General features: G+C 36.7%; 137 protein-coding genes and 3 pseudogenes (1 of these 140 only partly in view). 44 read left to right on the forward strand and 96 right to left on the reverse strand.

From position 1 onward, the window contains the following. Both ES765_RS04745 and ES765_RS04750 read left to right on the forward strand, forming a co-directional pair. On the forward strand, positions 1-142 hold the 3' end of the coding sequence (locus ES765_RS04745) for a hypothetical protein (RefSeq protein WP_138111615.1). Its footprint begins 1,403 nt before the window's first position; 142 of the gene's 1,545 nt are visible here — the last part of the coding sequence; the start codon falls outside the window, past its left edge; it ends in the stop codon at positions 140-142. 14 nt (positions 143-156) lie between these two features. Continuing rightward, entirely contained in the window at positions 157-1,038 is an 882-nt protein-coding gene (locus ES765_RS04750) for a DMT family transporter (RefSeq protein ID WP_249356239.1), read from the forward strand. Here ES765_RS04750 and ES765_RS04755 read toward each other — a convergent pair. The 5 genes from ES765_RS04755 to ES765_RS04775 all read right to left on the reverse strand — a co-directional run bounded on the left by ES765_RS04755 (position 1,028) and on the right by ES765_RS04775 (position 5,296). Beyond that, entirely contained in the window at positions 1,028-1,558 is a 531-nt protein-coding gene (locus ES765_RS04755; RefSeq protein WP_138111617.1) for a DUF4252 domain-containing protein, read from the reverse strand. The genes ES765_RS04750 and ES765_RS04755 overlap by 11 nt on opposite strands. A 36-nt stretch (positions 1,559-1,594) precedes the next feature. Next, complete coding sequence (locus ES765_RS04760; protein WP_138111619.1) at positions 1,595-2,293, reverse strand: RluA family pseudouridine synthase; 699 nt, start codon at positions 2,291-2,293, stop codon at positions 1,595-1,597. Between the two features lie 39 nt (positions 2,294-2,332). Further along, positions 2,333-2,695 (reverse strand): four helix bundle protein, encoded by a 363-nt coding sequence (locus tag ES765_RS04765; protein WP_138111621.1) that lies wholly within the window; start codon positions 2,693-2,695, stop codon positions 2,333-2,335. Between the two features lie 150 nt (positions 2,696-2,845). Then, positions 2,846-3,664: a 3-methyl-2-oxobutanoate hydroxymethyltransferase gene (gene panB / locus ES765_RS04770; protein ID WP_138111623.1), complete on the reverse strand. Its 819-nt coding sequence runs from the start codon at positions 3,662-3,664 to the stop codon at positions 2,846-2,848. Positions 3,665-4,228: 564 nt separating this feature from the next. Further along, positions 4,229-5,296 (reverse strand): ThuA domain-containing protein, encoded by a 1,068-nt coding sequence (locus tag ES765_RS04775; RefSeq protein WP_171017227.1) that lies wholly within the window; start codon positions 5,294-5,296, stop codon positions 4,229-4,231. Positions 5,297-5,472: 176 nt separating this feature from the next. Here ES765_RS04775 and ES765_RS04780 point away from each other — a divergent pair, with 176 nt between their 5' ends. Continuing rightward, entirely contained in the window at positions 5,473-6,003 is a 531-nt protein-coding gene (locus tag ES765_RS04780) for a hypothetical protein (protein WP_138111625.1), read from the forward strand. A 129-nt stretch (positions 6,004-6,132) separates the two neighbouring features. Here ES765_RS04780 and ES765_RS04785 read toward each other — a convergent pair whose 3' ends face one another. Both ES765_RS04785 and ES765_RS04790 read right to left on the reverse strand, forming a co-directional pair. Further along, the gene (locus tag ES765_RS04785; protein ID WP_138111627.1) at positions 6,133-6,627 is read right to left on the reverse strand and encodes a MepB family protein; all 495 of its coding nucleotides are present in this window, start codon (positions 6,625-6,627) and stop codon (positions 6,133-6,135) included. 104 nt (positions 6,628-6,731) lie between these two features. Next, positions 6,732-7,532, reverse strand: a pseudogene (locus ES765_RS04790) (AMP-binding protein). A gap of 1,655 nt (positions 7,533-9,187) precedes the next feature. Here ES765_RS04790 and ES765_RS04795 point away from each other — a divergent pair. Further along, positions 9,188-10,099: an NAD(P)-dependent oxidoreductase gene (locus ES765_RS04795; RefSeq protein ID WP_138111629.1), complete on the forward strand. Its 912-nt coding sequence runs from the start codon at positions 9,188-9,190 to the stop codon at positions 10,097-10,099. Here ES765_RS04795 and ES765_RS04800 read toward each other — a convergent pair. The 7 genes from ES765_RS04800 to ES765_RS04830 all read right to left on the reverse strand — a co-directional run bounded on the left by ES765_RS04800 (position 10,086) and on the right by ES765_RS04830 (position 15,662). Further along, positions 10,086-10,886, reverse strand: a complete 801-nt coding sequence (locus ES765_RS04800) for an aspartate dehydrogenase domain-containing protein (protein ID WP_138111631.1) — start codon at positions 10,884-10,886, stop codon at positions 10,086-10,088. The genes ES765_RS04795 and ES765_RS04800 overlap by 14 nt on opposite strands. Positions 10,887-11,462: 576 nt before the next feature. Continuing rightward, on the reverse strand, positions 11,463-11,933 hold the full coding sequence (locus ES765_RS04805; RefSeq protein WP_138111632.1) for an OsmC family protein: 471 nt from the start codon (positions 11,931-11,933) through the stop codon (positions 11,463-11,465). A 207-nt stretch (positions 11,934-12,140) separates the two neighbouring features. Continuing rightward, entirely contained in the window at positions 12,141-13,301 is a 1,161-nt protein-coding gene (locus ES765_RS04810; protein ID WP_138111635.1) for a DUF3095 family protein, read from the reverse strand. Positions 13,302-13,704: 403 nt separating this feature from the next. Beyond that, positions 13,705-14,316 carry a MarR family winged helix-turn-helix transcriptional regulator gene (locus ES765_RS04815; protein WP_138111638.1) on the reverse strand — a complete coding sequence of 204 codons (612 nt, stop codon included), beginning with the start codon at positions 14,314-14,316 and terminating at the stop codon, positions 13,705-13,707. A gap of 53 nt (positions 14,317-14,369) precedes the next feature. After that, positions 14,370-14,633, reverse strand: coding sequence for a DUF2024 family protein (locus tag ES765_RS04820; RefSeq protein ID WP_138111641.1), 264 nt, complete (start codon positions 14,631-14,633; stop codon positions 14,370-14,372). A gap of 4 nt (positions 14,634-14,637) precedes the next feature. Further along, positions 14,638-15,360: a hypothetical protein gene (locus ES765_RS04825; protein WP_138111644.1), complete on the reverse strand. Its 723-nt coding sequence runs from the start codon at positions 15,358-15,360 to the stop codon at positions 14,638-14,640. Between the two features lie 68 nt (positions 15,361-15,428). Beyond that, positions 15,429-15,662, reverse strand: coding sequence for a thioredoxin family protein (locus ES765_RS04830; protein ID WP_138111649.1), 234 nt, complete (start codon positions 15,660-15,662; stop codon positions 15,429-15,431). 455 nt (positions 15,663-16,117) lie between these two features. On the opposite strand from ES765_RS04830, the gene ES765_RS04840 reads away from it, so the two are divergent. Further along, positions 16,118-17,173, forward strand: a complete 1,056-nt coding sequence (locus ES765_RS04840; protein WP_138111651.1) for an IS110 family transposase — start codon at positions 16,118-16,120, stop codon at positions 17,171-17,173. A gap of 307 nt (positions 17,174-17,480) precedes the next feature. On the opposite strand, the gene ES765_RS21655 is transcribed toward ES765_RS04840, so the two are convergent. The 30 genes and pseudogenes from ES765_RS21655 to ES765_RS04980 all read right to left on the reverse strand — a co-directional run bounded on the left by ES765_RS21655 (position 17,481) and on the right by ES765_RS04980 (position 39,847). Further along, positions 17,481-17,642, reverse strand: coding sequence for a hypothetical protein (locus ES765_RS21655; protein WP_171017228.1), 162 nt, complete (start codon positions 17,640-17,642; stop codon positions 17,481-17,483). A 363-nt stretch (positions 17,643-18,005) separates the two neighbouring features. Next, positions 18,006-18,623, reverse strand: a complete 618-nt coding sequence (locus ES765_RS04845; protein WP_138111653.1) for a hypothetical protein — start codon at positions 18,621-18,623, stop codon at positions 18,006-18,008. A gap of 149 nt (positions 18,624-18,772) precedes the next feature. After that, a complete protein-coding gene (locus tag ES765_RS04850) occupies positions 18,773-19,237 on the reverse strand; it encodes a hypothetical protein (protein WP_138111656.1) in 465 nt (154 codons plus the stop codon). A 461-nt stretch (positions 19,238-19,698) separates the two neighbouring features. Then, a complete protein-coding gene (locus tag ES765_RS04855) occupies positions 19,699-20,424 on the reverse strand; it encodes a TIGR03915 family putative DNA repair protein (protein WP_138111660.1) in 726 nt (241 codons plus the stop codon). Between the two features lie 214 nt (positions 20,425-20,638). After that, positions 20,639-21,859: pseudogene (locus ES765_RS04860) on the reverse strand (putative DNA modification/repair radical SAM protein); the annotation flags it as partial. A gap of 104 nt (positions 21,860-21,963) precedes the next feature. After that, positions 21,964-22,824: a phage baseplate protein gene (locus ES765_RS04865; RefSeq protein ID WP_138111661.1), complete on the reverse strand. Its 861-nt coding sequence runs from the start codon at positions 22,822-22,824 to the stop codon at positions 21,964-21,966. After that, positions 22,817-23,314: a hypothetical protein gene (locus ES765_RS04870; RefSeq protein ID WP_138111663.1), complete on the reverse strand. Its 498-nt coding sequence runs from the start codon at positions 23,312-23,314 to the stop codon at positions 22,817-22,819. Before ES765_RS04870 ends, ES765_RS04865 begins: the two co-directional genes overlap by 8 nt. Beyond that, entirely contained in the window at positions 23,314-24,180 is an 867-nt protein-coding gene (locus ES765_RS04875; protein ID WP_138111665.1) for a hypothetical protein, read from the reverse strand. Before ES765_RS04875 ends, ES765_RS04870 begins: the two co-directional genes overlap by 1 nt. 1 nt (position 24,181) lies before the next feature. Beyond that, a complete protein-coding gene (locus tag ES765_RS21660) occupies positions 24,182-24,355 on the reverse strand; it encodes a hypothetical protein (RefSeq protein ID WP_171017229.1) in 174 nt (57 codons plus the stop codon). Further along, positions 24,352-24,624, reverse strand: coding sequence for a hypothetical protein (locus ES765_RS04880; RefSeq protein ID WP_138111669.1), 273 nt, complete (start codon positions 24,622-24,624; stop codon positions 24,352-24,354). The genes ES765_RS21660 and ES765_RS04880 overlap by 4 nt, the downstream gene beginning before the upstream one ends. 87 nt (positions 24,625-24,711) lie before the next feature. After that, entirely contained in the window at positions 24,712-26,247 is a 1,536-nt protein-coding gene (locus ES765_RS04885) for a hypothetical protein (RefSeq protein ID WP_138111672.1), read from the reverse strand. A gap of 3 nt (positions 26,248-26,250) precedes the next feature. Continuing rightward, positions 26,251-27,012 (reverse strand): LamG domain-containing protein, encoded by a 762-nt coding sequence (locus tag ES765_RS04890; RefSeq protein ID WP_138111674.1) that lies wholly within the window; start codon positions 27,010-27,012, stop codon positions 26,251-26,253. Then, positions 27,002-28,378, reverse strand: coding sequence for a hypothetical protein (locus ES765_RS04895; RefSeq protein ID WP_138111675.1), 1,377 nt, complete (start codon positions 28,376-28,378; stop codon positions 27,002-27,004). Before ES765_RS04895 ends, ES765_RS04890 begins: the two co-directional genes overlap by 11 nt. Beyond that, entirely contained in the window at positions 28,375-28,671 is a 297-nt protein-coding gene (locus ES765_RS04900; protein ID WP_138111678.1) for a hypothetical protein, read from the reverse strand. Before ES765_RS04900 ends, ES765_RS04895 begins: the two co-directional genes overlap by 4 nt. Further along, positions 28,668-29,333, reverse strand: a complete 666-nt coding sequence (locus ES765_RS04905) for a hypothetical protein (protein ID WP_138111681.1) — start codon at positions 29,331-29,333, stop codon at positions 28,668-28,670. Before ES765_RS04905 ends, ES765_RS04900 begins: the two co-directional genes overlap by 4 nt. Positions 29,334-29,346: 13 nt before the next feature. After that, positions 29,347-29,634, reverse strand: coding sequence for a LysM domain-containing protein (locus tag ES765_RS04910; protein WP_138111684.1), 288 nt, complete (start codon positions 29,632-29,634; stop codon positions 29,347-29,349). Then, entirely contained in the window at positions 29,627-29,905 is a 279-nt protein-coding gene (locus ES765_RS04915) for a hypothetical protein (RefSeq protein ID WP_138111690.1), read from the reverse strand. The genes ES765_RS04910 and ES765_RS04915 overlap by 8 nt, the downstream gene beginning before the upstream one ends. 2 nt (positions 29,906-29,907) lie before the next feature. Further along, the gene (locus ES765_RS04920) at positions 29,908-30,123 is read right to left on the reverse strand and encodes a hypothetical protein (RefSeq protein ID WP_138111692.1); all 216 of its coding nucleotides are present in this window, start codon (positions 30,121-30,123) and stop codon (positions 29,908-29,910) included. A gap of 3 nt (positions 30,124-30,126) precedes the next feature. Further along, entirely contained in the window at positions 30,127-30,600 is a 474-nt protein-coding gene (locus ES765_RS04925; protein ID WP_138111693.1) for a hypothetical protein, read from the reverse strand. Then, positions 30,597-31,565 carry a hypothetical protein gene (locus ES765_RS04930; RefSeq protein ID WP_138111694.1) on the reverse strand — a complete coding sequence of 323 codons (969 nt, stop codon included), beginning with the start codon at positions 31,563-31,565 and terminating at the stop codon, positions 30,597-30,599. The genes ES765_RS04925 and ES765_RS04930 overlap by 4 nt, the downstream gene beginning before the upstream one ends. Then, a complete protein-coding gene (locus tag ES765_RS04935; RefSeq protein ID WP_138111695.1) occupies positions 31,562-32,194 on the reverse strand; it encodes a DUF6046 domain-containing protein in 633 nt (210 codons plus the stop codon). The genes ES765_RS04930 and ES765_RS04935 overlap by 4 nt, the downstream gene beginning before the upstream one ends. Continuing rightward, a complete protein-coding gene (locus ES765_RS04940) occupies positions 32,194-34,188 on the reverse strand; it encodes a phage tail tape measure protein (RefSeq protein WP_138111696.1) in 1,995 nt (664 codons plus the stop codon). Before ES765_RS04940 ends, ES765_RS04935 begins: the two co-directional genes overlap by 1 nt. Before the next feature lie 224 nt (positions 34,189-34,412). After that, entirely contained in the window at positions 34,413-34,760 is a 348-nt protein-coding gene (locus tag ES765_RS04945; protein ID WP_138111698.1) for a hypothetical protein, read from the reverse strand. A 36-nt stretch (positions 34,761-34,796) separates the two neighbouring features. Continuing rightward, the gene (locus ES765_RS04950) at positions 34,797-35,219 is read right to left on the reverse strand and encodes a hypothetical protein (protein WP_138111700.1); all 423 of its coding nucleotides are present in this window, start codon (positions 35,217-35,219) and stop codon (positions 34,797-34,799) included. A 4-nt stretch (positions 35,220-35,223) separates the two neighbouring features. Next, positions 35,224-36,441, reverse strand: coding sequence for a DUF2586 family protein (locus ES765_RS04955; RefSeq protein ID WP_138111702.1), 1,218 nt, complete (start codon positions 36,439-36,441; stop codon positions 35,224-35,226). A 27-nt stretch (positions 36,442-36,468) separates the two neighbouring features. Next, positions 36,469-36,837 carry a hypothetical protein gene (locus ES765_RS04960; protein ID WP_138111704.1) on the reverse strand — a complete coding sequence of 123 codons (369 nt, stop codon included), beginning with the start codon at positions 36,835-36,837 and terminating at the stop codon, positions 36,469-36,471. 5 nt (positions 36,838-36,842) lie between these two features. Next, complete coding sequence (locus ES765_RS04965; RefSeq protein WP_138111706.1) at positions 36,843-37,181, reverse strand: hypothetical protein; 339 nt, start codon at positions 37,179-37,181, stop codon at positions 36,843-36,845. Between the two features lie 11 nt (positions 37,182-37,192). Continuing rightward, positions 37,193-37,549: a M15 family metallopeptidase gene (locus ES765_RS04970; protein ID WP_138111709.1), complete on the reverse strand. Its 357-nt coding sequence runs from the start codon at positions 37,547-37,549 to the stop codon at positions 37,193-37,195. A 72-nt stretch (positions 37,550-37,621) separates the two neighbouring features. Further along, the gene (locus tag ES765_RS04975) at positions 37,622-38,599 is read right to left on the reverse strand and encodes a hypothetical protein (RefSeq protein ID WP_138111712.1); all 978 of its coding nucleotides are present in this window, start codon (positions 38,597-38,599) and stop codon (positions 37,622-37,624) included. Positions 38,600-38,704: 105 nt separating this feature from the next. Further along, the gene (locus tag ES765_RS04980; RefSeq protein ID WP_171017230.1) at positions 38,705-39,847 is read right to left on the reverse strand and encodes an ATP-dependent Clp protease proteolytic subunit; all 1,143 of its coding nucleotides are present in this window, start codon (positions 39,845-39,847) and stop codon (positions 38,705-38,707) included. 192 nt (positions 39,848-40,039) lie between these two features. Here ES765_RS04980 and ES765_RS04985 point away from each other — a divergent pair, with 192 nt between their 5' ends. From ES765_RS04985 to ES765_RS05020, 8 genes are read left to right on the forward strand one after another with little or no spacing between them, the layout of a single operon-like run. Then, positions 40,040-40,534, forward strand: a complete 495-nt coding sequence (locus tag ES765_RS04985) for a terminase gpP N-terminus-related DNA-binding protein (protein ID WP_138111716.1) — start codon at positions 40,040-40,042, stop codon at positions 40,532-40,534. Between the two features lie 3 nt (positions 40,535-40,537). After that, a complete protein-coding gene (locus ES765_RS04990; RefSeq protein WP_138111719.1) occupies positions 40,538-40,816 on the forward strand; it encodes a hypothetical protein in 279 nt (92 codons plus the stop codon). Beyond that, positions 40,813-42,330 carry a hypothetical protein gene (locus ES765_RS04995; RefSeq protein WP_138111722.1) on the forward strand — a complete coding sequence of 506 codons (1,518 nt, stop codon included), beginning with the start codon at positions 40,813-40,815 and terminating at the stop codon, positions 42,328-42,330. The genes ES765_RS04990 and ES765_RS04995 overlap by 4 nt, the downstream gene beginning before the upstream one ends. Beyond that, a complete protein-coding gene (locus tag ES765_RS05000) occupies positions 42,330-42,761 on the forward strand; it encodes a DUF1320 family protein (RefSeq protein ID WP_138111725.1) in 432 nt (143 codons plus the stop codon). Before ES765_RS04995 ends, ES765_RS05000 begins: the two co-directional genes overlap by 1 nt. Before the next feature lie 16 nt (positions 42,762-42,777). Then, positions 42,778-44,079, forward strand: coding sequence for a DUF935 family protein (locus ES765_RS05005; protein WP_138111727.1), 1,302 nt, complete (start codon positions 42,778-42,780; stop codon positions 44,077-44,079). Between the two features lie 8 nt (positions 44,080-44,087). Next, positions 44,088-44,891 carry a phage minor head protein gene (locus ES765_RS05010; protein WP_138111731.1) on the forward strand — a complete coding sequence of 268 codons (804 nt, stop codon included), beginning with the start codon at positions 44,088-44,090 and terminating at the stop codon, positions 44,889-44,891. Then, positions 44,875-45,393 carry a phage virion morphogenesis protein gene (locus ES765_RS05015; protein WP_171017231.1) on the forward strand — a complete coding sequence of 173 codons (519 nt, stop codon included), beginning with the start codon at positions 44,875-44,877 and terminating at the stop codon, positions 45,391-45,393. Before ES765_RS05010 ends, ES765_RS05015 begins: the two co-directional genes overlap by 17 nt. A gap of 18 nt (positions 45,394-45,411) precedes the next feature. Then, the gene (locus tag ES765_RS05020; protein WP_138111737.1) at positions 45,412-45,960 is read left to right on the forward strand and encodes a hypothetical protein; all 549 of its coding nucleotides are present in this window, start codon (positions 45,412-45,414) and stop codon (positions 45,958-45,960) included. Between the two features lie 49 nt (positions 45,961-46,009). Here the strand turns inward: ES765_RS05020 and ES765_RS05025 are convergent, their stop codons facing one another. The 26 genes from ES765_RS05025 to ES765_RS05120 form a co-directional block, all read right to left on the reverse strand. Further along, a complete protein-coding gene (locus tag ES765_RS05025; protein ID WP_138111740.1) occupies positions 46,010-46,201 on the reverse strand; it encodes a hypothetical protein in 192 nt (63 codons plus the stop codon). Beyond that, the gene (locus tag ES765_RS22035; RefSeq protein WP_212744212.1) at positions 46,198-46,713 is read right to left on the reverse strand and encodes a hypothetical protein; all 516 of its coding nucleotides are present in this window, start codon (positions 46,711-46,713) and stop codon (positions 46,198-46,200) included. The genes ES765_RS05025 and ES765_RS22035 overlap by 4 nt, the downstream gene beginning before the upstream one ends. A 314-nt stretch (positions 46,714-47,027) precedes the next feature. Then, complete coding sequence (locus ES765_RS05035) at positions 47,028-47,306, reverse strand: hypothetical protein (protein ID WP_138111743.1); 279 nt, start codon at positions 47,304-47,306, stop codon at positions 47,028-47,030. A 44-nt stretch (positions 47,307-47,350) separates the two neighbouring features. Then, the gene (locus ES765_RS22555; RefSeq protein WP_262710658.1) at positions 47,351-47,482 is read right to left on the reverse strand and encodes a hypothetical protein; all 132 of its coding nucleotides are present in this window, start codon (positions 47,480-47,482) and stop codon (positions 47,351-47,353) included. 266 nt (positions 47,483-47,748) lie between these two features. Then, positions 47,749-47,994: a hypothetical protein gene (locus tag ES765_RS05040; protein WP_138111746.1), complete on the reverse strand. Its 246-nt coding sequence runs from the start codon at positions 47,992-47,994 to the stop codon at positions 47,749-47,751. 279 nt (positions 47,995-48,273) lie between these two features. Further along, complete coding sequence (gene dcm / locus ES765_RS05045; protein ID WP_138111749.1) at positions 48,274-49,614, reverse strand: DNA (cytosine-5-)-methyltransferase; 1,341 nt, start codon at positions 49,612-49,614, stop codon at positions 48,274-48,276. 2 nt (positions 49,615-49,616) lie between these two features. Further along, positions 49,617-49,808 carry a hypothetical protein gene (locus ES765_RS05050; protein ID WP_138111752.1) on the reverse strand — a complete coding sequence of 64 codons (192 nt, stop codon included), beginning with the start codon at positions 49,806-49,808 and terminating at the stop codon, positions 49,617-49,619. Between the two features lie 49 nt (positions 49,809-49,857). Continuing rightward, positions 49,858-50,091: a hypothetical protein gene (locus tag ES765_RS05055; protein ID WP_138111755.1), complete on the reverse strand. Its 234-nt coding sequence runs from the start codon at positions 50,089-50,091 to the stop codon at positions 49,858-49,860. A gap of 51 nt (positions 50,092-50,142) precedes the next feature. After that, complete coding sequence (locus ES765_RS05060; protein WP_138111758.1) at positions 50,143-50,610, reverse strand: hypothetical protein; 468 nt, start codon at positions 50,608-50,610, stop codon at positions 50,143-50,145. Continuing rightward, the gene (locus ES765_RS05065; RefSeq protein WP_138111760.1) at positions 50,610-50,927 is read right to left on the reverse strand and encodes a hypothetical protein; all 318 of its coding nucleotides are present in this window, start codon (positions 50,925-50,927) and stop codon (positions 50,610-50,612) included. Before ES765_RS05065 ends, ES765_RS05060 begins: the two co-directional genes overlap by 1 nt. Beyond that, on the reverse strand, positions 50,900-51,196 hold the full coding sequence (locus ES765_RS05070) for a hypothetical protein (protein ID WP_138111764.1): 297 nt from the start codon (positions 51,194-51,196) through the stop codon (positions 50,900-50,902). The genes ES765_RS05065 and ES765_RS05070 overlap by 28 nt, the downstream gene beginning before the upstream one ends. 171 nt (positions 51,197-51,367) lie before the next feature. Beyond that, entirely contained in the window at positions 51,368-51,796 is a 429-nt protein-coding gene (locus tag ES765_RS05075; protein WP_138111766.1) for a hypothetical protein, read from the reverse strand. After that, complete coding sequence (locus ES765_RS21665; RefSeq protein ID WP_171017232.1) at positions 51,783-51,947, reverse strand: hypothetical protein; 165 nt, start codon at positions 51,945-51,947, stop codon at positions 51,783-51,785. The genes ES765_RS05075 and ES765_RS21665 overlap by 14 nt, the downstream gene beginning before the upstream one ends. 4 nt (positions 51,948-51,951) lie before the next feature. Further along, a complete protein-coding gene (locus tag ES765_RS21670; protein WP_171017233.1) occupies positions 51,952-52,125 on the reverse strand; it encodes a hypothetical protein in 174 nt (57 codons plus the stop codon). Further along, positions 52,125-52,337, reverse strand: coding sequence for a hypothetical protein (locus ES765_RS05080; RefSeq protein WP_138111769.1), 213 nt, complete (start codon positions 52,335-52,337; stop codon positions 52,125-52,127). The genes ES765_RS21670 and ES765_RS05080 overlap by 1 nt, the downstream gene beginning before the upstream one ends. A gap of 7 nt (positions 52,338-52,344) precedes the next feature. Continuing rightward, entirely contained in the window at positions 52,345-52,488 is a 144-nt protein-coding gene (locus ES765_RS21675; RefSeq protein ID WP_171017234.1) for a hypothetical protein, read from the reverse strand. 6 nt (positions 52,489-52,494) lie between these two features. Next, complete coding sequence (locus tag ES765_RS21680) at positions 52,495-52,656, reverse strand: hypothetical protein (protein ID WP_171017235.1); 162 nt, start codon at positions 52,654-52,656, stop codon at positions 52,495-52,497. Further along, positions 52,649-52,813, reverse strand: coding sequence for a hypothetical protein (locus tag ES765_RS21685; RefSeq protein WP_171017236.1), 165 nt, complete (start codon positions 52,811-52,813; stop codon positions 52,649-52,651). Before ES765_RS21685 ends, ES765_RS21680 begins: the two co-directional genes overlap by 8 nt. Position 52,814: 1 nt before the next feature. Continuing rightward, a complete protein-coding gene (locus ES765_RS05085) occupies positions 52,815-53,477 on the reverse strand; it encodes a DUF3164 family protein (protein WP_138111772.1) in 663 nt (220 codons plus the stop codon). Positions 53,478-53,495: 18 nt separating this feature from the next. Further along, complete coding sequence (locus tag ES765_RS05090) at positions 53,496-53,738, reverse strand: hypothetical protein (protein ID WP_171017237.1); 243 nt, start codon at positions 53,736-53,738, stop codon at positions 53,496-53,498. Continuing rightward, complete coding sequence (locus ES765_RS05095) at positions 53,725-54,123, reverse strand: hypothetical protein (protein WP_138111779.1); 399 nt, start codon at positions 54,121-54,123, stop codon at positions 53,725-53,727. Before ES765_RS05095 ends, ES765_RS05090 begins: the two co-directional genes overlap by 14 nt. After that, on the reverse strand, positions 54,113-54,475 hold the full coding sequence (locus ES765_RS05100) for a hypothetical protein (RefSeq protein ID WP_138111782.1): 363 nt from the start codon (positions 54,473-54,475) through the stop codon (positions 54,113-54,115). The genes ES765_RS05095 and ES765_RS05100 overlap by 11 nt, the downstream gene beginning before the upstream one ends. A gap of 15 nt (positions 54,476-54,490) precedes the next feature. Further along, complete coding sequence (locus ES765_RS05105) at positions 54,491-55,129, reverse strand: hypothetical protein (protein ID WP_138111785.1); 639 nt, start codon at positions 55,127-55,129, stop codon at positions 54,491-54,493. A gap of 15 nt (positions 55,130-55,144) precedes the next feature. After that, a complete protein-coding gene (locus tag ES765_RS05110; RefSeq protein WP_138111788.1) occupies positions 55,145-56,062 on the reverse strand; it encodes an AAA family ATPase in 918 nt (305 codons plus the stop codon). 15 nt (positions 56,063-56,077) lie between these two features. Then, complete coding sequence (locus tag ES765_RS05115) at positions 56,078-58,051, reverse strand: hypothetical protein (RefSeq protein ID WP_138111791.1); 1,974 nt, start codon at positions 58,049-58,051, stop codon at positions 56,078-56,080. 1 nt (position 58,052) lies between these two features. Beyond that, complete coding sequence (locus ES765_RS05120) at positions 58,053-58,250, reverse strand: hypothetical protein (protein WP_138111794.1); 198 nt, start codon at positions 58,248-58,250, stop codon at positions 58,053-58,055. A gap of 83 nt (positions 58,251-58,333) precedes the next feature. Here ES765_RS05120 and ES765_RS05125 point away from each other — a divergent pair, with 83 nt between their 5' ends. Beyond that, a complete protein-coding gene (locus ES765_RS05125; protein WP_138111797.1) occupies positions 58,334-58,795 on the forward strand; it encodes a hypothetical protein in 462 nt (153 codons plus the stop codon). A gap of 7 nt (positions 58,796-58,802) precedes the next feature. Here ES765_RS05125 and ES765_RS21690 read toward each other — a convergent pair whose 3' ends face one another. Continuing rightward, the gene (locus ES765_RS21690; RefSeq protein ID WP_171017238.1) at positions 58,803-58,946 is read right to left on the reverse strand and encodes a hypothetical protein; all 144 of its coding nucleotides are present in this window, start codon (positions 58,944-58,946) and stop codon (positions 58,803-58,805) included. An 877-nt stretch (positions 58,947-59,823) separates the two neighbouring features. Between ES765_RS21690 and ES765_RS05130 the strand changes: the two genes are divergently transcribed. Next, the gene (locus ES765_RS05130) at positions 59,824-60,591 is read left to right on the forward strand and encodes an XRE family transcriptional regulator (protein ID WP_138111800.1); all 768 of its coding nucleotides are present in this window, start codon (positions 59,824-59,826) and stop codon (positions 60,589-60,591) included. A 4-nt stretch (positions 60,592-60,595) separates the two neighbouring features. Here the strand turns inward: ES765_RS05130 and ES765_RS05135 are convergent, their stop codons facing one another. After that, the gene (locus ES765_RS05135; protein ID WP_138111803.1) at positions 60,596-61,027 is read right to left on the reverse strand and encodes a GNAT family N-acetyltransferase; all 432 of its coding nucleotides are present in this window, start codon (positions 61,025-61,027) and stop codon (positions 60,596-60,598) included. A gap of 110 nt (positions 61,028-61,137) precedes the next feature. Here ES765_RS05135 and ES765_RS05140 point away from each other — a divergent pair, with 110 nt between their 5' ends. After that, positions 61,138-62,208 (forward strand): transporter substrate-binding domain-containing protein, encoded by a 1,071-nt coding sequence (locus ES765_RS05140; RefSeq protein WP_171017239.1) that lies wholly within the window; start codon positions 61,138-61,140, stop codon positions 62,206-62,208. On the opposite strand, the gene ES765_RS05145 is transcribed toward ES765_RS05140, so the two are convergent. The 4 genes from ES765_RS05145 to ES765_RS05160 all read right to left on the reverse strand — a co-directional run bounded on the left by ES765_RS05145 (position 62,205) and on the right by ES765_RS05160 (position 66,229). Next, positions 62,205-62,801 carry a hypothetical protein gene (locus ES765_RS05145; RefSeq protein WP_138111809.1) on the reverse strand — a complete coding sequence of 199 codons (597 nt, stop codon included), beginning with the start codon at positions 62,799-62,801 and terminating at the stop codon, positions 62,205-62,207. The two genes, ES765_RS05140 and ES765_RS05145, sit on opposite strands and share 4 nt — an antisense overlap. 297 nt (positions 62,802-63,098) lie before the next feature. After that, positions 63,099-63,803: a hypothetical protein gene (locus tag ES765_RS05150; protein ID WP_138111812.1), complete on the reverse strand. Its 705-nt coding sequence runs from the start codon at positions 63,801-63,803 to the stop codon at positions 63,099-63,101. 74 nt (positions 63,804-63,877) lie between these two features. Further along, a complete protein-coding gene (gene ggt, locus ES765_RS05155) occupies positions 63,878-65,569 on the reverse strand; it encodes a gamma-glutamyltransferase (protein ID WP_138111815.1) in 1,692 nt (563 codons plus the stop codon). A gap of 63 nt (positions 65,570-65,632) precedes the next feature. Beyond that, positions 65,633-66,229, reverse strand: a complete 597-nt coding sequence (locus ES765_RS05160; protein ID WP_138111818.1) for an ACP phosphodiesterase — start codon at positions 66,227-66,229, stop codon at positions 65,633-65,635. Between the two features lie 93 nt (positions 66,230-66,322). Between ES765_RS05160 and glmM the strand changes: the two genes are divergently transcribed. Then, positions 66,323-67,711, forward strand: a complete 1,389-nt coding sequence (gene glmM / locus ES765_RS05165; RefSeq protein WP_138111822.1) for a phosphoglucosamine mutase — start codon at positions 66,323-66,325, stop codon at positions 67,709-67,711. A 294-nt stretch (positions 67,712-68,005) separates the two neighbouring features. Next, complete coding sequence (locus tag ES765_RS05170) at positions 68,006-68,278, forward strand: endonuclease/exonuclease/phosphatase family protein (RefSeq protein ID WP_138111825.1); 273 nt, start codon at positions 68,006-68,008, stop codon at positions 68,276-68,278. Between the two features lie 224 nt (positions 68,279-68,502). On the opposite strand, the gene ES765_RS05175 is transcribed toward ES765_RS05170, so the two are convergent. Beyond that, positions 68,503-69,522, reverse strand: coding sequence for a sterol desaturase family protein (locus ES765_RS05175; RefSeq protein WP_138111828.1), 1,020 nt, complete (start codon positions 69,520-69,522; stop codon positions 68,503-68,505). Positions 69,523-69,617: 95 nt separating this feature from the next. Beyond that, the gene (locus tag ES765_RS05180) at positions 69,618-70,511 is read right to left on the reverse strand and encodes a lysophospholipid acyltransferase family protein (protein WP_138111831.1); all 894 of its coding nucleotides are present in this window, start codon (positions 70,509-70,511) and stop codon (positions 69,618-69,620) included. Between the two features lie 54 nt (positions 70,512-70,565). Here ES765_RS05180 and ES765_RS05185 point away from each other — a divergent pair, with 54 nt between their 5' ends. Both ES765_RS05185 and ES765_RS05190 read left to right on the forward strand, forming a co-directional pair. Further along, positions 70,566-71,216, forward strand: coding sequence for a rhomboid family intramembrane serine protease (locus ES765_RS05185; RefSeq protein WP_138111834.1), 651 nt, complete (start codon positions 70,566-70,568; stop codon positions 71,214-71,216). 131 nt (positions 71,217-71,347) lie between these two features. Then, positions 71,348-73,009 carry a PQQ-like beta-propeller repeat protein gene (locus ES765_RS05190; RefSeq protein WP_249356241.1) on the forward strand — a complete coding sequence of 554 codons (1,662 nt, stop codon included), beginning with the start codon at positions 71,348-71,350 and terminating at the stop codon, positions 73,007-73,009. A 73-nt stretch (positions 73,010-73,082) separates the two neighbouring features. Here the strand turns inward: ES765_RS05190 and ES765_RS05195 are convergent, their stop codons facing one another. Both ES765_RS05195 and ES765_RS05200 read right to left on the reverse strand, forming a co-directional pair. Continuing rightward, positions 73,083-74,201: a TlpA disulfide reductase family protein gene (locus ES765_RS05195; RefSeq protein WP_138111837.1), complete on the reverse strand. Its 1,119-nt coding sequence runs from the start codon at positions 74,199-74,201 to the stop codon at positions 73,083-73,085. Between the two features lie 104 nt (positions 74,202-74,305). Beyond that, positions 74,306-74,800, reverse strand: a complete 495-nt coding sequence (locus ES765_RS05200) for a hypothetical protein (protein WP_138111840.1) — start codon at positions 74,798-74,800, stop codon at positions 74,306-74,308. Positions 74,801-74,890: 90 nt separating this feature from the next. Between ES765_RS05200 and ES765_RS05205 the strand changes: the two genes are divergently transcribed. The 3 genes from ES765_RS05205 to ES765_RS05215 all read left to right on the forward strand — a co-directional run bounded on the left by ES765_RS05205 (position 74,891) and on the right by ES765_RS05215 (position 80,688). Then, positions 74,891-77,809: an FAD-binding and (Fe-S)-binding domain-containing protein gene (locus tag ES765_RS05205; RefSeq protein ID WP_138111843.1), complete on the forward strand. Its 2,919-nt coding sequence runs from the start codon at positions 74,891-74,893 to the stop codon at positions 77,807-77,809. Between the two features lie 445 nt (positions 77,810-78,254). Then, on the forward strand, positions 78,255-79,319 hold the full coding sequence (gene aroC / locus ES765_RS05210; protein ID WP_138111846.1) for a chorismate synthase: 1,065 nt from the start codon (positions 78,255-78,257) through the stop codon (positions 79,317-79,319). 61 nt (positions 79,320-79,380) lie between these two features. Further along, positions 79,381-80,688 (forward strand): dicarboxylate/amino acid:cation symporter, encoded by a 1,308-nt coding sequence (locus tag ES765_RS05215; RefSeq protein WP_138111849.1) that lies wholly within the window; start codon positions 79,381-79,383, stop codon positions 80,686-80,688. Between the two features lie 85 nt (positions 80,689-80,773). Here the strand turns inward: ES765_RS05215 and ES765_RS22845 are convergent, their stop codons facing one another. The 7 genes and pseudogenes from ES765_RS22845 to ES765_RS05250 form a co-directional block, all read right to left on the reverse strand. Continuing rightward, positions 80,774-80,860 carry a hypothetical protein gene (locus ES765_RS22845; RefSeq protein WP_138112015.1) on the reverse strand — a complete coding sequence of 29 codons (87 nt, stop codon included), beginning with the start codon at positions 80,858-80,860 and terminating at the stop codon, positions 80,774-80,776. Further along, positions 80,851-81,093 carry a hypothetical protein gene (locus tag ES765_RS05225; RefSeq protein ID WP_138111851.1) on the reverse strand — a complete coding sequence of 81 codons (243 nt, stop codon included), beginning with the start codon at positions 81,091-81,093 and terminating at the stop codon, positions 80,851-80,853. The genes ES765_RS22845 and ES765_RS05225 overlap by 10 nt, the downstream gene beginning before the upstream one ends. 211 nt (positions 81,094-81,304) lie before the next feature. Then, positions 81,305-81,484, reverse strand: a pseudogene (locus ES765_RS22850) (DUF1206 domain-containing protein); the annotation flags it as partial. Positions 81,485-81,783: 299 nt separating this feature from the next. Continuing rightward, positions 81,784-82,293 (reverse strand): DUF748 domain-containing protein, encoded by a 510-nt coding sequence (locus ES765_RS05235; RefSeq protein ID WP_171017240.1) that lies wholly within the window; start codon positions 82,291-82,293, stop codon positions 81,784-81,786. Between the two features lie 65 nt (positions 82,294-82,358). Next, positions 82,359-82,646, reverse strand: a complete 288-nt coding sequence (locus ES765_RS05240; protein ID WP_138111857.1) for a hypothetical protein — start codon at positions 82,644-82,646, stop codon at positions 82,359-82,361. Between the two features lie 138 nt (positions 82,647-82,784). Continuing rightward, positions 82,785-83,189 carry a thiol-disulfide oxidoreductase DCC family protein gene (locus ES765_RS05245; protein ID WP_138111860.1) on the reverse strand — a complete coding sequence of 135 codons (405 nt, stop codon included), beginning with the start codon at positions 83,187-83,189 and terminating at the stop codon, positions 82,785-82,787. A gap of 169 nt (positions 83,190-83,358) precedes the next feature. Next, positions 83,359-85,530 (reverse strand): endonuclease MutS2, encoded by a 2,172-nt coding sequence (locus tag ES765_RS05250; protein WP_138111863.1) that lies wholly within the window; start codon positions 85,528-85,530, stop codon positions 83,359-83,361. 206 nt (positions 85,531-85,736) lie between these two features. Between ES765_RS05250 and ES765_RS05255 the strand changes: the two genes are divergently transcribed. Then, complete coding sequence (locus ES765_RS05255; RefSeq protein WP_138111866.1) at positions 85,737-86,402, forward strand: uracil-DNA glycosylase; 666 nt, start codon at positions 85,737-85,739, stop codon at positions 86,400-86,402. A gap of 83 nt (positions 86,403-86,485) precedes the next feature. Beyond that, entirely contained in the window at positions 86,486-86,914 is a 429-nt protein-coding gene (locus tag ES765_RS05260; RefSeq protein ID WP_138111869.1) for a response regulator, read from the forward strand. A 1-nt stretch (position 86,915) separates the two neighbouring features. Here ES765_RS05260 and ES765_RS05265 read toward each other — a convergent pair whose 3' ends face one another. The 6 genes from ES765_RS05265 to ES765_RS05290 all read right to left on the reverse strand — a co-directional run bounded on the left by ES765_RS05265 (position 86,916) and on the right by ES765_RS05290 (position 93,039). Beyond that, on the reverse strand, positions 86,916-87,761 hold the full coding sequence (locus tag ES765_RS05265) for a substrate-binding domain-containing protein (protein WP_138111872.1): 846 nt from the start codon (positions 87,759-87,761) through the stop codon (positions 86,916-86,918). Beyond that, positions 87,748-89,790, reverse strand: coding sequence for a polyphosphate kinase 1 (gene ppk1, locus ES765_RS05270; RefSeq protein ID WP_138111875.1), 2,043 nt, complete (start codon positions 89,788-89,790; stop codon positions 87,748-87,750). Before ppk1 ends, ES765_RS05265 begins: the two co-directional genes overlap by 14 nt. A gap of 42 nt (positions 89,791-89,832) precedes the next feature. Continuing rightward, on the reverse strand, positions 89,833-90,711 hold the full coding sequence (locus ES765_RS05275) for a nucleoside phosphorylase (protein WP_138111878.1): 879 nt from the start codon (positions 90,709-90,711) through the stop codon (positions 89,833-89,835). A 1-nt stretch (position 90,712) separates the two neighbouring features. Then, positions 90,713-91,645 (reverse strand): DUF1835 domain-containing protein, encoded by a 933-nt coding sequence (locus tag ES765_RS05280; protein WP_138111881.1) that lies wholly within the window; start codon positions 91,643-91,645, stop codon positions 90,713-90,715. Between the two features lie 109 nt (positions 91,646-91,754). Continuing rightward, positions 91,755-92,084, reverse strand: a complete 330-nt coding sequence (locus tag ES765_RS05285; protein WP_138111884.1) for a translation initiation factor — start codon at positions 92,082-92,084, stop codon at positions 91,755-91,757. 4 nt (positions 92,085-92,088) lie between these two features. Continuing rightward, positions 92,089-93,039 (reverse strand): isopenicillin N synthase family dioxygenase, encoded by a 951-nt coding sequence (locus ES765_RS05290; RefSeq protein WP_138111887.1) that lies wholly within the window; start codon positions 93,037-93,039, stop codon positions 92,089-92,091. Positions 93,040-93,160: 121 nt separating this feature from the next. Between ES765_RS05290 and ES765_RS05295 the strand changes: the two genes are divergently transcribed. The 10 genes from ES765_RS05295 (at position 93,161) to ES765_RS05340 (ending at position 102,313) form a co-directional block, all read left to right on the forward strand. Next, positions 93,161-95,137: a thiamine pyrophosphate-dependent enzyme gene (locus ES765_RS05295; protein WP_138112021.1), complete on the forward strand. Its 1,977-nt coding sequence runs from the start codon at positions 93,161-93,163 to the stop codon at positions 95,135-95,137. Between the two features lie 150 nt (positions 95,138-95,287). After that, positions 95,288-95,767: a lipocalin family protein gene (locus ES765_RS05300; RefSeq protein ID WP_138111890.1), complete on the forward strand. Its 480-nt coding sequence runs from the start codon at positions 95,288-95,290 to the stop codon at positions 95,765-95,767. A 38-nt stretch (positions 95,768-95,805) separates the two neighbouring features. Then, positions 95,806-96,489 carry an OmpA family protein gene (locus ES765_RS05305; RefSeq protein ID WP_410504359.1) on the forward strand — a complete coding sequence of 228 codons (684 nt, stop codon included), beginning with the start codon at positions 95,806-95,808 and terminating at the stop codon, positions 96,487-96,489. Between the two features lie 83 nt (positions 96,490-96,572). Then, positions 96,573-97,694, forward strand: coding sequence for an NAD(P)/FAD-dependent oxidoreductase (locus ES765_RS05310; RefSeq protein ID WP_138111896.1), 1,122 nt, complete (start codon positions 96,573-96,575; stop codon positions 97,692-97,694). Further along, the gene (locus tag ES765_RS05315; protein WP_249356242.1) at positions 97,694-98,401 is read left to right on the forward strand and encodes a methyltransferase domain-containing protein; all 708 of its coding nucleotides are present in this window, start codon (positions 97,694-97,696) and stop codon (positions 98,399-98,401) included. Before ES765_RS05310 ends, ES765_RS05315 begins: the two co-directional genes overlap by 1 nt. A 23-nt stretch (positions 98,402-98,424) precedes the next feature. Further along, entirely contained in the window at positions 98,425-99,480 is a 1,056-nt protein-coding gene (locus ES765_RS05320; RefSeq protein WP_138111902.1) for a type III polyketide synthase, read from the forward strand. A 30-nt stretch (positions 99,481-99,510) separates the two neighbouring features. Further along, positions 99,511-100,287, forward strand: a complete 777-nt coding sequence (locus ES765_RS05325) for an SDR family oxidoreductase (RefSeq protein WP_138111905.1) — start codon at positions 99,511-99,513, stop codon at positions 100,285-100,287. 11 nt (positions 100,288-100,298) lie between these two features. After that, positions 100,299-100,751, forward strand: coding sequence for a 3-hydroxyacyl-ACP dehydratase FabZ family protein (locus ES765_RS05330; protein ID WP_138111908.1), 453 nt, complete (start codon positions 100,299-100,301; stop codon positions 100,749-100,751). After that, complete coding sequence (locus ES765_RS05335; protein WP_138111911.1) at positions 100,744-102,018, forward strand: beta-ketoacyl-[acyl-carrier-protein] synthase family protein; 1,275 nt, start codon at positions 100,744-100,746, stop codon at positions 102,016-102,018. Before ES765_RS05330 ends, ES765_RS05335 begins: the two co-directional genes overlap by 8 nt. A gap of 40 nt (positions 102,019-102,058) precedes the next feature. Further along, positions 102,059-102,313, forward strand: a complete 255-nt coding sequence (locus ES765_RS05340) for an acyl carrier protein (RefSeq protein WP_138111913.1) — start codon at positions 102,059-102,061, stop codon at positions 102,311-102,313. Between the two features lie 80 nt (positions 102,314-102,393). Here the strand turns inward: ES765_RS05340 and ES765_RS05345 are convergent, their stop codons facing one another. After that, the gene (locus ES765_RS05345; protein WP_138111917.1) at positions 102,394-103,344 is read right to left on the reverse strand and encodes a TerC family protein; all 951 of its coding nucleotides are present in this window, start codon (positions 103,342-103,344) and stop codon (positions 102,394-102,396) included. A gap of 952 nt (positions 103,345-104,296) precedes the next feature. On the opposite strand from ES765_RS05345, the gene ES765_RS05350 reads away from it, so the two are divergent. Continuing rightward, positions 104,297-104,599, forward strand: coding sequence for a hypothetical protein (locus ES765_RS05350; RefSeq protein WP_138111920.1), 303 nt, complete (start codon positions 104,297-104,299; stop codon positions 104,597-104,599). A gap of 9 nt (positions 104,600-104,608) precedes the next feature. Here ES765_RS05350 and hpf read toward each other — a convergent pair whose 3' ends face one another. Continuing rightward, complete coding sequence (hpf, locus tag ES765_RS05355; protein WP_138111923.1) at positions 104,609-104,911, reverse strand: ribosome hibernation-promoting factor, HPF/YfiA family; 303 nt, start codon at positions 104,909-104,911, stop codon at positions 104,609-104,611. Positions 104,912-105,143: 232 nt separating this feature from the next. Here hpf and ES765_RS05360 point away from each other — a divergent pair, with 232 nt between their 5' ends. Together ES765_RS05360 and ES765_RS05365 are read left to right on the forward strand one after the other, a co-directional pair. Further along, positions 105,144-105,458, forward strand: a complete 315-nt coding sequence (locus ES765_RS05360) for a hypothetical protein (protein ID WP_138111926.1) — start codon at positions 105,144-105,146, stop codon at positions 105,456-105,458. Positions 105,459-105,932: 474 nt separating this feature from the next. Next, positions 105,933-106,484: a DUF4251 domain-containing protein gene (locus ES765_RS05365; RefSeq protein ID WP_138111928.1), complete on the forward strand. Its 552-nt coding sequence runs from the start codon at positions 105,933-105,935 to the stop codon at positions 106,482-106,484. A 33-nt stretch (positions 106,485-106,517) separates the two neighbouring features. Here ES765_RS05365 and ES765_RS05370 read toward each other — a convergent pair whose 3' ends face one another. Continuing rightward, positions 106,518-108,029, reverse strand: coding sequence for a TolB family protein (locus tag ES765_RS05370; protein ID WP_138111931.1), 1,512 nt, complete (start codon positions 108,027-108,029; stop codon positions 106,518-106,520). A 274-nt stretch (positions 108,030-108,303) separates the two neighbouring features. Here ES765_RS05370 and ES765_RS05375 point away from each other — a divergent pair, with 274 nt between their 5' ends. From ES765_RS05375 to ES765_RS05400, 6 genes are all read left to right on the forward strand, one after another. After that, positions 108,304-108,732, forward strand: coding sequence for a peptidylprolyl isomerase (locus ES765_RS05375; RefSeq protein ID WP_138111934.1), 429 nt, complete (start codon positions 108,304-108,306; stop codon positions 108,730-108,732). 229 nt (positions 108,733-108,961) lie between these two features. Continuing rightward, on the forward strand, positions 108,962-109,858 hold the full coding sequence (locus tag ES765_RS05380) for a DUF1080 domain-containing protein (protein ID WP_138111937.1): 897 nt from the start codon (positions 108,962-108,964) through the stop codon (positions 109,856-109,858). Between the two features lie 17 nt (positions 109,859-109,875). Beyond that, a complete protein-coding gene (locus ES765_RS05385) occupies positions 109,876-110,385 on the forward strand; it encodes a TlpA family protein disulfide reductase (RefSeq protein ID WP_138111940.1) in 510 nt (169 codons plus the stop codon). Then, entirely contained in the window at positions 110,385-111,623 is a 1,239-nt protein-coding gene (locus ES765_RS05390; RefSeq protein ID WP_138111943.1) for a hypothetical protein, read from the forward strand. The genes ES765_RS05385 and ES765_RS05390 overlap by 1 nt, the downstream gene beginning before the upstream one ends. Before the next feature lie 110 nt (positions 111,624-111,733). Beyond that, complete coding sequence (locus ES765_RS05395; RefSeq protein ID WP_138111947.1) at positions 111,734-112,210, forward strand: nucleoside deaminase; 477 nt, start codon at positions 111,734-111,736, stop codon at positions 112,208-112,210. Positions 112,211-112,314: 104 nt separating this feature from the next. Then, the gene (locus ES765_RS05400) at positions 112,315-112,509 is read left to right on the forward strand and encodes a cold-shock protein (RefSeq protein ID WP_138111951.1); all 195 of its coding nucleotides are present in this window, start codon (positions 112,315-112,317) and stop codon (positions 112,507-112,509) included. Positions 112,510-113,135 lie beyond the last annotated feature (626 nt).

Below are 113,135 nucleotides of genomic sequence, written 5' to 3' on the forward strand. Positions count from 1 at the left end.
CGAACTTAAGAAATACGAGGACCATCCCTACGAGAAAAGGGCATTCTTATATCTAGATATCCTTTCTTGGTTAGAGAGCCATTTACAGAATAAGCCTGTTTCTCAGATTATGAGGGAGAAAGCAATGGCGCATATTCGCTAGGGATAGTTTTCAATATGAATAAATTACATATTCAGCATTTATTAGAAATCAATTTGGCCATGTTTTTCATTGCCACATCGGGTGCTTTGGGTAGGTATGTACAATTACCGGTTACGGTAACGATTGGTACTAGGGCAATTTTGGCCTTTTTCGTGTTAGTTTTATTTTGTTGGTGGAAGAATATCTCATTTACACCTAAACGAAAAGATGTATCAGTAATCGTATTGAGCGGACTCTTAATGTGTGTTCATTGGGTAGCCTATTTCTATGCATTAAAGCTTTCTAGTGTAGCTATAGGTATGTTGTCGTTGTTTACGTATCCCGTAATTACAGCTTTTTTAGAACCAATCATGTTGGGTACAAAATTTCAGCGTATTCATTTGCTATTGGCTTCTTTAGTACTTGCCGGTATGTATTTTTTGAGTCCGAATTTAGACTTGGAAAATTCACATACAATTGCAATTGCATTCGGACTTCTTTCTGCGTTAGCCTATGCGATTAGAAATATTTTACTAAAACAAAAGGTTTCCAGTTACAATGGTTCTATGCTCATGGTATATCAAACAGGAATAGTCGGTCTTCTACTTTTTCCATTCCTTTTCATCACTTCATTTGATTTGATAGTAGGTCAATGGCAGGCATTGGTGGCATTGGCAGTTTTAACAACCGCCATTGGTCACACCTTGTTTTTAATGACGTTTAAGCATTTTAATATAACTACGGTAAGCATACTCAGTAGTATTCAACCTGTCTATGGTATATTAATTGGAGCTTTTTTTCTTTCGGAAATACCAAAAGGAACGACCATCTTTGGCGGTATTCTCATTTTAAGTTCGGTAGTAATAGAAAGTATTCGAGCTAAAGGGATGAGCGATACTCCTAATGTTATTCGGTAGCTTTTACGCCTAGAGAATTAGTACCAAATTGGTTGATTATATTTTCCCCGAATTTAGTAAACTGTTCATTTTTGACCATTTCACGAACTTTTACAGGATCAAAATCACCTTTGAAATATAAAAAAGAGCCTGACTGACTATTGTTATTGTAGATTAGAATTTCTTTGACTGAATTTCTTTTTTCACGAATAGAAACAACATTTCGTCTTAAATTATCATTTTTTCTAAATACCTCGATGAATGAATTACCAGTTATTCTGTTCATTTGTGAATTAAGAAATTGTGATCTGCTGGGTGTATTGCTTGGAAATTGCATATACCGTAAATCTTTGGTGTTGCCGACTAAGGCTTTCATTTCTGGAGAAATCTCACTCACCATGGCCAACATGAACTGCGGTACCCGTATTGCCGTTACTTGATTGTCATTTTTATGGGTGTTATAAAATGTGTCCATAGAATTATAACCACTGCACGCAAAAAGTATTAGCAATAGGCTTAGAACAACAAGTTTTCTGATCATGGTATATGGGCTTTAAGGTATATAAAAATAGTAAATTTAAACACATGCATTCCAAATAGAATCGTTGGGTACTGGAGCAACTATTTCTAAAACATCTTTTTTGACCGGGTGTGTGAGCCTAAGTTTACGTGCATGCAAGTGTATACTGCCATCATCATTACTTCTATTGAAACCATACTTTAAATCACCCTTAATAGGAGAGCCAATTGCAGTAAGTTGTGATCTTATCTGATGATGCCTACCTGTCTCCAAATCTATTTCCAACAAGTGGTAATTATCTAGACTTTTTATTAATCGATAACTTAAAACAGCCTTCTTGCTATCGTCTACTTCTTTGATATGGGCGTATGATTTATTTTGTTTGGTATTTCTTTTTAACCAGTGCACTAACTTTTTTTCAGGGTCACTTGGTCTATTTTTTACAATCGCCCAATAGGTTTTCTTTGCATTTTTCTCCGCAAACATTTTATTAAGTCTTGGTAAAGCCTTGGAGGTCTTTGCAAAAACTACGATACCAGAAGTAGGTCGGTCTAAACGATGAACAACACCTAAATACACATTTCCTGGTTTGTTATATTTCTTCTTTAAAAAAGCCTTGACGGTTTCGCTTAGGGGCTTATCACCGGTTTTATCTCCTTGTACTATATCTCCAGGCCGTTTATTGATGACAATCAAATGATTATCCTCAAATAATACTTGCAGATTTTCGACGGTAGAATGTTGTTTTTTTGACAATTAAAGAGATTTATATAGATTTTCGGACTTTTAGAAAGTTTAGCTAGCTACTTTTAGAGTGGATCTAAATTTTGATGTCATTTTTAAAATTGAATTTAATTTTTCCAAAGTTGTTTCTAAGCCTATTGAAGTCATGAAATTTAAATCATTTGCTATCAGTAATTGAGTTTCAATTTCATACATCGAACCAATTGTAATTTCTAAAAATCTACTAAAATCCTTATTCGATTTTCGAGAAGAGCCTTCAGCTATATTTGATGGGATAGAAACGGAGGCTCTTCTAAGTTGGTTCGTAATTCCAAATTTTTCATTTTTTGGAAATTTATAGGCTAATAAATATATATCAGCACAAAAAGTTCTGCTTAATTTCCAAACATCCAATTCTTTAAATCTATGAGACACAATAGTTTATTTTAAGCTATATTATCCAACAGTCCAACAGTCCAACAGTCCAACAGTCCAACAGTCCAACAGTCCAACAGTCCAACAGTCCAACAGTCCAACAGTCCAACAGTCCAACAGTCCAATAAATCCATCAAACATCTTGATTAACTAGTACTGCTCATCATCATTAGGGAAATCCATACGCTTTACATCACCAACATAATTAGAAATGGCTTTTCCCATTTCTTCATATAGGTTCATGTACCTACGTAAAAAACGAGGGTGGAATTCATGTGTCATTCCTAACAAATCATGAACCACCAATACTTGCCCATCAGCATATTTTCCGCCACCAATACCAATGGTAGGGATGGTTAAGCTTTCAGAAACCATTTTAGTTAATTTTGCCGGTATTTTTTCCAATACTATTCCAAAACAACCTAGTTTTTCTAATAGTTTTGCATCTTCCATTAGTTGCTCTGCCTCTTCCTCTTCTTTTGCACGTACGGTATAGGTACCGAATTTATAAATGGATTGCGGTGTCAAACCTAAATGACCCATAACAGGTATGCCGGCTGCCAATATGCGTTTTACAGATTCTTTTATTTCTGCTCCACCTTCTAATTTAACAGCGTGGGCGCCGCTTTCCTTCATGATACGGATTGCAGAACGTAATGCTTCTTTAGGATCACTTTGATAGCTACCAAAAGGTAAATCAACAACAACTAAAGCTCTTTCTACAGCTCTAATAACAGAAGATGCGTGGTAAATCATTTGATCTAATGTAATTGGTAATGTGGTCTCATGACCTGCCATTACATTACTAGCAGAATCACCTACTAAAATAACATCGACTTTTGCGGCATCAACTATTTTGGCCATCGAATAATCATACGAAGTAAGCATTGAGATTTTCTCTCCATTCTTCTTCATTTCCACTAATGATTTTACCGTAACCCTTTTATATTCTTTTTTTGCTGTGGACATAGTTTCTTTTTGGTTTAACCGCCATAAAAGTAAGGAGTTTTAATGACAATCTAGCTGAAACGCCAAGAACGCTTTTGCTCAGGAAATCAATATAATACTATTTTTAGTTTCAATTAAAAAACTGCAGCTATGAAACAAATTGGTTATTTTCTACTCGTCTTACTTATGTGCTTATAACTGCTCAAAATACTTGATAAACAAGGGTTATAAAAGCAATTATTTATTTTTAGATGCTTTTCATACACAAAATTCGATAGCAATAAAAATTTCAGAATCTTCCAATAAGGTATTACAGATTATAGGTTCAGATACAGCTGTGAAAATTATTTTATGAACTAATAAATGTGATGATTTAATACACTCAGCTAGCAGTATACCTGATTTCATTAATTTTCAAGAATGTTTGATGGACTATAGTATTCAAGTGAATGGTGCTATGGAAAATGCTTGGTTTGGCTCAATCATAAACTCCACCATTGCGGTATCATATATTTTCAATTAATAAAGGAAATTAAAATTAGTTATCTGATATAGACCCGTATAGAAACGGGTTGGCACCCTTCATTAATAGGCACTTCTAATACTATTTAATAAATTATTCCAACTTTTAGATTTTGTTGCATTCTCAGTTGGAAAATCTGCGGGTATTTCTTGCGTAACAGAACCTGTTGCGGCCCATTCTGCGCCACGCTGTAAGGTGGTTATAAACCCGATACATTCCATCGAATAATCAAAATGGCCAAGTGTTGAATGAAAAACCCTTCCTTTACCATAGTTGATAGCCATAAGTTGAGCAACATTTTGTCCGAGGCCTTTTACAGAAGAATCCCAAGGTGGCGCATTCTTCTCAACATCTGCAAACGCAGTTGCAAGAATAGTAACGTTTTCAAATGGTCCCCGCATGCGTTCATAAAGCTCATCTTGTGTATGCAACCATTTTTGAGGAAGACCTTTCATGATAGGGTGTTCTGGTGCTCTTGTTGTTAATTGAAATTGATATTCAGGCCCGTGAGAACCGCAAGCACCTTCACTTGCGTCTTTTACTAATTCGCCTGCATCGTTATAGTAAACATAAGGTCCAGTTTTTTCATCACGACCGCCCCAAGCACCTAGACCTATCATTTTATTGAATTCATCCCATTCTCCCCAAGCATTATTCGCTGCATGAATCACTACGAATCCACCACCATTATTCATGTAGTTTTCAAATGCTTCTCTAGTTTTCTCTGGCCATAGAGGAGATTCTGCTCCTAAATTTGAAATAATCACATCATATTTAGTAAAGTCAAAGGAAAAATCTGATGTTTTTATAGGGCTATCCGATATCTTATATTCTTTATCTTTTAGAGGGTACTTCTCAATAAACATTTTATAAGCTTCAGGCCTTGTTTGGTTATATTTAATACCCAACCAGACCGAATCCATTCGTTCTACGTCAACAGTGAAAAGGTCGGTTTGTTCCAAATAGTCCTTCATCATCATGCTGGTCTTTGGCCATATATAGTGATTGTTTTGACCATCAATAATTAATGCTTTTAGTTTAGCTGATGGTTGTTCGACCACTTCCCTTTTTCTCTCTCCGCAAGATATTAGTAGCAAAGAAAATAATGTTAATGCCATTACGTTTTTCATGATTCTGGTATTTATGGTTCTAGCTAAGAATTAATTCCTGACTTTAAATGTACATGAACTAACCAAGATGACAAAAAAATGAACAGAGGATAAATTAGGTATAAATAATACCGAAATTTTGTCGATGTTTGAAACGGAATTAAATTTTGTATTCCAACGAACTAAAAATAAATACAATGAAGATATTGGGAATTGGATCTAGAATTTTACATTCAGAATATGGAAAGGGAGTGGTTACTAATGTTTCTTCAAAGCAATATTGGGTAACTTTTATGGAAAGTGGATTGAAGATTATTAATATGGATGCTGAATTCGAGGTGATTGAAGCAGTTGATGGTGAGGTAGATACTGTTAGTTATTTTGATGTAGAGAGTTCATTGGTGGCAATTCTTCAAAAATGGAGTGATGTTTCTCAACGTGTTGCTATTGCCGATAAATGTAAAGGTGGAAACCTTATTTTGGAATCAGGCGAAGCTGGTTTGAGTAATAAAGAAATTCCTATTGATACATTTTTTCATAAGATTGTAATGGTGCGCGACCGTATTCGGGTCATGGAGCAAAAAATTAATGCTAGTAAAAATTTAGATGATCAAGAAAAGATAGATTTACAGCAATATATAACACGCATTTATGGTAGTTTGACTACGTTTAATGTGTTGTTTAAAAATAAAAGTGACTATTTTATAGGCGATAAGGGAGAGAAATAGGTTTTTTCTGCCAATACAGGGATATGAGTGTAATGGCAAGTTCTTTACTAAAATCAATAATAATTAATATAACCATTTAATGGTTGTATTAATTATTTGTAACATGTGAATTTTTTAATTACTCCACGGTTAATTATCCTTATGCAACTCCAATACCTTATTTAAGTTTGTTGAATCATTAATTTCATAAAAAAAGACTAAATGCCATTTTTGAGTTCGCTTCGCTTGTTTATTAGTTATAATATCCCAACTAGGGTATACTCTAAATGCCCTTTTTCCTTCTTTATGTTCTGTAGAGATTATTCTTTTAGTAATCAGTATTGATTTTGGAAAAACAAACTGTCCTAGCGCATTTTTAGTTCTCACATTTACGACGTAAAAGTCAATAGGGTCGGTTTCATTAAAAGGCTCAATAGGTCCGTTTTTATAACGTTTCCAGAAGGTTACGAACTGTCCTGTTTTCTTTGGTGTTATTTTAGCATTTCTACTTCGTATATAATGGCCGTTCAATACAAATTTACAGGCATCATACGCTGTGCTTTCCTGTTCAGTTTTGAAATCAGATATTTCAAGAGCACAGTTGTTGTATATTTTATTTTTAATTTGATGTAGAGTAGTATCCATTTAAATTATGCTGCGCAATTTGTTTTGATATACAGTTTTATCAGTAGTACATACAATCTTCTGAAGGGTATTATACTTAATTTTTGAGCTATCTTTTCTATAATTCATAGGATTTTTTCGAGTGCTAGTTTTTCTTTTAGTGGATTGTTCTTCATTTCATGATAAACGCCTAACCAAATGGTAGGCACACCATTTGCCTTCGTTACCTTTTCTTCTTTTAAAATGTTAATAATAGCTTTTGGCTGCAAGTTAGAGGAGGGGAGTACCATATTGGATCCGGACAAGAGACATACATATGGAAACCCCCAAGGCATGACATGAAATTGGGGTACAATCAATAAAATGGTATCGGTATTACTGAAATCCCCAGCATTTGGAGAAATAAGCGTTGACGCATGCATATATGTTGACCTATGGGAATATAAGACTCCCTTTGGCAGGCCTTTTGTTCCGCTTGTATAACACATTCCGCTAGCATCATTTTCATTTATAGTGGGCCATTCAAAATCTTCATAATGCAACGTATTGGGAAAGGTAGTTTTAAAGTCTTTGGAAGCATTTATGAGTATGTAACATTTAACAGTTTCGAGCTGATTTGCAATTTTTTCTAAAATAGGAACCAACGTAGCGTCAACGAAAATGACTTTATCTTTAGAATTATTGATGATAAACTCTATTTGTTGGCTCGACAGTCTTATATTGATGGTATGTCAAATTGCACCAATACCTGCTATACCGAAGTATAATTCTACATGGGGCCCATGATTCCAAGCAAAAGTGCCAACCATGTCACCTTTTGTGATTCCTAATTTTTGAGTTAATGCATTGTCTAACTTTTTACAGCGTTTGTACATATCGCCAAAACTATACTCATGTTGCGATCCGTCTGGTAAATGGTTGATTATCTACTTATGATTATAGATACAATTTCCGTACTCAAGAATAGTGTTTGTTGTAAGCGGATAATCCATTATTAAGCCTTCCATACCTATTAAGTTTAGATGATTATATGCGATATTTTCTATAGAGCGTAGTGTATTTAATCAGTTTAATCCTCCGCCTTGGGTAACTCGAAATTATTTATAAAATTCATAGCTCGTGAGTTTACCTCGAAGTTTTTGATTTTACGGGGCATTTAATGGCACGAAGACTAAGCTTACTATTAAATGAATATTTATGGTTTGCTTGTGAAACTTAACACCTGCCCACCAACTGGTGGTAAAAATATACTACATTTTAATTTAGTAGAAAGTATACTTCTTAACCTGTTTTGTATTTTAAAATAGTTATAAAAAAATATCAATTCGAATGCATTATTCTTCAACTTTTTTCATTGAAAATTTGATGTACTTCGATAATAATCGATAGACCTTTTGACAACTGTTCAGGGTCTAAAGCGCTTCATGATACCTGCTTATCCGACAACTATTCTTTATTCATATTTTCCAGTCTAGTTCCTTGTTCATGGTGTTGTCCTATTCTACAATATCCTTTTTTAAGTAAAAGGACTCCTGGTTGCCCTTGAGAATCGTAATCTTTCTAACCACTTATTCTACCAACCATTTTGTTTTTTTAGAGTTGTTGTTGCAGCTCCAAATCTTCTTATTTAGTTGGCTTTTCTTGTTTCATAGATAGCTGGTGTTGGATAAGGTTAGTTGCGGATTTCAAAGCACTCAACTTTCGATTTATCACTTGGCTTTGTGAAAACTAAACCGTTGAGTTTAAAAAAAGGAAGTAGAATAGCGCTATGTTTGGGGAATTGTTTTGTAGTTCCAACAAAAGTCTAACATCAATCGTAAAGATGCTTAAAAGTTATAACCACATGTGAGATATTTTAGCGGCATTATAAAGTAAAGAACAAGCTTTAATGTGGGAATTTTGTAATCACCTTTAGTAAGCTTGGCGTTAAGAACACGAATTCAAAATATGCACGTAATTAAGGATTGGAAAAGGAATATGCTGTTATACACAAGATTTAGCAATTGTCAATATTTTGATTGAGATACTCTAACTGCTTTTAGCTGGGCAGTCTATTTTCTCGATTACTTCTCCATGATTTTGGTTACCATGGTATTTGATAATTATATTTATTCTATTTTCAGCATTTTTATAACAATTACTTTTCTTAAACAACAGTATGCGCTAAGCACACATACCATTTTGCTCATTTTTAATCTAAATAGAGCAAAATTGCAAATAGGTATGGTTATCTATGTATTCAATTTGGTAATTGTTGTTGAAAAAGTATTATTTGTGATGAATCATTTTTAACGTGTAACAAGTTAAACGCTGTTTGGAAATATCTATGAAAGTATGTGAGATGGTATTAAAACACGAATGTAAACTTCACCTTATTTCTCATTTCATTCTAAGAGATTCTTCCATCCAAAGAGTTGCTACCACTCTTTGAATTCATAACTTTAAAGATTAAAATATTTTTGAGAGTTAATAAACACTTTTAATAGAGCACGTTACGGAATCTTTAGTTAAACATGACTTTGCGGTTTTAACAATAACTAAATGTTAATTTGAGTAAAATAGAACTTTTTAAAATATATCTATGTTTAAGAAACTAGTTGGAATAGAGCCATTGGAATTAATCTCTTCGGCTAATAAAAAGTTGGAATCTTTTACGGAAACACTCATCTTGCATCAGGATCAACCCTCTGGTGTAGCAGAAATTGTGAAACGTATTGGCGATGCAGATGGCGTGTTATTAAGTCATCGAAGTAGTTTGGGACGTGAAGTTTTAGAACAGTGCCCAACTATAAAATATATAGGTATGTGCTGCTCACTATACGCACCAGAAAGTGCTAACGTAGATATTCTTTATGCCAATTCTAAAGGTATTACCGTAAAAGGCGTGCGCGATTATGGTGATGAAGGCGTTGTAGAATATGTAATAAGCGAGTTGGTACGTTGCTTACATGGTATAGGTAAAAGGTCTGACGGCACTCCTAGACAATCTTGGAGTGGTATTCCTCGTGAAATAACAGGACTTAAGGCAGGTATTGTAGGTCTTGGGAAGTCTGGTGGTATGGTGGCCGATGCACTACGTTTTTTTGGAGCGGAAATAAGCTATTTTGCACGTAGTGAAAAAGAAGATGCTAAAGCAAAAGGGTATCGCTTTTTACCCCTAAAGCAATTACTTTCGGAAAACGAGGTAGTAATTACCTGTTTAAATAAAAATACTGTGCTTTTACACGATGCTGAATTTAAACACCTGGGCAATCGAAAAATTTTATTCAATACAGGGTTATCTCCATCTTGGGATACCGAACCTTTTGAAAAATGGCTTAATGGCGATAATGTCTTGTATTGCGATACACTTGGAGCTTTGGGTGATGAACGATTTTTAAAAAATCCCAATGTTACTTGTCTGCAAGTTTCTACAGGTAGAACTCAGCAAGCTTTCAGGCGTTTAAGTGAAAAAGTATTAGCAAATTTAACCGCTTACACTAAAATGCTATAGGCGAAACAATATTTCGCATTGTATTTACGACGCTCCAACCTGCAATTTGTGCAGTTTTACTATAGACATCAATAACCGCATGAATTTGCTCACTTTTTATTTCTATACGGTGATCATCTCCCACAAAACCAGGTATTGAGTTCATGGAAACCTGTAAGTTTTCAGGACCTACGGAAGCCAATGCAGCAGCAACTGCCACATTTACACGTGTTGGAAAAAGCGCAATGGCTTCCTTAGCGTTCCCTTGAAAGACTTCCCGTTTTTCGGTTTGTAGACTGTCATCGTAGACTTCTGTATTTTTTAAAGAATTTGGTCCTTTTTTAGTTGTAAACAAAACCTTACTATCTTCCATTAAAGATGTAGTTCGCAATACATCTAAACCGCCAATAGCACCTGATGCTATATGTACACGTGTATTATTTTCCAAAGCAGTTTGTTTAACAGTTTCATAAAAATCGGCATCAGCAAGTGCGCCAATTGATAAAGTTATGATGGAAGCCCCATTTTTTAAAACAGGTAAAGCCAATTCCCTAAAAGCCGTTGGAGAAGCAGTTTCTACAATATAATCTGGCTTTAGCAGGAGCAACTCCGCTATACTATGACAAGGTTTACAAGAATAATTTACTTTTGAGGTATTAATCCTATTCGCAATTTCTTTAGCACTTTCAAATGTTCTTGAATAACTACCAATTAATTTATAGTTAGGTAATAAATCTTTTAATAAGGCCTCTACAACAATATGGGCCAATTTTCCGCAGCCTGCAATGGCAAATGTATGTGTTCTCATACAAGCAAACATAGGATATTTTTTGTGATTTTCGATTTTGTATTAGCTTACATTTTTACTACATCTTGGCACTAAAGTGAACTATTGGAACTGTTAATACGTCTGCCATACTAATGCAGTATTTAAAGTTTTGATAACTCTGTTTTTTTAATCAATACATCTTCTTCAGTTTAATTGGACTACTGTACTAATACGGTCTCTTAGTAAGAATAGATAGGTGTTTATCTATGGGGATTATCCGTAAGAAATTCAGATATTGCAAAAATATACCGATTGGAAATTCATTTTTTAAAATTCATCAAAGATTTGTGCTAAAGTGTTCTTACTTGAATTGAGAGTCTTAAACGTATCGGCCGAAAGATTGCTATCTCCCATATTGTACTCACCGAGGGATTCGATAAGTTTTGAAGTTCTTCCACTATCAAAAATTAAATGTTTTAATATTAAGAATCAACATTGTTCTTGAAACTTACGCCTGTATAACTTCAGATGTAAAAAGATACTATATTTAATTTAGCAGAAAGTAAACTATTTAACCTGTTAGACAGGTAAGTATAATCCTTTTGCAAATCGAATTTACTCTGAGGTAGTATCAGGATTATGTTCGATTTTAAAGTTGCAAGAATTAGCAATAAAGCACATGTTGTTGGCTTCTTCGTGTAACTCGTTAGCTTTTGCAATCATACTAATATCCGTGATTTTTATTTTAGGGTTTAAGGTGACCTGCGTAAACCTCCCACTTCCGTTATCAGTTTCTTCCATAATTCCTGTGGCAGTGTCTATATAATCAGTCACTATAATTTTATGTACAGAACATAAATGTAAATACCAGAGCATGTGGCAAGAAGATATAGAAGATAGAAAAAGGTCTTCAGGATTATATCTCGTTTTATCTCCTAAAAAGTTAGGGTCTGATGAACCATGTATAGCGTCATATTTTCCGTTCGCAATAATCTTATGATTTCTGTTGTATGACTTGTAATCACGAGTTCCATTACCCTCGTTCCCTGTCCATTCAACGTTGATTTTGTACGTATGATTTTTCATTACTAATTTTTATGTAAAATTTAGATTGTAGATGCTGATTGGTGGATTCAATATTCATTTTATTCGTTATAAAAATAACGTTCTACGAACTAATTATGTTCGATTGAAGTCAATTTTAAAACCAAGAACTATTAAAAAATTATTAACTAAAATCCCTTAGTTACTTTTAATTCAATACGAACAAGCTAGGTAAGTCAATCTTTGAGATCACCTTAATGTGCTCAATTTTAATTTAAACATTTTAGCAGCTGAAGTATATCCACCTTCGGTGCCGTCTACAAAGTGCGCATGTTTTGTTTTTCTATCTAAGACGTAACATGACATTACAGAAGCATGTGTTACATGAATACCATAGATAATTTTTTTATCTTTTTCTAGTTGATTGAGATATGCTATAAAAAGGTCTATGTTATGTTGCTCTGCAGTGAAAATAGTATTTATCATTCCATCAAGCATAAACGTGTGTGATAGTTGACCAATTTGCTTTAAATAGTGTTTGCCATTACGAGATAGTTTTAAATAGAATTTTCCAATAAGTGTTGTAATCCAATTTTTTAATAAGTAAAACAAATTTTTATTGGCATGACTAATTCTCATTTCTTCCCATATTTTTGATAGACTGAAATTTAAATTTAGTTTGTTTGGTTTTATGGGCTGCCTGCTTTCGAATGTACCAAACATAGCATCCATTTTGGTTAGAATAGCTCTGTAAACAGCTCTTTGGTTGATTTCATTTGTAGCATTCAACAATAAACAAATCACTTTCTTTTCGGTCTGTGCAGGGTTAATTTGTTTCCACCTACATTGCATCCCTTCTAAATTTAACAACCCTTCTTTAAAACTAGCAACGTTGTTTTCTACAAACGTATTTTTAATGATTTCTTCAGCTTGTTTTAAACCATTGCCTAATACAATCGGAATCGTTAATTGTTCTGTAAGTTGATGTTTACTAATCTTTAAACTAGATTGTTGACTGGTCAAATCACGAACAGAAATATGACCAACTCTAAGGGTTAAATTAATATTTCTTTTAATATGAAGGCTGTAATTTTCTAAGACCACTATAATTTTATTTAAAAGGTGGGTTGGTAGAATGAACGTAGCACCATCCCCACCAAAAAAATACGGTATTTCAATATTTTGTTTTTCTCTTCTAATGGTGTTCAATACAGAGATTATTGCACCTGTAGCTGTTAAGTTTACCTGATGGTGTTTGCCTTCATCAACAGCCTGAGTCGAATTTAGAATATCTACCACCACCACATGCCAAGTGTTTGGAACGTCAGAAAAACTAGATTTGTTAGCCAATGCATCTACAAGCGTTTTACTTGAACTTTTTAATTTGGTATAGTATTTTATATCCTCCATTGGAATAGATATTGGTTATTAGTTGCAAATGCGATTTTACTATGTTCGCCAACGATTTGGCTCGTATGGTAAATACTTTAAAAATCGATTATACATCTTAGGTCGGTTTTGAGAAAATATCAAGTTTTGCAATGACTTCACGTTGTAAAATTACAATGTACATTAATAATCCGATGGTAAACAAATATGAATTGAATGGATTAAGGACTTTAGTGCCTATACCCGTTTTCTTTTCGGCTATAAATGAAATTTTGATTATCAGTGGTATGTTTTGGCTTATCTGAATTACAACGAATTAAAGTAGAGACAAAAAACTCAAAGAATCAAATAAAAGAATCTTTGAGCTTAGAATTAAAGTGCTTCCGATTTCGGGAAGAATCTATTTTTTCAAATTTGGTATTTGTTAACTTACAGGTTTTTCTTCAAATTCCGGACAATCCAATCTAATCTCTTGTTTCAATAATTCCTTTTGAAGTAAATTACAATAATCGACTTCTTTGTTTTTTTGATAAAATTTACATCCGTAGCACGTTCTTTGAACACTTAAAACTCCGTTGCGATTTAATTTGTAAATCAGTTGACTTAAAGTTCCGAATAAGCTCTCTAACTCAGGTTGAGAAAAGCTATCAACTTGTTTTTTTAATGGACTTGAGAAATCATAGATTTGAGAAATCAAATCATTTCCTAAATCAGATAATGAAATAGCATAACTGCGACTGTCAGATGATGAAACATCTTTTATAATCAGTTCTTTCTTGTCTAAAATTTTAATAGCATCACTAACAGTTGGTTTAGTAACGTTAAATTCTTTTGCAAGATGGCTAACGTTACACAAGTTTGGTTTATGGAAAGCTATGAAAATTAGAATCTGAATTTGAATCGGACTTAAACCGACTAGTTTAGTTTTATCCCATAGCAAAATTTTAAATACCTCTGAAACTCGTTCCAATCCTGCAACGATTTTGCTTGAGATATCTTTTTCTTGCTGTGCTGGGTTAAATGTACTTTCTTTCATAAAAAAGCCTGCCGAAATTTGTTCGACAGGCAAAGTTAGTAATCCTAATTAAATTAAGTGCAATTTTCCATTTCTAGAATATAATAACCGTTTTTTTCAATTGATAAAATCATTTCATCAGTTGCTTGCTCAAAGTGGCACAGACGACATTTATTAGAAGACAACTGCTGTGTTAGAAAAGTTTTCTTTTTTAGATAATTCGTACCAAAATTAAAAATGGTTTGTTCATCTGTTATAGTACTAAGCACTAAAATATCAAAATGCATAATGGTACCATCTTCTCTTTCTACATACGTATCCCAAACTGCTATTTTCATTTGTTTAGTTTTTTACTTTATACGGTAAAGATAAATCTCCACTTGCCACACTAAAAACTTCATAAACGCCAAGCATAGGCAAATCATCGATGCTGGTATTCACTTTCATTAAGGCAGTTACTCCATCATAACTAAAGTCAGTTTTATTATTCATACGATAATCAGGAACGATAACTTTTATACTCTTGTTTTTAGCGGTAACAGGATATCCTGGAGAATCCATATACATTGGCATACCTGGGTTTGTTGGTGGTAAAACAACTGTTTCATCTGCTTTCTTAAATTGTTTAACTGAAAGGCCACCTGCAACTCTTTTGTCTTCATGAAGAATTACCCAATGTGGATGCCAAATAATGCCATCATTATTGAATATTTGGTCATTATTCTCGTCCCAAAGAGGAGTATCATCAAAATCGGGATGAGATGTTAAAGCAAGTGCTACAAGACCATCTATTTGATTAAAACCTACATCTGTTGGTTTTAAACTAGTTGGGAATATATATCCTAAAACTGAGGCACCATCGAGTTGACCAATCATTGTAGGTGTAGTTTTTCCCGCTGTACCATCGACACTTATTTCCCAGATCGTAACTCCCAAATTCGCTTCGTGAGTTACACTAACGTTATTAATTTTGAAGTCGTCATTTTTGTATTCGCCTTCTTGCGCACAAGACGTAGAAGTGTATAAAAGTATTGTTGCCGAAAATATTACTAGTATTGATTTCATTGAGTGTTATTTTATGAAGTTAGGATTCCTTTGTGTAAATTAGGAATCCTAACTATGTAGTTTAAAAATTATCCTTTTACATCTGCCATTGAAGCGCCGAAATTGATATGTAGTGTATTACCATTTGGTGTAACTAGTGCTGGCACAGATTTTACTCCAGCTTTTTCCGCCTCAGAAATTCTAGAACGGTTTTCGCCAATGTTGACAACTTCAACATTATCTGCGCCGACTAAATTAACAATATCGTGTTCTGCACTTACACAAACTGGACATCCTGCGTGATAGAAAATTGATTTACTCATTTTTAATGTTTTATATAGTGTTGCATTATTGCAAAACAAATATAGTAAGGAATCCTAATTAAATAAAATTTATTTATGATTTTATGGAAATTTTATATTGCGTTCCAGGTTAAAAGTAGGTTTTGCCCTAGAATAAAGGGTTAGTTTATGTATAGGAATAGGAGAGGTTCCACAAAGCTTATTGACTACTATTGATAGCAATATCGAACAAGTTGTTCAAACAAAGTTTTGCTATCGCTAAATCCGGCAGGCTATATGATGAGACTTACGTTTCTGTATTGCAAGCAGGGTAGTTGAAAATCATCAATATAAAAGCTCAAAAGGATCATTAAAGTGAATCTGTAAGCCTAAAACCCTAGTGTCTTGAATTAATGAAGAAAAGAGCTGTTTTCAACTCAGCATCTATGTAAAAGCTGCCTGTCCAGTATCTTTAATGTACTCTAAAACAATAAGATATGGAAACACAACAAATCACTACGCCAAAGCTATATATTGGAATCGACATTCACAAGCGCAGTTGGAAGGTGCATTGTGCTACGGATATTTCTTCCGGCAAAACATTTTCGATGAGCCCGGACCCTGCGAAGCTCAAGTCTTATATAGAACGCCATTATAACGGACATGAAGTGTCTACGGCCTATGAAGCGGGATGCTGCGGTTATTATGCCCATAGGTCCTTTGAGGGTTACGGTTGGTGTTCATTGGTAGTTAACCCGGCCGATATCCACAGAAGGGGGAAGGAGAAACATACCAAGACCGACCGTATCGATGCACAACTGATAGCAAGGGAGCTCAAGGACGGCCGACTACAAGGTATTCACGTTCCCCATATAGAACGAGAGCAGCTACGCTCTCTTTTTCGGCGTAGGAATGATTTGGTAAAGAACTATCGAAGAATTAAAAGTCTCATTAAGGGTCTGCTTTTAAACCAAGGGATCATTACGCCTCTTGAGTTTGACAACTCTCATTGGAGCCACGATTTTCGCAACTGGTTGGACAATCTTGAGTTTGCCTATTCTCCAGCCCGAATGACACTGGATAGCCATATGCGCTACTTTAGATTTGTCGATAAAGAACTTCGTGATGTCTCCACTGCGCTTCGTCGCTACTGCAAGGTTCACTATAAGAAGGATTATATACTTTTACGAAGTATTCCTGGCATAGGTGGAATCGTAGCCTGTGGTATTATTTGCGAATTGGGGGATTTAAGACGTTTTAATAACCTAAAACAATTGGCCGGTTATGTAGGGCTTGCCCCGGGCATTTACCAAAGCGGCAATAAACTAAGGAGTACAGGGCTTACAAGACGTGCTCACCGGTTAATACGTAGTTATTTTATAGAAGCGGCATGGCAAGCGATACGAACTGATCCCGTAATGCAGGATTATTATCGTAAACACTTGGGCAAAAACGTAAAAACAATCATTGTGAAGATAGCCAGGAAACTGCTCAGCAGGACATTGGCCGTAATAAAGACGGGGATTCCATATCAGATAGGGGTCGTATCTTAACTATTGAATTATACCTAACAATAACAAAGCTCAAAAAGAAGTAGAAAGGCCTGTATCACAAAACAAAGAAGGTGACAGTTTTTAAACAGGGATCACAAACCTCAGCTAGTGAACGGGCCTATTATAACTATAATCATACAGATGCTGGTGAAGTCCAAAAGGTCTATCACATATAGGAGTGGGAGCAAGTTATATTAAAAGAAAAAAAGGTGGATTAAAGCAAAAAAGAAAATATTAATTAACTTTAGAGAACTGGACTAAGGCTTTTCATAGGAGTTCTTTGTTGGGCAATCGTACTTTTCATTCGTCATGCGGAAACACATTTTTTCGCAAATTCGTCAAGGAAGTTTAAATCAGCTTCTGTTTTATTTGAATCTGGTGGAGTAGGGTTTAAACCCGCTGCTGAGTCATATAACCAATTTGAACTTTCAGTCATCCCTGTTTCTATGTCCTTCAAAAATTCTTCCATTACTGTGACTTTTTTTAATTTTTGAGTTTGAATTCCTAATGAAAATCGCTCTACCACTCCTTGTAAATAATCTTTCTTCTACGGTACGTTCCCATGTTTCACGTAACAAGCTATACCAAGATTTTGCAAAAAAAATAGATATTCATCTTCTGACGATTCCTTTTCTTCGAATCATAATTACTATAAAAAGGTGAAAGGTCATGTTAGTTTAATAGAATACTATAAGCCGATAAGTTTGATTGTCGAACCACTGCATACGAGAACCGCTTGGCCTGTCTTAAGCTTGTCGAAGGGTATACAGGTGTGTGAGATGTACTCCTTTATTTGATGGCAGAAGCCGCGCCGACTCGACTAGCAAACTTTTTATTTGCAATCATCTTTATACAAATCCATATATTCGAAAATTATTTTACTAGCTTGAATTTTCATATCTCTGTTTAAAGAATCATTTATGCGAACGTTATTCGTTAAGTTATAAACCTTACACCAATCTGAATCCATTGCTTTTTGCGCCTCAATAAGTGCAGAAATTATACTTATTGTAAAACTTTTTGTGTTTTTTAATTTCGCTTTCTTTGCATAAATTATTGCCTCTTCAAGATCAAAATAATTGTCCAATGCTTTTAAGTAAGCTATACAAATCAATAAATCACCACTGGCTTGATTAAGAAATTTGTCAATATCCTTAACGTTATTTTTTTCTTTCAGATATTGAAAAAAGACCGTTGCATTGCTTTTTCCATCAATATTCCAACCTAATCTATGTATTACGGCGATTTTAAATTCAATCGGATTTTTACTTTCGTTCAAATAATACATTAATTCAATAGTTAACTTTCCATCAGCTTTAGAAGCTAATTGTACTATCTCCAAATCTTCATAAGCTTTACTTATATCAGTTGATGTTAGAGGTGAATCTGCAAATAAATTTTGGCTAAATAACAATCCTGTTAATAGTACTAAGGTTAAATTCGTTTTCATAATGTTTGTTAACGTTTATGTATAGGGAAAGTTGCGTGTTTGTGTGCGATAAATTTCCAAAGGAAATTCAGACATAGCTACCGTACAACAACCTTTACTTGAACCCAACATAGGCAATTTTTATATATGTCTTTGTCGTACAACGTTTTTTATTTCTTTTTTTTATAGTGGTGAAAATTACCTCTTGGTAAATATACCAGAGTCATATTTGCGTGTGAGATGTGATAAATTCCATATTTAAGTGTGTCAGATTTATTTGTTAAAATTAAACGGCCCTCAATTAGTGCATTCTGCTTGTCCGAAACACCTTCAGAAATCAAATATTCATACTGATCATCTAACTCCGTTTTTATATTTACATATTTAAAAATCCAATGATTACCGTTAATCTCAACAGTTGATAAAGAATCTATGGTACTTATCCAAAGTCCATTACTAATTGAACTTTTGTTTAGATTTTTAACTGTTTTATGTATTAATCCACCCGAATCAATTACGGGTACTATTTTTTCAGAAGCTTTTTCGGTCGCATTTTTACAACTAAAAATCACCAAAATAAGTAAAATAAAAGACGATAATTTAATGTTAGTTTCCATTTTTATCTTGTGTGCCATAAGTTTGATTCTTTATAAATTGATAATATAATAAGAAAGAACAAAAGAGAGTATTAAGGTTACGATACACGGTGAAGCTTTAGACTTTGACACCATTAATAATCCGCTCTCTGTTACTACTTAAACCACGTTTAGTTCTGTGAGACTTTAGATCTCATTTTCAAGCGATGCACTAGAGCATGCCGAAGTGTCGTTGTGCGCGCAAATTGTACGTTCTTTCTGGTTTATACACTAATAGTTAGAAAGTCAAACTTAAGCATGTATACATGTGTAATTAATGGACAAGGTACAAAAACTGCTAATTTTCTAGAACTAACTATATTTAATGGAATACAAAAGAAAATAAAAGTAGGTGGTCCCGTATATCAAAGCGTTTTAAAACGGATAATAATATACGATATGAAGAATTTCCTAAATCATCTACGTAAAAAGATTCGACTACTGTAACTAGGTAAGAAGTGCTACACTTTAAACCGCTTCTTTTTTCTCTGAAAGGTATTGGTTGTGCTTTTAAAGTAATTACTCCAAAGGTTTTGATATTCATATTCTTCATCTGTAAATACGGCGCTTTTTTGAATGCTATTGGTATGCACATCGGTAAGGTCTAAAGAGATAATTTCTACCTTGTGTAAATCATAAAAAAGACCATACTTACGTTTCAGGTCATAAATAAGCCATTGTTGATCAGCATAGCGGTTTCTAAAATGTTTAGAAATTAAGGGGAGTACATCATAATCGGGTTCAATGTTGGCAAAATACACAGTATCTTTTGTTAATTGAAAACGTACAAAGGCCTCCATACGGTGCTTTTCACGACCAACTTTATGTGCTATTTGATTAATTTTCAAAACACAATCATCACTAAAATTAGTTGGGCCGTTGATTTTGCTTCCCATTAATTTTCGAATGTAATGGTAAAGTAGAGACTCTATATTTTTTTGTTCGCTCTGATATGCAAAATAGATATGCTTAATAGCAGTATTGCTTTTTTTGCGAACACCATTCCAAACGCGTTGCGCCTTTTCAACATTCGTGAATATTGTTTCTGTTTCAGCAAAGAGTCCGTTTTGTATTTGTCCTTGACGTTGAATATCGGCATGTGGTAGCTTTTGTTCAAAAGCTATAAATACGGCTGTAAGAAAGCCATTGAAACTACCGTCATAAATAAGTGTTTTTGTAGCATTCATAATCAGTTTTTTAAATGTTGAATAATGTAAACATCCGCGTTAGAATAAATAGGCGTTTTTTAATCTTGCTTTTATACATAACAAGTTTATAACCAACGGATAAAACTTGACCTTGACTTTGTTCTAAAAATGTATTGAAAGTTGTATAGCTAGGTCTCTTTAGCGTGTTGTTCATGTAGTTCATAATGCTATTTATTTATGATTAAGTAATACTTCAATTGAATAACGATAATTGATTACTATAATGATTTTTATATTTACTATTTGAAGACTGTAATATCATTCCTTTAATACGAGCAGCGTCTAAGTCTCTTCGTTCCCAATCAGTAGAGTTGCAGATAATAAAATATTTTGCACGGTTAAGCGCAACGCCCATCTTTTTAAGATGTTCCCAGCTTAGATTTCTAAATTTTCTACCATTTATTATTTTATGAACAGAGCCCATTCCAATTCCTGGAATACGTGCTAGCACACTTTTATCTGCCTTGTTTATATCTACAGGAAAATGATTCAAATTTCTAAGCGCCCACATTAATTTAGGGTCAATATCCATATCTAGATTAGGATGTTCAGTGTCTAGAATTTCATTTACGTTAAATCCGTAAAAACGTAATAACCAATCGGTCTGATAGAGTCGGTTTTCTCGTAGCATAGGAACTTCTGAACCTAATGCAGGCAAGCGGCTATCAGTAGAAATAGGAACATAACCCGAATAATATACCCGTTTCATATTGTAGTTTTTGTAAAAATGGGTAGCTGAGTACATGATATCTTTATCACTTTCACCCGTAGCACCAACAATCATCTGTGTGCTTTGACCAGCAGGCGCATATTTTGCAGTACTTCGAATTATCTTTTTCTCTTCAGTATAGCGTATGATTTCATTCTTTACTTTGAGCATAGGCTTGATGAAATCTTCGTGCTTTTTATCTGGAGCCAATAATTTAAGGCCAGAGATCGTGGGGATTTCTATATTCACCGATAAACGGTCAGCATATAATCCGGCCTCATACATTAATTCATCACTAGCACCAGGTATCGATTTTAAATGAATGTAACCATTAAAATTCTCTTCTTCACGTAGTTTTTTGGCAACTGCAATCAGGCGTTCCATCGTATGGTCGGCACTTTTGAAAATACCAGAACTTAAAAAAAGTCCTTCAATATAATTTCTTCTGTAAAAGTTAATAGTAAGATCAACAACTTCTTGAATTTTAAAAGCAGCACGTTGAATATCATTGCTTTTACGGGTAACACAGTAGGCACAGTCAAAAATGCAATGATTGGTCAATAGAATTTTTAAAAGCGAAACACACCTTCCATCTTCGGTATAGGAGTGGCATATGCCAGTACCGGTATCGCCCAAACCTTTATTCTTGTTTTTACGATTGCTCCCACTACTTGAGCAGGATACATCATACTTGGCGGCATCGGCCTATAATCGGGAAATCAAATTGTACATTTTTGGAAATCAAATTGTACACAAAAACCAAAAACCCCATGCAAATGCATAGGGTTTAAACTGTATTTAATCAACGTTTAAACGCCTTTGAACTGTATATATGCCAATGTATAGTATGGCGGCCTGTTGGGGTGCGCTGCACCGCCACCGGTATTGTTTAAAGCCATAGTATGGCTATGGTTGCCGGCACTGCCTGTTGGTGGTGCGCTGCCTTCACTATCTGCTACTACAGAACCCCCACCATTATCAACACTTTGGCTTTGTTTGGAATACCCTGTTACACTGTGGGTATGTGCGCCTGCACTTGTGGTGCTACCGGTATGCTTATGTGAAGGCATCTGGCTTTCTGTTAGCGTTACTTCTTTACTGCCACCCGTTTTACCAATCGCATTATAATCTGTATCTGTAGCACTGTAACCAACTACAAATTGGCCTTTTAAGTTTACCGTGCCATTCGTACCATCACATAACCTAAACCCGACAGGTATTGCACCAACAGCACCTGCGTACATAATTACGCCATCAATTGGTATTGTGGCCTTCTGCACCTCAATTAAGGGCTTCACACGGCTTAAGTCTGCCCAAGGGGTAGAGTATACGCCACCGCTACCAAAAGTAGCCGTGCGGGTGTAGTATGTGGGTTTTGAATCACCTTGGCCATCAACCGGGGCCACATCTTCTAAGTATGTTGCATTGGCAATGGTTTCATTAATTCTAACATTGGCCGCAATCACACCACCTGCAAAACGCACCACCTCACCATTAAGAACCATGAAGCCTTCATTGGCAGAACCGCCAACCACTTCGCAACCTCTTAAAATAAAATTATCACCGCCAATTGAAGATAATTTAGCAGTATCATTAATCATTGATTGAATGAGCATTAAAAATTCATTGTCTGCGGGAAACCCTGCGCCCTCTGCGATATATTTATCCATAAGTAACTGTATATGTTTTATCTGGTAATCTGTAAAAATCAACTAAAGCTTTTAAGCGTAACATTGCCGCATCTGATATATTTAAGCCATTTGGCAATACAACAGTAAAATCAACATCTAATTTTCCTAATGCTTTATGGTCATAAAAACGCACCTTATCATCTGCCGCACGGTTATAAAATCGCACCGGCTTATTGTCGGCCCTATCATAAAACCACACCGGGAATATATATATGCCATCTTCAATGTATATTCTTCTGGCTGAAACATCAAACGCATCGTTTAATACATCTTCTAAACTAAATACCTGTGCAGTATGATCTAATTTGTAATTAGTGGCTTGGCGGTACCTTAAAAACTGCGTATGCAATTGGTTAATTGGTTCTACCAAAGCAATAAGCCATTGCACCATTAAAATGGTGCGCCTACGAATAGGCAGCAATGTGGCCACCAATCTTTGGAAATCAATATTATAGATGCTTTCGTACATTATGTGGCCACTGTTTTTGGAATGAAATTAATGATAAGGTTAGCATCTTCAATTTCCATGTAACCGCTATTGGCTACAACGGTGTTTTCTATATCTAACCAGTTTGCAGGATCTTGAAAATTATAAGCAGGGTTTTTTATATACGCTTCACGATCACTGCAACCGCTTATAGCTTGTAATATATCTTCTAATTCTGCAACACTAAATTCACCGTTAAAGCGTAAGTTTTCTAAATAATTTCGCAAAGCTGCCTGCACCGGTGTATTATTTGTGCCATCAATTCTGCTGCCGTTTTCTGTAAGTATTGATGGATCATAAAAAAAGTCAATTTCAATGCGTAATTCATCTGCATTATCACTAAATACTTCTAATTTAGTGCCGGCAGGCTTAATGCGTTTAAAGTAATCGACTATGCCTTGTTTTTGCTCGGCCGGTAGAATAGCCAATTTGCCATTAACTTCTGTGGCGCATTTGACGAATAAAAACGTTTGGTTTGTAACTTCTTTTTCAACAACGGCTGCACGCTTCACCACTAATGCGGCTTCTATTTCTGATTCTGTATATCCATCACCGGTGTATTCTAAATTATAACCTTCTTTTACCAATGCATGGCCGTGGCGGTATTGTAATGCCTTATCACGAAACCATAAAATCGTGTATACCTTTTGCGTGCGTATTTTATCATCAGTTTCGGCTTTATAGGTTTCAAAGAAGCCATATTGCAACCAAATACTAAAGGCTACCACATAGGCCCACAAGTTATAAATACCCACTTTGCTTGTGGTTTCTAAGCCATCAAGTGCGGTGAATTCTGCTTTCTTAGCTATAATTTGGTTTTTAATTTCAAGTACTGTGGGTGTTGCCATGTTATTTTTTATTGTTTTTGTTCCTTTTTTCCATGATGTACCATTTTCTTATGGTGTAGCACAATGTGGCAATCAATACCAAATACCGAAAACCATCTAGCGGTGTGTTTATGTAGCTTAAGACAATGGCAACGAATGATGCCGTTAAGACTTTAAAATCATCAAAAAAATTCATTTGCTCAATTTTTCACTTAATCGTGTGACCATAGCAACTATTGCTTTGGCTATATTATTAAAGGCCCACCCGCCGACAAAAAAAACAACCCCGGCAGACACAAATACACTATGTAATTTTGTCCATTCAACCTGCGTGTCACTCAATAAAAACATTGATAAACCACCTGCCCAAAATGGGGCTATCATAAGAAAACTTCCCAGAATCAACAGAAAAATCTTTTTGTATAGGTTTTCGATTCTGTTTAATTTGTCTTTTAGTTTTTCCATATCAATAAATATTTAATTCCTTTTTCACAATGTTAACCACTAACAAAATCATTACATAAATTATTACAGTGGTGGTGTATGTGTTCATTATTCGTAATGCATTGTTTGAAATCCATTGGCCAAATCTTCCCAGTATATTTCTCTCCAATCGTATAAGTTAGAACCTGTTAATGTTCCGCCTGAATAAATAAAACCGTTATAACTGCCCCCTGTATATTCCCTGTTATCATACGTTATTCCGTCTATTGTAAACGAATCAGGCTTAACAGTTGCATCGGCATCTGAATCTTCGTCAAGTCCCATGGCTATTTCCCATGCATCTGGTATGTGGTCGCTATCCGTATCAGTAGGTTCTGTACCTGCTGTATGCGTAGGTAGTCCTACTGTTTGGCTTTCTTCTGTAGAATAAGAGCCAGTTTTATTTGTATAATCGTCTATTTGGGATTGCTCAATAGTACTTGTAGAAACATTAGCGCCAACATTTGCCAGGACAAAAGTTCCTAAATCCTCCGCAGTTGAAGAAATAACCCTACTTCCTGTAGCATGAATTTTGGAAGTTTCTCGATAATCTTCGCTCCATGTGCTGCCACTTACTGAATTTTGAGACGCTCCGTCTAAATAGTTGCCTACTGCATACAGCCTGCTATCTTCTATTGTAAAAGAGCCATTGTTTGCGCTTTCTCCGAATACTATTTGGTTTCCGTATTGAGCGTTACCGCCTTTTACATCTACGTTACCGATGTAATCACCTACATTTTCCCATGTTAATTGAAAAGGCGCCCAGTCACTATTATAACTTAAGTTGTTTATAATCTCATAACTTGCCGTACCTACACTGATACGTGCCATGCCTCTATCCTTATTGTTTGTAGATAAGTTGTTTAACAATGATATTCGATACGAGTTATCAAATAATAGAATACCTTTCGCGCTTCTAAACGCTTCGCCAACTATTGAGTTTTGTATGGTGATGTTTTTGACAAATCTACCATCTGTATCGCCTGCCATACTTATATTCTCATCATCACCCCACATAAAAGAGCAATGGTCTAATATTCCACCATCAATACTTGGATTCCCAGTAAATCTCGCAATAATTCTTAAAGCATCCCTACCGCTGTCTGCTTGGGAATCTCCGCCTAAAAATTCAACGTGTCGAATAATAAAATTAGATGCCCCGAGAACTTCAAACATATTACCATAATGTGTGATTCCACTACCCGTAAAGGTTTGTCCTAAAATAGAAAAATCATCCTCGGTTGCGGAAGTGGTATTTGACCCTGCATCAATTCTTATTCCTTGCCCTCCTATTATTATCCTAGGGGTAGTAAGGTCTAGTGCAGCCTTCAAAGAACCTGCACCGCTAGTGTTATTATTGGTGATTTTTATAATATCACCACCTCTACCGCCTGTCTTGAACTTTCCAAACCCATCCGCACTAGGGAAGGCTTTTAATTCTCCTAGCTTAAAGCCGCTTACGACCTCTAAATTATCATCTAATGAGATCTTAAAAGAGTAGCTGCCTCCAAAGTTAGCATCGGCGTTTGAAATACCTAACTTTACTTGTTGGGAAAAAAGTGTACTTGATACTAATAACACAAATAAGTACATTACGTTTTTCATATGTTAGTTTATTTTAAATTGCGCTTCTATTTCTAATCTTTCTTCGTTTGTTATTGCCGAAGGTATAATTGATATTAAATCCATTTGTGCACCATCGTTTGCCATGTAACCACCATCAGACCGCCCTCCTATATTTACACTTTGAGTTTGTATAGCAACAGTATCAACCGAGTCATCGGTGACTACTTGTGTACCATCTACCCAGATGTCAACAGTTGCTCCTGTAATTATGACTATATACAATCTACGTGTGCCGTCCGTTGGTGAAAATGAAGTAGTCGACCCCCCAAAGAGTCCTTTGTTGTTACCGCTAATATATAGACCGTATTCCCTATTTGATACATTTGAGTCTGCCTTGCTTATATAGTAACCTGTGTTTTGAACAACAGCTCCCTCTCTAAGTATTATGGTGAAATTATCAGTACCCATTTGTTTTTCTAAAAAACTACTTTCAGGTACATCAAAATATGAATTACCACCATTGAACTGTGCCATTCGTTCTGCTCCAACTAGGTTTAACTCGATACTATTTATAGCAGTAGCATCTAACCCATTAGCACCTAAATCCTCCCAAGTAGTTACTGTATCTCCGTCAGAAACAGCGCTAACGTCTATGCTTGAAGGGTTGTAATAAACATCTGGGTCTAATACTAATATAGCATCGCTAACAAAGAGGGATTGTTGCCTAGAAGCAAGTAACATATCGCCTTGCGCATAAAAAGAAAATGACATAAATAAAAGTATGTAAATGATTTTATCTCTCATAGTAGTAGTAATCAATTGTTGTTCCATCATAAATAGCTTCAAAGTATATTGCCATCTCTGTTCCTGATGCAAAAGCTGTAGTATTTGGAACTTGATTGAAAGTTATTCCTGAACCTGCTAAAGTAGGAGCTGCTGACCTGTTTATAAATACTGTAATAGACCCACCTGCTTTAGCATTGTTAAAAGTAAGTGTGCCCGCATCGGCGGTTTGGTCATTATACATTAGTTTAGATTCATCTAAATCTACTGTAGCAGAGGTGACTACCGTAGAGGGCGCTGCATCGGTTATAATACTAAATGTTGTGGCATCAGGGGCATTGGCATCAAACTCCGCCTGTGTCATAGATATAATGTTAGTGATAGCATCGGAACCGGTAACCTCTGTAGCATCGGATTGAAGTGCTGAATCTGCTAAATCAAGACTAGAATTAGTGCTTGCATCTAATTTTGTTTCGTCTATACTTCCTGCTATTATATCTGCTGTAATATCTAAGGTGCTTAGTGTTAAATCAATTTCTCCTGTATCTGTTACTGTTGTTCCCTCGTTTTCCTTTGCTGTATTCAAATCAATAGCCGTTCTATTCTCTTGTAAAGCTGATTCTACTGTTGTGGCTGTAATCAATGACCCTACATCTGCTATTGTTACTTCTGCGGCTGTTTGGTTGTCTGTACCGCCCCCAGAACCTACAACATTATACGTTGTTCCATCAGAAATTTTTAAGCCTTCTGTTGTATTGTAATATATAGAGCCTTCTGTATCTTGAGACGGGTCAAAACTAGAGGAATATAACAGGAAAGGATTAAGAAAACTTAAGCCGCCTTGGCCCATTGTAAATGCAAAAGGAATTGTGAAAAATTTCTCAGCAGATGAAGTATTACCAAACTCAAAAATAACGCCATCATAACTATCTGTGAATTTTATACTCTTTGAAATACCATCAATTTTTACCGTTCGGTTATCTGTTATTATTTGGTTTGCATTTGCCAAAGTTGGCAGCAAAAGATTATTACCATCACTTATATAAAGCCTGTTATCAGCACCGCCTATTGATAATGTTTGAGAATCTGTCAAAACCCCATCAACGCTAATAACATCACTACCATTTATATTTATTCCCGATCCTGCGGTGTAGGTTGCTCCACCCCCAGAAGTTACCAACGGCACCCAACCTGCATCATCACGCCTGTTAATGACATAAATATTAAGATCTGTATTATACGCATCATACACCACACCTGTACGGGCGGTATCAATGGCCATGATTTCTGCCGTGGTCATTTCAACGGTTCTGCCATATTTCTTAAGGCTTTGAGAATACCCAACAACCCCCAGGATCATGATTAAAATAAATAGTGATTTTTTCATTTTTTCGTTCTTAGTTTAAATTCGTTTAGTATCGTTTTACCATCTGGGCTTGTAACTATCAATTCACCTGCACTGTTTGCCGTGGCTTTTAGAGTAGTTGCATTTAATCTTTTTATATCAAATTTTCTGCTATCATCCCATTCTTTAGCAGTTTTGCCAAGGGTTTGAATGCGCCCACTCAATATTCTATTTTCAATAAGGGCTTTGGCTTCAATTCTATTTATTCTTTTTATTAAAAAATAAATTAGAATCCAACTAGCAACCGTTGTGCCTAAGATTGTATAGTTTATCATGGTGTACTGCTTATAAAATTAAAATCTGAATTGGTAACCACGCCTTGATCTGGTAAATCTGTTTTGGCCGTTACATGTATAATCTCACCACCAAATAAAGTACCATCACCACGGCCCATTACTTCTTCACCGGTCTGTGGGTACAATTCAACATTGCCTAATTCTTTATACAGCCTATACCCTTTAAAATAAATAATAACAGGGTTACCTTGTGCTATGGCATCACTAACCGTATTAATATTTTCTTGTAAGGTGGTTAAGGCATCTTGCAGGCCATTTATATATGCAATTTCTTCACTACTTGGCGGCACATAATTGGTAAGGCCATCAAGTTTGTTTTTTTCTGCTGTGGTATAATTTTCTTGTGATAAGCCTTTGCCAACTTCTGTGGCCACTTTGCCAGATAAAGCCGTTGCCAAATCTGTTATTTTACTAATAGGAAAATTGGTAGGCTCTTGGTATTGGTCAACAATATGCGCTGTTGTATCACCATCTGCATTAACTGTTGTAAACGTGATACTATTGGCATCACTTGTGATACTTTGAATTAAATCACCATCATCTTTATGCCAAAAGCTTGCAAGTATATTTTGCCACTTCGTGATCATCACCGCATCTGTGCAGGTGAGATAATCAATTAATATATTTAGATCTTGTTTCATACGTTTTTAAATTCTAAGTAAAACACTTGCAATAATCACAGGGATCATCATTTATAAATAAATCATCAATGGCATCTGTTAACGCTGTTGATGGCCAAATAGATTTTTTTGAATAATACCCGGCTATATCAACTTTTTTACCATCATAGTCTGGCAATAGAATCGTTTGCCCCGGTTCCAATTCATCGGTAACCGCCAAGCCGTTTTCTAGAGCAATCAACAACACCGGTAATGGCGTGCCATATTCTTGTATGGCAATATCAAACAATGTTTGGCCCTGTATGATCGGTGTGCTATTCATTGACCTGTATTTTTATACGTTCTTTTAATTTGTCATAATCTTTGCCATCACGGGCCAATTGAAGCTTCACCGCCAATTTCAATTCTGCATCTGTGGCATTGCTGTGTATAAGCCTAAATAAATCAGCACCCAATAAAGGATCTTCTTTTAATTCACCCTGCGCCATTTCCAATATCAACTGCACCTCTTGATCTTCACTATCACCAATAACAAAATCACCATTAGCAATGGTTAATTCACCTGTATCATTTAATAGTATATCTTTTGCCATCCTTAATTTATTATGCCGGTCACTGAACCGCTGCCCGGTTGCACGCCTGCCACGTTTACTGTTCTTGTTACCACATACGCTTCAAAAGCATCTGCCAAGTTTTGGGCTAATCTTGCACGGGCCTGTGCAGGTGTACCTATGTCTGCAACCGATTTTTCTGAATCAAAATTTAAGGCCGCTTCAATCTTATTTTTTAATTGTGTTTTCGTATCTGCCATATCCTATTTTAAAACGGTGTTTAATCGTTGTTTAATCGCTGTTAAAGCAGGCACATTAACACTTTGGCCTTGTATCACCACTATTTTTAAAACTTCATCAATAAATTCATTTAATATGGTGGTAAGGCTTTCATTAGCCTTTGTGATTTGGTACCCATTTTCATCAATTATTAAATCGGTTTCATTCGATTTTATCTGCATGGCCTGCACGCTTTCAGCTTCTATTAAAAAAGTAAAGCCGCTATGGTTACCAATCACACCCAAAAGGCATAATGCGCCATTATTTGGCACTTTATTAATGTGACCAAGGCCAAGCAATACATCGTAATATTCAAGGTCATCGACAACGCCCGTGGCAACCATGGTATTTTTTTCAAGATTCACCGCACCGGCTTTTGCCCACACCATCTGGGGCTTCACAATAGCCTTTTGGCTTTGCTTCATTAACCGCACAAATTCATCTAATTTCCTGCTCATGCTACTTTTTCTCCTAATTCAATCGTGCGCCTGTATTGTGGTGATGCATCAAAATCTACTTTCACCCGTTCCACATAATACACCCCGTTTCTATCTGGGTAAATAAAACTTACCAAATTGACTTTATACCCATGCTCAATAAATGGAATGCCAAACGTGGCAACCGTACCATCAAAGCCATCAACCTTATATTTTTTTAAATCTTCATTGGCCAGTTTTTCTAATTCTGCCAATATTTCAATACCGTAATAGGCCAATTGGCGTTCATCACCATTTTCATCACCCACTAAAACTTCAATCTTAGTACCGTTGGCCAATGTGCTAACCGCATTTATTTTAATGCGTATATCTTCGGCATTTCTATAGTTCAATGAATTATTGACTACATTTTTTTCAAGATGAAGTGTTACCGGTACCACATCAGTATCATCTGCATATATTTTACCACATACCAAGGTTTTACCCTTCATGTAGCTGTATAGGCTGTATTCATCTTTTAAGAATTTCAATACTTCACCCATATTTGTTTTTGCAAATCGAACCGTGCCAATTTCAACTTCTAAAGCATCTACCTCTACACCGGGTAACAGCTTGATGAAAAGGTTGGCCAATGTTGTTTTTGGCAACGAAGCATTCACCGGGGTTTTTGATATAATGCGCATTTCATCTTCACATTCAATTTTTATGGGTATATCAGCACTTACCCGTGCTATATAGCCCACAAATTCTGTAACATACACGCCATCATAGCCCAATTCAATAGTAACAGGATCATCTTTTTTAAAGAGTTCGTTTACTTTCGATTTATCAAAATCACGCACATTACGTGGCATGGTGATGGTGGCGGTGTCGGTTAACTGTTGCCAAGATTTTTCAATGGAAACGCCCGTTGGTTTTCTTAAGACCAATTCGCCACGGGTTGCCGTGGCTGCAAACGTTATTTTAGCGACCATTGCAAGTGTCATAAATCTAATTCTATAGGTGAATCTGAAATGCAGCGCATGTAAAAAGGGATTACGCCCGGTTTACCTTGCACCTGCTTAAATTCGGTTTCTAAAATCGTTAGTTTACTAATGTTCTTATCTGTGAATAAATCACCAATAACTGTGATGCTGTCGGCCACTTCATCAAATTCAATTAGTTTTTGGTGCTGTTCATAAGCGGTTTTGGCGGTGGCATGCCCAGGATCACGCAAACAAATACCCCGTATATCAACCACCCAATCATCAAATCCATACATTTCTTTAACGGTGCCATTAGAAGCCAGTGCCGTTGTTTTACTTACTATTTTTGGATGCCTAAAATTTACTAATGTGGCACTAGGCAAATCAAAATCGGCTACTGGGAAATTCTCAATTTCACCGTTGCTGTTGTAAAATTTATAATTTTCACCTCTAAATTTTATAGGAAACACAATTGGTGTACCCATATAAGACACACGGGCCGTTTCTTCTAAGCTTTCAATAAAATCTATATTATTATATACAAACCCCGGCGCATTGGGCAAACTGCCCACACCTTCTGGCCTATACATAGCATAGTTTTTGATACCAAAAGCAATTTCAAAAAGTGTGTTTATATTATAATCTGCCATTATCCAAGACTTATTGCACCATCACGCATGCGGTCATTAATTCTGCCAACTATTTCATCTGCTATGTTATCAATGTCATTTTTCCAATTGCCCGGCTGCAAACTAAAGTTGTTTGTAATGTCAAGATTCATGGTTAATATCTTAGCACTACCACCAGAACCATTGCCGCTAATTACCGGTGCATTACCATTGGTAGGTGTTACTCCATTATTCGTGTCAATTGTGCCTGCGGGCACATCTAATTTGGTAGGGTCGGTGCTAGGCTTTTTAGTTACTTCAACTTCAACCGTGTTATCATCACCAAAGCCAAAAAATTCTTTAATGCCATTCCATACTTTTTTGATTGATTCCCAAACGCCCATTAATAAATCTTTCACCCATGTTTTAAGGGCTTCAATTTTTACACGAAAACCGGGGAAAACTTTATCGATAAGGGTTACCATCCATTCAAATGGATTATTCTTTGCAATCCATGCGCCAAATTTTATTAAAGCGCCCTTTATTTCATCCCAGTACTTTACCATTAGAATAATTACACCGATAGCGGCTGCAATACCTATCACCAATAAACCTATTGGGTTGGCGTTCATGGCAACATTAAAGCCCCATTGCGCTGCTGTGGCACTCACCAAACCGACTATAAAACTACCTAGACCAGTTAGGGCGGCAATAATAAACCTACCGCCAGCCTTCAACGCATTTGCGCCAGAAGCCACCAAGCCCTTTACAAAGTTCCCAGAAGCCAAAGTGGCTTTATTGAGACCCGTACGAATAAACTTTAGGCCCTTACCTAATTTGGTGTCCATAATAAGTGCCACACCTTTTTGGGCATTTCCTAAATGGGATAGCATTTCTACAGCACCTAGCCCTGCAATGATGAATGGAATAAAAGGTTTTGTGGCATTAAAGAGTGTAATGCCCCAATCTTCCATAGTAGCGGTCAACCTGCCTTGTTTTTCTTGGTAGGTGTCCATTTTTATTTTTGCCTGTTCGTAGGCTACATTGGTACCTGCAATCTTTTTGGCCAAATCATCCTGTGCAGTTACACTGCGCACTAAAATATTAGCGGCTGCGGCATTTTCCACTCCAAAAACCTGCGCAAAGGCCGTGGCATCGCCTTGAGCCTTGCCAAGTTCTTTAAGTCGTGTCGTAAACGGTAAAGTGGTATTTGAAACGATGGCCATATCTACACCGTAACGCTGTAATTTTTGTAATGCTTCTTTGGGTATTACATCGGCACCCGCCATTTTACCAAGTACATTTCGTAAAGCCATACCGCCTTCTGCACCTACTTTTCCGCCTGCGGCCAAAGCTTGTATTGCCGCATTCGTTTCTACAAAAGAAACTTTTGCCTGTGATGCCGCAACACCTGCCACTTTTATGGCCTGTGATATTTGGGGTATTTCTGCACTACCTTCTTTTGCACCTGCCGCCATCACGTTCATCATCATTTCCATTTCCTTTGATGCCTTTATAGGGTCGGTTAGATCTACACGGTATTGCAACATTGATGTTGTAAGGGCTTCGACCGCACCCTTAACATCGTTGTCCATAGTTTTGGATAATGTCAATGCGCTAGCGTTCATACTGTCCAAGGCTTTTTCGTTCTGCCCTATTCCGGGCCCTAGCTTTGATAGTATGGTTTTGTAGTTTTCTAAAGGTTGTGATGCTGACGTACCGAAAATCTTTGCTGACTTTCTGGCGTTTTCGCCTAATTTCTCCAGATTTTCACCCATTACACCTGTAATGGCAGAAACATCTGCCAAAGTAGCTTCGTAGGCAATACCCGGTCGAATGGCCTGTTGAAAGTGTTGGTTAAGTTGCCTTGCACTATCGGCTATGGCGTACAGGTCTATAGCAGAAACCTTTTTAAGGTTCTCATTTACTTGGCCAACAACTTCTTTGGTGCTTTTGCCCGCCTGCTTAATTGTATTCATCGGACCGCTAACCTGATCTACTAACTTTAAAATCCAAGATGTAGTGGTTGTGGACATTTATTTGAATGATTCATTGACCACTTTTGCTAAAGCTTCAATGAACACGTTTTTAAGGTTTTTTAATCTGACAAATTCAGTGTATTGGTATTCGTTGTAAAACTTTGCCCAATCTTCATCACTTAGGTTTTCTGGGTCAATGTGGTATTCCCTGCGGATGATCGCATTTATTTGAATAATCCAATCATCCGTTGGGCCATCACCATCATCAATGGCAAAGTGTTTTAAATAATCTTGGAGATCACGCCCTTTGCCTGCATAAGCTTTCCCACTTCGGCCAAAACAGCTAAGTAAACAGCCATATCACCGCTATCATCATCCATGTACAGCATATCACCGCCCAAAACGCAATTAGTAACCAAAAGCCTGTTAAGGGCTTCAATGTTTTCATCTTTGCCATACTGGGTAATTGAGGGTAATAAATTACGTGTGGGTTTGCAGATAATAAATTTTGCAGGTTCACCACCATCAACAGGTACTTCTATTTGACGTAGCCCGGTTTTTGTTTTTTTCCAATTGCTGATCTGATCCTTTGTAATTTCTTTGAATGTTGTGTGTTTCGTGTCTGCCATGACTTTTGTATCTTAAGATTTATGTATTAGTTTTTTTTAAACGTTCCAATCAATTTTTGGGGTGTACAATTCAAACTTATAGGCAATTGATTTATCACCCTGCTTTACTTCAACACCATTGTTTTTAATTCGGCATGCCCGTATTACATCTTTGTAAATGGTACCACCATAATCATAAGAAACGATTATTGGGAAGGCATCTATATCTTGTAATTTTCGGCCAAATGGCACAGAATCTAAAAGTGCCAATCGTTCTTCTTGGGTAAGGGTAATACTTGCTTTTGCTTCATAGTTGCCCTCACCAACGCCAATATCATATTGGCCTGCACCTTTTATGCCTTCTATTTCAACATTATCATCATATGATAATTCAGTAATACCGACAACATCACGGCCAAGCATTCTTAATTTTGTGCTATTCCAACCGGCCACACGGCCAAAATGGTTTATAATATTCATAGTCTTATGAAATTTTGTTTGTTAAACCTAAATCCACTGTTATTTCATGGATGATATTATTTTTCACCAATTGCGCTTTCACCTGCAAAGGGGTATCATTCAATAATGCCTGTGCCGTATCAATGTAAACTTGCATGCCGCTAATTTCACCGGCTGCAACCATTGGGCGTAAAGCTACACGTGCTAATTCTTCTAGTTCACCCGCTTCACCTGCATTAATCAACCCACTCTCTGGATCTTTCTGTAGGTTACTTTTTACACGGGGTAATAAGGTATTTCTTATAAGGTCTGCGCCTTTATCCCATGTACGGTTATTTTCAATGCGGCTGTAATCGCTTGCAGCTTCTGTAGCCGTGTGAGAATCTGAAAAGAAAATACCGGCATAGCCATTATATGCACCCGCAAAAATGTAGGCTTTGGCATTTAGTGCCGCAATTTCTGTGGCGGTCAATGTGCTGAACAAAACACCGTTTTGTAAAGCGGCATCTAACCAACGGCCACGAACCTTATTTGTTAAAGGGTAATCGCGTAAACCTTTAAATTCTTGGGGTTTGTTTTGAATATCTACACTACCTAAATTTTCATGCACACCCCGTACCGAAATACCCCCAAGTGCTGCACCAACGGCCGCATAGTTCTTGTATGCTGCTTTAATGCCTGCAATGGCAGGATCTTGTGTTATTACCACACCAATATTATCTGCGGTTTCTTCCCTTAGATCATCATAAGCGGCAACCAATGTCGCTGCTGCATATACATTACCTTCAATAAGTATGGTGCTTACATTTCTATTTTCAGAACGTAAAGCCGTTACAATGGCCTGTTGTTCTGCGATATAAGCTGAAAAATCTACCAATACTACCGCATCGTTTCGCACAATACCAACATTTTTAATGCTTGAATCTGCTTTTAAGATTGCTTGTATATCTGCCCCGGTTAACGTATCATCATCTAAAACCACAAATAAATTGCCGTTTGGTGATACCCTAAAAAATTCATCGATGTGATGGTGTGCCAATATAGAATTGGTATCATCATAAGATGGGTCAATCCCGGCAGCTTCTGCATTTTCGATTGTCAAAAACTCAACAGCCGTTTTTAAAGCCAAACCCGTTGCAGCGATCGCCCCGCCAATAATTAATAAACAAACACCATCAGCGGTTGGGTTGGTGCGACCAAGGCCGCCATTAAGCCTGTTTACTACTGTTCCTTTAAAGCCCATTTATCTGGATTTAGAAAATATTATTAATTACGCTTCGGCCTTCAATGTATTGATGGCATCGGCAATTTTTTGCTTCGTGTCAAGTTCGGCAACATCGATCTTTAGATCTTCTGCCATTTTTTGTAGGTCACCCAATTTAAAAGCCTTGATTGCTTTTTCATTTAAAGGAAATTCAACTACATCAACTTTACCTTCATCGTTTTTAGAAGTGTCAACCACACCGGTGGTGTAGGTTTCAAAGGTTAATTTCTTTTTGGCTTTATTGGTATTCACGTGAAGCTTTGCTGCGTTTTCATTAACGAAGGCTTGGCCATCAGATGTTACAATCAAAGATTTTTCGCCTTTGTTCGCCTTGAAATAATCTTTTGCGATTTTGTCTAATTCCGTTTTTTTCATGGGTTCTATTTGTTTTTATCCTTCTTACCAAATAGCCTTTTGAAAAAACCTTTTTTTTCTGGTAAAGAATCTTTGGTTGTAATTGTTTGTGCTTTGTTCTTAATATCTGGGGTAATGTTTAATTCAACAGTACTACCACCACGGCTTTTCAGTTTTTTGATTTCCGTAATAAATTCATTGGTTATGGCCGTTGTTTCTTTGGCAATAGCCTGCTCAATGATCGGTGTTAATTGCTTACTAAGTGCCTTATTGCTTTGGGTGATAATGAAAAAAGTCAGAATACAACCGAACACAACCCCGATAAGGGCAATCAATAAATTTTCTGCTGCGTTCTTAAAGTTCATGGTTCTGGTCTTTAAATATTCATTTCAAAATGTGGTGTATCGATAAAACCATCTTTTAAATCGTTTTTATTCCAATCACCGCCCCACCTGTTATTCTCATGTAAGGTTTCCCAATAGTCACCAAGTGGCTTTAAGTCTGCCCATTTATAAGTTAGATTACCATCTTTGAACACATTAAAATCAACTGCCAACCTTCTTAAATGGTTGCTGTTCATTGTTTGTGATTTGCCACTTTGAACGTATAACAATTGCTGCTCTGTTGTTCTATAGGCTTCACCAAATGTTAACCTTAAGCCGTTTTCAAATGCGAAACAAATAAGCATTGAAACATTAAGCGTAAAGATCTGTTGGTGTGCTGATAATTTCATAAAAGGTTTTAATATTTCCCCCGTGGGGATGCAGGCCGTTCTATAGTGAGAACTGGCCCGCCTTTTTTAGTGTTATGCTACTGCTGTGTCAACAATTGCCCCTTGGCCCAATGCACGTAATGGTATTGCCAAAAAGTACAATCTAAACCCAACAACCGTTTGACGGTTCTGCGGATCATCTTTAGCCATAGCCATATATCTTGCAACTGATCCCCTTGCTTTGGCAGATGCCTTAACATGGAATAATACAGATGCTGCACGGCCTTCTGTTACTGAACCGTATGCAATTTTATCTAAAGAAGCATCATATACAGGAGAATGGATACTTTCGTAAATTTCAAACCCGTAATAATTAGCCGCAATCGCACCTTCTTTGTGGTTGTGATATTGCAACTCTAATGCCTTATCTTCTAACAGTAAATCTGCCATGTGGTCTGCACTAAGTACCAAACACCTACCGGCTTTTGGTATTTTTAACAAATCCAATGTTTTCTTATAAATAATAAGATCAGCAGAAATTAAACGTTTACGGGTGCCTATCGTTGCACCTGTTGTTAAAATTATCGGGGTGTTTGCTGTGTTGCCAGAGGGTGCCAACGAATGCAAGGCATGCGCTTCTGTTGCTTCTTCTAAGGTTTCACGGTGCTGCGCCTGTACGCTGCCGGGCTTATCATACGGTAAGGCATACACTTCATCATCAGTGATTTTCGTGTTTTCAGTATCGTATTTGTAAAGAGAAACAGCAACAGAATCATCTGCACGGGCAGAAACTGCGATTGGGTATGTGCTGTTGTTTATTAATACGGTAGGGTCTGCACCAATTTCAGTTAATTTAATAACGTCATTATTTACCCATTGGTTTTTTGAAGGTACACGTGCCAACCAACTGCCGGTATGTCTAAATTGCTTAATCAATTCTTTTTCTGCGTATTCGTTCATGGCCAAGGCCATTGCAACGCTTACCTCTGGGGTGTCGTTCGAATACCCTACAAATGCAACCATGAATGCCATTAGGGCAATAACGGATCTTAATACTACTTTTGTTTTCATCTTTCTAAATTTTTGATTTTAATTTTAAGCTTCTTTTTTCGGTTAAGTTATGATGCTGTTAAAGGGTGTTCAAACAGCCTTTAAACTGTAGTTAATGGGTTCTTTCTAATCTTTATAATGCGCATTTTTCAACGCTTCTGCCTTTTTTGGATCTGACTCCATAAGGGCCAAATATGCTTCTGGGGCTTTTTCTTGATAATCGGCAAATGTGAATTTGCTGTAATCATTGCCAGATGCATCTACATCTGGGCCGCCACCTTCTAATTGATTACTTAAGGCTCTAACAGGTGCTACCGTTTTTAAAATCGCTTCTAAATTCTCAAAGCTATTTTGGCCAATGGCTTCATAATTACCACGTACAGAAGCCGTAATTTTTTTGTCAATTTCTGCTTGATCCAAAAGGGCTTTAATTTTACCGGTAATTTCGGCTGCACTTTTATCTTCTGCGGCTTGTTTTAATGAAGCGGCTGTTGCTGCTAATGCCTGTACTTCTGCCAATTTCGCATCAACCACTGCTTGTGTTGCATCTGCGGGTAGGCCCAATGTTACTGCTAGTACTGATAATTCCATTTTTATGGGTTTTGGGTTTTCATGTTTATGTGTTGTGCCTTCTGGCTTGTAAGTTTGTGGCGCACCGCATGCCACCAATTGCAAGTGCATAGCGGCATCTATTTTTTCATCTTCTTTTTCTATGGCATTCAATAAGCCCATTTTTAAAGCGGCCTTGGCATCCATCCAATAATCACCTTTAGCCCAGAGGGCTTCAACGGCATCTTCTGTAATACCAAATTTGGTGGCATACATCGTTTTATATTGGCTCGTAAGATTTTTAAGTAATTTTAAATTGGCTTCAATTTCATCTTCATTACCACCCACACCCATTTTAGGCTTGTGTATCATGAACTGGCTGTTGGGCTTTCCGGTAGCGTGATATTTTGCAGGGAATATAGTACCGGCAGATGCACACAAGGCACCCACTTTTACTGTTATATTATCCGATTCAAAATTATCTTCAATAAGATTTATAATCTCATTGGCTTCAAAAACATTACCACCAACGCTATTCACATATATCTGGCATGAATCAGCCCCGGCAGCAATAGCCGCCTTGATATCGGCACCTAATCGGGTTGAATTGGCATTTGTCCATTCAGCTATTCTACCGCTTATAGCGATAATGCAAAGTTTGGCTTTGCTTGTTACCATAATGGCCAATGGTGCTGCAATAGTGCCTTGGCCGGCATTCATAAAAATGTTTTGATACATATTCATGCCACAAATGTGCTGCAAAATCTGGCACCGTAAAAATTGGCATACCGTAACACTGTCATTATGACAGTAAATTACTAGTACCTGACACCATGACAGTAAACCAACGGAAAGTACCCAGATAAAAAAGACAATTTTGTACCATAATCACTAAGCAAACTTCAAAGAAGCATGGGTAAAACAAATGAACGGGCAACCGCTAAACACCTTTACATGGGCGGTAAAAGTCAAAAGGAAATTGCCGGACTTGTGCAGGTGCAAGAAAAAACGGTTAGTGGGTGGGTAAACAAATACGGATGGAAACAAGAACGTGAAGCACGCTTTATAGGTAAACGTACCCAAGAAGAAAATTTACGCAAACTCATAAGCGATTTGGCCGCCAAGGCCATACGGGTTGAAAATGAAATGGAAATTGCCCGTGGGCGTGATGAAACTGATAACTTTTTATCACTACAAACCGAACTTAACCGCATTACCGATGCCGCCAGTAAATGGAATAAGCAATATGAAGCGATTAGCAAAGAAAATAAAATTTCATTAATCACCTATTTAGGGGTGATGGATCAGATTTTTGAAGGGGTACGCAATTACAGCCCCAAATTATATATGGAAATGCTCGATTTTCAAGAATCACACTTAACAGAAGTTTCACTAAAACTAGGGTAAACTATGCACATTAAATTTTTATTACTTCGTTTATTTTTCACCCGTAAAGCTGCTACACGAAACAAAATTATGTTGCGCATTGGCGCACACTTTATTAAGCGGGGGGCGGGGGTTACTGTTGGGCAGGCTATACCGTTTAAGGCTATGAAGCACACCAAGGCACGCACCATGTTTATTGATAACCTATACTACAATTTTAAAACCAATACGGTAACCCACACCATGAGTAAAAACCCCGTTGAAGGGTTCACACCCAAACGCAAAAAAACGTTCTCTATATGAATAAAGCCGACAAAGCCGCATTAGAAAAATATAGGGAAAAATTAAAATTTGTACGATCCTCTGGGGCATCTATCAACCCCAATGAAACGGCAGACCAAAAAAAGGCACGTATTCACCGGGCCAAAAAAGATGTGCGCTTTTGCGTGCAATATTACTTTCCGCATTATGCCACCAGTGAAAGTGCAGAATTTCAAATACAAAGTGCCAATTACACGCTTAAGCACAAAACCGCCAAGCAGTTTGATGAATGGGGGCGTGGCTTGGCCAAGTCCGTTTGGGATGATGTTATTAAACCATTTTGGCTATGGATGAACAACGAAGCGCATTACCATGTAATTGTAACCACTTCGTATGATCGGGCATGTGAATTAGCAGAAGATTTGCGGGCAGAATGGGAGGGCAACCCACGTATTATTAATGATTTTGGGAAACAACAGAACACAGGCCAATGGGAGAAGGGGTTTTATATCACTAAAAGCGGCTTTATATGCAAGGCATTAGGTGCCGGGCAATCTGTTAGAGGGCTTAGGGTAAAAGACCAAAGGCCCGACCTTATCACTGTTGATGATCTTGAAACCAAAGAAACCATTGCCAACCCCAAGCGGCAAAAGAAGCTTGCAAAGTGGATTGAACGTGATTTGATACCTACTATGGATGGCCCCATTAGGCGGTTCTTATATGCCAACAACCGTTTTGCACCAATGATGATTCAAACCATTTTACAGGAAAAACACCCCAATTGGAAAATATTCCACGTAAAAGCATATAACAAAGTAACCTATGCCCCGGCATGGCCACATAAATATTCACCTACCTATTACAAAGAATTAGAAGATGAAATTGGCACCTTGGCCTGCTTGGCAGAATACAATGGTGAACCGCATGTGGAAGGTGAAATTTTTAAAGAAAAACAAATTCAATGGGGGAAAATGCCCGCTTTAAATCACTTTAAAATATTGATTGGCCGTTGGGACGTTGCTTATGCCGGCACACCCACTTCTGATTTTAATGCCGTTAAAATATGGGGCTTGCATGGCCGTGATTTTTGGAACGTTGACAACTACGTAAAGCAATCGAAAATGCGTGGTGCATTAGAATGGATGGCACAGGTGCAATTGAGTTTACCAGATAGCGTAATCATACATTGGGGTTTTGAGTCGCAATTTTGGAACGATGAAGTAAAACGCACCATTGATGAAGTGGAACGTGATTTTGGTATAATCTTGAATCTGGCAGAAATACCCACAAGTCCACGTAATAAGTATGATCGTATCATTACCCTGCAATCCTACTATCAGAATGGGCGGTTGTTCTATAATGAAAAGCTAAAAAGCCACAATGATACCCAAGTGGGGCTAACTCAATTATATGGTATAGAACCGGGCTATAACACAAAAGATGATGCACCAGATGCAGATGAAAGTGCAATTAAAGCATGTAGTAAATACATATACAGTGGTACTGGCAAATCAAAACCGACAACAGGAAAATTTAAACGTAAACCCAGATTTTAATGGCCTATCGATTTTTAACAGATGCAGATTTTGATGCACAGATATTTAGCACACTTTTAAAAGATGAAAGTGATGCCGCTTTAAAGCTTTCTTTAGAAGCAAATGAAAAAAAGGCCATAGCCATTATTTCTTCACGGTTAACGGGTCGGTATAGTCTGGCTGCAATATTTGATGCAGATGAAGATGAACGCAATTATTTGATTATTCATTACGTGGTAACTATTACGCTGTATCGAACTTTAAAAAGGAATGCCGCACGTAAAATGCCAAGCGACTTTAAAGAAGATTTTGATATGGTGATGGCCGACCTTGATAAAATAATGGCCGGTAAACTCACCCCAGATGGATTGCCCGAAATAACAGATGGCAATGGCAAAGTGGTTGAGAAACCAATGCACGGCAATAGAAGAACAACTAATTTTTATATCTAATTAAACAGCGTTTAACATGAGTTTTATAGACAAATTACAAGATAGGATTTTACGGAATTTACCAGAATCTAAAATACGGGTGCAAATGGCAAAAAACGATACTGGCCGCACCGGCAGTAATAACAAAGGCAAAAGTGCTGTGGAGTTAAAGCGGGAACCAAAAGCCTTTACCGTTAAAACATTGCAAGATTGGAAAAATGCGGTGGCCTTGGCAACCGATGCAGAAAACCCAAGTTTGCTTTTTTTGGGCCAATTGTACGAAAACCTTTTACTAGATGCCCACACGTTTAATGCTATCGAAACACGGGTATACAGGGTATTACGGTCTAAATACAAAATGGTGAATGATGCAGGTGAAGAAAATGAAGAAGCCACCAAACTGTTGCAATCACCATGGTTTGAAGAATTTTTACGCCATGCGCTGTGGTCTAAATTTACTGGGCCAAAGGTGATTGAATTATTTGAATTAGATGATGAGTTAGAATTGATGCGTGCGGCATTGATACCGATGGAACATACCAACCCACAAAAGGGCATTATCTTAAAAACACCGGGTGACGAAAACGGATGGCCGTACAAAGAAGGTGCATTAGCACGCTACTATTTGCAAATAGGGCATGATCGCGATTTGGGCCTATTAAACCAACTCACGCCATTAATACTGGCAAAGAAATTGGCCATGGGTTCTTGGTTAGATTATATTGAAAAATACGGCATACCGGGCGTGTGGATCACCACCGATAATATGACACAAGGCCGGGCAGATGAATTGTTAGAAATGGGGCTATCTATGATAAGCAACCATGTTGGCGTTATACGGGGCAATGAAAAGATTGAATTGGGTGAGTTGCCCAAAACAGATGCGCACAAAACCTTTCAAGAATTAATTGGGGTAATCAATAGCGAAATTTCTAAACTAATCTTAGGGCAAGATGCAACCAGTGATCAAAAAGATGTTACGGGCACCTATGGCAGTCTTAAGGTGATGGCAGAAGTATCGAATGATCGGCATGAATCTGATAAAATTTTCGGTTCGGCCATCATTAATAAACTATTACTGCACCGCCTTAGTGAACTAAGTAGTTATTACTCTGGGTTAAACGGGCTAACCTTTACTTGGGATGAATCAGAAGATATGGATAACATCACTCTAATTGATAAAGTGGTGGCATTAACAGATTCTGGTTATACTATAGATTTTGCAGATATTGCCAAACGTACAGGTATACCAATAACCGGGTTTCAAAGTGCGGGCCCTGATCCTGGCACACCTAAAAAACCCGGTGAAGATCCTACAATAGAAAAAACAAAAAAGTAAATGCCCTAATGGCAATAAACCGGCATTATACCGGTGGCAATGAATGTGGCCATGAACATTCAGAACCGGCTATTAGGGCAATAAATTTAAGTACGTGGACAAATGCCATTAACAGAATTGCAAAAGACTTGCACAACGGTAAAATGGTGCCGGTAGATCTTGATGATGTGCTTATTACAAAAACCTATGGTGAATTAAAGGATGCCACCACATTGGGTTTTGGTGCCACGTTTGGTAAAAGTAAGGCCAAGCCTTTTTTATTGGATAACGTGTTTAAATTTTCGGTGGCTAAAACCTACCAACAATTAGTTGAAATGCAAGGTTTTTTAGTCGATGAAAAAGGACAATTAAGAACTTTTAAAGCCTTTAAGGATAAAGTTGATACGGTGCATGAAAAATACAACAACCGCTATTTAGAGGTTGAATATAACACCGCCAAACGTTCTGGCCAAGCTGCACAGCAATGGGTAGAAATACAAGATGAAAAAGATTTGTTTCCAAACTTGGTGTATCGCACCATTGGTGATAATCGGGTGCGCAAAACGCACGTAGAATTAGACGGCATCACCAAGCCTGTTGATGATCCATTTTGGGACGTGTACTACCCGCCAAACGATCACGGCTGTAGGTGTGGTGTGAAATCTACCGAAAAAGCAGCAACGGGGAATGCGAAGCCAAAGCCTATTAACGAAGCGTTTCAAAATAACGTGGGTAAGACCAACCAAGTTTTTACGGACAAGCACCCCTATTACACGATGGATAAACCCGCCAAGAATGCGGTGGATAAAAAGGTGGATGAAAAGAATAAATGATATACCAGATTTTGAAGGGATGGCCGCCAAGCTTAAGAAAGATTTGGTGCGCTATGCTTCACGGGCCGGTACCAATTTCTTTCAAGATAGCTTTTACAATGAAGGCTTTACCGATCAGACTTTTGAAGCATGGCAGCCACGGGCAAACGATGTGGATCCTGGGCGCAAAATACTGGTGAAAAGTGCAGGGTTATTAAACAGCGTACGCATATTCAGTGCCAATGATCAAATGATTGAAATTGGTAGTGATGAAGTGCATGCCGAAATACACAACAACGGTGGCACCATTAGAATACCGATTACCGCTAAAAGTCGGAAGTACTTTTGGTTTATGTTCAAACGCACCGGCAATGGTATGTGGAAGGGTTTAGCACTAACCAAAAAAACAGAATTAGTAGTGAACATACCCAAAAGGCAATTTATTGGTGAATCTGCCACGCTTATGGGGCAAATAGATGATTGGGTGGTACGAGAAATTAACAAACGTTTTAAAATGGCATAAACAATAATACTAAAATTTATGAATGCAAACGCAACATTATGGGATGGCCTTTACCTTGAATTGGCCGACCTGTTAACAACTGAAATAACTGAAATTCAATGGCTAGACCTTTGGCACAACCAAGTGGGGTTTTTAGATGAAGAACACCCATTTAGTACGCCTGCACTTTTTTTGGGGTTTAGGGTGTTAAGCACAGAAGATCATGGCCGGTTGGCCCAACGGTTAACGGTGCAATTAGATGTGTATTATTTTTATGAAACGTTTAGCGATACTTTCAACGGTTCTTTTAATCAAGAAGATGCATTAGGCTATTTAAAGACCTTAAGCAACATTCACAAAACGCTGCATGGGCTAAGTGGTACATGCTTTAGTGAAGCAAAGCGCACGGGCTTTGGGCCTGTTGATACCGGCAGTGCAGGCAACCTGTACCGCCAAACGTTTACTATGCTTGTGGAAGATGCCACCGCCATGCCAGAAGAATCTGTGGCCATACCGGGTGATTTGGCAGTTAATGAAGGTGTGAAGCCAGTTGGGGTGAAGCCTAAACCTTATACGGTTTTGCAATAAACAATTTGTGGTTAGCAATAAAAAAGCCCCTATTATGGGGCTTTTTCTGTTAGTGTGGACTGGGTTTGTTGAACATATACAACCTTATTTCGTCTACGGTGGGCAAATGCTCCCGTAGTTCTTCTAAGGTATCATAGCGTTCTTCGTGCAGGTCTACATCTTTGTTAAGGTGCTGTAGAACCGTTACAAGGCTCTGCATTCTACGGTAGCGGGTTTCCGCTTCTTGTGCTGTATTGCTCATAGTCCTAGTTTTTGAATTAAGCTTAAGCGTATAGCCTTATCGTCTATTCTGGCAACATCTGCAAGAATATCGACCAAACGTGCCTGTGTAAGCCTGTTGTGGTTTCTTTTACCAATTGCCTTGGGGGTAGATGTCATTAAGCTACCAAATAGATCGCGGTGCTCGTCAACTTTAATAATTAGATCCTCTGCCCAATCCCTAAAAAGTTTGGCACGTTCACTCTTTATGAAGAAGCCCAAACGGACAATACCCCGTTTTGTCCACATAGTTCCACGTGTTGATCCTTTAGCACCGTTGGTAATACCAACGGTGCTAATAAAGTGCTTGCCTTCAACAAGTTCTTCTGTATGATCCCTTTTGTGGGTTCTAATTGTGTATGGACTTACACCATAACCTAAAGCCACCTCTTTGGTAGGCAATAAAAATTCATGTTGGTGGTTTGGGTAGACCGCTACGGCCAAACCATCCGTTACTTGCATTTTAAGCTTGCCAGCATTCTTTTCTTTGTGCATCTGAAAAGGTTTTATATACGAAGCCCCCACTTTAGGTTTGCACAAACAATCAAAGATTGAGAGTAGGACGGTTTACCGTTCCAAAACCATTGCGAGGGCTTCGCTATCGTTAAAAAATAAATCTAAGGATTGAACCTTTGACTTGTTTGTGCGATGTAAAAGTAGTAATTTTCTTTTAATTCAAAAATTTTAAAATTAGCGAATCTGCTTTATTCAAAGAAAGAGTATCAGTGTAACCATATTTTCTTGCTAAATATATATGGTGTTTTGCTCGTATTAATGTAGTGTCAAATTGCTTTTCTCTAATTAAAATTCTAGCATTCTGGATTTGTGCTATCTAATTTGATTAGTTTTTTTAAATATTCTTCGGCATAATAGTATCCTTTATTTTCTATAAAATTCATTGAAATTAAATACAGTGCTTCCTCATTTTGTGGATTAGCCTTTAACGCATTTTTCAAGTAACTACGATATTCTGAACTTTTAGGGTAATTTTTATGTGTTTCTTTTGCTTTTTCAACCCATTCATCTGAGGATTGGGCAAAGGAAAATGCCGACAACAACAGCGTGCTAATAATTAATAGATTTTTCATTTTTAAATAATTTATGGTTATTAGTAATTTGTGAATTTATCGTATTATTTGGTTTTAAGGCTAAAATAATATTCTGCAAAATCTAGCAATTCTGCTTTTGTAAATTGGTAAGGTTCATTGTTGCCTAAATCCTTGTCCTGTAATTGCCATTTATTATAAGCTTCTTCTAACTTCATCTGTATTTTTTTTTGCGAATTTATCGTATTATTTGGATATATATGAATTTGGTAGGTGAACTAACCACAACAGTTGCTAAAATGCATTAAAACGCATCTTAGCTTTGTGTTATCGGGAATAACCTCAATGTCGCTAAAAAGCTCCTTTCGCATACGGAAAAGCAAACTACGCAAGGGCTTCATTTGCAACTTTTTCCTAATTCCCGATAACGAGGTCGGGTAACAAATAAAAAAAGACCCCTTCGGTTCGTGCCTCACCGATGTAATTAACCGTACCATTCGTCCAATGAACTACCTCCGCAAGCATCACAACCAAAACCAGTTCTATCATTCTGAATGTTGCAACATCCAAGGCAATAGTATCCTAGCAATTCATCCTCTTCAAAATTCAAATCATCACCTCTATGGATTTCATAAGCAAGTTTTGAAAGTTCATCTAAAGAATCAATAACGTGCTGAGGACAATCATCGTCAATCCTTGCGCTTCCGTGAGTTAATTTTACTCTTTTCATTTTCTATTTATTAATTTAAGTTATTAATCAACCGTTTACTTTCCCGTATGAAGTGACTCCCGATAACACAGGGTATATGCCAATGTAGGTTTGTCACTAATCCCAAGGTTTGCGTGGGGTCTTCTTTTCTTTGACCGCTGTTTGCCTGTTCCCGAAACCAAAAGCAGAAAAAGCTTTCGTTTCTTCACGAGCACATCGGCACATACCCGACCTCGTTGTAGTTAATTTAAAAAGGATTCAACAATCGATTCACAAAGCTGCTGTGGGATTAATGAGCGTTCAAACATTAAGTTTATTTAAAATCTCACATAGCACATTTACTACTATACTATTGCCCGCCTGTTTGTATGCTTGTGTGTTACTCACTTTAGAAATATCAAACGTATCAGGAAAATCCATTAAGCGAAAACATTCACGAGGGGTTAATTTTCTAATAGTACTATTGTGTTTTAGTAATTTTGGGTCTTTATAATCTCGTGATAATAGTGATGGTGAAGTGTGAAAATACTCTCTTAAAGATTCATTTCTATGTGCGGTATCAATGATGCTTACCTCTACATTATCTTTTTGAACACTGGTAATGGTATTTGAGGTGAGGTTATGATTTATTTCTAATATTTGTTGTGTATGCCCGCCTTGGGTTCTATCTGATAGATTTTCAGTGCTTCTACCTCTAAAAGCACCAATTACCACTTGATTACAAGATGTGTCTAAAGTTTGGGCAACATTTTTACCTACACGGCCACGCCTTGTTTTTGAATCTGGTTGTGATAAATTGACACTATCACCGGTATAGGCTTTTTCATAGCCTTTTTTGGTGGCAGATTTTACTTTAATATAATTATCAGTATTGCGTGATCCTGAATTGGTTGTGATGCTCCTTGCCGGGCTATCAATACAAGAAGGGCTAAATGCAAAACCATTACCTTTTTCGATTTGTCTTTCTGCGTGGCTTAAAAAGCCATTTAACATTTTATCGCTTAAATAAAATTTCTTATCGACATCTTTTTCTAAAATATCTTTTAGCTTTTTTTTCAATGGATATGGCTTTGGCCAATTAAAATTATTATCTACATCATCACGAATACCAATTATAAAAACACGCTCACGGTTCTGCGGTACGCCATAATGCTTTGCGTTCAATACTTTGTGGTAAATATGATACGGTGCAGCATCTTCACGGGGAAATATTACCGGGTTTCCGTTTACAGATTTACCGCCAAGCATATCAACCCAAATTTGAAATGTTCGGCCACTGGCATCACTCAACAATCCTTTTACATTCTCAAAAATGAAATAACGGGGTTTATTCTCAATAATAAATTGATGGCTATTGTAAAATAAAAGCCCTCTTTTATCGGTTTCGCCTTTTCGTTTACCTGCTAGTGAAAAGGCTTGGCACGGTGGTGAGGTCATGTATATATCTACACTCTTTTTGGGGATTTTTCTATCATAGACATCAAAAGGATAATATAAAGGTTCGCCATAGTTAGCTGTGTATATTGCACGGGCGTAATTATCCATATCACATGCAAATATTGTTCTATATTTTATGTTCAATCTCCGTAATGCTTGGTCAAATGCACCAACGCCACTAAAATCACTTGCTACGTTTATCATAATTAATATTTGGTTCTGTAATACACTATATCTTCAATGGTTTTGGGCTTTAAATAATATTTTTCTTCCATCTTAATAAAAATGTAGGCATCTGTAAATTTGCGTACATTTTTATACGTGTCATTGCACATCTCTGCATAGGTTTCACGCATTGCGGTATATTTTCTTAGGGTGTTTTCATTGTCTTGTGCCATCTTATTGGGTTGTTAGTTGATGGTTGTTTGTTTATAGGTTTTCATTATGCTAATTTTTAAGGTTATTACTTCTTTTGATAATCTTATAATTAAACCACCTGCGCAATGCATAGCCACGCAATACGCTGATAATGGTAAAGTATATGGTGATGATAAGATTGGTGCCGGCATTGGTGCTTATACCCACCAATGGAAATATTAAAAAGGTAGATGCGAACGACACCATGAAGCCTATGGCGGTATTGGTCAACGATTCTATGAAGCTTTGTTTTTTAGTTTGCATTTGTAGTTTACTTATAAGTTAATTTTTAAACTGCCTGCCGTTGCTACTGGTTTACTCTTCATCTTCCCATTGGCGTTGGTGCAGATAGGTGTCGGGGTTGCATTTGGCTATGCCGTTGTGGTTTCTTAAGTAGTTGTTATATCGGCTTATATAATCAATGGCCTTTAGTTTGGTGGCATCATTCAGCTTGGCCCACAATAGCTTTGACCTTGTTATTTTGCGTTTATGCCCGTAGGCATCCCAAAAGGCTTGAAACGTTAATAGGGGCAACCCAACGGCTACATCAAACACCAATTGTTTTTCTTTATTTCGGATCTTTGATAATTCTTTAGCAGTAGCTTCCATATATGGGAAATTACCATTGTTGAATAACCAATTTATCTGCTTAGGTTCCATAATACCATCCAACACTTCAAAGCTTTTTAAAACCCCGTTTAAATGGTATTTAAACACCCAAACATCTGGGCGGTGCTTTGCCTTTACAGTGTAGGTGGTTAATTGTTCGTTGTTGTTTGCCATTATGCTAATTTTTGGTTGATTTCATCGGCCACGCTTCGCAATAAGTAATTTTCTTGTATGCTTGTGGCTTCTATTATTAATCTTAAGAATACTTCTAAGGCATCGGCTTCATAATATTGAAGCTTTAATTTAAAGGGCTTATTAACCGGGTAGATGTTAATTTGTTTTTTTGCCAATGTTTTTGCCACTTGATGAAGTACGGCACGTTCTACATTTTGCCATCTATTTTGGGCCGGCTCAAAGCTTGTTTGGCTTAACTCATGATTAATAGCCTTTAACTTTTCTAAATTCAGCTGCACTTTAATTGGTTGCGCCATCGTGTTGATGTTATTTTTTTAGGTTGAAAATAATAGGGCCTGTTTAGGGCTATACTTGTAAACGTGAAAAAGGTATCTTGGCATTCTAATTGGGCATCTTCTAACGGCATTTTTTCTATCAAATCGATATTAAAATCAAGGCGCACGATTTCTTTGTAAATTTTTATTTTTTGTGGGCGGGTTAACCCCCCCGGCCCAGGATCATCTAAAAAAGCAATTAGCCTTTCGATTAAATCATAGTATTCTTTTAATTTTGATTTGAATTTCATAGTTAACATTCTGTTATTGCGCATGAAACATACTTGCAATCTGGGCATTGTAGCTGCACTGTTTCACACGTGGCACATGTTATTGTCACGTTTAATAATCCGTTTTCATGGGTGCAGATTTCTTGTAATATTTTCAGGTACCAGTTCATTTAATTGTTCGGATTTTTAAGGTTACTTATACGTTTTACCCACCATGCTTTTAAGGGCATTAATAATGGTGGTACACTCTGCGGTGTCCATTTTTTTAAGGGGCTTATGTACAGGGCTTTTTGCAGATGCCAACCATTCACCAAATCGGGCTATATCTGCTATATTATAGCCTGATTTTGGGTGTTTAGACTTCCAACCCATTTGAATCAATAAACTTAATACATGCTTGTGCTGTGGGTTCTTCCCATCAAAAAAACCCCATGTATTTGCTGCCTGTGGTTTGCCGCCCCGGTTGATGATGATAGTATTGGCTTGGTCAAAAGTCAAATCATTTGTGCTTGTTTTGTTCACATCTTCGGTGGCCCACTGCACCAATTCTTCTTTTAAATCGGTGTTTGTGTAGCCGCATAGCTTGTAGATGTACTGCTTTTGGTCTTTAGTTGCTTTCATGTTCATCTGTATTGTCAGGCACCGGGCCATATTTCTTAAAATCTTTCTTGCAGGTTTCATCCCATTCATCATGGGTGTATGGTTTTGATTTTTTAAAGCTTAAGCCAACCAAAAGGACTACCAGAATTATAAGCACTATTACTATTTTCATTTTATCACGGGTTAATTATTGTTTCTACTCTTAAGCTTCTTAATCTGAATTGTATGTCGGTGGCGGTGGCTTCTGTTAACTGTGCGGCCTTCTTTTTATCCATAGAAAAAACACCGGGGGTTACATACCACATTTTATGCGGTGATGGGTGTGGGTTTATTTTGTAGATTCTATACATTACCAACCCACGTTTTTTGATGCGGCCACCCGTTGTGAATGTGGCAATGCATCTTTTTTACGCCACATTTCACTTAGGAAATAATCAGCGGCAGTGCCGTGCGTTAAAAATGGGTGTTGTTGTTGGCTTGGGGTATGCCGCCAAATCTGCAAGTGTTGTGCATAGGTCATTGCATCAATTTCTTTTTTCTCTGCTGCTGTTATATCTGCCATGGGTGATTTAGTTTAGGGCGTTCCAAATGCCAGGGTTTATAATGGTGGCAATGATCATCATGGCCACCATGATCAGAATGAAGCCAAAGACCAAAAGCCGTATTGCATTAATAAAATTATCTGTGGTCACGGCTTTTGAATTTGTTTTCATGTGGTGTTATTTTTTAATTAATATGCGGCTGCGGTTCTGGCCTTGCTGATAGGTAGCACCGGCTGCCATTTGTTCTGCTTCCAATTCTTTTGCAATGGCCAATGCTTTAATGGCCTGCAATTTCATTTTGCTTGGTTGGTTCGCTATTTGTTCATTGTGATCATTCATTTAAGAGGTTATTAGCGGTTAAAAATTCGTTTAGGTGTTTTGCTGCGGTGGTGGTCAATTCTGCTGTGGTTACCCATTCACCGTTCATATCACGGGCCACCAATATGCTGTTTACATATACTTTGCGGGGGGCTGTCTGGGTGATTTCTGTAGCCATATTATAAACTTGAAAAATTCATATTCAGATTTTCCCACTTACCGGCAGAATTTTTGAACTTAAAACGATACCCATAGCCCTTCATGTTAATGCTGTATGATTCTTTCAATAGCTTTAACCCTTCGTGCCAACGTGGATCTGCAAAGCGGGTTTCATTTTGCAACAACACCATCACCCGGCTATACTCTAATTGTCCGGCTTCGTTTTTTGTCAACAGTTCCATCAACATTTCATAGGCATCAACATCTTTTTTCTTGATGCTATCGGCTAAAAAATCTTTAATTAGCTGTGCGCCTTTTTCGCTGCGCTGATCCCAGTGGGGTTCAGTATCACGGGTGCGGGTGATACGTATGGTTTTATCTTTATTATCAATGCTAAAACCACCTTTACTTTTTACAGGAAATTTGCCGTAATTTTCAAGGGCCATGGCCTGCTTATCCATTTCTGTTTGGCAAACCAACTTAGCGTTTAACATAAATTCAGATGCCTTTTTCGCCAAATCGAACAGGGTGTTGGCCACATAATTCTGTTCGGTTTCAAAAGCCGTTTTGGCTTTAGCTTCTTTGTTGCGCTTGTCTGCCTTAATCTTGTTTAGGTAGATTTCAATTTCTTCGGGGGTCATATCTGCAATAGATTTTACCGGGGCTTCTTTTACTGTTTTCATGTGTTTATGTATTAAGATTTATAATAGTATTGGGTCAATTACAGGCATATCCATCACGCCTTCTGGGGTGCCTAATTCTTCTTCAATTGGAGGCTGTTTATCATCTATTTCAGTAGCATCAAAATCTACGTTGTGAATCAAAGCGGTTAAGCGTAGCCAGTATTTAATGATGCCTTTTAGGTTGGGGTTTTGTTTGTTGGCCGGGGTCTTAATCCAATGGAATAAAGATTCTTGGCGTTCTAATAGTTCAATTCTTAACATGCTCATTTATTTTTTTATTTCGGGCGGTGGTCATTAAATCGGTGTTGTAAAAGCGGTGTACGTTATTAATGGAATTTTTATACATTAACCGGGCTTCTGTGGTGGTTGGCAATGGGCGCATACATACGGCATCTTCTAAAAAATCTAGCATACTTTCTAAATACTGATTTAAGAAGTAGTTAAACAATGCCCTATCTGCCATTAGGCTTTGAAGATCCTGGGTGTTTAATTCAAGATTTAGGGCGTGGCAATCAATCGCTTTATTTGTGGCCGGTGTGTAGCATTTACCACTGCACCAATCGAAATAATGGCGCATTACCATTTCTTCCATTTCATCTGCGGTGCAATCAAGCAGCCTAAAAATCTGATCTAATTTATTGTGCATATCCTGTGGCTTTTAATAGTGCGTGTTTTGCTTTTTTTATCTGGGCTTTCTGAATGCTTGTAATGACTTCATCACCGCTTTCATAATTTTCATCAATCACATCTAACAGGCTGTGTAGCGCTTCAAACATATCTTTAGCGGCAATGAAAAGATTAGCATTTGCCAAGGCTTCTGGATCTGTTTTTAAAATGCCTTTGGCTGCATATTTCAACAAGCCCTCTGAATGATTTTGGCGGCTAATAGATGCCACAATTCTGCCTTTAGCCATTATTACGAATTGATTCGTATTGCTCTGTATGCGGTGATCTTCTGCCAAGCTTAATTTACCTTCTGTACCTTTGAAATTTTCCATGATTTCTGTATTGATTTATATGTTTTTCCAATAATTATTTGCGCCTTCATCCCAGATGATATAATCATCGGTTACTTTGCCACGGCTCATTCTGCTGCCACTCATCGCTTTAAAGCCCTGCACCCGTATTTTAACATCACTATCATATCTTATTTTGTCGGCCAATGCGCCTTTAGGATATTTACCATCTGCGTGGCTGTTGAATATGAACAGCTTGGTGGGGTAATCTGCCAACAACTGCTTGTATTGGGTGATGGTGATGGTGAAGTATTGCACAGAATCTATTATAATAACTTTGGCACTGCGGGGCTTATCTAATCTGGCACGTAATTCTGGCAACTGCCAACCGTTCAGAAGCATGAAGTGGCTTTTTTTGCAATCTTCCATTCTATTTTCTGCCATTAACGCTTGCATACTGCCGCGATCTTGTTCTTCTAAGCTGTTGTAATCAACTTTTAAATACTTTGCCAACTCTTTTGCCGTTTGCATTAGAAAGGTGCTTTTACCATTACCGCTATCACCCCACACCAACCAACTGCCCCGGCATTCGGGGGAGCCTATCAACTTTTTAAAGTTTTGTGCCAAGGGTATTATTTCAACAGCTTTTGCATTCATTTTTTTGGGGCTTATGGCCCTGTTTTTTGTTTTTTGCATATCGTGTTCTAATGCCTATGCTTCAATCATTGTTTCTTGCTGTTGTTCTGGGGCTACCACAACCGCATCATTCACTTCTATATTTTTAATAGATGCAGTGTTTTTTTTCTGGTGAATTTCAATATCACGTTTCACCCGCCTTAAGTCACCTTCACTGTTGGCATGGATATATTCTACCACGTCACCTTCGAATACCCCATTAGCATTGCATATAAGGCGCACATCTTTGACTTCAATAGGTTTTAAGGAAATGAATTTTCTGCCTATACGGCTGTACAGTTCTGCATACCCTATTTTGTCACGGTTTACACCGTTCATTACTTTTTTTCTTAGTGCCTTCACCCCAGACAGTACAAAGCCACAATTGCCATCTAAATCGTTGTACATGTCCATGAAAAGATCCATTTGTGGATCTTTCAATTTATCGAACTGGTCAATGATCACTAAGGGGTTGTGTGAGGTCTTAAGATGTTTTATTAAGCGCTCAACCATTTCTTGCACGTTGCCAATAGGCTGCAACCCGGCTGCCATTAATAGGTTCTTTATGTATGTTTTCTTTGTCCAGATGTTTTTGCATTCTAAATGCACCACATTATCATTCATTCTTTTATAGTGGCGGTATGCATGCGTTTTGCCACGCCCGGCATCTTCACTGATAGATATACTTATTGATTCTTGTTGGGCCGTTTGTAAATAGAATCTTAAGGCTTGGAAGTTGGCCGTGTCGGCATTCTGCCAATCAAAATCTAAATGCAAATTGGCTTGTATGGCCTTCCACATTTCTTGGCTTATCAATTCCCAATTCATATTCAACATCTGGCTAATAAGGGCAGAACTAACCCCGGCTTCATTGGCCACTTTTTTTTGTGAAGATTTAGAAGCCATCAATTTAACTTCTTGTGCGATCCTTGACTTTTGTGTAGTACTTATCATATCTAATTTTTGGGTTTACATACCGTTAAGCCATTCATTGGCTTCAATGGCACTTCGTTCTTCTTTTGGCAGTTTGCCGCCTATCTTAAATTCTAGTTCTTGGTTTTCAATCAATGATGCAGGTGATACCCCTGTGCGCTGTTGCAACTGTCTGTTGTATTTTTCGACACGTTCCAATTCTGTTTTGCGCACCTGTTGATCTTTCCACATCTGGGCCTTATCTTCGGGGGTCATCAATGCCGGTAATACTTTTGTCAGTCGTTTTGGCTGCGCATCTGCAATGTATTTTCTTGTGCCGTTTGGCATCTTTACAAATAATCGTACATAATTATCCATCTGATCTGGATCATATTGGGTGTAGAACTTTTTGTGGCAGTATTGATCCCTAAAATCAATATCTGTTTCGTTTTCATCATCATACACTTCAAAATGGTATTTGGTTTTACCAATGATGGGCTTGATACCATCGGTATCATAATTTTTAGCTTCTGGGGTGAATACCCAAAACAGATCAATGAATTGAAGCGTGCTAATTGGGCTGCTTAATAATTCTTCGTGGTTTTGGTGTACACTTAAGCGGCTTTCATCATATTTAGGGTGCTTGGAGGTATTCCATTCAACAATACAGGATTTGAATATTTTTTCAAGATCTTCCAATTTATGAAGTTGGTGGCGTTCTTCCAGAAGGAAATCCATATTGGGGCGGCTGTCCATTTTACGTGTGCGCACCCCCTGTTTATCTGAAAACCATTTAAGGTTTAAAATTTGCTGCTGAAACCTTGAAAACAACTGTTCAACCGGGCTACCGTGTTGGCGGGCTGCATGCTTATAGTGTTGGCCTTTTGTTTGGTCTATTACTTTAGAGTATAATTCTTGCATGGGCTTTGAAGTGTGGCCACTTTGCCCATCATACGTGAAAAGAAAGGGCCTTTTTAATGTATCATTAACTGCCATTTTAAGGGCCTTAAAGTGATCAATATGGCTTTCAGTTTCACTAAAATTGTAGCCTACTATTTTTTCACTGTATACATCAAAAACAACATCAATCTTAATATCGGCACCCATGCCGTTTGAGTTGTCTTTAAAGTGCGCCCAATCTAATTTTGTACCATCAATGGCCCAATAAGCATTCGGGAATAAACTTGATTTATCACGGGCCATTTTGTGGCCAAATTTGTTGCGCCATTCTGCTTTGCCATGGCGGGCCAAATACCATTTTTTTTCTTGGGCGGGTTCTGCTAACCATTTTGTTATGGCACTTTCAGTTACAACCGGGTAACCTTTAACCGCCCTTATTCTCATGTATTCGATATATAGCACAGGCACTACAGGTTTGTTGGGTAGGCTATAAAAGGCCAAAAGCCAATCGGCAGCTTTGCCTTTAATTTTTTTGCTGTTGGTATTGCCAACCGCTTTGTGTATTAATGATTCTAAGCCATCTTTATTGAACTTCTTAAGCTTGTTATCTAATGCCCGATAATTGGAGGGTAGGCGGTGTGGAAATTGTGGTTGATCGCTATTAGCCGGGGTAATCTTCTGTAGTTCTTGTATTACTGCACATATTTCTGCTTTGGCCGGCCCCATTTTAACAGCCATACCATTGGTTTGCTTTACTCTGATATTGTAGATCAGTTTATCATACGCCTTTAAAATCTGTGATTCTACATAATATTGCTTCACACGTTCTGGTAGTAGACCTTTTCCAATAAAAAAATCATGGGCATCTGGGCAGGGTTCCAATTTGTCAATCAACCGTTCTAATTGGTCTTTTTGGTTTGGATCACCAAAAGCCTTTACAACTGCTTCTTTAAAGAGTATTGGAAGGGTTCTAAATTCAACCAACGCTTGCCGGCCATTACCACCATTTCTGATTTTATTGATTTTTCCACGGGCGCATTGCTGCTTATAGCTGCTGTAACTCATTAGCCCCAGATTTTCGTAAAGCATTGAAGCAGGCACCGTTATTGTATTTTGATACGTTTCGTACATACTATTCTGATATTGGTAGAAAAAATTCAACGGTTTTTAAAAGTCCGCTGTGAATTTTTTTTCTTAATGGTGTGTTTATCTTGTAATTACCTGCAACAATTTCTTGCACCGTTGTATGGCTGCACCCGTGTTTTCTAGCTATTGCAGACAAATGGCCCTTAAGTATTTCTTTTTCTATTTCGGAAAATGCTGCTTTCATTTTTTTTGTATATATTCATTTGATGAAAACGAAGGTACTCAAATATTTTCATCGTATGCAAATATATTTTAAACTTTACCAAGATGTTAGGGCGATTAGATGAATATTTAAAGCTGAAAAAAGTGTCTTACTACAAGCTTGAAAAAGCTTTAGATGTTAGCCGGGGTAGTATTTCCGGGGCGTTAAAGAATGGCCGAAACTTAGGTGCTAATGTTGTCGAAAATATTTTACTATATTTTCCAAAATTAAGTGCAGAATGGTTGTTAAGAGGTATAGGAAGTGCTGAATTAGTACGACCAAATACACTACAAGAGCCGGAAATTAACTACGTAAAAAGCAGTGATGAATGGCTTATTAACCAGACAATCACGCATTTTAAAATGCACAATAAGAGTGAATTAGTCGGCTATTTTGAGCGTTTGAACGAAAACAGCGAAAAAAATATTTTATTAGAGGTTTCTAATAAGTTAGAAAAATTAGATGCCACTATTGCAGGTTTAATGATGGATATGAATGAATTAAAAAAAAAGAATAACGCATTGTGAAAATGTACTATTCTAATAATCCTTTTAATTTTTTAGATATTTTCAATCTTAGTTCTTTTTTAATCAATTCACGCTCATCTTCTGTGAAGTATCTTTTTTTAGATTCATAATTATTTACTTCATCTATTAAACTAAAAAAAGGCTTTATCATTTTACTTATTCAACACGTAAATATCGATTTACGAAGCACTTTTAATTGTTAATGAAACATTAAAATTTAATGTTTCATTACGCTAAGAAGGATTTATTCGTGTGATTTAAAACAAATTATACCTTTTATAACTTGGATATTTTCCAAGTTATAAGCTAATTAGCTGTTAATCAATATTATGAATCAATTTACATTCTCTTTATAACTCATTTTAACTGCTATAGTGTTTGTTTATAAGTGCTTTTAAGTGTAATTACATGGTCTTATTTGTTGAATTTAACAATCAAAGCCAGTAAAACAAGGCTTTAAGGTTTCGGTACATCTTCTTTTTGTAACCCCAACTGTAACCCCAACTGTAACCCCAAACAATAAACAGCCGTTTTGTCATGCTTTTATTATTGCGCCACTATGGCAGAACATTGTGGTTGTGGTTATGCATATATATTTAGGAAAAACCTTTTTAAGCCTTTTAAATGGTGGTAATGTCTGTATTATCACAGCTTAGTGGTCGGTTATGTATAAAGTGGCTTAAAACTTCTTATTGTAGTTGTAGGGCAATTGCGGTTAATGGTACTTAATGTATAATCTGTTACGAAGTAGCTAAGATTGCTAAAAACAGCTTAAGACCTTTAAAAATCGACCTTTTCAGACCTTTTTATTATTACTACTATGTATTATTTGATTTCTTGGCCCTAGGCCAATATGTTTAATTTTTCTTTAATACGGTCAAAATCCATAGCATTTGTAATTAATCCAAAAATATGGATATATTCCTAATTATGGAAATAATCCAAATAATATTATGGAAATAATCCATAATCACTATATTTGAAGAAGATTGGGTTACTGGTGAACTAATCTAAACTATAGAGAAGCCATGGAAAACGAACTGACATTAAAACGATTTATAGATTTACGTAGAGAGTTGGGGTATACCCAAGCTGATTTTGCTGCGATGATAGGGGTTTCAAATACCACTGCAGATATTGAACGTGGTCGTACAAAGTTATCTGGTAAGGTAGTTTTAGAATTGTTGAAGCAGTTTAAGATAAATCCCTTATGGCTCTTCGGAGAAAGTGAAGAGCAGTATTTGGAAACCTCAAATACAAGTGTCATCCCTAAAGTCGTTACTGTAGATTCAGCAAACCGTGACAATATGGTTCTGGTTAATGCGAAAGCAGCGGCTGGGTATCCTCAAAATATTTCAGATACAAGCTGGTACCAACAATTACCGGCATTTGATTTACCGATTCCGGAATTCAGAAATGCTACCTACCGTGGTTTTCAAGTAGAAGGGGATAGTATGTTGCCAAACCTGCATCCGGGTGAATGGGTTTTGGCTCGAGCGATTGAGCATATAGATCATGTGAGCGCCAATAAAATGTATGTAGTTGTTTTGCAAGATTCTATAATGGTAAAGAAAATTGAAAAGCGACCCAATTCGAATAATATCACATTGGTATCTCTAAACGAAACATATCCTCCTTATGATATAAAGCCTTTTCAAATTCAGGAAATTTGGGAGGTGAGCAGTAAAATAACCTTTAACGTAGATGCTACAACAGACAGCGGTCTATTACGGCAATTACAAGAGTCTATGGAGGAATTAAAGAATCAATTACAGCATGTTAAGAAGGTTAACTAAATAATTACTTTACATACTTTTTTACATACAATCCACTTTCTTTTAGCTTAAAACCTAAACTTTTGTAAAGAGAAATCGCAGCCGTTCTATGGTGTCCACTGAAGAGTAAAACATCATTTAGTTTTTCTTTTTCCGCTTGTTCTAAAAGTTTTTCCATCAGCTTTCTGCCGATTCCTTTTCCTCTGTAATCAGACGAAACAACAACATCTTCAATCATTCCTTTATGTCCAGATATCACTTTGTATTTTGCCATTAGGGCAATTCCTGCTAAAGTTTCTCCGTCCATATATATCGCTACATCTGTTGGGCTATATCCTGATAATATAGTCTTTAGGTCGAGTTGGGTTAAATCTGCATTCAGCTGTTTGTATAGTTCGGTAAGTTGAGATTGCAAGGCATCAGTCACCTCATTTTTCAATAGTAGTTTAATAATCATGAGCAGTCTGTTTTTAGTAAGGTTAAAATTACTTCATTTTGTTCTTCATTTTAAGGAACATGGTACTTTCTAAAATGGTATATTTAATTGGATGTAAATCAACCCGTTCGATGAGAAATTTAATAAGTATACTTTCATTTTTAATAGCTATCTCCGTTAGTGGGCAACAAGATAAGGACACCTTGTTGGTCGGTTATACACCAGCAGCACCTTTTTTAATTGAAAACGGTGAAAATTTAGAAGGTTTAAATGAGTGGCTTTGGAAACGTGTAGCTACTAATTTGAATTTAGAGTATATCATGGTACCCATGGAATTTTCTGCCATGTTAGACTCTGTTCGTACAGGAGGAATTGATTTAAGTATCAATCCATTGACGATTACAAGTCAGCGTAGTAAGGAAATGGAGTTTACCCATTCCTTCTATGCTTCAAATGCTACCATTGCAGTTGCTGAAATTTCTTCTTTTGATAAATTCAAGTCTTATGTAGCAGGATTTTTCAATCTTGAATTTCTCGGCGGATTGATGATTTTACTTTTCATTATTTTCCTTTTTGGGATTTTAGGATGGATTTTTGAGCGTAAAAGAAACCCTGAAGTTTTTAGACCTGGTAGAAAAGGCTTATGGGATGGCGTCTGGTGGTCTGCCGTAACATTGACCACAGTAGGTTATGGTGATAAGGCGCCAGTAACCAAATTCGGCAAAGTCACAGCGTTATTATTAATGTTCGGTGGTCTTTTATTCATTTCTGGACTAACAGCAAGTATAGCTTCGAGTTTGACAGTGAATCAATTGAGTAATAACCCAGATGGCTTCAATGAATTTAAGGATAGGGAAGTAGGAACGATAACCAATTCTGGAACGCAAAATTTTTTATCCGAACATTTTTTTAAGGATATAAAAACATATTCAAATGTTGATCTTGGCCTTTTAGATTTAAAGAAAGGAAAAATTGAAGCGTTTATGTACGATGAACCAATTCTAAAATATGCCATTCAGAAAGATTCTACCCTCAAACAATTAGAATTGTTACCCGTAAAATTCGATGTGCAATTCTATGCATTCGGTCTACCAAAATCCCACATAGATCTCGAACAACGAATTTCTCAACGAATACTGGAGATTATAGAAACGGAAGAATGGGATATCGTACTCAATGAATATGGTCTTGCTGAGTTTTAGCCTTTGCGTCGTTCCAATAATACCATCATCATTAATCCGAGTATAATGATATCATCATCAGTTCCATTCAATTTTTTAAGTTCACTAGCCTTAAATCGGCGTCCTATTAACGATTTTTCTTTAGCTAGTCGAACAACAGTTTCATTATTCCTATCAATGACTAGATAAGCAGGGTTTAAAAAGAGTCCGGTAAATAGATTGATAATCGGTATTTGCCCCACCAAGCCATCTAGAACTTTAACCCATGCATTTTCTTCGCGAATAGTGTACTTCAGTTGTTTATTCTTGTCGAAAATCTCATAATGAGCCTTCCAAATAGATGCCCATCCCTTACGGCCTATTTTCCCGAATTCTTGTCCGTTAGGGTCTGAAAACGAATAACAGGCAGAGAAATCTATCCATCTATCTGCTTTAATCGTATAGAGTAACTTGGCCTTACTTTTGTTTTCGTAAACGCCAACATCTTCCTTAAACTTGAAAAGCTTTTGCTTGACATAGGCAACCGTTTTCTTGTCGGCATCGACCGCTGTAAAATCATTGGATAGGGTGCCAATATGAAAAGTGAAATCGATTGGAAATCTATATTCTTGCATGTGAGGTTTGTTGAATTACTAAATAGATAATACTGTTGTCCATTTTGATGTGTTTATGAACAAATATCAGTTCGAGTGCTTGACTTTCCAATTTTTTCATTGGAAATCAAGTGTATAGAGAACATGTTTAAAACTAAAAATATTCACGATACCTACTATCTTTTTGACAGACATTTTTTCTTCATGGTATTTTAAAAACACTCTAGCTGATACTGTTAGTAATAAAAATCCTCTAAAAATTCACAGCGGTTATAAATAGTGAAGTTGAAGACTGGAAACGCAATAATTTACGCTGGTCTAGTTATAGGCCTTAACCTCTCCCATAGAAAGGGTCATAGGCCCAAATGAATGGGAGGTGGGCAATAATGCGCCACTTTCGGTTTTCTTCCAGCCATCCCAAGAAGCTTCCAATCCACCAATAGGAATAATTTTCACCCAAAGCCTAAAGCTCTTAGGTATGCCGTTTCGTTCTAGTATCCATAAGTAAGAATCTCCAGGTGTATCTCCGCCTTTTTGATAGGTAACCAAAAGTCCTTCAGAACCATCTTCAAGATCGACCAGAAACCGTTCAGTGCCATTGTCAAACACTTTGTAAGGAGCTACTAACCAAAATGAGTCATTATTAAAATAACTCTGCGCATCCTCGATAAGGTCTTGGGTTTCGTCATACGGTATACGTTCACCATTTTTATAGGCTACGCTAGAATGTGGGGTTATTAAATCAAGCTCAACCTTATTTTCGTCCCATGCTACATTAACGGTGGCTTTTTCTCTATTCCATTTGAAGGTGTGACTTCCGCCTCGAAAAGACCATTCAATAATTTTTGAATTGTTAAACTTTTCATAGTTCAATGCATCTAACATTCTATAGGCCAAGGCATCTGCTTCTGGTCCAGATTCACCCTTAGGTAATGGCTCATTATACAGGTAATAGAGGATGCCAAAAATGGCAAGAGCCAGTAAAATAAGGAATCCTAAAAATTTAAATAACTTGTTTAGCATAATGTTGTTAAGTTATTGATATTAAGTTAATTGATTAAAAAATTTAATGGATGCTTATTTGAATTTAGACGCGTCTAAAAACCGACGGCTGCGTCATCACCACGCTTATCTGCACCACCTTCTAAAGTTCCATTTGATAAAACACGTATCGCATCAACCTTACCAATAATTGGTGTTCGTTCTTCGTTGATGATATAGCCTTTTGATTTTAATTCATCCTTTAAAGTCGGCGAAAAGCCATCTGGTTCAAAGATGACCATGTCAGGAAGCCACTGATGATGAAAGCGAGGTGCATTAACGGCATCTTGCATACTCATATTAAACTCGTATCCGTTCAGAATAGTTTGCGCCACTGCGGTGATTATTGTCGACCCTCCCGGTGTACCTACCACCATCCAAAGTTTGCCGTCACGTTCTACTATGGTCGGTGTCATACTACTAAGCATTCTTTTTTCCGCTTCAATACTATTAGCATCTGCACCAATGAGGCCAAACATATTGGGCACTCCTGCTTTAGCGCTGAAATCATCCATCTCATTATTTAAAAAGAAACCGAGTTCATCTGAGTATAATTTAGAGCCAAAATTACCATTTAAGGTAGTTGTTACCGAAACTGCATTTCCTTCCGCATCAACAATAGAGTAGTGGGTAGTTTCCATGCTTTCTATAATAGCGACTTCTCCGTGAGAAATATCATCTGATTTTGTAGCTTTTTCGAATGAAAAATCAGACATCCGATCTTCCATGTAACTGTCTTTTAGTAAAATATCTAATGGAATTTCAACAAAATCAGGATCTCCCAAATAGTAATTTCTATCAGCATAGGCACGACGAGAAGCTTCCGTAAATAATTGAATGGTTTTCTCAGAATTATGTCCGAATGAAGCTATGTCATAAGGCTCAATCATTTTAAAAATCTGATTCATGGTAACTCCACCACTACTTGGTGGACTCATAGAAATGATGTTCAAATCTTTATACTTAAAAACTATTGGTTGTCTCCAAACAACTTCATAACTCGCTAAATCTTCCTCCGTGACAAAACCTCCATTTGCTTGAATGAAACCAGCTAATTTTTGTGCAACCTCACCTTTGTAGAATCCATCTCTTCCTTTTTCAGCTATCGTTCGCAATGTTTTTGCGAGTTTAGGATATTTAATAAGTTCTCCTTCCTTATAAACTGATGAAAATTTTGTGCTATCACTATTTACTTTAATAAAAACCTCTCTGTAATTATCAAGCATTTCTGCTTGCTTTGCAGTAACTTCAATACCATGCTCTGCCATTGCAATTACGGGCTCGAAGATATCTTTTAAAGGCAATTTACCGAATTTCTTATGCACTTCAATAATTCCGGCAACTGAACCAGGAACACTCACAGATGTTGCTCCTAACGTACTCATATTGGGAATAACATTTCCTAAAGAATCCAAATACATATTTCTATGCGCTGATTTTGGTGCTTTCTCTCTGAAATCTAAAGAACCAATTTCTCCGTTTACTTTTCTATACACCATGAATCCGCCACCACTAATATTCCCTGCTCGTGGATAGGCCACGGCAAGTGCTAATTGGGTACCAACCATTGCGTCAAACGCATTACCTCCATTTTTCATAATGTCGCTACCTATTTTAGAGGCTTCTTCACGGGCAGAAACTACCATAGCTTTATCGGTAACAGTACCTGTAGGTTCGGCAGGGTTCTCCCTGCAATTGCTGAATGTTACAAGTACTATTAACGCTAGCACGAATTTAAACTGGTTCATATATAATTGAATTAATGGTTTAGGTAAATTAATTTAATATTTTGATAGTTAATTTTTTAAATACTATTTTTCTTCAAGTATTGACATGTATTTTTGCTTTGAATAAATTATGAGTTCTTCAAAAAATTCGGTAAACTCATTTTCGAAGGCGCAGTAATGTTCTTCAAGGTCAACAATCGCAAAATTCATTTTAGACTTATTTTTTGTTCTGCGATTCATGCCATTTAAAACTCTTGCAATGCCTTCCATTTTAGAATAGTTGTATATCCAATTATCAGCAATCATATGCGGCATCATTCTTTTTACACCATCGGGTAATATTTCATAATTATCTTCTAAGAGATCGTAAAAATCATCTACAAAAACAGCTAATGGAACATCTGAATAGGCAGACCAATTTTTCGCTAAAAAATGATCGTAAAAAATATCTACAATTACCCTACTGTAATGGCTGTAATTAGCATGTAAACGTTTACTACTGATTTTTGGGATTGGATGTGTATCAGTAAAAGTGTCTATAAACCGATGGAGTTTAATTCCTTTTTGAACCCTTGGGGGCAAATGTTGAAACTTATTTCCGCGAATACTGTCGGCTATAAAATTACCTAATGTGATTTCCTTATCATCGAAGGAAAGATAAATATGGGCTAAAAAATTCATTCAGCTATTTTATACTTCTTAAATCGAATTTACAAAGAAGGACAATAGAGGTAAGGGCGAACCGTTTATATTTGCAAAAACTTATTAAGAATTATGACACTTATTAAATCTATTTCAGGAATACGAGGAACAATTGGCGGAAAGCCAGGGGATAATTTGACTCCCCTTGATGCAGTTAAGTTTGCGGCTTCTTATGGCATTTGGCTAAAAGACTATTCAAAAAAAGATAAATTAAAAGTAGTCATTGGGCGTGATGCCCGTTTATCGGGAGAAATGATCCAGAATTTAGTGGTTTCTACGTTGATAGGCTTAGGTATAGATGTGATTGATTTAGACCTTTCTACAACCCCAACAGTTGAAATTGCCGTTCCTATGGAAAAAGCAGATGGGGGAATTATTTTGACTGCAAGTCATAACCCAAAACAATGGAATGCGCTTAAATTGTTGAACGAAAAAGGTGAGTTTTTAGATGCTGCACAAGGTGCTAAAATTTTAGAAATAGCCGAAAAAGAAGATTTTGATTTCTGTGAAGTGGATGATTTGGGTGAAATTACCAAGAATGATAGTTATATTGATATTCATATTGATGAAGTTTTAAACCTTTCTCTGGTGGATGCTGAAGTGGTTAAAAAAGCTAAATTTAAAGTAGTTGTAGATGGTGTGAACTCTACCGGTGGGATTGCTATACCCAAGCTCTTAAAAGAATTTGGAGTAGAAGTGGTGGAGTTGTACTGCAAGCCAACAGGTCATTTTCCTCATAATCCAGAACCATTAAAAGAACACTTAACCGATATTAGCGAACTAGTACTTAAAGAGAATGCGGATTTCGGAATCGTTGTAGATCCAGATGTAGATCGTTTGGCATTTATTAGTAATGACGGTGAAATGTTTGGCGAAGAATATACTTTGGTTGCCTGCGCCGATTATGTGTTGGGTAAGACCAAAGGAAATACGGTATCTAATCTCTCTTCGTCGAGAGCTTTGCGTGATATTACGGAAAAACATGGTGGTACTTACGAAGCAGCTGCAGTTGGTGAAGTGAATGTAGTTACTAAAATGAAAGCCAATAATGCAATTATAGGTGGTGAAGGAAATGGAGGTATTATTTACCCAGAAAGTCATTATGGTAGAGATTCTTTGGTAGGAACGGCATTATTTTTAATGTTGATGGCAGAAAAAGGTGGTACTGTAGCAGAACTTAGAGCTAGTTACCCTAGCTATTTTATGAGTAAAAAGAAAATTCAATTAACACCAAATTTAGATGTAGATACAATTCTAAAAACAATCAGTGAGAATTATAAAAACGAGGACATATCTACAATTGACGGTGTGAAAATCGATTTTTCAGAGAACTGGGTGCATCTTCGAAAATCTAATACGGAACCCATTATCCGTATTTATACCGAAGCTAAGAGTCAGGCTGAGGCCGATGGATTAGCCGACCGTATGATTTTGGAACTAAAAGAAATAGCAGGCATTTAGAGAACTACACAAGGCAACTATTTATCACACATATCCCATGGCTCAAATTGAGCTTTGGGATATTTTTATTTCTTATTTTTTCCGACAATACCTAGATCCAAAAAGATACCATTAGGGTCAGGAGTTTTAACATCCTTCATGGAGCAACAGTTAAAAGTAAATTTAATTTAGATACTATTGCCGGCGTACTTAATAAGTATAGTCCAAATCTCGTCTCATTACAAAAGGTAGGTTTTAAGACCAATAGTGCTCATAAGCTAGATTTGGTAATAGAAATTGGTCCAACGGACACAAATGGCCTCATTGCTTGTAATGGCTATACTTTATCATGGCGGTGAATATGGGGAAGCCGTCCTATCAAAATTCACTTTTGTCCGAACCGAAAATATTGCTTTACCACACGGACCAACATCAGAACCAAGAGCGGCCCTTAAGGTAACTGTAAAGACGAAAAACGGAAATCTTCACACTTTTTTGAGCACCCATTTAGACCATCTTGATGACCATACGAATCGTACTATGCAGGCAAAGTTATTGGTCACTGCGCTAAAGGATATGGATAATTAAAAGGTACTGGTGGGTAATCTTAATGATGGGCCAAAGAGCAATACCTTGTGCATTTTACGTAAAATATTCAGCAAACCTTATCACGTAGCGGCTTCAAGGAGCACTTGGCCCGCAAGTGATCCTATTATCTATATAGACCACATTCTGCTGGATAAAAAACATGAATGGCAAGTGTTGGATTATGAAGTGCTATGCGAGAATTATGCAAGCGACTATTCTATTATTTATACCACTTTGGTTTTTAAACCTTTAATGTTATATTTTTCTTTGTTTAAATAGTTTTGCTTAGTAATCTTTGCTGTTTGGTGATCTCCTAAATGATGCCACCCGGGAGGCATAAAAATATACTTCACTTTGTTCAAGATTCCCGGTGCTTTTGCTACATCTTTTGCCAAGGCAACAATCTCGCCAAAGTAAACATCCAAGAAATTACCTGAATTCACTTCTCGGGTGATACCATACTCAATTTTAATGTGTTTTTCTTCTTCCTGATAGGTGCCAAAAACCCTGTCCCAAATATTTAGGAGATTGCAAAAATTGGTATCCATATAAAGTGGGTTCTTTGCGTGGTGTATCCTGTGGTGCGATGGAGTTAGAATATATTTTCTAAGAAAACCAAAGCGGGCATCTTTTATAACGTTTTCGCCTACATGAATGAAAGCTCCCCAGGTACCGTCAATAAACATAATTATAAATAAAAGTTCTGGCTGCACCCCAAGTAGAATACAAACTGTGGTTCTAATGGTGTCCGCATACGGACCCTCAAGGAAAAAATGGGCATAAGTTACTGAAAGGTTCATCTCTTCTGGTGCATGATGCGTCGAGTGTAGACACCAGAACAACCGAACTTTGTGGCCCCAATAGTGGTATAAGAAATGGCCAAATTCCCAAACGATATAACCATATATGAACCAATACCAGGTTAAACTGGTTTGGAATGGGGCAATGGGCTGTAGTAGCCCAATAATCCATGTGACCATAGCTATCGCAATAAAACGACCAACAAACCGATTAAAGATGTAAATAAGAAAGTTAACCTTGTAGACCTTTGTTTGTGGTTTTTTATACGCCAAACCTAGAATTAGTTCAAATAAGACCAACAAAGGTATAATAGGGTACACAAGGCTTTTTATTCCATCATAAGTCCTAAAAGCATTATAGTCTCCATTTTTGATAATTTCCCATGCCTGTGATATTCCTAAGAAACCAACAATTTCATTATAAATAGTTTGTAGAATATCCATGAATTATGATAATTTTCAAATTAATTATACCGATAAAAACTAAAAATACTGAAATTGTGGGATTTGAATAATTATAAAACGGATTAAAATCGTTCTTAGGTCTTAGCAAATGAAGCGGGTGTCTTCCCTCTATGTTTCCATCGTTTATGCGTCCACAGGTAAAATTCAGGTTTTTCTTTGATCTGCGCCTCCGTCAGTCGAAGGAATGCATCAGTGATTTCATGTTCCTTGGTTTCTTTACTATTAAGGGCTATAGGTATAAATTCAGCGTTGTAATATCCTCGTTTAACCTTGCTTACCTTTAAAAAGACCACCGCCAGTCCGGTTTTTCGAGCCAAAACCTCGCCACCATTAAAAATGGGAACCTGTATATCCATGAATTTAGTCCAATATTGAGCTCTATGTGATTGAGGAGATTGGTCACTTACCATACCATAGGTTGCACGAACGTTATTTCTATGGTTTTGAATCACCGTTTTCGCAGTTTGGCTTTGAGTAATTAAAGTGGTGTTCCATCGTGCCCTTACTTTTCTAATAAAAGCATCAAAATATGAATTATTTACCTTTTGGTACACGGCATACCCTTTGGAATTCACATAGTTGTTTATACTCACATTCCATTCCCAATTTGCATAGTGAGCACATAGAATAATAATACTGCGCTCCTTTTCAATCTCAAGCAATACTTCTGGGTTCACCACGTGATATTTCTTAAAGACATCTTCTTTGCTTAGGTTCATAGATTTTACCATTTCCAAAAAGGTGTCACAGAGGTGTTTGTAGAACTCTTTTTCAATATGGGTAATTTCCACTTTGGTCTTGTCAGGAAATACTAAATTTAAGTTGTTCTGTACCACTTTACGACGATACCCAAAAACATGATAGACAAAGAAAAAGCCTATATCTGAAAAAATATAAAATAAACGATGAGGCAGAATAGAAATCATCCACAAAATGGGATAGATAAGAACAAATACCAATAGTTGCATGCGCTATAATTATGGTCAAATATAGCTATATTTGACGCCAAATAAATTGAGTTAATGAACAACCTTAATATAGCTACTATAGTAATTATTGCAGCAAATGTATTGGTATCACTTAAAGGATTTAATGATACATCCTTCTTTGAGCGCTACAAATTTGGAATAGGAGCGATAAAGTCAGGGCAGAAGGAGCGTATGCTAACCTCTGGTTTTCTTCATGTTGATATTTCCCACTTGTTATTTAATATGCTAACGCTGTATTTCTTTGCCAGCGTGGTAATCAATTGGTTTGGACCGATTGAATTTTTGATTATTTACTTTATAAGTCTTTTAGCAGGTAGCTTATTAGCATTAAATTTTCATAAAGATGAACCATATTATTCCGCTGTAGGGGCAAGTGGTGCGGTTACCGGTATTTTGTATGCCGCAATTCTTTTACAACCAAACATGCAATTAGGGATACTATTTATTCCTATTCCCGTGCCAGCCTATGTTGTTGGTATTGGTTATTTGCTGTATTCGATCTATGGTATAAAAAAACGATTAGGTAATATTGGCCATACGGCACACTTTGGTGGTGCGATTGGTGGTTACGCTTGTACGTTATTATTTATGCCAAGTCTTTTGCAGACGGAAACCTTAATGGTCGGGTTACTTGCACTTCCAATTTTATTGCTTTTCGTTCTTGGAAAAATGGGTAAAATATAAGTTCTTAAATTTACGGGTACCAATCAAAAAAATCTTCAAAAGTATTGATTAGGTGGTATTTCATCGTATTTCTTAAGATAAATACAACATTTGAAACGTGTCTATCGTTATTGCAAAAAACCAAATTAGACATGAAATCAACTTTATCTATCAAAAAAATATGGCTAATGGCCATAACCGCAACTTTTGCAGTTGCGAGTTGTAGTGATGAAACTACGATTTTTGAAAACCCTGAGGATAATTTAATTAAAGAAACCGACCAATTAAAATTGGAAAATAGTGTGAATTTTGATCGCGCAGGTGTCCTAGATATTTATGAAGACCCGATTACAAGTGCAAAAAGATATGGTAGCACTACCGGTAAAGTAGAACAAGCTGGAGATTATCCACTTACTTTAGTGGCTCAAATAGCACCACCTTCATTTAAAAACGGTGAAAATTTAGCGGCGACGCACGTAGCTCTTAATGGTGATTATGGTTATGTTTCTTATAATACTGTTGGTCAAGAATATGTTGGTGCTGTAGATGTAATCGATATTAGCGACCCAAATAATCCTACGGTAACCTCTAGAGTATATTTTACAAATGCTGACTTAAATTCAATTGCTTATGATAGAGGGTATGTTTATGTTGCCGGTGGTGTAGATTCTGAAAAATCAGTAACCGCTACGTCAAATTCATTAGTTGCTAAAATAGGGGTTGATAATGGAAGACTAAATACGTCCAATATTACTTTCGGTTTTCAAGAGGGGTTTAATGCTACTGATGTTAGTATAATAAATAACACAGTTTTGGTTACAAGTGGTCAAGATGGTTTTGTGGTCGCTTACGATAAAAGTGATATGAGTACCTTGAGTGAAACGGCCTTTTCAGACTTGCGTTCAGTTGCGGTTAATGGTACCGAGATTGCAGTTTTAGATGCAGCACAAGGCGTAAGTGTTTTAGATCAAAATCTTACGATTACGAAAAGTATAGATATTGATTCTGATTTTGGAATTGATGCCAAGCGTACTTTAGCTTTTTCAGGTGACAATATTGTTGTTTCTGAAGGTTCAAAAGGGGCTGGTATTTATAATGCTTCGACGGGCAGTTTTATTGAGTATGTGCCGATACTTACATCTCCTGAAAATGCAGAACCAGGTGATATTGTAACCAACGGTGTTGCCGTAAATGATGATGTGCTTTTAATGGCAAATGGTGCAGGCGGACTTAGTCTTTCTGAAAAAAAGTTTGACAATACAGAAGGTGTAGGGGTAATTGAACTTAACGGTTCTATTAACTATGTAGCATCTAAAGGTGATTATATTTTTGCTGCCTCAGGTAAATCTGGTTTTCAGATTATAAAATTAAATAAACCTAGCCAGAGTTTATTGACTAGATGTGAAAACTTGGCTTCATTTAGTGGTAGTTCAAATTATAAGGTTCCAGAGGGTGCTGAAGAAGCGTATTCAGGATCAAAGCGTTTTAACTCATTAACGGTTGATGGCTCTTTGTTATTATGTGGCTCATGGACGGTTAAGAATGATATTACTATTAATGAAGATGGTATCTTTGAAATGAACGGGACTATTGTTATAGGTAGATTTCATAAAAGGCGTGATGTCGTGGTTAAATCTGGATCAACACTCCGTATCGAAGGTAATATGACTATTTATGGTGATTTAATACTTGAAGATGGGGCTGCATTAGAATTTCTAGGCGATCGCCCGATAGCTGCTATTTGGGGTAAAGTAACTAAAGAAGGAAATTCAACGGTAACAGGGGTATTCAATGATTACTACGGTAAGTTCTAATAAAGGGAAAGTATACTAAATAAAAGCCCCAAGGTATTTACCTTGGGGCTTTTGATTTTAAATACTATTGTATTTAATCTAATAGTTCAGCTACCTTTTGTTCAAGTGCAGGGCCTCTTAGGTTCTTAGCTACAATTACTCCATTCTCATCCAATAAGAACGCTGCAGGTATTGCATCTACGTTATATAGTTTCGCTATTTTATCATCAAAATAAGCAATGTTTGAAATATGGTTCCATTCCAATCCGTCTTCTACAATCGCTTTTTTCCAGGCCTCTTCGGTTCTGTCTAAAGAAACACCAAGAACATTCAAGCCTTTACTATGGTATTTATTGTAAACTGCTACAATATTAGGATTTTCAGCTCTACATGGTCTACACCATCCTGCCCAAAAATCAATTAAGGTAACCTTGCCTAAAACATCTTTCAAAGCTATTTCTTTACCATCAGGATTCGGACCTGAAAAATCTGGAGCTTTTGAGCCTATACGTGTGTTTTTACCGGCTTCCTCTGATTTCTTTAATTTTTCAATACCCTCTAGTACCTTTTTACCAGGTTGGGAATTTTTGATTTCTTCGGACATAGACTCGTAAATACCTTCAACTTCATCTACCCCAACAGCTTTTGTTGAAATAGCTCTATCAAGCACCAACGCTGAGATTAAAGCCTTAGGATGGGCTTTCACGTAGTCTAATTCGAAATTTTTGTACTCATCCTGTAACTCCTTCATCTCATCTTGTAACGCCAATGTTGCTTCACCAGAGGCTGCTTGCATATCTTTTTGAATTGATTGAGCTTGCAGTGAAATTTCCCTCGACTGCTTCATGTAGTCTGCAAAGGTCTCATTTTGGAAAGTTCCCGCTATTTCGGCAAAGCCCATACTATCTCTATGCGCGTTGAATTGTATGTTGCCATTTTCCAAGATTATTGCAGTATAACCAGGTAATTGTTCTACGAAAATGTAGTGAAGTTCAGGAATGTCTGATGTTCCTGTAAAAGTGAATTCACCATTGGTGGTAGTCGCTGTATCTACCTCAATAGGTTGATTGTCTTCACCTATCTTTTTTAGGAATACATTGGTACCCTCTTTTAATTCGCCTCGTAATGTTCCGTTTAAGGTAAAACCTTCCGGTTTAGAGTTGCAGCTGAACATTAAAATTCCTGCCAGTAGGATTAGAATACTATTTTTCATAAAATTTACTTAGTTTATTTTGCAAATGTACTTATATATAGGCGATAAAAAAAGACCTCTAACGCAAGTGTTAGAGGTCTTTATAATTAAAGGTTGGTATCAGCTTAGAACTGATATCGAATCCCTAGGCCAATATCAAAATCGAAATTATCAGAAAATCCATCATATCCGATAACTCCTACTTCTGGTCTAAAATCCAATGATAGGATCAATGGGATATCAAAATTATATTCGATTCCAATATCTCCTGCGGCAAATACAAATATACCGCCATTATCGTCGTTATTGGGTCTGCTTGGAAAGTCTACACTTCCTAATCCACCACCAACACCGTAGTACCAGTTAAAGTTATTTTCAATAGTGCGTACCCATTGGTAGAGTCCAGCAATTTTAAATGCGTTAAAATTTCTACTGTCTCTCCAGCCTAAATCAAATTCAGCTCTATTACCTATTCCTAGCGATTTTTGATAACTGATTTCCGCACCAAATCCGTCACTATCGCCTAAGCGCAATCCTAAAGCGTGATTGGCTATATCCTGTGCGGAAATTGAGCAGGTAGCCATAAATGCTAATACCGAAATACCTTTTAAAATCTTCATATAGTTCATAATGTTTATGATGAAAAATGAGCTTATTTATAACGTAGCTCACACAATAAAACTTAATTTTGCAATTAAAATTGTGCTACGTTGAATAAAAATTCGTTGTCAAATTTACAACAAGATTTAGAAGGAGAACTACGATATGATGACCTTACAAAAGCTCTTTATGCTACTGATGCATCCGTTTATCGTAAAATTCCAATAGGTGTTGCCTTTCCAAAATCTATAGCCGATATAAAATCGGTTATTCGATTTGCAAATGAGGAGAAAATCGGATTGATACCTAGAACTGCAGGCACATCATTAGCTGGGCAATGCGTGGGAGATGGTTTGGTGGTTGATGTTTCAAAACATTTTACAAAGATTATTAGTCTAGATGAAGTTAAAAAACAAGTAACCGTTCAGCCGGGAGTTATTAGAGATGAGCTGAATCAATATTTAAAACCCCACGGATTGTTTTTCGGACCCAATACATCGACATCGAATAGATGTATGATTGGTGGTATGGTGGGAAATAATTCATCGGGTACAACCTCTATTCAGTATGGGGTAACTAGGGATAAGGTTATTTCTTTAAAAACTATTTTGGCCGATGGAAGTGAGGCTGAATTTGGTAGGATTTCTTCAGAAGAATTTCATCAAAAATGCGCTGGTTCAAAATTTGAAGCATCACTTTATAAAAGTATATATAAAGAATTAATTGACAAGGAAGTAGCGGAAGAGATAATTAGTAATTTTCCTAAACCCGAAATACATAGAAGAAATACAGGATATGCCGTAGATGAACTTTTAAAATCGGAGTTGTTCGGTGGTGCGAAATCCTATTTTAATATGGCCGAACTACTATGTGGTAGTGAAGGTACTTTAGCGTTTACGACAGAAATTACGATTCAACTTGATGATCTTCCACCTGCATTCTCAGCTATGGTGGTGACACACTATACATCTTTAGAAGATTGTTTGGTGGATGTGGTTCCTGTTATGGAGCATCCATTACAATTATGTGAAATGATGGACAAGGTTATTTTAGATTGCACGAAAAATAATCGTGCACAAATGGCCAACCGATTTTTTGTAGAAGGAGATCCAGAAGCATTATTGATGTTGCAACTAAGCGCTCATACAGAGGTTGAGCTTGATACTGAAATAGCTTCTTTAATTAAAACTATAAAAAAATCTGGATTAAGTTATGCTAATGCCATTCTTGTAGGCGATAATATAGCGAAAGCTATTGAGCTTCGTAAAGCGGGATTGGGACTTTTAGGGAACATAGTAGGGGACATGAAGGCGGTTGCCTGTATAGAAGATACTGCAGTGGCACTAACGGATTTAAAGGAATTTATCGGGGAGTTTACTCAAATCATGAAAGGCTACGACCAGAAAGCGGTGTATTATGCACATGCGGGTGCTGGTGAGCTTCATTTGAGACCGATTCTCAATCTTAAAAAATCTTCTGATGTTTCCTTATTTAGAGCTATAACCACTGATGTTGCTAAGCTTACAAAAAAGTATAGGGGTTCATTTAGTGGTGAACATGGTGATGGTATCGTTCGTGCCGAGTTTATTCCATTAATGATAGGAGAGAAGAATTATGAATTGCTAAGACGGGTAAAGTCTTACTTTGATCCACAAGGCATCTTTAATATAGGTAAGATTGTCGATGCGTACCCAATGGATAAATCGTTTCGATATGAAATTGATCGAGAAGAGCCTGATATTAAAACGTTGATGGATTTTTCTGATAGCGAGGGAATATTAAAGGCGGCAGAAAAGTGCAACGGTAGTGGAGATTGTCGTAAGACTCATCATATGAGTGGTGGTATGTGCCCAAGTTATCACGTGACTAAAAATGAGAAAGATACGACCCGTGGCAGGGCAAATGCATTAAGAGAGTTTTTGACAAATCCAAAGAGTGCCTCGCAAAACGCTTTTGATAGCGCTGAGTTGAAAGAGGTATTTGATTTATGTATTAGCTGTAAGGCCTGTGCAAGTGAGTGTCCAAGTAATGTAGATATCTCAACGTTAAAAGCTGAATTTTTATATCAATACCAAGAAGTAAACGGGTACCCCTTAAGAGGGAAATTGTTTGCCTATAACACGATGTTGAATAGTTTTGGAAGTAAAGTATCAGGACTTACAAATGCTGTGTATGATTCTAAACTATTGGGTAGATTACTTAAGAAAGCAAGTGGTGTTGCCAAAGAAAGAAGCCTACCAAATGTTTATAGCTTTAATTTCGATAAATACCTTCAAGACTTTACTAATCAGAATACTGCCTCAAAACACAAAGTAGTTTTATTTATTGATGAGTTTACAAAGTATTTGGATATTGAAGTAGGTAAGGATGCTATAGCCTTACTGGTGAAACTGGGGTATGACGTAGAACTATTCTATGCCGAAAGTGGCCGTACATTTCTTTCCAAAGGGTTTTTGAAACAAGCACAAAAACTGGCTAAGAAAAATACAAAGGAACTTTCAAGATTCGCAGCACTTGGGTTACCAATACTTGGTTTAGAGCCATCAGCCATACTTTCTTTTAGGGATGAGTATTTGAGAATGACCGATGACAAGGAAGTCTCCAAAAGCATTGCAGACCACTCTTTTTTAATTGAAGAATTTTTGGCCAATGAGATTACTTCCGGAAAAATAGAAGCATCTGCATTTACAGAGGAAACCAAGGATATAAAAATTCATAATCATTGTCATCAAAAAGCGATAAGTAATCAAAAAGTCACTTTTGATGTTTTAAATCTACCTATAAATTATAAAGTCACGATAATAGCTTCAGGGTGTTGCGGTATGGCGGGTTCATTTGGTTATGAAAAGGAGCATTATGAAACTAGTATGAAAATAGGAGCGTTAAAATTGTTTCCGGCTGTTTCTAAAACTGCACCGACCACCATAATCGCAGCAAATGGCACAAGTTGTAGGCATCAGATATTTGATGGAACAAAAAGAATTGCAAAACATCCAGTTAGTATATTGAAAGAGGCTTTATTGAATTAGGTCCTACTGATTCCATAATTTTATTATTTTTTGATGCGTAATTTTGGTTATGAGTTTTTTTAGATTCACAGACTTTACATCTTTGGCCATAAAGAAAGGAAGCTAATTTATCGTTTTCGTATCGCTATTATTTCCAAGGCTACAGCGCATAGGCCAAAACGGACATGTGCTTTTCCTAAACGCTAGAATTTGGATATAAACAGTCATTCGCTCTCGCTCTTGATATTTTATTTGTGCTTTAATATTTCACCCTATTGTAATCAGTGAAAAAAGCATCAATATTTTATAATGATGAAGTTAAATTATCATCATCAAAGTTTGTAACAGGTAAACTAGTATTAAGCACTTTTAAAATTTTTCTATTATACATTTAACATTTACCTTTGAAACCTGGGCTATCTTAAGTATAACAAGCCTAAATCCATTAATTTAGAACATATATATCATGGCCGGAAACAGCTTTGGAACCATATTTAGAGTAAGTACTTTTGGAGAATCACACGGGAAAGCAATTGGAGGTGTAATTGATGGCTGCCCATCTGGAATCGAATTAAATTTAACCGAAATCCAGAGTGATTTAGATCGTCGAAAACCGGGGCAATCTGCTATAGTTACCCAACGAAAGGAACCAGACGAAGTTGAGTTTTTCTCAGGAATTTTTGAAGGTAAAACTACAGGGACCCCAATTGGTTTTGCAATTCATAACACAAATCAAAAATCTCAAGACTACGGTCATATTAAGGATTCATACAGGCCATCTCACGCTGATTATGTTTATGATCAGAAGTATGGATTTAGAGATTATCGTGGAGGAGGAAGAAGTTCTGCCAGAGAAACAGCTAGTAGGGTAGTAGCTGGTGCTATTGCTAAGCAATTTCTTAAAAATGTTACCATTCAAGCATATGTGTCACAAGTTGGGGATATGCGATTGAATAAGGGGTATAAAGAATTAGATTTATCACTTACCGAATCGAATGCCGTTCGCTGTCCTGATCCAGAAGTGGCTTTGAAAATGGAAGAGTATATCAAATCGATTAAAAAAGAAGGTGATACAATAGGCGGAGTGATTACTTGTGTTGCTAAAAATGTACCCATCGGTTTAGGAGAACCTGTTTTCGATAAGCTTCACGCAGAATTAGGTAAAGCAATGCTTTCCATTAATGCGGTGAAAGGTTTTGAATATGGTAGCGGTTTTGAAGGGGTGAAAATGAAAGGTAGCGACCATAATGACCAATTTAATAGTGATGGGTCTACTAAAACGAACTTTAGTGGCGGTATACAAGGTGGAATAAGTAATGGTATGGATATTTATTTCAATGTTGCCTTTAAACCTGTAGCCACTGTTATTCAAGGGTACGAGACTATAGATAAAGAGGGAAATAAAGTTCAAGCACAAGGAAAAGGTAGGCATGATCCATGTGTTGTACCAAGAGCGGTACCAATTGTTGAAGCAATGACAGCTTTGGTTTTGGCAGACTATGCATTAATTAACAGAACTATAAAATTATAGGTTTCCTTTTTAGCACTTTTACGAGCAAAATACTATCTTTCTTCCCTAAACCAAATTATATATGAGGAAGCTAGAGTTGCATTGGCAAATTCTATTGGGAATGTTGGCAGGTGTTTTATTCGCCTTAGCTATGGTTCAATTGGAATGGGGACCTAAATTTATATCGGATTGGATAAAGCCTTTTGGTACTATTTTCATCAATTCCTTAAAACTCATTGCAGTCCCCCTTATTTTGGCCTCTTTAATAAAAGGTGTATCTGATTTAAAGGATATTTCAAAACTTTCTAAAATGGGTGGGCGTACGATTGCCATCTATATAATTACAACGGTTGTTGCAGTTTCTATTGGTTTAGGAGTGGTTAATATTGTAAAGCCAGGTTCCTCTATAAGCGAAGAAACCCGAAGCGAATTGGTAGAAAGTTATAAAAGCGATGCCGATGCGATAAAATCTAAAGCAGATAAGCAAAAGGAAGCAGGTCCTTTACAGGCATTAGAAGATTTAGTACCTAGTAATATATTTCAGGCAGCTTCGGATAATGGAAATATGTTGCAAGTAATTTTCTTTGCTATATTTTTCGGCGTTGGTCTAATACTCATACCTGAAGAGCAATCCTCGCCTGTTAAAAAGTTTTTTGATGGTTTTAATGAAGTTATTTTAAAACTGATTGATCTCATTATGTTAGCGGCACCTTTTGGTGTTTTTGCTCTATTGGCTGCATTGGTAGTAGAATCTCCAAGTTTAGATTTATTTAAGGCTTTGGCATGGTATGCTTTCTGTGTCGTACTTGGGTTGAGCTTAATGTTAGGCGTATATCTGCTAATAGTTTGGATTGTCACAAAAACCTCACCAAGTACGTTTATGAAAGGAATGTCTCCAGCTCAATTGCTGGCTTTTTCAACAAGTTCAAGTGCGGCTACCTTACCTGTTACCATGGAACGGGTTGAGGAGCATTTGGGAGTAGATGAGGAGGTGACAAGTTTTGTGCTTCCAATTGGTGCAACCATAAATATGGATGGTACCAGTTTGTATCAAGCAATAGCTGCCGTTTTTATAGCACAGGCTTTTGGTATGGATTTGAGTTTATCTGCTCAATTAGGGATAGTTGTAACTGCGACCTTAGCATCTATTGGTAGCGCAGCGGTTCCAGGAGCAGGAATGGTTATGTTGGTTATTGTTTTGGCACAGGCAGGAATTCCAGAAGCAGGATTAGCTCTGATTTTTGCCGTCGATAGACCGTTGGATATGTGTCGTACAGTAATTAATGTTTCAGGTGATGCTGCAGTTTCGATGATGGTGGCAAAATCGGTTGGTAAATTGAATACTCCCAAAGTTAAAAATTGGGATGATAATTATAAAAAGAAACCCTAGTGCTACATAGAAATTACAACCTATTTTGAAGTATGGTAGTACTAATTTAGCATAACCAATATAATAAACGTATTGACACCTACGGTTAGGTATCAAATTTACGATAGGCTGCCATGGTAAACATATAAATACTATAGCAGATTAGACCTGCTGCTACAGTTCCTAACAGCAGTTTACCGTAAGAGCTTGTTCGTGAATGAACGAGAAGGCTTCTGCGGTGCCTTTCATGTCGTTGGAAGTATTTCCATTCAAATTAAAACCTGCAGCAAGAAAAAAGTAAGCTACAATAGAAGTGACAATGCCTCTAGAAATAAGTATGGCATATCCTATTCGTTTAATATATCTTCTCTTCGCTACTACCGATATGAATTTTATTCTAAACTGAAATAGAAAAATACCTTTCACAGTTAAACCAAGTCAGATGGTAATGAAAATGAAGGTTCCTGTTGAGCTCGCTAATATAGAACTGCAGGACCCGCTATCACTTTTGAGCAATGATAAAATACCAAACCCAGCTAAAATGGATAGAATCCCTAAGGCTGCGTAAAAAGTAACTTCTTTTTGCTAAACCTTTTATGTCTAATCCTATTCCTTTTAGATCCTTTATACTTACCATGAACCTCAATATTGCGAAACAAATAAGGCCTATACCTAAAATAAAAATCAACACAGTGCCACATGTATGATTTTTTAAATAATCTATAACCGCTAACCTGCCTGCTTTTTGACCACCTATATTAATAGCGGAAAGCAAGGTTAAAATTCCCGTAGGGGCATACGTTATTCCTTTAGCAATACATCAAATGTGGGCTATTTTTTTAGTTTTTGGTCTATATGTTAATATATCAATATTAATTCGATTGAAACTCTAGTTGATAGTGTTTAATAATTTGATTTTCAGTATTTTATGATGAATAAAAATATTAGGTATTTCGTGTATTTGAAGGTTTTCTGCTTTGGAGTTGTTCTTTGTTTAGACGACTTCTTGTCGTCTAATGCTTCTCCACCATCGCTAGTATCCTTAAAATTCAAATGATTAACGTAAACCTAATTATAGCCAGTATTCAGGAGTTTTTGAATTTGCGAGTCAAGTAGTCAAATTTTAATCTTCCTCCCGTTTAAATCACCTTCTATTAGTGTTTTTGTAGCCAGCGTATCTTCTTTATGGTTTTTAAGAACAAATTTAAAGAAACTAACAAATCCTACTCGTAAGGTTTTTAAGAAACCATCGGAAATGGCTAACTCTTCAAACAAATCAAATGTACCTTCATTAAAATCAATGCCTGTGAAATAATTTATAAAATCGTTAAGAGCTTTAGCACTGCTATTATCTAGGCTAAAAGACACATCTATATCTGGAATCTCTTTTACTACGTTGATATCTCCATCTAAAACCATCTTTCCATTCCTAATTGAAGTAGCAGTAGCATGAATATTGGAAGGTAGGCTTCTTATTTTTTCAACAATATGTCTAAGGTTGGATGCAACAAGATTTATGTTGGATAAATTAAGGTCAATATTTGGGGTTGTTTGTAACTGTAGAAATGCGAATTTCCTTTTTTCAAGGGTCAGTTGGTTAATGTCGATTGGTACTAAATTAGGCAACACTTTTTACCAATCTTAGGTTCTTGTCTATATACTATCTTGCTGAATATCTTTAAAAACACAGATTATGTTAGCTCTGTCATAATTATTTTAGCATGAATCAGTGATTTCCATTCTGCGGAGATAGGTATTTCTTTAAAGTCTAAAAGTGGAATTTTAGATTTCCCAATAACTTTATTCAAGTACATTCTTTTAGTGGTGTAAATTGCACCTATCAGTTTAAAGTCTATATGCTCAACTTGGCCAAAATAGCCAAGTATATCAGCAAGTATTTTGTTGACGCAATTTTTAATGATATATGGAGGTGTAATACGTAAAATAATTAGTGGGGAGATAGTTACTTTAGGAAGCACATTTTTTTTACAGAATGCTATATTTTCTTTCTTCTGGTTTTCGATTGATTAGCAATTAGAAAGTTTAAAGTAGTAACCTTGTCTAATCAGTAGGAAATATAAGACCCAGAATTAGCGCCAAGTATAAACGTCATAATGTCAAAGAAATTTATCTTTAAGTTCGGTTTTCGGTACCATGCACACATCCTTTTTACCATACCAATTATACCTATTTCGTGCTATAAAATCGTATACGATATTTCGAAAAGATTCAGGAATCCATAGTAAAATAGAAGATATCGTTCTTAAACCTTTCAAACTTTTGCCTATTTCTAATGCTGCAGTTGATTTAGTGAAATAAGCAACATTTGGTTCGATGAGGATAATTGAATCTATCAAATCAGTATCAATATTCCGCGCAGCTGTCATTTTTTTCCCCACTTCACTTTGCAAAGCAGAAAACTGAAAAACATGTTTACTATCTCGCTTTATGATAAACTGAACCGCTCCATTACAAAGATTACAAACTCCATCAAAAAGGATAATTTTCTTAGTTGTTTCCAAGGTGTAAAGATAACATGAATATTAGTATGTCAGGGGCACCAAATAGTTATTAATTACCGTAATCAAAAAACTAAAAGAGATTAATAAAACACACTAAATAGTTAATTAGCATTAATTTTAATCGTATACGATTTATTATAACCTAGTGGTATTCAGGTTTATTTAATCCTTATTTCTTTCGTTCTACTAATTCCAACTGGTCAACACTCACATTCGTGGTAAACATGCCATAATTGACAATGGCCTTACCCTTTTCTAGAGAATCTATTGATCCAACCGCTTTGCCGTCTATCATACGTACCCGATCCCCGATATTAAAAACGGGTTTAGGTTTATTCTTTTCCTTTTGAATTGCTTTTTTCTTATCGACTTTCTTAGTTTCTCGAATAACCTCAACTTCCTTTTGTACTTCTTTGGTTACTTGTGCTTTTTTAGAACGTTCTGCTTTCGCTTGGTTAGCCGTTTTCTTCTTACGCTTACTATTTTCCGTTTCTACGATTCGTATGAGCTCAGAAACTAAGGGACGTTTTTTATTATCTTGAAAATACTTGTCTGCCGCTATATTCACCTTATTGCCTAATAGAATCATACGTTGGTCATGTTCATATAATTCTTGATAGTTCTCTAATTTTGACTTGACCTTGGCGTTTAATTTTTCTAAACGAGATGCTTCTTCACGTGCTTTTACCTCTTCTTCCTTTAATCTAGAACCAGTTTCTGCCATTTTGCTGCGTTCTTTTTGCAGTTTGGCTATGGTTGCGTCAAAACGGACTTTACCGCGCTCAATCTTCTTCTTAGCTTTATTGATTAGTGAGTAGGGGATACCATTCTTCTGGGCAACCTCAAATGTAAACGAACTACCAGCTTGCCCTAAAATCAATTGGAATGTAGGTTCGAGGGTTCTTCCGTCAAAAAGCATGTTCGCGTTCGTTACGTGGGGCAACTCATTGGCAAGGGCTTTTAAGTTGGCGTAATGGGTAGTAATGACACCAAACGAACCACGTTCATAGAACACTTCTAAAAATGCTTCAGCTAACGCTCCCCCTAATTCGGGATCACTACCTGTACCAAATTCATCTATTAAGAACAACGTTTGGCTGTCACAGCGTTTCAAAAATTGGTTCATGTTCTTTAATCGGTAACTGTACGTACTTAAATGATTTTCAATACTTTGGTTGTCACCGATATCTGTTAAAATATTTTTAAAAAAACAAACTTCACTACGTTCATGAACGGGAATCAGAAGTCCGCTTTGCAACATGACTTGTAAAAGTCCAATTGTTTTTAAAGTAATACTTTTTCCTCCTGCATTTGGACCGGAAATAACAATAATCCTGTTTTCTTTATGTAATTCTATGGTTTGTGGAAAAGTCTTTTCTCCCTTACGCTTATTATTAAGAAACAAGAGGGGATGATAGGCATCACGTAAATAAAGCCTGCTATTGGTGTTTATTTTGGGCAGTAGAGCATCAATATCCTCTGCGTATTTAGCTTTTGCAGCTATAACGTCCACTTGGGTTAAATACTCCTGATAATCCCTTAAAAGAACTCTAAATGGTCTAATTTGATTTGTTAGTTGCTTTAAAATGCGTTGCACCTCTTCTTTTTCATCAAACTCCAAATTGTTCAGTTCTCGACTATACTTCAATGCAGCTTCTGGCTCTATATAAACAATGCTGCCTGTCTTTGAAGTACCCATCACAGAACCCTTGACTTTTTTACGGTACATAGCTTTAACTGCTAATACCCTTCTGTTTTCAACTACAGACTCTCTAATATCATCTAAATAGTCTGAAGCTTGATAGGTATTTAAGGCGGCTCCGAAACTTTGACCGATTTTACCTCGTACCTGATTTATCTGTCTACGAATGGTGAATAGGTTATCTGAAGCATTATCCTTGACTTCTCCAAATCGATCAATAACGTTATTTATCAAATCCGGTATTTCCGTAGTAGGTTCTAAAATCGAAACGAATTCGTGAAATAATGGATAATATTCTTTGAATTTTTTAAAGAATTTTTGATGTAAAGCTACCGTTGTGCAAATACTAGCAATTCGCTTAAAACCTTGTAGCTCTAATGTGGTATTTTCAATTTTAAGTAGTTTTAAGTCACTATTAATACTATCAAAACCATGATTGGGAATACGGTTTTCACTAATAAGTGACGATAGGTATTCTGCAGTTTTACCCAATTCCAACGTACTATTTTCCTCGTTGATCAATGGTGCAATTTCTAATGCGGCCTGCTTTCCTAATTCGGTATGGCAGCGCACAGAAACTTGTGTTAATACGGAAGGAAATTCAAGGTCCTGTAATGTTTTGGAATGTATGTTAGCCACGTTCTGTTTAAATAAGCGGCAAAGGTACGGATTGGCTACGATATTTGAAATAACAAGATTGTCAACACTATTTTAACTAATGGCCTTACCTAATAGGGGATATTTAACTTTACAAAAGAACATTAACCTTTCAAAGTAGCCTTGATTAGGACTATATATCGTAGTTATTGGTAGTTTTGTACTGTGTAAAATAAATCATTGTTAGTATGTGTAAAGCAATTCATCCAAGTTGGAAAAATCATTTACAAGAAGAATTTAATCAACCATATTTTAATAATCTTACCGAATTTGTAAAGCAAGAATATACTGATAATACGTGTTACCCCAAACATTCAGATATTTATGCAGCATTCGACCATTGCCCTTTTGAAAAAACCAAAGTAGTTATAATAGGGCAGGACCCATATCATGGTTCTGGGCAGGCTAATGGATTATGCTTTTCGGTTCACGATGGCATAGCGCATCCGCCTTCACTTATGAATATTTTTAAGGAAATTCAAACAGACTTAGAACTACCTTATCCCAAAAGTGGGAATTTGAAACGATGGGCCGAACAAGGGGTGCTATTATTAAATTCTACGCTTACAGTGCGGGCACATGAGCCTACCAGTCATCAAAAACAAGGTTGGGAAACGTTTACCGATGCCGTAATTTCAAAATTAGCCAAAGAAAGGACAGGTATTGTTTTTTTATTATGGGGTGGTTTTGCAAAAAAAAAGGAAAAACTAATTGATTCTACAGCGCATTATATTCTCACTTCTGGACACCCATCTCCGTTGAGTGCTAATCGTGGATATTGGTTTGGAAATCAACATTTTTCTATTTGCAATAAAATATTGAATGATTCAGGCAATAAATCTATTAGTTGGTAAGTTACTTAAAGATATTTTCTCTAACTTTAAAACATTATTTTGCAGTTTTTAACAAATAGAACTGCAATCAACAACAGCGCAAAATGAACAATTCACATAAATTGAACTCTATATTACTAGTAGATGATGATGATGCAAGTAACTTTTTACATTCAATTTTCATTAATAAACTAGACCTAGATGTCAATGTAAACTCTGCATTAAACGGTCAAGAGGCGTTAGATTTTATATTAGGGAAAGGTCAAGAAGAATTAGAGTTACCTTGTATGGTCATGCTTGATTTAAGAATGCCTGTAATGGATGGATGGCAATTTATAAAAGCTTATGAAGAATTGGTTCCAAAAAAGCTAAAAGACCAAATAACCATCGTTCTAGTCACTATTAGTGATAATAAAGAGGATAAAGATGCTGCTGGTGCTAATCCATTTATAGCCGATTTTTCACAGAAACCCCTATCTGATGATACCTTTAAACAGTTAATTCAAAAGCATTTTAGCGTGGCTATTATTTAAATCACACTAATATTTCAGATGTCGATAGTGAACTATCGATTAACTTCAGTTCCTTTAAAGTGTCTTGAACTTTAATCAATGTATGCTCGGGTAGCTGCTGTTGGCTCCATTGAGTGCGTTGCAACCACTGTTGTATATCGATTAATTTTTGTTGATAACGATTTGCTAATGAGCGTTCAATACTGGGTATTTGTTTGAATTCTGCAGTATAATTGTTGATAACCTCTCGAATATGTTTTACTAGATTTTTATGTTCTGATAAAAATTTATTGGTCCCAACCAAAACGAAACAAGGCCAAGGGGTAGGGCAATCGCCTAGGTGTCTAAATATACCGCCATCTACCAAAGGTTTTGTGGTAAAATGTTCCCACATAAAATAATCAGCGTTACCGCAGGCTAGACTCTCTACAGCGCCATCTAGGGTATTTACCAAATTAAACTTCAAATTTTCAGGTTCCCAACCCATTTGCTTTGCATGTACATATGCCATAAGATGGCTTCCACTACCAAAACGGCTAATGGCCGCAGTAGTATTTTTCAATTCTTCAAGTGATTTATAGGTGCTATTTATGTCTACATGAATACCCCAATGCAGCGGAGATGAGATATATTCTTGTATAATTCTAACTTGGTTGCCCTCGGTTATACTTTTAACGATACCCTCTGTAAGTATGATGGCTAAATCAGTTTCATTATTGTCTAACAGGTCGCACATTCTACCTGTACCTTCGGGAATGTCTGTCCAAGTTAAGTTAATACCCCTTTCTTCAAATGCGCCTTCTTCAATGGCCATGTGCCAAGGCAAATTAAAATGTTCGGGTACGCCAATGATTTTAACGGTTTTCATTTAATATTTTTTTTAGGTAATCGTAAATAGCATATTGTGAACGTACGGGTTCTTCCTGATCACCAACGGCTACTTTTTTATTTGAATTTTCTAAATCTAAAACTCTGGCTTTTTGATTATCGTTAAGCTGTAATGTTAGTATATGTTTCAATTCGTTAAAGATATCCATATCAAGAATAGGAGTAACAACTTCTATACGCTTATCCAAATTTCTGGTCATCCAATCTGCAGAACCCATATACATAAGTTCATTTCCTCCATTTTCAAAAAGATAAATTCTACCATGTTCTAGAAACCGATCTATAATACTGGTAATTAAAATAGTATTTTTCATTTGTGCGCTAAGGTCATCACTCGCCTTTAAATAACAGCAAAAACCTCTAACGATAAGTCTAACGTGTACACCAGCATTAACGGCCCTGTATAGTGCGGAAATCATATCAGCATCTTCGAGGCTATTCATTTTAGCTGTTATACCTGCTTTTTCACCCTTTTCTGCAGCAGTAATTTCATTTTGAATAAGATTGAGAAAAGTAACGCGTGTTGTAAAAGGAGAAACTAATAGCTGTTTTAGTTTTGGTGCGATTAATTTTCGCTCCAAAACTTCAAAAACCTGTTTTAAATCCTTCGTAATTTTCTTATGAGCGGTAAAAAGTCCGTGGTCACAGTAAATTTTAGAGGTCTTGGCATTAAAATTACCAGTACCAATGTAAGCATATCGTTTAACCTTTCCGTTTTCTTCCCTAAAAACCATGGCTATTTTGGAATGAACTTTTATCTGAGGGATACTAAAAATGACCTTAGCTCCTTTTTCTTCAAAAATTCGACCCCATTTTATATTATTGGCTTCATCGAAGCGAGCTTGTGCTTCCACAAAAAGTGTTACTTCTTTTTTGTTTTCTAACGCAGTTAAAAGGGCATTTGCCAATGCAGAAGACTCTGCAATGCGATAGATGGTCATTTTAATGGCACTAACTTTTGGGTCAATAGCGGCACTTTTAAGAAATTCTTCAACCACACTAAAGTCTTGATAGGGGAAATGTATTAACTGATCTTTTTTTGAGATAGTTTCAAAAAAATTAGTACAAAAGGATAATTCTGGATGCGGTATTGCAGGCTTTGGTTCGTATTGTAAATGCTCAGTATGTTCAGGTCGGGGAAAAGTGAAAAAATCGGATAAATTATGATACGTGCCACCAGGGGATAAATCAACTTCACCTAAATTAAGATCTGTTTTTACAGCATTGATTAGTTTAAGAGGCATTTTGTTATCATAAAGTAGGCGTGTAGCTTGTCCTGTATTTCGTTTATCTAATGATTTATAAATTTTTTCAACTAGCTCAACATCAGAATAATCATCTTCTAAATAGAGTTCGGCATCCCTAGATAGTTTTATGGAATAACAACTTGTTATCTTTTTTTGCGGGAGAAGCTTTTGCATTTCTAGTCGAACCACATCATCAATATAACAATATTGATGCCCATTACCGGGTATTGCAATGAACCGGTTAACTCCGTCTGTAGGTATTTTCACTAGACTATAGCGGTCATCAAAGTGCGTGACCACCAAGTATAATGAACTGTCAGTAAGTTTTATGTTATTAGTGGTGTGATAAACCTCACAGAATTCTTTAATCGTAGAATCAAATAGATTACGTAGAAAATGTTTCTGTTCTTGATTGAAGCTAGCTACATTTTTCAAATATATATGATGTTCTTCCAGCTCTTTTAAGGTCGTCGCAATTACTTTTCCAAAATGAATTTGTTGTTCATCAATCGTTTTAAGAATATGCTTAAGGGTACTACTAGCTTTGAGCATTAGCTTCTTTCGAAGGTTTTTATCCAACTGCTTAATTTGACGAAGTCCTGAAACACGTACTTTAAAGTACTCATCTAAATTAGATGAAAAGATGGCTAAGAATTTAAGCCGTTCCAATAGGGGAGTTTCTTTATTTTCAGCCTCAAGTAAAACGCGCTCATTAAAGTATAACCAATTAATATCTCTATGTTTAAATTTGTTTTTTTTCATGGTCAGATTTCGGCAAAAATAAGAAGTCTTAGATACGAATAATTAAAATCTCAATGAACTAAGGCGCTCAATGCAGAATTTGATTAACTCATCTACAGATTTGGCCGGGTTATTAGAAAATTCCCCCGTAACTCTATTAGCTAAAATGCAATTAAGTGAAACTGCCTCATGACCTAAGAGTTGTGATAGGGCGTAAATTCCAGAAGTTTCCATTTCCAAATTGGTCAATGATAGACCTTGGTAGTTAAATGATGATAATTTTTCCGTCAATTCAATATGGCTAGGTTTTAATCTCAACTGACGCTGTTGAGGTCCATAAAAGCCTGTATTAGTAGCTGTAAAACCTAATCGTATACGATTATCGCTAAATACTTTTGCTAAGCTGTAGGAGTAGGATAGCACATAAGGTCGGGCCTTGTCCGAACTCCATGAACAGTGTTTGATAAATTCATCCTCAATTGGCGTATGACTAATTTTATTATGTTCATAGAAATGCAAAAGACCATCGAAGCCAATGGCATATTCGCTAATTAAAAAGGAATCTACAGGTATATCTTGCTGAATGGATCCACTTGTGCCGATACGGATAATCCTTAACTTGGTGTGGATTTTCTTTAAATTTCTGGTTTTGAAATCAATGTTTACTAACGCATCTAGTTCATTAAGAACAATATCAATGTTGTCGGTTCCTATTCCGGTTGAGATGACCGATAACCTTTTTCCGTTTTTATACCCTGTATGGGTAATAAATTCTCGTTTTCCTTTTTTAAGCTCTACGGTGTCAAAATAATTGGAAACCTGATGAACCCTATCTGGGTCACCTACGGTAATAATAGTTGTGGCTATATCTTCAGGATGTAAATTGAGATGGTAAATGCTTCCATCTTGATTGAGAATGAGCTCAGCAGGCCTTAGTTGCATGCTATAACTTTAAAATTCTATTATCGTCTGTATTATAAAGGAAATTATATTTTAAGGCACCTCCTAAGTAGACATCATTATCTTGTATACAAGAATAATAACTGGTTTTACCTTCTATTATTTCCTTTCCTTTTTTAGATATCCGTACCGGGTTCAAACTTGTAATCAAAGGTTTCAATCGAGTTATAGCTCGATCGAATTGAGTGTCTACAAAACCAAGGTTTCCTTGGTTTTTAAGGATAATGTCCATAAACTCCTTTTTAGACTTCGGTTTTTTGTCAATAGCTAATTGCAGTATGGTATTTTCCATATTATTAAGGCCGTTAGCAATACTTGGAAAACGTTTGAGATGTGATTTAACAGCATCTCCTAAATAATCAAACTGATAATCCTTAAAATCGGTTAAATTCTCTAAACGTATAGGGTTATTGCTACAATAGAGCTGCCATACATAATCTGCATACTCGGTATCGTCTTGGGATAATACTTTCTTAGTATTATATAAAGCAAGCAATTGGTCATCGGTAAGTTCACTTAAGCTATACAACTTATCAGTATCATCTTCTTTACCGCTGCAGACCAATGAAATTTGGGCATATTTACGATGCGTTAACAACCAACTTATTACTGCGAGCATATTAACTTGGCAGAATAGGTCATATTCAAACCACAGTACAATATGATCTTGTTGTTTATGATTACATAAAGAACGGTATTCTTTTAGCGTCTTTTCTATGAACCATGATTTTGAAACTTTATAATTTTTATGAAGAAACTCGAATCTAGCTTTCCAAAATGATTCCGTTCCTACGGTGGGTAAAGTCTTCCCTTCGCACAACATTTCGCGCCACGTGATTATATCACCGCTAAGATTTAACTTTTGAAGACGTTGAGTTAAATTGTCTCCATTGGTAATGTGTAAAAGAGAACTCATACCAGCTTGAATTTAATTTAGTTGTTAGAATAAAAATACCACTTAAAACAACGTTATAAAATAATTTAACAGAAAACAAATTTAAGTTTACGAGGAGAAATTTATTTTATTACCCTCCCACACGTTTTACCGAAAAGCCTTTATCCTTTAATATGGTCATTATTTTACCCCTATAATCTCCTTGTATGATTATTTTATTATCCTTAAAACTACCGCCAACACTAAGTTTAGTCTTTAATTCTTTCGCTAATTTCTTGAAATCTTCAGTAGCACCAGTATACCCTTCTAAAATGGTAATGGGTTTTCCTTTGCGTTTTTCGTATTTACAGATGATAGGATCATCTTGTAACCAAATTTTACTTTTATGCTCTTTTTCGGAGGGAACATCTTGTGGTTTATGTTCTGGAAAAAGGTTTTTAAGTTGGTCTTGTATGTCCATTCTTTTATTTTTTAATCAGTCCTAATTCGATTAATCGCTCATGCAAAAATTCACCTGCAGTAATATCGGTATATAGCTTAGTATGCTCATCGTCTACACAGTTTTCTAAACAATTTAACGACATTTCACTAACCGGATGCATGAAAAATGGCACGGAATATCGTGATGTTCCCCAAAGCTCTTTTGGAGGGTTAACCACTTGATGAATAGTAGATAATAATTTATTATTGGTCAAACGCGATAACATATCGCCTACATTAATCATTAATTGATCTGGCTTAGCAATGGCATCAACCCATTCTCCTTCGTGGTTTTTAACTTGAAGTCCTTTACCGTGGGCACCCATTAATAAGGTTATTAGATTAATGTCACCATGTGCTGCAGCCCTAACGGCATTTTTGGGTTCTGAAGTAATAGGCGGATAGTGGATTGGGCGCAAGATTGAATTTCCATTTTTTATGAAATCATCAAAATAGTACTCGTCCAATTTTAAATGAAGAGCCAAGGCGCGTAAAACATATTTAGCGGTTTTCTCTAACATTTTGTAGGTTTCCTTTCCAACTTCGTTAAACTTGGGAAGTTCTTTCACGATAACATTGTTAGGGTATTCCTCATCTAATTTCGAATTACCTTCGACATACTGTCCAAAATGCCAAAATTCCTTCAAATCACCTTCTTTGCGACCCTTCGCATGTTCCTTACCAAAAGACGTATACCCACGCTGACCGCCGATACCTTCTATTTGGTACCCATCCTTTACGTTCTCTGGTAAATCAAAGAACTCTTTAATTTCTGAATATAAAGAATCAACCAACTCATCTGATAGAAAATGTCCACCTAAGGCTACGAAGCCAATTTCTTCAAATGCCTTACCGATTTCATCAATGAATTTTTGTTTTCTTTTTGGGTCTTCCGAAAGAAAATCTGATAAATCAACGCTAGGTACAAAGCTCATGTCTTTATGGGTTTTATGTAAAACTAATACTAATTGCTGATTTACAAGCTTTGTTACAAATGATCCTTACTGAACGCATTTTTGTTACATTTATGTTTTATTAGCAAAACACACCACTTTGATGGATTATAAACGTTTTCAAGTAGCTGAGGATATTAAGGTAAAGCTATTTAAATCAATGCTTAAACCTCGTATGATTGAGGAAAAGATGTTGATACTTTTAAGACAAGGTAAAGTATCTAAATGGTTTAGTGGTATAGGGCAAGAAGCGATTTCGGTAGGGGTAACCTGCGCGCTTAAAGATGACGAGTATATCTTACCCATGCACCGAAATCTTGGGGTATTTACAACCAGGGAAATACCGCTATACCGACTGTTTACACAATGGCAGGGCAAAGCAAGTGGCTTTACACAAGGACGCGACCGAAGTTTTCATTTTGGCACACAAGAATTCAAAATAATCGGAATGATTTCTCATTTGGGTCCGCAATTAGGGGTCGCCGATGGTATTGCACTTGCGCACAAATTGCGTAATGAACAAAAGGTTACCGCAGTATTTACAGGAGAAGGTGCGACCAGTGAAGGTGATTTTCACGAGGCATTGAATGTTGCGGCGGTTTGGGATTTACCCGTACTATTTTGTGTTGAGAACAACGGATATGGATTATCCACACCTACTAACGAGCAATTTAAGTGTGAAAATTTGGCCGATAAAGGAAAGGGTTACGGCATGGAATCTCATATAATTGATGGTAATAATATTCTAGAGGTCTATACTAAAGTGTCAGAATTGGCTGAGGATATGCGAAATAATCCTCGGCCGGTATTACTTGAATTCAAAACCTTCCGCATGCGTGGGCATGAAGAAGCTAGTGGTACGAAATATGTTCCGCAAGAGCTTTTAGATACTTGGGCAGAGAAAGATCCGTTGGAAAATTTCACAGCTTTTTTAGAAAAGGAGAACCTACTTTCTAGCGAAATAATTGCTGCGATTCGGGTTGAAATTCAAGCCGAAATCGATGAACATTTACAAAAAGCATACTCAGAGGAATTGATTATACCCAATGAAAGTAAAGAATTAAGTGAAGTATATAAAAAATTTGAATATAAAGAAGTTAGTCCAAATAAAGATACTAAAAATATACGATTAGTTGATGCCATATCAGATGGTTTGAGACAGTCTATGGAGAAATTTGACAACTTGATTATTATGGGTCAGGATGTTGCGGAATATGGAGGAGTATTTAAGATTACTGATGGGTTCATAGACGATTTTGGGAAAGAGCGTGTACGCAATACCCCCATTTGTGAATCAGCTATTGTATCTGCAGCAATGGGACTTTCTATTAATGGGATGAAAGCTGTAATGGAAATGCAATTTGCCGATTTTGCCAGCACTGGGTTTAATCCTATCGTAAATTATTTGGCGAAGAGTTATTACAGATGGGCAGAAAATGCAGATGTGGTTATTCGTATGCCGTGCGGAGGTGGTGTAGCCGCTGGCCCGTTTCATTCTCAAACGAATGAAGCTTGGTTTACCAAAACTCCAGGACTCAAGGTGGTGTACCCTGCCTTTCCTTATGATGCAAAGGGATTGTTAGCAACAGCTATAGAGGATCCAAACCCGGTACTGTTTTTTGAGCATAAAGGGTTGTATAGAAGTATGTATCAAGAAGTACCTGTTGACTATTATACATTACCTTTTGGTAAGGCGAGCCATATTAGGGAAGGAACTTCAATGACAATTGTGACGTATGGAGCAGGTGTTCATTGGGCATTGGAAACGTTGGACAAGAATCCAGATATTGATGCAGATTTATTGGATTTACGTACGCTGCAACCATTAGATATTAAGGCTATTTATGACTCGGTAAAAAAGACAGGGAAACTGATTATACTTCAGGAGGATAGTCTATTTGGCAGTATAGCAAGTGACATTTCAGCTATGGTAATGGAAAATTGTTTTGAACACTTGGACGGACCTATACGAAGGGTTGGTAGTTTGGAGACTCCTATTCCGTTTAATGCTAAATTAGAACAGCAGTATTTAGCAAAATCTAGGTTTGAATCTGTTTTGTTAGAACTGATTAAATACTAGTATATCCGCTAATAAATTTATTAAAAGAGCCAATTCAGTCGTTTTATTAAGAGCAATTTTGTACTGCTTTTAGTATTAAAAAGGATTGCATCCATCCAAAAAGCAAGACATAACGTATATACATTTCAAACCCATTAAAATTTAGTACCTATGAAAAAAATGATTTGGCTATTTAGTATTGTACTTCTGGTTTCCTCATGCTCTATTTCTAAAGATGCTCGTGGAAAAAGAAACCTATTGAGCGGTTCTTGGACCTTAGATAATGTTGCTTTTGAAAACAATACAGGCAATGTGAAAGCTGTTTTGTTTAATGATGTAGAAGACATTTGTTTAGAAGGCAGTGATTGGTTTTTCCGTGATAATAACAGTACCGGTAGATATACCATTAGTCCATCGACTTTATGTAATGGTGGAGACCGTTTCATAAAGTGGTCTGTTGTAGAACGTGAAGAAAATTACACGAGCCAGCTTCAGTTTAAATTTATCAACGAGAAAAATCAGGATATTTCTGGTGGTACTGGTTACCGATTAAATATTGAAAGTTTAACTGAATATGCAATGACATTAAAATCTAATGTTATGGTTGATGGTTCTGCCGTTAACGTAGTATATGAATTCAGTAAAAAATAATAACCTACTTCAAAATTCAATTTAAGCTTATGAAAACAATGATAATACGTAAAACTAGTTACATAATTGCTCTAGCACTGGTAATGAGCTGTAGCACGGTTAAAAATGCAAATAAAACTCAAAAAGGCGCTGTTATTGGTGCTGCAGGTGGTGCCGTAATCGGTGGTGTTTTGGGTAATAATGTTGGAAGTGGAAATAATACCGCTCTTGGAGCAATATTAGGTGCTGCGATTGGTGGTGCTGCCGGTGGTTATATTGGTAACAAAATGGATCGTCAAGCAGAACGTATTGAAGAAGAAATTCCTGGTGCAGAAGTAAAAAGAGTTGGTGAGGGTATTAATGTGACCTTCAATGAAGATGCAGGTGTTTATTTTGATACCAACAAATCGAACGTACAAGGAACTTCTGCTACTACCTTAGATAAATTAGCTGGTATATTTAAAGAATATCCAAAATCAAATGTATTGGTTGAAGGGCACACCGATAGTGCTGGGGCAGATGAATACAATATGAATTTGTCAAAACAAAGAGCACAGTCAGTTAGCGATTATCTAATCACAAAAGGTATTGACGCAAGTCGTTTCGATACAAAGTGGTATGGTGAAACCCAGCCGGTAGGGGATAACACAACTACAGAAGGTAAAGCAAAAAACAGACGCGTTGAATTGGCAATCGTAGCGAGTGAGTCATTAAAACAAGAGGCCCAAAGTCAAACCAATTAATAGAAACTTAATTTCTTGTACTATATTAAATTAAAACCCTGCTAATGCAGGGTTTTTTTTGCAAATGATGTAACTTCCCCTGAGTGAAAGAACACGACATACTTATTATCGGCGGTGGTTTAGCGGGCCTTACCGCATCCATTGATTTGGCACTTCAAGGTGTTGATGTAGCGGTGTTTGAATCGAATAAATATCCGCATCATAAGGTGTGTGGAGAGTATGTATCGAAAGAAATAGAACCTTATTTAAATCGATTGGGCATCAATCCCTATTCAATTGGCGCGGTTAACATTACCCAATTTCAAATTTCTTCACAAGAGGGGCATCTGGTAGAAACCGAATTACCTCTTGGTGGTTTTGGCATTAGTAGATATGTTTTGGATAACATGCTTTTTCAGCGAGCGCAGGAACTTGGAGTACAGTTTTATTTTGAAAAAGTTTTAAAAACTGATTTCAGAAACAATACTTTTTATATCTCCACTAACTCCCAAGAATATTCATCAAAAATTGCCATTGGTGCCTATGGCAAGCGTTCTATCTTGGATAAGAAATTGAATCGAAATTTTAGCTTCAAAAAACAATCCTGGTTAGCCGTTAAAGGGCATTACAATTATGCTAATTTCCCTGAACAACTAGTGGGCTTGCACAATTTTGAAGGAGGGTATGGCGGACTATCAAAAACGGAGTCTGGGGCAGTTAACTTCTGCTACCTTGCCAGTTATCAGAATTTCAAAAAGTATAAAGATGTAGATGAGTTCAATGAAAAAGTAGTTTCGGAAAATCCCTTTTTAAGAAAATTTCTAACGGAAGCTAAACCTATTTTTGAGCACCCATTAACCATAGCGCAGATTTCTTTTGATAAAAAGGATGCAGTCGTAAATCATATGCTCATGTGTGGAGATACGGCAGGTCTTATACATCCTTTATGCGGTAACGGTATGGCAATGGCTATTCATAGCTCAAAAATTGCTTCTGAAATGGTGAACCGATTCTTGAATAATTCGAATTATGAACGTCATGACTTGGAACGTGATTATAAAAAAGCTTGGTCAAAGACATTTGGTAAACGATTATGGTTGGGTAGAAAATTACAGCGAATCTTATTGAATAAGAATATGGTTTCTATGGGTATTCGTTCGATAGGAAAGTCGGATTCGTTACTGAAATATATTATAGCTAAAACACATGGAGAATTAGTATCATAATGGTAGATTTTACACAGCGTTGTTCTGAAATTGAGATAATGGATACTTTTTCTGGTACTACAGATGAATTAGATATAATCCTTCAAGATATCAATAGGGTGAATCGGTTGTTAGGTGGTTACAATATAACCTTAAGTGCTGTATTTGATTTAATTAGCGATAAAAATTTAGAATCGTATACGATTTTAGACATGGGTTGTTCTGAAGGTACTATGCTTAGAAAGCTCGCAAAAGAGGCTAGAAAACGAAATATAACACTTACTCTTATAGGGGTAGACCTTAATACCCAAAGTTTGAAATTGGCACGAGAATATTCTACCGATTTTCCTGAAATTAGTTTTGTGGAATGCAATATTTTGACTGCAGATTTTTCTAATCTGAATATTGATGTAGTAATGACTACATTAACCCTTCATCACTTTTCAGATCAGGGCGTTGTTAAATTTGTAAATCAGTTTAATAAACTTGCGTCACTCGGGGTAGTTATCAATGATTTGGAACGTAGTTCTATTGCGTTTTATTTGTTTAAGGCATTTAGTTTCTTTTTCATTAAGACTGAAATTGCAAAGAAAGATGGATTATTGTCGATTAGAAGAGCATTTAGAAAGAAAGATTTAGTGGCCTATGCAAATCAAGTCAAAAATGCGTCCCATTATATTCAATGGAAATGGGCCTTTAGATATGTATGGGTTTTAAAAAAGAAATAGTAGATTGAAGGTTAAGAATAGCTATGAGTCAAACAAGAATTGTTAGTGTCACGAAAGAGTTGCCCGAATATTTTAAATATACCAAAGATATTTTGCCTTTAGTAGAATTTTGGTTAAGCGGGCAAGAAGAGCGTTTCACGCGTAAAGTGATAAAAATTTTTGAAGGTGCTGCGGTAGATAAGCGCTATTCTATCATACCGCCAGAAGAGGTTTTTCTAGCGACCACCTTTGAGGATAAAAATAACATCTACGTTAAGGAAGCCAAAAGAATGGGCGCTAATGTATTGCGGAATGCACTTCATAAAAGCCATTGGGAAGCAGATTCTATAGATTATATAATTACAGTAAGCTGTACCGGTATCATGATTCCCTCATTGGATGCGTATCTAATTAACGAGCTTGGTTTGCGGCAAGATGTTGTGCGGCTTCCAGTAACAGAAATGGGTTGTGCAGCAGGAGTATCCGGACTTATTTATGCCCATAATTTTCTTAAATCTAATCCGGAGAAAAGAATTGCATTAGTTTCCGTTGAAAGTCCGACGGCTACCTTTCAGTTAAACGATTATTCGATGGCGAATATGGTGAGTGCAGCCATATTTGGTGATGGTGCTGCATGTGTTCTCTTATCTTCGGAGGAAGACGCGGTAGGGCCTAAAATTGTAGGGGAGGAGATGTACCATTTTAAGGACGCTACGCATATGATGGGTTTTGATTTAACCAATCACGGTCTGAAAATGATACTGGATCCTTCGGTGCCTGAAACGATAGCAAATCATTTTTCAGATATTGTACATCCATTTTTAGAAAAACACGGAAGTTCTATTACTAAAGTTGACCATTTAATTTTTCACCCAGGAGGTAAAAAGATTGTTCAAACCGTAGAATCACTTTTTGGTGCTTTGGGTAAAAATATAGATGATACACGTGAGGTTTTACGTTTGTATGGTAATATGAGTAGTGCGACGGTGCTTTATGTGTTAGAACGATTTTTGGAAAAGGAAATTCCGACAGGACAACAAGGACTAATTTTAAGCTTCGGACCCGGTTTTTCAGCACAGCGGGTTCTTATTGAGTGGTAAGTTGGGTACGAAAATTTTTAAATTAATATAATGAATCATTGGGCTTTACTATTAGGTGGCAGTAGTGGATTAGGGTTGGCTACGGCAAAAAAGTTGGCCAGACATGGATATCATGTGCTGATTATTCACCGTGATAGACGTACTGATATGGATGAAATTCAAAATTCATTTGAAGAAATCCGTGCGAATGGAAATCAGCTCATCACCTTAAATGTTGATGCGTTGAATCCTGATAAAAGGTCAAGCACAATTAAAGATATTAAACTTCGGCTACCTGAAGGGCATCAAATTAAGGTATTGGTGCATAGCGTAGCTAAAGGAACCCTAAAACCGATGTACTCAGAAAACGAATCGACATTAGTGGATACGGATTTTAAGATGACGTTCGAAGCAATGGCCCTGAGCTTATATGATTGGACAAAAGCATTGGTCGAAGCTAAGCTTTTCGCTGCTGATACGCGTATTATTTCATTTACCAGCGAAGGGAATACCAAGGCATTGCCAAATTACAGTGCAGTTTCTGTAGCAAAAGTAGCATTAGAAGCATTGACCAGAAGTATTGCATTAGAATTTGCTCCAGTAGGGATAAAGGCAAATTGTATACAAGCAGGTATAACCAAGACTAAATCTTTGGCTATGATTCCGGGTTATGAGCAGATAAAAGCACATGCCTTAGAACGAAATCCGAATAAACGATTGACTACTCCCGAAGATGTCGCCGATGCTGTTTATTTGTTGACCACGGATGAGGCAAAATGGATAACGGGTACGGTCATAAAAGTAGATGGTGGCGAAAGTTTGATGTAATTGAAAAACAAATGACAAAGAACTCTTTTCAATGGATAGTAGATGAGTTACCATACGCAAAGCCTTTTTTGTTTGTGGATGAAATTATGAGTATAGACGAAACCAGTGTAGAAGGCACCTATCGGTTTCATTCTGATGCAGCGTTCTTTGGGGGGCATTTTAAGAATAATCCCGTAACACCAGGAGTTTTATTAACGGAGTGCTGCGCACAAGTCGGTCTCGTTTGTTTAGGGATTTATCTTTTAGGAGACAACAAGCAATTAAAAGACCTTAAAATCGGTATGAGCAGTTCTCAGATGGAGTTTTTAGTTCCTGTGTTTCCAGGAGAACGTGTTCGGGTTGTTTCTGAACGGGTTTATTTCCGGTTCCAAAAATTAAAATGCGACGTAAAGATGTATAATAAGGATAATGAATTGGTCTGCAAAGGTACATTGGCAGGCATGATGAGTATAACTAATGAATAGACGTGTTGTCATTACCGGTTTAGGCGTTTGTGCACCCAATGGTGTTGGCCTGCCTGATTTCACCCAATCTCTAATAGATGGTAAGAGCGGCATACGCCATCAACCTATTTTAGAGAAATTGGGTTTTGGCTGTCAAATTGCAGGGGAACCATTGGTAAAGGATAATCTTATCGATACCTACTTTACACCGTTGGAGCGAAGGGGCTTGAATGCTACAGGAATAGTGTATGGCGTTATCGCTGGTGTTGATGCTTGGAACGATGCCGGACTAGAGAAAAATAACACTGAGGAGCCCAGTTGGGACCGAGGAATACTGTTTGGAACAGGTATTTTAGGAGTAGATAAATTTAGGGAAGCCATTCATCTTATAGATGAAGGCAATGTACGTAGGTTGGGTAGTACATCTGTTATACAAACGATGGCAAGCGGAATTAGCGCCTACTTAGGCGGGTTGTTAGGTTGTGGTAATCAAGTAACTACAAATTCGGCTGCTTGTACAACAGGAACGGAAGGGATTATTATGGCATATGACCGTATTAGTCAGGGTAAGGCCGAGATAATACTTACGGGTAGTTGCAGTGATAGTGGACCTTATGTATGGGGAGGTTTTGATGCCATGCGAATTTTGCCCAGAGCCTACAATTCGAGTCCATTTAAAGCGAGTAGACCTATGAGTGCTTCGGCTAGTGGGTTTATTCCTGGCAGTGGGGCAGGAGCACTTGTTTTGGAATCCTTAGAGAGTGCTCAAAAAAGAGGGGCACATATATATGCTGAGGTTTTAGGTGGAGAAATAAATAGTGGAGGGCAAATAGGGGAAGGTTCAATGACCGCGCCAAATAGCATGGCCGTACAACGGTGTATACGTAATGCACTATCCAATTCAGGGGTTGAAGCTTCTCAGGTTGATGTCATTAATGGCCATTTGACAGCAACAGCGAAAGATACATTAGAAGTGAAAAATTGGAGCAAAGCTTTGGGTCGTAAAGGGTTAGATTTTCCATATATAAATTCATTTAAAAGTTCTATCGGACATTGTTTGGCTGCCGCCGGAAGTATAGAATGTGTCGCTACCATATTGCAATTCAAAGAAAAAGTAGTTTTCAAAAATATGAATTGTGAGGATATTCACCCTGAAATTAAAGAGCTTATTTCAGAACAATGTATACCACGAAAAACACTTGATTATACACCACAGATTATTGCGAAGGCAAGTTTTGGCTTTGGAGATGTCAATGCGTGCGTGCTATTCAAATATTTTTCAGATTAAACAACATAAACATACTGATTAGTATCAAAAATACAAATTCATGCAAGAAGAAGAGAAATATCAAATATTGAAAGATATCATTAACATCTATTTGCCAGAGGATGTGAACATTGCGGACATACAAGAGGATAGTCACTTTATGAATAATTTAAATATCAATTCCGCTAATTTGGTGGATATTATATTGGATGTTGAGGATGCTTTTGACATTCGATTAGAGAATGATGATATGGATCAAATGCAAACGGTAAACGACGCAATGGCAATTATTGACATCAAATTAAAAGACAAGTAGTATTCGTATTACTTACTACATAGAAGAACTAAGTTGGTATTTCAATTTTGAAAAAGGAACTTCTTCAACATGGAAAAACCTTATTCGATTTTCTTTTTCTCCTCCTGAATAAATATTGATGCTAGTATTCCAGAAGCTAAGGCAACAGAGATAACAGTTAATGAAACCCATTCTGGTAATTCTAAATAATGTGAGAATAGCATTTTTAGTCCTACAAACGCTAAAATAACTACAAGGCTATAATTGATGAACCTGAACTTTTCAAGCATTCTTGAAATCAAGAAATACATAGACCTTAAGCCTAATATGGCCAAAATATTAGAACTAAAGACAATAAATGGATCTGCAGTAATCGCTAATATCGCTGGGATACTATCGAGCGCAAAAAGAATATCAGTAAGTTCTATAACAATCAACGCCACAAATAGTGGAGTAGCGGCATTGAGGCCCATTCGTTTTATAAAAAAAGCATGACCGTGTATGATTGATGTAACAGGATATATTTTTTTTATTTGTTTAAATACAAATGAGTTTTTAGGGTCAAAATCATCATCGTCACCCTTTAGCATTTTGAAAGCGGTGAATAATAAAAAGACGCCGAAAATATAAATGACCCATTCAAATTTGGTAATCAAAGCAACACCGAAAAAAATCATCAATGCCCTGAAAACGATTGCCCCTAAAATTCCCCAGAACAATACTCGATGCTGGTATAAGGGTGGAATTTTAAATGATGCGAATATTACTGCAATAACGAAAACATTATCTACGCTTAAAGAGAGCTCTATTAAATAACCGGTAATGTATTTTAACACTGCATTGTTCGGCGTAAGACCTGTAGGGTTATCTATAATACCAGAACTAAAAAGCCAATAGATGACGCCACTAAAACTGAGTGCTATTGTAACCCATATTGCAGTCCAGATACCAGCTTCCTTTGATTTTATTACGTGGTCATGCTTATGGAAAACTCCAAGGTCTAAAGCAAGAAAAATAAGTACAAAAGCTATAAAAACAATCCAGACTATCATATTGAATGTTAAAAGTAGTAAAGGTATTAAATTTAGACCTTTCCTATTTTATTTTAATAAAATCTTCGAAGCTTGAAATGAATTTAATATACATTAGTAATTCATTATGTACAATCAATTTTTTTCTGTGAAGGTATTTTTAATTAAAGTTATCATTGAAAAATGACAAAGCGAGAGCAAATAGAATTAAAGGAAATTGCTATAACCGACCAAGAAATATAAACACTACTAAAACCAAAGATACAGTCCACGTATATTTAGTGATAAGGATCTTACTACTAAAGACATAAATCAACTATTTGAAGCGGCGCGTTGGTCGGCAGGTTCCAATAATAGGCTACCTTGACGATTTATTTATGCGCATAGGGTGCGTACAAAGGGATTCAGATACTTCTATACAATAACTGATTGCCTTGGTGATTTCAATCAATGTTAGGCTACTAATGCTCCCGGTGATAATGTTGTCACTATACAAAGAAAATAACCCTAAGGGAAAGAAAATTTTCATGTACTTCATGCTTTGTAAATAGAGTCACACAAGCTGAATACATAGTAATCGGTTTGCATTATAGGGTGGGTGTTGATTGAAAAAAAGCAAAATATGTTTTTAAGGTAACAGATTAGAACTGCTATTGCAGTTGGTTATTATGATGGAGAATTGAACGATGTATCCGAAGACATTTAAGATTAGGAGAATGCAGCACGAAAAAGTATTCCTCAAGTAGATTTTACATTTAAGGATAGTTGGGGAACCATTAATGACAAGAAAGTAGTGATTTGAATCTACTTTATCCATTTAAAGGTAAACTGCTGTTATTTCTCGAACAATAACAAAGTACGATACGATAAACTGACCTTTAAAAAATTAGTGCTACTTTTCTAGGGAGAACCAGCTTTACGAATGAAAAAACCCACTTTTTTTGGTTGTGTTTGCGCATGCCTAATGGTAGTAATGAACACAACTTACGCACAAGTTACTACTGAAACGAATGCTAAAATCAAAAAAAGAACATTCCTGAACCAGTTTGAATCTGATTATGTGCTGTCTGTTTCTGAACGGATTGCGTTAAAACAAAGTAGGATTGCCTATCAATTTAGAACAAAAGAAATATTGGACACACTTGACATATCCGATAGAAAAAGGAAGCGGTTAATTGAAGAATTAAAACGCAATCCATTTTCTAATCGAATTCAAGAGGTTATTGCCAATGGAACCAAATTTGAAGATAGTCTCAAAGTGCTTAAACCAAATTAAAAATACAGTTTAGTGCGATTGCATCTTAGCTTTTCGTTTCTCTAACTGTCGTTGTAAGTCATCTACTGAAGAAGCTATAGAGGCTTCGAAACTTGCCGAAGAGGATTGGGCAAATAGGCGAGGGCCAGGGGCGCTCAAACGTATATTACATACCATACCTGTATCTGAGGATGACGTATTTTCCGTCTTAAAAAAAACATCCGATCTTACTATAAAATCGAATTTATCCACTAATTTCTCTAATTTTTGAGCAGCCATGATTTCTAATCGATTGCTGGCTTTTACATCGTCATATTCAAAATTGATATTCATAGGTTGAAAGTTTAGTTTAAGGTACTCATTTCCGTTAATCCTTACAACTAAAAAAAACTTAATTAAAAAGTTTAGTTAGATTAACATTTGTTAAGCCTTTTGTTTCTAAATCATTAACTGATTTGCTGTAGTTTTAAAGTTAAGTTAAACTTAACCGACCATAGCTAAATATTGTAATACTTACTCTAATTTGAGATAAAATTCATACAATGTAATTTTAATAACACACACTATGGAAAATCTACAGGACAAAACCATATGCTTAGGTAAACTAGAACGTTGCTACAATTGCCTCCAGTATATTAAGACCAGAATAGATTCTTATCAATATGAACCTTCCACAAGTGCGCTTTTTGAAACCAAAGAATATTTAAAGGAAAAGATAGAAAAGCTAGTAGTGGCTAATGATTCTCTTTTAAGTTATTTAAAAATCACCAATGAGTTATTGCCTGATCAGTATCAAGTGGTGAACTATCATATACTGGAAACCTTTGAACTAGAAGAAGATGTTATGGAGTATACCTCAAAATCTAAAAAGTTTAATTAGTAACTATTCATTAGTGAATCCTTTAAACTAGGAATTAAATAGTCCAGAAGCGTACCTTAATTACCTCTTATCTATTAATTACAATTGTAGTAGTAGAACATTAATGATATTACAGGAAAAACTTTTATCGTTTGGTTCTATGTTGATTGCTATTTTTAGCAGTAATGATATACAAGCACAATCTTTTGCAGGTAATAAAGAAGAACCTATAGCTACGAAAGGTGTTCAGCAGATTATGTTTCAATGCTAGCCTAATAACGCCTCTGAGCAATAGAAGCATTGGGCACCTTGCAATCTTCAGATAAAAGTGTATTTGCTTGATTAAGGCTTTATATGAGGATTTAGATACAGATACGTTTCAAAAAAACCATCTTGGTTTAGACTCAATGTGAGAATGATTATTATTGAAATTAATTTGATGTGTTTGGCATAGATTTAGCTAGTTTTAAGGCACTTAACTCCGTACTACACGTTATGAGATCTACCTTTATGTATTTGGTGCTGTTTGGTTTTGTATTGAGTTGTACTTCTATTAAAATGAGTACAGCTTCTGAAGTGGAAGTATTAACAACTCTAATAACTACTAAATCATTTGAATTTACTGCAGACTGGGCAAACCCAGTGGTTACCCAAAGTTTGACTGCCGTTGCTAATATGGGATTAATACCTCCAGGTAGTACTATTTCTAGAATAAATTTAGCAGGAAATCCTAATTATTTGAAAGTGTTTGGTGATAGTGTTTCAGCTAATTTACCCTATTTTGGGGAGCGTCAATTTGGTGGAGGCTATGGTTCATCTACAGGAATCGAATTTAACGCTATTGCTGAGGATTATGTGCAACGCTTTGTTGCCGATAAAGGAATATATAACATCAGCTTTAAAGTAAAGAATAAGACGGAGCAGTACAATGTAATGATGCGTGTCTACCCAAATAAATCAACGAGTATTTCTGTAAACACTTCGAATCGTTTATCCATTCGCTATGATGGTGAAGTCAAAGCATTGAAAAAAAGGCCTAAGCAGTAAACCTGCCCCATCCTATTTGGTTAACCTTCTATTTTAATAGCTATCCGTATTGGTGACGAAGGCGATTTTCTTGCTATCTGGCGACCAGCTGGGGACATTTATCGTTCCTTGACCTCCATAAATATGGGCAAGTACCTTGGGTTTCCCTCCTTTAACCGGCATGATTCGTAACATACAGTGTTTGTAAAAAGGATGTTGACTGGGGTCAATATCCTTAGGGAAAGAGATAAAAACAATCCATTTTTGATCCGGACTCACATGTGGAAACCAATTGTTGTACTCATCAAAAGTGAGCTGGGTTTGTTTTTTACCGTTCGCCTTCATTCGATACAATTGCATAGTACCTGAACGCACTGAATTAAAATAAATATACTTGCCGTTCGAACTAAACTCGGGACCATCGTCTAAGGTGGGAAAATCCGTGAGTTGTTGCTCCTTGCCAGACTTAACATTGATAGAGAATATGTTATAAGCTCCGTTTCTTTCTCCAGTAAACAACATCTCTTTATTATTTGGGGACCACCCATGAAAGTAGGAGGCGCCAACACCAGGTTTGGTTACCATTTTAGGAAGGGAATCCCCTTCGGTTGGTAAATAGTATAAGGCAGAAGCGCCATCATCTTTTTGATTGTGATTGCTTATCCCTAGTAATGAGCCATCAAAGGTGAGCACATGATCATTGTTATTATTTATAGCAAAACCTGTGTTTAGTGGAGAAATAGAATTAGTTTCCAACTCATAATTAAAGAGATGACCTTTAGAATTATAGATTAACTTTTTTCCATCTACTGTCCAGTTGGGAGCTTGAATGGAATGCGCTGAATGATGAATTAGTTCCCTTTGACCGGTTTCCACATCCATAATTTCTAGATTACTCCCAATATAATTGCGATAGGGTGTATAATCGGAATCAATAGGCTTAATGATACGTACATTGCTAAATGTGGCACTTTCCAATACCTTAGGATTGTGAGAACATACATAAAGCCCAACATACACCTCATTATCAAGATTCATATCGGTTAGTTCAACGCTGGTAAATTCTTCGCCAAATTTTGCCGTAGACATAATATAGGTAGACCCCTTTCTTTCTAACTGAATTATGGTAGGTGATTGCTTAGGCGATTTTACTTCTTCCGTAAGTCCACCAACGCTTTTTCGGTATTGTAAAGAGGTGAGTCCGTCACCATGTGTGCTGGCATTGACATGTTTAGAATTTGGGTCCAAACTATTTTTAATAATCCATCCCGTTTTTCTATGCGGGTTTGAACCAGCACCATTAAAAGTTACGGTTGTACGAAGTATAAAATCACCTTGCAATGTCGTCCATAGGTACTGAAACGCATCAGTGCCAAACCACATATTTGTGCCAGCTCCTGTTAAGGTATACGTTTGGTTTTTCACATCATAGGTAGCAGCAGAACCTTCTATTTTAGAGTTACCAACAGCCGTATTTCCATCGAAAATTCCGATCTTATGTTGCGCTTGAAATGTGTTGGAAATTAGGAATAGGAAAAGGGTGAAAATTAACGGTTGCACTTTCATAATGATTGAATGTTATTGGTTGATTGGTTAATCAGTTTAATTTTTAAATATACTCTTTAATTCTGTTGATTTGAAAGTTAGATGTTTGGGAAATTGACACTAGCGTACTTGTCTAAAGTTGTAAATTGATTAAAATTGATGCTTTTATCTCATTTACTTCCGTTTTACGTTAAAGGAAGCCTAAAATGTCAAGGTTTTGCCATATTTTTTGTTATTCCCTATTGAGAACGATACCTTTACCGTTCAATTAAGTTAACTAGTAGAATTTAATAGTATGAGCAAAGTAAAAGCAGATGATTTAGTACGCGTACATTACACAGGTAAATTGAGTGATGGACAAGTGTTTGATAGTTCGGTAGATAGAGAGCCTTTAGAAGTAAAATTAGGAGAAGGCAGTTTGATACCTGGCTTTGAGAAAGGACTGTTGGATATGGCACCACTAGATAAAAAGACTATCGTTATTGTAAAGGAAGACGCTTATGGTGAAAAACGTAAGGAACTTTTTCAATCCGTAAAAAAATCAGATTTACCTGAAGATTTAAAGCCAGAGGTAAATATGTCTCTTATGGCTACAAATGCTGATGGTAGTGAAAAACAATTACGTGTTGCAGAAGTAAATGAAGATGAAATTGTAGTTGATGCAAATCATCCATTGGCCGGTGAAGATTTGACTTTTGAGTTGGAATTGGTTGAGATTAAATAAATACGAGTAATTATAGAGTATAAAACCGCCCTTCATAGGGGCGGTTTTTTTGTTTTACTAAAAAGATAAAAGTATGTTCATAATATCTTTTATATTTGAGCTTACTCTATATGTTGCAAGAACAACAAATTACATCTAGTAATTATATACAAAAGCCAGAGATGTTTTTATATGTAGCACTAGTACCTTTGCCAATTCTTTCTTTTACTAATAAACCAAAATTCACCCTATGACAACCCTTGAAAATTTAAAATATACTTCTGGAAGGTATACACTTTTTATAACTGTGATAATAACGGTTCTGCTATTATTGTCTTGTAACGAAGAATCAACAGATTCAGGCAAAGAAGAATGGATTGCAGTATTCAATGGCACTAATTACGACGATTGGACACCAAAATTTGCAGGATATGAACTTGGGGTAAACCATAAGGATAGGTTTGTATACGAGGATAGCCTGTTGAGTGTCAGGTATACTAAAACAGATACGTTTAATGGAAATTTCGGACATCTATATTATAAAGAGAAGTTCTCACATTATAAACTAAGAGCCAAATATCGGTTTGTTGGGGAGCAAATGACAAATGGACCGGGGTGGGCTTTTCGCAATAATGGTCTTATGTTACATTGTCAAGAACCTGCAACGTTGGGTCTAGATCAAGATTTTCCGATTTCCTTAGAGTTTCAACTTTTGGGAGGTGACGGCACCAATGAACGTACTACGGCTAATCTGTGTACGCCTGGTACCAATGTGGTATTGGGCGACAGCCTGTTTACCACACATTGTGTGAACTCCACCTTTAAAACATACCATGGTGACCAGTGGGTTACTGCAGAGGTCTTGGTTCTTGGTGATTCGCTTATTCAGCATAGTATGGATGGGGAAGTGGTTCTTGAATTCAAATCGCCTACTATTGGTGGCGGCAATATATCTGGATATAAAGAAAGTGCCTATCAAGAAGGAAAGCCTTTAAAAGAAGGGTATATTTCAATTCAAGCAGAGACTCAACCTATAGATTTTAAAACGATTGAAGTTTTAAACCTTTGTGGTTGTATGGATGAAACGGCCAAGAACTACAAATCCTACTATGTTAAGGCAGCTAACGAAACATGTATTTACGATTAGAAAAATCATAAAAGCCTATGCAGTTACGAACACTTATTTTTTTGGCAGTAAGTTTTACCTTCTTCAGTTGTAAAGAAGCAACAAAAGAAACGAATAGTGCGTCTGAACCGATACAATTAGAAGCGGAAGAAGCTACAATACCCGTATATGAAGATTTAGAAGGCAATGCCGTTGCTTTAAGCGATTATAGAGGAAAACGCATACTCTTGAATTATTGGGCCACCTGGTGCCGCCCATGTATCGAGGAGATGCCAGATTTATTGAAATTACAAACTGTTTTGGAACAAGAGAATTATGTGTTTTTATTCGCTTCAGACCAGTCCGTTAAGAAAATACAGGCTTTTAAAACTGCTCGCGGTTTTGATTTTAAATTTATCAAGTATAACGGTACTTATCCTGAGCAACAAATAAGTGCCTTACCAGTGACGTTGATTTATAATGAAGCAGGGGAGCAGGTGTCACGATTTGATGGTGGAATGTCTTGGGATACCCCCGAGATGATTGAACAACTAAAAAATATTCAGTAATGCGCTTTTACACCAATTTATTTACCCTCAGTATTTTACTAGCTGCACTAGGGTGTAAGGAAGACCCTAAACAGCAACCGGAAGTAAAAGAGGCAGTGGTTCAAGAGCTGGTGTCTCCAGCGGGAGTCTCGAGTTCTTTGCCACACTTAATATCCAATAAAGACGTATCACTCTTATCATGGGTGGAAACTGAGGGTGACACCTTAACCACATTTTTGTACTCAGAATTGGTTGACGGTAGTTGGCAAAAACCCGAAACGGTAATGCAAGGCACTGATTGGTTCGTCAATTGGGCCGATTATCCTATGATTGCGGAGAACAATGGTAATTTATGGTCCCACGTACTAAAAAAATCGACTATGGGTACCTATTCGTATGATGTGAAGATGAACGTTAAGCCTAAAGGAGCTACGGAATGGAGAACCGATTTACCCTTACATACAGATGAAACGCCTACAGAACATGGTTTTGTGAGCGTTTTACCGTATAACGATTCCTTTTTTGTGAATTGGCTCGATGGCAGAAATACCGAGAAAAATGAAGTAGGGGAGCGGGGCGCCATGACCATACGTGCAGCAGTAATTTCTGCTACCGGAGAGGTGGTACAAGAAGATGAACTAGATGTGAGTACCTGCGATTGTTGTCAGACGACCTCTGCTATAACCGATAACGGACCCGTAGTGTTGTATCGTGATCGCTCGGAAGATGAAATACGTGATATCAATATTGTGCGACACGTAAATGGAAAGTGGACAGCTCCCAAAACGATACATGCCGATAATTGGCAAATTAAAGGTTGTCCGGTAAATGGCCCGAAAGCGGCAGCGATGGGGAATAATTTGGCTGTTGCTTGGTTTACGGGAGCTCAACAGAACCCACGGGTTCAATTACTATTTTCACAAGATGGTGGGGAAAATTTTCAAGAACCGATTCTAATTGCAGAAGGAAAAGTAATGGGAAGGGTTGATGTGCTTTGGATGGATGCAGAAACCGCTATAGTCAGTTGGGTGGAATCGAAAGATAAACTGGCAGTGTTCACCGCCATGAAAGTTTCAAAAAATGGAGAATTGTCAAAAAAGCAAGTTATAACAGAAATGGACGGTTCACGTAAATCTGGATTTCCTCAAATGGAACTAGTAAAAGAAATGCTGTATTTTGCTTGGACGGATTATGCACAGGCAAATTCTCAAGTACAAACGGTGAAGATGTCTGTAGATGCGTTTACTTTTAATGAATAGAAAAATGGCAACATACCATTTTTATACATGGGTAATTTGGGTTATCGGATGGTCTTAAAAAGAATAAAATACGATTTTTGCAGCCCTAAAGAATTAAGAATAAAAGGACTATGACAGAAAGAGATGAATTTTTTATGAAAAGAGCGATAGCTCTTGCAACAGAAGGAATGAATGCCAATGCAGGCGGACCTTTTGGAGCAGTAGTAGTAAAGGATGATGAAATTATAGCAGAAGGGTATAATAGAGTTACCTCTACGAATGATCCAACAGCACATGCCGAAATAGTAGCCATACGAGAAGCATGTAAAAAATTAAATAATTTTGAATTAACTGATTGTACAATATATACCTCGTGTGAACCATGCCCAATGTGCTTAGGAGCGATTTACTGGACCCGACCGAAAATGGTATTCTTTGGCTGTAGTCGTGAAGATGCGGCAGCTATAAATTTTGATGACCAGTTTATTTATAATGAAATTGAAAAGAATATTGAAGGTCGACAACTAAAGTTTGTTCAATTTGCTCGTAAAGATGCCTTAGCAGTTTTCAATGATTGGGATACTAAACAAGACAAAACCGCTTACTAATAGTACATTAGTCTCAAAAGTTATCTCAGACTTTTCCTAGATATTTATTTCTGGCATCATAATTGAAAGGTCTATAGTAATTATTAATATTTAATTAGAGTACAATGAGTAAAGGAACAGTAAAATTTTTCAACGATGCCAAAGGTTTTGGTTTTATCTTAGAAGAAGGTTCAACAAATGAACATTTCGTTCACATTTCAGGATTAGTAGATGAGATTCGCGAAGGCGATGAAGTCGAATTCGAACTAACCCAAGGAAAAAAAGGATTAAACGCGGTAAACGTAGCAGTTATAGAATAAGACGCTTAAACTTTAAATTTAAGGCCCATCAGTACTGATGGGCTTTTTTTGTGTTTTATGTTTTAGAAAGTGGAAGACTTATTGGTAGCAAGGTTTTAAATATACTATTTGATAAACGTTTTCGTTTTTAATTACCCTGAAGGATGATTAAAAAGGGCAGTGGAATCGAGGCGTTGGACTTAGATTGGATATAGGTTCTTAAAAAGTCTATTTTACATAATATAAATTATAGTACAGATTGGTATATCTGGTTTTGAAACCAGCCGTATAGCTGTAGTCTATAATTCTATTATGTAAAATATCCCTCGCATTTTTAGCTTTTAAGAGAATTACCAAAAGGGTCATCAGCCTGTTTAATTTACGTGGCTTGAATATTTGTACACAGAAAAAACTTTTTAGAAAATTTCAAATTCTTAGAAACTCTACGACAAACCTTGTAGCTGTATCTATAATTTGTCGTTATGTAAAATTGCCGCACAGCCAACCGCTCGATTGCTTTTTTAAAATAAACGCTAAATGGCGTTCATTTTAAAACACAATTTGCCATCGCTTGGCCAGCACCAAAAAAAGCAAAACTTTTAGATTCTTTTCAAATACATGATTTATAACAAGCTGCCCGCCAGTAA

It is taken from the genome of Maribacter sp. ACAM166 (genome assembly GCF_005771495.1).
GTDB lineage: Bacteria > Bacteroidota > Bacteroidia > Flavobacteriales > Flavobacteriaceae > Maribacter.

Excerpts from the sequence above, each read along its gene's own strand:
- ES765_RS04750 (WP_249356239.1), top strand. The coding sequence starts at position 157 with ATGAATAAATTACATATTCAGCATTTATTAGAAATCAATTTGGCCATG.
- ES765_RS04755 (WP_138111617.1), bottom strand. The coding sequence starts at position 1,558 with ATGATCAGAAAACTTGTTGTTCTAAGCCTATTGCTAATACTTTTTGCG.
- panB (WP_138111623.1), bottom strand. The coding sequence starts at position 3,664 with ATGTCCACAGCAAAAAAAGAATATAAAAGGGTTACGGTAAAATCATTA.
- ES765_RS04775 (WP_171017227.1), bottom strand. The coding sequence starts at position 5,296 with ATGAAAAACGTAATGGCATTAACATTATTTTCTTTGCTACTAATATCT.
- ES765_RS04780 (WP_138111625.1), top strand. The coding sequence starts at position 5,473 with ATGAAGATATTGGGAATTGGATCTAGAATTTTACATTCAGAATATGGA.
- ES765_RS04785 (WP_138111627.1), bottom strand. The coding sequence starts at position 6,627 with ATGGATACTACTCTACATCAAATTAAAAATAAAATATACAACAACTGT.
- ES765_RS04795 (WP_138111629.1), top strand. The coding sequence starts at position 9,188 with ATGTTTAAGAAACTAGTTGGAATAGAGCCATTGGAATTAATCTCTTCG.
- ES765_RS04800 (WP_138111631.1), bottom strand. The coding sequence starts at position 10,886 with ATGAGAACACATACATTTGCCATTGCAGGCTGCGGAAAATTGGCCCAT.
- ES765_RS04805 (WP_138111632.1), bottom strand. The coding sequence starts at position 11,933 with ATGAAAAATCATACGTACAAAATCAACGTTGAATGGACAGGGAACGAG.
- ES765_RS04810 (WP_138111635.1), bottom strand. The coding sequence starts at position 13,301 with ATGGAGGATATAAAATACTATACCAAATTAAAAAGTTCAAGTAAAACG.
- ES765_RS04815 (WP_138111638.1), bottom strand. The coding sequence starts at position 14,316 with ATGAAAGAAAGTACATTTAACCCAGCACAGCAAGAAAAAGATATCTCA.
- ES765_RS04820 (WP_138111641.1), bottom strand. The coding sequence starts at position 14,633 with ATGAAAATAGCAGTTTGGGATACGTATGTAGAAAGAGAAGATGGTACC.
- ES765_RS04825 (WP_138111644.1), bottom strand. The coding sequence starts at position 15,360 with ATGAAATCAATACTAGTAATATTTTCGGCAACAATACTTTTATACACT.
- ES765_RS04830 (WP_138111649.1), bottom strand. The coding sequence starts at position 15,662 with ATGAGTAAATCAATTTTCTATCACGCAGGATGTCCAGTTTGTGTAAGT.
- ES765_RS04840 (WP_138111651.1), top strand. The coding sequence starts at position 16,118 with ATGGAAACACAACAAATCACTACGCCAAAGCTATATATTGGAATCGAC.
- ES765_RS21655 (WP_171017228.1), bottom strand. The coding sequence starts at position 17,642 with ATGGAAGAATTTTTGAAGGACATAGAAACAGGGATGACTGAAAGTTCA.
- ES765_RS04845 (WP_138111653.1), bottom strand. The coding sequence starts at position 18,623 with ATGAAAACGAATTTAACCTTAGTACTATTAACAGGATTGTTATTTAGC.
- ES765_RS04850 (WP_138111656.1), bottom strand. The coding sequence starts at position 19,237 with ATGGCACACAAGATAAAAATGGAAACTAACATTAAATTATCGTCTTTT.
- ES765_RS04855 (WP_138111660.1), bottom strand. The coding sequence starts at position 20,424 with ATGAATGCTACAAAAACACTTATTTATGACGGTAGTTTCAATGGCTTT.
- ES765_RS04865 (WP_138111661.1), bottom strand. The coding sequence starts at position 22,824 with ATGGATAAATATATCGCAGAGGGCGCAGGGTTTCCCGCAGACAATGAA.
- ES765_RS04870 (WP_138111663.1), bottom strand. The coding sequence starts at position 23,314 with ATGTACGAAAGCATCTATAATATTGATTTCCAAAGATTGGTGGCCACA.
- ES765_RS04875 (WP_138111665.1), bottom strand. The coding sequence starts at position 24,180 with ATGGCAACACCCACAGTACTTGAAATTAAAAACCAAATTATAGCTAAG.
- ES765_RS21660 (WP_171017229.1), bottom strand. The coding sequence starts at position 24,355 with ATGAATTTTTTTGATGATTTTAAAGTCTTAACGGCATCATTCGTTGCC.
- ES765_RS04880 (WP_138111669.1), bottom strand. The coding sequence starts at position 24,624 with ATGGAAAAACTAAAAGACAAATTAAACAGAATCGAAAACCTATACAAA.
- ES765_RS04885 (WP_138111672.1), bottom strand. The coding sequence starts at position 26,247 with ATGAAAAACGTAATGTACTTATTTGTGTTATTAGTATCAAGTACACTT.
- ES765_RS04890 (WP_138111674.1), bottom strand. The coding sequence starts at position 27,012 with ATGAGAGATAAAATCATTTACATACTTTTATTTATGTCATTTTCTTTT.
- ES765_RS04895 (WP_138111675.1), bottom strand. The coding sequence starts at position 28,378 with ATGAAAAAATCACTATTTATTTTAATCATGATCCTGGGGGTTGTTGGG.
- ES765_RS04900 (WP_138111678.1), bottom strand. The coding sequence starts at position 28,671 with ATGATAAACTATACAATCTTAGGCACAACGGTTGCTAGTTGGATTCTA.
- ES765_RS04905 (WP_138111681.1), bottom strand. The coding sequence starts at position 29,333 with ATGAAACAAGATCTAAATATATTAATTGATTATCTCACCTGCACAGAT.
- ES765_RS04910 (WP_138111684.1), bottom strand. The coding sequence starts at position 29,634 with ATGAATAGCACACCGATCATACAGGGCCAAACATTGTTTGATATTGCC.
- ES765_RS04915 (WP_138111690.1), bottom strand. The coding sequence starts at position 29,905 with ATGGCAAAAGATATACTATTAAATGATACAGGTGAATTAACCATTGCT.
- ES765_RS04920 (WP_138111692.1), bottom strand. The coding sequence starts at position 30,123 with ATGGCAGATACGAAAACACAATTAAAAAATAAGATTGAAGCGGCCTTA.
- ES765_RS04925 (WP_138111693.1), bottom strand. The coding sequence starts at position 30,600 with ATGAGCAGGAAATTAGATGAATTTGTGCGGTTAATGAAGCAAAGCCAA.
- ES765_RS04930 (WP_138111694.1), bottom strand. The coding sequence starts at position 31,565 with ATGACACTTGCAATGGTCGCTAAAATAACGTTTGCAGCCACGGCAACC.
- ES765_RS04935 (WP_138111695.1), bottom strand. The coding sequence starts at position 32,194 with ATGGCAGATTATAATATAAACACACTTTTTGAAATTGCTTTTGGTATC.
- ES765_RS04940 (WP_138111696.1), bottom strand. The coding sequence starts at position 34,188 with ATGTCCACAACCACTACATCTTGGATTTTAAAGTTAGTAGATCAGGTT.
- ES765_RS04945 (WP_138111698.1), bottom strand. The coding sequence starts at position 34,760 with ATGGCAGACACGAAACACACAACATTCAAAGAAATTACAAAGGATCAG.
- ES765_RS04950 (WP_138111700.1), bottom strand. The coding sequence starts at position 35,219 with ATGAATATTATAAACCATTTTGGCCGTGTGGCCGGTTGGAATAGCACA.
- ES765_RS04955 (WP_138111702.1), bottom strand. The coding sequence starts at position 36,441 with ATGGGCTTTAAAGGAACAGTAGTAAACAGGCTTAATGGCGGCCTTGGT.
- ES765_RS04960 (WP_138111704.1), bottom strand. The coding sequence starts at position 36,837 with ATGAAAAAAACGGAATTAGACAAAATCGCAAAAGATTATTTCAAGGCG.
- ES765_RS04965 (WP_138111706.1), bottom strand. The coding sequence starts at position 37,181 with ATGAACTTTAAGAACGCAGCAGAAAATTTATTGATTGCCCTTATCGGG.
- ES765_RS04970 (WP_138111709.1), bottom strand. The coding sequence starts at position 37,549 with ATGAAATTATCAGCACACCAACAGATCTTTACGCTTAATGTTTCAATG.
- ES765_RS04975 (WP_138111712.1), bottom strand. The coding sequence starts at position 38,599 with ATGAAAACAAAAGTAGTATTAAGATCCGTTATTGCCCTAATGGCATTC.
- ES765_RS04980 (WP_171017230.1), bottom strand. The coding sequence starts at position 39,847 with ATGAATGCCGGCCAAGGCACTATTGCAGCACCATTGGCCATTATGGTA.
- ES765_RS04985 (WP_138111716.1), top strand. The coding sequence starts at position 40,040 with ATGGGTAAAACAAATGAACGGGCAACCGCTAAACACCTTTACATGGGC.
- ES765_RS04990 (WP_138111719.1), top strand. The coding sequence starts at position 40,538 with ATGCACATTAAATTTTTATTACTTCGTTTATTTTTCACCCGTAAAGCT.
- ES765_RS04995 (WP_138111722.1), top strand. The coding sequence starts at position 40,813 with ATGAATAAAGCCGACAAAGCCGCATTAGAAAAATATAGGGAAAAATTA.
- ES765_RS05000 (WP_138111725.1), top strand. The coding sequence starts at position 42,330 with ATGGCCTATCGATTTTTAACAGATGCAGATTTTGATGCACAGATATTT.
- ES765_RS05005 (WP_138111727.1), top strand. The coding sequence starts at position 42,778 with ATGAGTTTTATAGACAAATTACAAGATAGGATTTTACGGAATTTACCA.
- ES765_RS05010 (WP_138111731.1), top strand. The coding sequence starts at position 44,088 with ATGGCAATAAACCGGCATTATACCGGTGGCAATGAATGTGGCCATGAA.
- ES765_RS05015 (WP_171017231.1), top strand. The coding sequence starts at position 44,875 with ATGAAAAGAATAAATGATATACCAGATTTTGAAGGGATGGCCGCCAAG.
- ES765_RS05020 (WP_138111737.1), top strand. The coding sequence starts at position 45,412 with ATGAATGCAAACGCAACATTATGGGATGGCCTTTACCTTGAATTGGCC.
- ES765_RS05025 (WP_138111740.1), bottom strand. The coding sequence starts at position 46,201 with ATGAGCAATACAGCACAAGAAGCGGAAACCCGCTACCGTAGAATGCAG.
- ES765_RS22035 (WP_212744212.1), bottom strand. The coding sequence starts at position 46,713 with ATGCACAAAGAAAAGAATGCTGGCAAGCTTAAAATGCAAGTAACGGAT.
- ES765_RS05035 (WP_138111743.1), bottom strand. The coding sequence starts at position 47,306 with ATGAAAAATCTATTAATTATTAGCACGCTGTTGTTGTCGGCATTTTCC.
- ES765_RS22555 (WP_262710658.1), bottom strand. The coding sequence starts at position 47,482 with ATGAAGTTAGAAGAAGCTTATAATAAATGGCAATTACAGGACAAGGAT.
- ES765_RS05040 (WP_138111746.1), bottom strand. The coding sequence starts at position 47,994 with ATGAAAAGAGTAAAATTAACTCACGGAAGCGCAAGGATTGACGATGAT.
- dcm (WP_138111749.1), bottom strand. The coding sequence starts at position 49,614 with ATGATAAACGTAGCAAGTGATTTTAGTGGCGTTGGTGCATTTGACCAA.
- ES765_RS05050 (WP_138111752.1), bottom strand. The coding sequence starts at position 49,808 with ATGGCACAAGACAATGAAAACACCCTAAGAAAATATACCGCAATGCGT.
- ES765_RS05055 (WP_138111755.1), bottom strand. The coding sequence starts at position 50,091 with ATGCAAACTAAAAAACAAAGCTTCATAGAATCGTTGACCAATACCGCC.
- ES765_RS05060 (WP_138111758.1), bottom strand. The coding sequence starts at position 50,610 with ATGGCAAACAACAACGAACAATTAACCACCTACACTGTAAAGGCAAAG.
- ES765_RS05065 (WP_138111760.1), bottom strand. The coding sequence starts at position 50,927 with ATGGCGCAACCAATTAAAGTGCAGCTGAATTTAGAAAAGTTAAAGGCT.
- ES765_RS05070 (WP_138111764.1), bottom strand. The coding sequence starts at position 51,196 with ATGAAATTCAAATCAAAATTAAAAGAATACTATGATTTAATCGAAAGG.
- ES765_RS05075 (WP_138111766.1), bottom strand. The coding sequence starts at position 51,796 with ATGAAAGCAACTAAAGACCAAAAGCAGTACATCTACAAGCTATGCGGC.
- ES765_RS21665 (WP_171017232.1), bottom strand. The coding sequence starts at position 51,947 with ATGAAAATAGTAATAGTGCTTATAATTCTGGTAGTCCTTTTGGTTGGC.
- ES765_RS21670 (WP_171017233.1), bottom strand. The coding sequence starts at position 52,125 with ATGTATAGAATCTACAAAATAAACCCACACCCATCACCGCATAAAATG.
- ES765_RS05080 (WP_138111769.1), bottom strand. The coding sequence starts at position 52,337 with ATGGCAGATATAACAGCAGCAGAGAAAAAAGAAATTGATGCAATGACC.
- ES765_RS21675 (WP_171017234.1), bottom strand. The coding sequence starts at position 52,488 with ATGAAAACAAATTCAAAAGCCGTGACCACAGATAATTTTATTAATGCA.
- ES765_RS21680 (WP_171017235.1), bottom strand. The coding sequence starts at position 52,656 with ATGAATGATCACAATGAACAAATAGCGAACCAACCAAGCAAAATGAAA.
- ES765_RS21685 (WP_171017236.1), bottom strand. The coding sequence starts at position 52,813 with ATGGCTACAGAAATCACCCAGACAGCCCCCCGCAAAGTATATGTAAAC.
- ES765_RS05085 (WP_138111772.1), bottom strand. The coding sequence starts at position 53,477 with ATGAAAACAGTAAAAGAAGCCCCGGTAAAATCTATTGCAGATATGACC.
- ES765_RS05090 (WP_171017237.1), bottom strand. The coding sequence starts at position 53,738 with ATGTTAAGAATTGAACTATTAGAACGCCAAGAATCTTTATTCCATTGG.
- ES765_RS05095 (WP_138111779.1), bottom strand. The coding sequence starts at position 54,123 with ATGCACAATAAATTAGATCAGATTTTTAGGCTGCTTGATTGCACCGCA.
- ES765_RS05100 (WP_138111782.1), bottom strand. The coding sequence starts at position 54,475 with ATGGAAAATTTCAAAGGTACAGAAGGTAAATTAAGCTTGGCAGAAGAT.
- ES765_RS05105 (WP_138111785.1), bottom strand. The coding sequence starts at position 55,129 with ATGCAAAAAACAAAAAACAGGGCCATAAGCCCCAAAAAAATGAATGCA.
- ES765_RS05110 (WP_138111788.1), bottom strand. The coding sequence starts at position 56,062 with ATGATAAGTACTACACAAAAGTCAAGGATCGCACAAGAAGTTAAATTG.
- ES765_RS05115 (WP_138111791.1), bottom strand. The coding sequence starts at position 58,051 with ATGTACGAAACGTATCAAAATACAATAACGGTGCCTGCTTCAATGCTT.
- ES765_RS05120 (WP_138111794.1), bottom strand. The coding sequence starts at position 58,250 with ATGAAAGCAGCATTTTCCGAAATAGAAAAAGAAATACTTAAGGGCCAT.
- ES765_RS05125 (WP_138111797.1), top strand. The coding sequence starts at position 58,334 with ATGTTAGGGCGATTAGATGAATATTTAAAGCTGAAAAAAGTGTCTTAC.
- ES765_RS21690 (WP_171017238.1), bottom strand. The coding sequence starts at position 58,946 with ATGATAAAGCCTTTTTTTAGTTTAATAGATGAAGTAAATAATTATGAA.
- ES765_RS05130 (WP_138111800.1), top strand. The coding sequence starts at position 59,824 with ATGGAAAACGAACTGACATTAAAACGATTTATAGATTTACGTAGAGAG.
- ES765_RS05135 (WP_138111803.1), bottom strand. The coding sequence starts at position 61,027 with ATGATTATTAAACTACTATTGAAAAATGAGGTGACTGATGCCTTGCAA.
- ES765_RS05140 (WP_171017239.1), top strand. The coding sequence starts at position 61,138 with ATGAGAAATTTAATAAGTATACTTTCATTTTTAATAGCTATCTCCGTT.
- ES765_RS05145 (WP_138111809.1), bottom strand. The coding sequence starts at position 62,801 with ATGCAAGAATATAGATTTCCAATCGATTTCACTTTTCATATTGGCACC.
- ES765_RS05150 (WP_138111812.1), bottom strand. The coding sequence starts at position 63,803 with ATGCTAAACAAGTTATTTAAATTTTTAGGATTCCTTATTTTACTGGCT.
- ggt (WP_138111815.1), bottom strand. The coding sequence starts at position 65,569 with ATGAACCAGTTTAAATTCGTGCTAGCGTTAATAGTACTTGTAACATTC.
- ES765_RS05160 (WP_138111818.1), bottom strand. The coding sequence starts at position 66,229 with ATGAATTTTTTAGCCCATATTTATCTTTCCTTCGATGATAAGGAAATC.
- glmM (WP_138111822.1), top strand. The coding sequence starts at position 66,323 with ATGACACTTATTAAATCTATTTCAGGAATACGAGGAACAATTGGCGGA.
- ES765_RS05170 (WP_138111825.1), top strand. The coding sequence starts at position 68,006 with ATGGCCTCATTGCTTGTAATGGCTATACTTTATCATGGCGGTGAATAT.
- ES765_RS05175 (WP_138111828.1), bottom strand. The coding sequence starts at position 69,522 with ATGGATATTCTACAAACTATTTATAATGAAATTGTTGGTTTCTTAGGA.
- ES765_RS05180 (WP_138111831.1), bottom strand. The coding sequence starts at position 70,511 with ATGCAACTATTGGTATTTGTTCTTATCTATCCCATTTTGTGGATGATT.
- ES765_RS05185 (WP_138111834.1), top strand. The coding sequence starts at position 70,566 with ATGAACAACCTTAATATAGCTACTATAGTAATTATTGCAGCAAATGTA.
- ES765_RS05190 (WP_249356241.1), top strand. The coding sequence starts at position 71,348 with ATGAAATCAACTTTATCTATCAAAAAAATATGGCTAATGGCCATAACC.
- ES765_RS05195 (WP_138111837.1), bottom strand. The coding sequence starts at position 74,201 with ATGAAAAATAGTATTCTAATCCTACTGGCAGGAATTTTAATGTTCAGC.
- ES765_RS05200 (WP_138111840.1), bottom strand. The coding sequence starts at position 74,800 with ATGAAGATTTTAAAAGGTATTTCGGTATTAGCATTTATGGCTACCTGC.
- aroC (WP_138111846.1), top strand. The coding sequence starts at position 78,255 with ATGGCCGGAAACAGCTTTGGAACCATATTTAGAGTAAGTACTTTTGGA.
- ES765_RS05215 (WP_138111849.1), top strand. The coding sequence starts at position 79,381 with ATGAGGAAGCTAGAGTTGCATTGGCAAATTCTATTGGGAATGTTGGCA.
- ES765_RS05255 (WP_138111866.1), top strand. The coding sequence starts at position 85,737 with ATGTGTAAAGCAATTCATCCAAGTTGGAAAAATCATTTACAAGAAGAA.
- ES765_RS05260 (WP_138111869.1), top strand. The coding sequence starts at position 86,486 with ATGAACAATTCACATAAATTGAACTCTATATTACTAGTAGATGATGAT.
- ES765_RS05265 (WP_138111872.1), bottom strand. The coding sequence starts at position 87,761 with ATGAAAACCGTTAAAATCATTGGCGTACCCGAACATTTTAATTTGCCT.
- ppk1 (WP_138111875.1), bottom strand. The coding sequence starts at position 89,790 with ATGAAAAAAAACAAATTTAAACATAGAGATATTAATTGGTTATACTTT.
- ES765_RS05275 (WP_138111878.1), bottom strand. The coding sequence starts at position 90,711 with ATGCAACTAAGGCCTGCTGAGCTCATTCTCAATCAAGATGGAAGCATT.
- ES765_RS05280 (WP_138111881.1), bottom strand. The coding sequence starts at position 91,645 with ATGAGTTCTCTTTTACACATTACCAATGGAGACAATTTAACTCAACGT.
- ES765_RS05285 (WP_138111884.1), bottom strand. The coding sequence starts at position 92,084 with ATGGACATACAAGACCAACTTAAAAACCTTTTTCCAGAACATAAACCA.
- ES765_RS05290 (WP_138111887.1), bottom strand. The coding sequence starts at position 93,039 with ATGAGCTTTGTACCTAGCGTTGATTTATCAGATTTTCTTTCGGAAGAC.
- ES765_RS05295 (WP_138112021.1), top strand. The coding sequence starts at position 93,161 with ATGGATTATAAACGTTTTCAAGTAGCTGAGGATATTAAGGTAAAGCTA.
- ES765_RS05300 (WP_138111890.1), top strand. The coding sequence starts at position 95,288 with ATGAAAAAAATGATTTGGCTATTTAGTATTGTACTTCTGGTTTCCTCA.
- ES765_RS05305 (WP_410504359.1), top strand. The coding sequence starts at position 95,806 with ATGATAATACGTAAAACTAGTTACATAATTGCTCTAGCACTGGTAATG.
- ES765_RS05315 (WP_249356242.1), top strand. The coding sequence starts at position 97,694 with ATGGTAGATTTTACACAGCGTTGTTCTGAAATTGAGATAATGGATACT.
- ES765_RS05320 (WP_138111902.1), top strand. The coding sequence starts at position 98,425 with ATGAGTCAAACAAGAATTGTTAGTGTCACGAAAGAGTTGCCCGAATAT.
- ES765_RS05325 (WP_138111905.1), top strand. The coding sequence starts at position 99,511 with ATGAATCATTGGGCTTTACTATTAGGTGGCAGTAGTGGATTAGGGTTG.
- ES765_RS05330 (WP_138111908.1), top strand. The coding sequence starts at position 100,299 with ATGACAAAGAACTCTTTTCAATGGATAGTAGATGAGTTACCATACGCA.
- ES765_RS05335 (WP_138111911.1), top strand. The coding sequence starts at position 100,744 with ATGAATAGACGTGTTGTCATTACCGGTTTAGGCGTTTGTGCACCCAAT.
- ES765_RS05340 (WP_138111913.1), top strand. The coding sequence starts at position 102,059 with ATGCAAGAAGAAGAGAAATATCAAATATTGAAAGATATCATTAACATC.
- ES765_RS05345 (WP_138111917.1), bottom strand. The coding sequence starts at position 103,344 with ATGATAGTCTGGATTGTTTTTATAGCTTTTGTACTTATTTTTCTTGCT.
- ES765_RS05350 (WP_138111920.1), top strand. The coding sequence starts at position 104,297 with ATGAACACAACTTACGCACAAGTTACTACTGAAACGAATGCTAAAATC.
- hpf (WP_138111923.1), bottom strand. The coding sequence starts at position 104,911 with ATGAATATCAATTTTGAATATGACGATGTAAAAGCCAGCAATCGATTA.
- ES765_RS05360 (WP_138111926.1), top strand. The coding sequence starts at position 105,144 with ATGGAAAATCTACAGGACAAAACCATATGCTTAGGTAAACTAGAACGT.
- ES765_RS05365 (WP_138111928.1), top strand. The coding sequence starts at position 105,933 with ATGAGATCTACCTTTATGTATTTGGTGCTGTTTGGTTTTGTATTGAGT.
- ES765_RS05370 (WP_138111931.1), bottom strand. The coding sequence starts at position 108,029 with ATGAAAGTGCAACCGTTAATTTTCACCCTTTTCCTATTCCTAATTTCC.
- ES765_RS05375 (WP_138111934.1), top strand. The coding sequence starts at position 108,304 with ATGAGCAAAGTAAAAGCAGATGATTTAGTACGCGTACATTACACAGGT.
- ES765_RS05380 (WP_138111937.1), top strand. The coding sequence starts at position 108,962 with ATGACAACCCTTGAAAATTTAAAATATACTTCTGGAAGGTATACACTT.
- ES765_RS05385 (WP_138111940.1), top strand. The coding sequence starts at position 109,876 with ATGCAGTTACGAACACTTATTTTTTTGGCAGTAAGTTTTACCTTCTTC.
- ES765_RS05390 (WP_138111943.1), top strand. The coding sequence starts at position 110,385 with ATGCGCTTTTACACCAATTTATTTACCCTCAGTATTTTACTAGCTGCA.
- ES765_RS05395 (WP_138111947.1), top strand. The coding sequence starts at position 111,734 with ATGACAGAAAGAGATGAATTTTTTATGAAAAGAGCGATAGCTCTTGCA.
- ES765_RS05400 (WP_138111951.1), top strand. The coding sequence starts at position 112,315 with ATGAGTAAAGGAACAGTAAAATTTTTCAACGATGCCAAAGGTTTTGGT.